This window comes from Blautia parvula, assembly GCF_020215665.1.
GTDB classification, from domain to species: Bacteria; Bacillota; Clostridia; order Lachnospirales; family Lachnospiraceae; genus Blautia; species Blautia celeris.
Map to the genome: position 1 here is coordinate 4360344 of NZ_CP084061.1, position 115343 is coordinate 4475686.

Here is a 115343-nt window from a genome sequence, read left to right on the forward strand (position 1 = left end):
TATGAGGTACTGTCGGATAACGAAATCTTTGCAGATTTATTTAATGGTGCCTTGTTTGGGGGAAATCAGATTATCAGGCCGGATATGCTGGAGCAGGAAAACGAAAAGAAAGTTATGCGTGTAGGAAAGGAAGGCGGAAGGCGGGTAATACTCAGACGAATTCGGGATGTGCAGAAACTGTCCGGACTTCGGGAGAGCTGCCTGGCAGTTGTATTGGCCGCAGAAGGGCAGAGGAATGTACATTATGCCATGCCGGTCCGCTGTATGCTCTATGATGCAATGGATTATACAAGGCAGGTAGAGCGTATGGTAAAAAAGAGAAGAGAGGAGGGAAAGCTGGAAAAGGGAGCAGAGTATCTATCCGGAATGAAGAGGGAAGACAGGCTGCTGCCGGTGATCACGATTGTATTTTATTATGGGGAGGAACAGAGCTGGGATGGGCCGCTGTGTCTTCATGATATGCTGGATATTCCGCCGGAGCTGGAACCGTGGGCAGCGTGTATCCAGGATTACCGGGTTAACCTGGTATGCAGCGGTACGGTGGAGAGCAGTCATTTCAGGACCGGACTTCGGGAGGTCTTTGAACTGCTTCCGCTTCTGAAGGATAAAGAAGGGATGAAAAAATTCCTGGAGACCAGAAAAAGGGAGTTCATGCATCTGGATGCAAAAAAAGGCTGGCTGGTGTCAAAGTTTCTGAATGTTCCTGCTTTGAAGGATTTAAAAGAAAATGAGAAGGGAGAGGTTAATATGTGTACTGCAATTGAGGAGATGCTGGAGGAAAGAGAAACGCAGGGAATTGAGAGGGGAATTGAGAGGGGTATTGAGCAGGGAGAAATACGAGTGAATCAGTTGATTGAAGTATTGCTGCGGCAGTCAGAACGGGATGAGGCTTATAAGCAAATCAAGAGGGCTGTTACGGATTGGGATTATCAGAAGAAGCTGTTTGATAAATATGGGATATAGGAGGATTTATATCCGGACCCACACGGGATGTATGTCAAAAGGCATCTGTAAAATGAGAGGGGGCTGCAGAAAAGTCCTCCGGAGACCCTCTGATGAAAAAAAATAATTTGGGGATTTACAAACGCGGAGAAATGAGATATAGTAATTCCATAATTTTTGCAGTGTTTCATTTGAAGCAGGCAGAAAGGAATGGAAGAAGTAAAAAGCATATTGGAAAAATAACGACAATGGCGTCGGTAAACCTTATATATCAAGGTTACCGGCGCCTTTTTGATGTGTGGAAAATGTTGTAATTATTCCATAAGTCAGGCAACGCAGGAGGAAAATGTGATGGCAGTAAAGTATGTATTTGTTACAGGCGGCGTGGTGTCGGGATTGGGAAAGGGGATTACAGCGGCGTCACTTGGGCGGCTTTTAAAGGCCAGAGGATATCAGGTGACCATGCAGAAATTTGATCCCTACATCAATGTGGACCCCGGTACTATGAATCCGATCCAGCATGGGGAGGTTTTCGTAACAGATGATGGGACAGAAACGGATCTGGACCTGGGACATTATGAACGGTTTATAGATGAAAGTCTGGATAAGAACTCCAATGTGACCACGGGTAAGATATACTGGTCGGTTCTGCATAAGGAACGCCACGGAGATTACGGCGGCGGGACAGTGCAGGTGATTCCTCATATTACCAATGAGATAAAGGGATGCTTCTATCGAGCTAAGACACCGGATGAAGAGAGAATCGCTATCATTGAGGTGGGAGGAACGGCAGGTGATATTGAGAGCCAGCCTTTTTTGGAGGCAATCCGGCAGTTCCAGCATGATGTGGGACATGAGAACGCGGTTTTGATCCATGTTACCCTGATTCCCTATTTGAAGGCTTCCGGGGAGCTGAAGACAAAACCTACCCAGGCAAGCGTGAAGGAGCTTCAGGGTATGGGACTGCAGCCGGATATTCTGGTGTGCCGGTCAGAATACCCTATTTCCCGGGAAATCAAAGATAAAATTGCGCTGTTCTGTAATGTACCGGGAAGTCATGTACTGCAGAACCTGGATGTGGAATATCTCTATGAAGCACCTCTGGCAATGGAAAAAGAAAATCTGGCTCAGGTGGTTTGTGAATGTCTGCGCCTGCCCTGCCCTGAACCTGATCTGGATGACTGGAAAGCCATGGTTGAAGACCTGCGGCATCCGAATACAGAGGTTGAGATAGCCATTGCAGGTAAATATATACAGCTTCATGACGCCTATTTAAGTGTTGCGGAGGCGTTAAAGCACGGTGGTATCGCAGGGCATGCCAGCGTGAAGATCCGTTGGGTGGATTCTGAAGATATCACGGAGAACAGTTGTGAAGAACTGCTGGGCGGTGTGGATGGAATCCTGGTTCCGGGGGGTTTTGGAACCAGGGGGACAGAAGGAAAAATACTGACAGTGAAATATGCCAGAGAGAACAAGATTCCCTTTTTGGGAATCTGTCTGGGAATGCAGACCGCGATCATTGAATTTGCCAGAAATGTGCTCGGTTATCATGATGCCAACAGCATGGAGCTGAATCCTGATACCCTGCATCCGGTCATTGCGCTCATGCCGGAACAAAACGGAGTGGAGGACCTGGGCGGGACCCTGAGACTTGGGTCTTACCCCTGCAGGCTGAAAAAAGGAACGAAATCCTATTCCCTTTATGGGAAGGAGGAAATCACAGAACGCCACAGACACCGCTATGAGGTAAACAATGACTACAGGGAGAGGCTGGAGGAGAAGGGAATGACATTGGCAGGCCTTTCACCTGACGGAAGGATCGTGGAGATGATTGAGATCACGGACCATCCATTTTTTATCGGAACACAGGGACACCCCGAATTAAAATCCAGACCGAATCATGCGCATCCCCTTTTTGCGGGACTTGTGTGTGCGGCTGTTGAATATAAGAAAGCAGAGGGATTTGACTATGAGAAAAGATGAAGGACTGTATCGGCAGCAATTTGAACACGACAACTGCGGTATCGGAGCCGTAGTGAACAGCAAAGGCGTTAAGAGCCACAAAACAGTGGAAAATGCATTGAAGATTGTGGAAAACCTGGAGCACAGGGCAGGAAAGGACGCAGAGGGAAAGACCGGTGACGGCGTCGGTATTCTGCTTCAGATTTCTCACAAATTCTTTGAAAAAGCCTGCAAAAAAGAGGGGATTGCGATTGGAGGAGAACGGGAATACGGAATTGCCATGCTGTTCTTCCCCCAGGATGAACTGAAATGCAACCAGGCAAAGAAAATGTTTGAGATCATTGTGGAGAAGGAGGGGCTGGAGTTTCTGGGATACCGCAAAGTGCCTGTATGTTCCCGGGTCCTGGGTCACAAGGCACTGGAGTGCATGCCGAATATAGTGCAGGCATTTATTAAAAAACCGGATCATGTGGAGAAAGGGCTTCCTTTTGACAGAAAACTATATATTGCCCGCCGTGTGTTTGAGCAGAGCAATGACAATACATACGTGGTGTCCATGTCCAGCAGGACCATTGTGTATAAGGGCATGTTTCTGGTAAATCAGCTTCGCACATTTTTCTCGGATCTGCAGGATACGGATTACGAATCAGCCATTGCCATGGTGCATTCACGTTTCAGTACCAATACTAACCCGAGCTGGGAGCGGGCACATCCGAACCGGTTTATTGTGCATAACGGGGAGATTAATACAATCCGCGGAAATGCTGATAAAATGCTGGCAAGAGAGGAGACCATGGCGTCAGATTATCTGAAGAATCAGCTCCACAAGGTGCTTCCGGTGGTGGACACCAGAGGATCTGACTCTGCCATGCTGGATAATACACTGGAATTTCTTGTGATGAACGGCATGGATCTGCCGCTGGCAGTCATGGTGGCTATTCCTGAACCCTGGGCTAACAATAATACGCTTTCCCGGGAGAGAAGGGATTTTTACCAGTATTATGCCACCATGATGGAGCCGTGGGACGGTCCGGCTTCTATCCTCTTTTCCGATGGCGATGTGATGGGCGCCGTTCTTGACAGAAACGGGCTTCGCCCGTCCAGATATTATATTACAAAAAACGGGGATGTTATTCTCTCCTCAGAGGTGGGGGTCATGCCTGTGCCGGAGGAGGAGATCGTACTGAAGGAACGTCTGCATCCCGGCAAAATTCTGCTGGTCGATACGAGAAAAGGACAGATTTTCAGCGATGATGAAATAAAGGAGATTTACGCAAAAAAACAACCTTACGGTGAGTGGCTGGACAGTAACCTGGTGGAACTGCACGACCTGAAGATTCCCAACATCCGGGTGGAGGAGTATGATGGGGAAGAGCTCACCAGAATGCAGAAGGCATTTGGATATACTTATGAGGACTACAGAAAATCTATTTACAGCATGGCCCTGAATGGTTCTGAGGGGATCGCGGCAATGGGAACAGATACACCACTTGCTGTGCTCTCGCAGAAGCATCAGCCTCTGTTTAACTATTTCAAACAATTGTTTGCACAGGTGACAAATCCGCCGATTGACGCTATTCGTGAAGAAATTGTCACCAGCACCACCGTATATGTGGGAAAAGACGGAAACCTGCTGAAGGAGCAGCCGGAAAACTGCCAGGTATTGAAGGTTAACAATCCGATTCTGACCAATACAGATATGCTGAAGATCAAAAACATGAAGGTGGACGGCTTCAAGGTAGCAGTGGTGCCGATCACGTATTATAAAAGCACCCGTCTGGACAGAGCCATTGACAGGCTGTTTGTGGAGGTGGATAAGGCGTACAAGGATGGTGCCAATATACTGGTTCTCTCCGACAGAGGAATTGATGAGAATCATATGCCGATTCCGTCACTTCTGGCAGTCTCCGCAGTGCATCAGTATCTGGTAAAGACAAAGAAGAGAACGTCCCTTGCCATTATTCTGGAATCCGGTGAGCCGAGAGAGGTGCATCATTTCGCAGCACTTCTGGGGTATGGAGCATGTGCGGTCAACCCCTATCTGGCACAGGATACCATAAAGGAGCTGATCAATGATAAGCTTCTGGATAAAGATTATTATGCGGCTGTGGATGACTATAACAATGCCATTCTGCATGGGATTGTCAAGATCGCTTCCAAGATGGGTATTTCCACCATTCAGTCTTATCAGGGATCTAAGATATTTGAGGCGATTGGTATATCAGAGGAAGTGATCGGGAAGTATTTTGCAGGGACTGTGAGCCGCGTGGGCGGAATCACGCTGAAGGATATTGCAGATGATGTGGAGGTGCGCCATTCCAAAGCGTTTGACCCGCTGGGACTGCCAACGAATCTGGAGCTGGAGAGCATGGGAATCCATAAGATGAGGAGTGAGGGGGAGAAGCACCGCTATGATCCCCAGACCATCCATATGCTGCAGGAATCCACAAAACGCGGTGATTACGAAATGTTCAGACAGTATACGGAACTGGTAGACAGGGAACAGAGCGGATATCTGCGGAGTCTGATGGACTTTCGGTATCCGGAAAAGGGAATTCCCCTTGAGGAAGTGGAAAGTGTTGACGATATCGTAAAACGCTTTAAGACAGGTGCAATGTCCTATGGATCTATTTCCGAAGAGGCACATGAGACTCTTGCTGTTGCCATGAATATGCTGCATGGCAAATCCAACACCGGTGAGGGCGGAGAGAGTGATGAGCGTCTGGACAGTGCGGGAAGTGCTGTGGACCGCTGTTCCGCGATCAAACAGGTGGCATCCGGGCGTTTTGGCGTTACCAGCCGTTATCTGGTAAGTGCAAAGGAGATTCAGATTAAAATGGCGCAGGGAGCAAAGCCCGGCGAGGGAGGACACCTGCCTGCAAGGAAAGTCTATCCCTGGATTGCAAAGACAAGGCATTCCACGCCCGGCGTAAGCCTTATCTCTCCCCCGCCGCATCATGATATCTATTCCATTGAGGATCTGGCAGAGCTTATCTATGACTTGAAAAATGCCAATAAATATGCCAGGATATCCGTGAAACTGGTGTCTGAGGCAGGTGTGGGAACCGTGGCAGCAGGTGTGGCAAAAGCCGGTGCGCAGGTGGTCCTGATCTCCGGATACGACGGTGGCACCGGAGCAGCGCCGCAGAGTTCTATCCATAATGCAGGGCTTCCCTGGGAGCTTGGTCTTGCTGAGACTCATCAGACACTTCTTAAAAACGGGCTTCGCAGCCGGGTTGTGATCGAGACGGACGGCAAGCTGATGAGCGGTCGTGATGTGGCAGTGGCAGCACTGCTGGGCGCGGAGGAGTTTGGATTTGCAACTGCCCCCCTGGTGACCATGGGATGTGTCATGATGCGTGTCTGCAATCTGGATACATGCCCTGTCGGTGTGGCTACACAGAACCCGGAGCTGAGGAAACGTTTTAAGGGCAGACCGGAATACGTGGTAAACTTTATGCGTTTTATAGCAGAGGAACTGCGGGAGTACATGGCAAAACTGGGTGTCCGTACACTGGATGAAATGGTAGGACGCACGGACCTGCTGAAAGTGAAGGAGAATGCCGAGAATCCAAAGGCTTCTCAAATTGATTTAAGTGCAATTTTGAATAATCCGTATATGAAAAAAGGCGCAAAGGTCACATTTGATCCGGCACAGGTGTATGACTTTAAGCTGGAAGAGACAAAGGATGAAAAGGTGCTGCTGAAAAAGCTGGGAAAAGCGGTTGAGAAAGGTGAGAAAGCCGGTGTGGAGATCCAGGTGACCAACACGGACAGGGCATTTGGAACTATTCTGGGTGCGGAGATCACAAGGCAGCATAAGGACGGACTTCCCGAGGATACCATAACTGTTTCCTGTAATGGAGCCGGAGGGCAGAGCTTTGGAGCATTTATTCCAAAAGGACTTACCCTGACGCTGTGCGGGGACTGTAATGACTACATGGGCAAGGGTCTGTCCGGTGGAAAAATTGTACTGTATCCGCCGAAAAAAAGAAACTATAAGGCAGATGAAAATATTATTACCGGTAATGTTGCACTCTATGGGGCGACCAGCGGAACTGCTTATATCGGCGGTGTGGCAGGGGAACGTTTTGCGGTCCGAAACTCAGGCGCCTGTGCTGTAGTAGAGGGCGTGGGAGAGCACGGCTGTGAATATATGACCGGTGGACGTGTGGTCGTGCTGGGAAAAACGGGCAAGAACTTTGCTGCAGGAATGAGCGGTGGTATTGCCTATGTGCTGGACGAGAAAAATGATCTGTACAAAAATTTGAATAAAGAAATGATTTCCATTGAAAAGGTGGAGACAAAGCCGGATATTCAGGAGCTGCACCATATGATCAAAGCTCATGTGGAGGCTACCGGCTCCGGGAAGGGACAGGAAGTGCTGGCGCATTTTCAGGAGTATCTGCCTAAATTCAAAAAGATCATTCCGGATGACTATAAAAAGATGACCACTCTGGCTGCGAGAATGGAAGAGCAGGGTATGTCGCCGGAACAGGCAAAACTGGAAGCGTTTAACGAGAATTTTAGTCAGAAAGGGGCAGAGTAAGTCATGGGAAAGCCTACAGGATTTTTAGAATATAACAGAGAAAATGCCCGGATGGAGGAGCCAAAAGAGAGGATTAAGCATTTCAGAGAATTTAAAAAATATCTGTCCAGAGAAGAACAGCAGAAACAGGGGGCGCGCTGCATGGAGTGCGGCATTCCCTTCTGTCAGTCAGGTGCTATATTGGGAGGTATGGCTTCCGGGTGTCCGCTGCACAATATGGTGCCTGAGACAAATGATCTGGTATATACGGGAAACTGGGAACAGGCATATCTGCGCCTTTCAAAAACACATAGTTTTCCGGAATTTACGTCCAGAGTATGCCCTGCGCTGTGTGAGGCTGCATGCACCTGTAACCTCAACGGGGAGCCTGTGGGGACTAAGGAAAATGAACACGCCATCATTGAGACGGCATATGAAATGGGATGGGTAAAGCCACAAATTCCAAAAGTGAGGACAGGAAAAAAGGTGGCTGTCATCGGAAGCGGGCCCTCGGGTCTGGCGGCTGCGCAGCAGCTCAACCGGAGAGGACATCAGGTGACTGTGTTTGAAAGGAACGACAGAATCGGAGGGCTGCTGCGCTACGGCATTCCGAACATGAAGCTGGATAAGTCTGTAATTGACAGAAGAGTGAGGCTGATGGAGGAAGAGGGCGTTGTCTTCAAAACGGGCGTGGATGCAGGGAAGGATATTAAGGCGTCCGAGCTGCAAAAAGAGTATGACAGGGTTGTGCTCTGCTGCGGGGCTTCCAACCCCAGGGATATAAAAGTTCCGGGAAGAGATGCGGGTAATATTTATTTTGCGGTGGATTTTCTTACTTCCGTGACAAAGAGTCTGCTGGATTCTGATTTAAGGGATAATAAGTTTATATCTGCAAAGGGAAAACATGTGCTGGTGATCGGCGGCGGCGACACGGGAAATGACTGCGTGGGAACAGCCATCCGTCTGGGTGCCAAATCTGTGACACAGCTTGAAATGATGCCAAAGGCGCCTGATACAAGGGCTGACAGCAATCCCTGGCCCCAGTGGCCCCGCGTCTGTAAGACGGATTACGGACAGCAGGAGGCGATCGCTGTGTTCGGGCATGACCCCAGGATATATCAGACAACAGTGACGGAGTTCCTTAAGGATGAAAAAGGGGATGTGCAGAAGGCTGTGACCGTTAAGCTGGAGAGTAAGAGAGATGAGAAGACAGGCCGCATGAATATGGTTCCTGTTAAGGGGACAGAGGAGGTAATCGAGGCACAGCTTGTCCTGATCGCAGCGGGATTTCTAGGGAGCCAGAAGTATGTGACGGAAGCCTTTCGCGTGTCTGTGAACGAGAGGAGCAATGTGGCCACAAAGCCGGGCGAGTATGAGACCAGTATACCCGGTATATTCACTGCGGGGGATATGCACAGGGGGCAGTCCCTGGTCGTCTGGGCTATCCGGGAAGGACGGAAGGCAGCGGAGGCAGTGGATGCCTCGCTGATGGGGTATTCTAATCTGTAGATAGTATGTAAATGATTTTGTGAAACGCCGCACCGGGAACGGCAGTATACCCGGTGCGGCATTATATTTCTGCAGACTGCTGATTTTCTCATTTTTTTATTGTATCAGTGGGCCTGCTGTGTTATGATAAATGCATCTGAAAGGATGTTTTACTTCTTGCCGTAGGTAAGTACGGTGTCATACATCGCTTCTATATTTTCGCGTTTCGCATTGTCAATACTTCCATTTGTATCAAAAATATACCCGCCGCCTGGGGCACAGGTGTCTATGAGTGATTTGCAGGCGTCAATGACCTGTTGCCTGGTTCCGTGTTCCAGCAGATAAATGGACATGTTGCCGGAGATGCATGCTGTGCTGCCCAGAACCTTTTTCGCCTGTGCCATATCCACACTCTCAAAGTGATAAATAACCTTGCCGGCCGGAACGTCCGCAAGCTGTTCCAGGCGGCTGTTGTATTTTCCTTCTGTGTAGATAAAAGGCGTGACACCCATATCTATGAGGGCGAGCATGATTTTTTTCAGCGGATTCCAGTAAAGTTTTTCATATTGTTTGGGGCTCATGAATCCGTCCATGCCTTTGTGGAGCGGGAAGAAGACACGTTTTACAGGGAGAGAAGCAGTTTTAAAATACCCGTAGGAGGCTATCTGTATGTCTGCCAGCATATCACAGGCCTTTTCTATCATGTCCGGGCATTCAATCTGGTCCGTGAGCGCTCCCAGGGTTCCCCTGTAATAATCCCCGATAATATCAAAGGGAGCTTCCCCGACTCCTGTCATCATAGGAGGGATTCCCATGGCTGCAATCCGGGCTGAGAGGGCATTGCTGGCCGCAGCAGCTTTTGCATCCTCTTCCCCAATCTTCGCCAGAATGGAAAACGCCTCCTGTACATCCGGGGAATAGAAGGAAGCCAGGGGTGTGGTGCTCAGTACAATGGAAGGAACAAAGTGAATGCCGGAAAGGCCCTTCAGATTGGGAAACGCGCGCGGGATGTATTTGCGCAGGGTAAATCCCATAAAATCATTGATAAACTCCGGATATTCATCCTGAGACATATATTCGTGTTCGATCACCTGATGGGTGGAAAAGTCAGGCACTCTTGTTCCGGGCCTTCCGGGCCAGTCAATCATGGTGGAACCGGCAAGTTCGTTGGACCTGCCGCTGGTGAATGCCAGGTGGATGTCTGCATCGGGCTGGAAATCCTGATAGAAGCGGAGGATACACTGAGATGCTTTTTCGTAGTCATACATGCTGTCACGGAAGGTGCCGCCATAGAGGAAATAGGGAAGTGCGCTGTTGAAGGGGGCGAATGGAACCCTGTCACCTTCCTGCAGTGCAATGGCATCGTCTACCCTTTTGATACGTTCCCGGAACAAGTTCTGAGGGTTTTGTGATGATGAGGGTGTTTCATTAGTCATAGAGACTCCTTTCCCACATTTTATCTGCTTTTTGTGGAAAACCATGTCCATTTGGCAGTAGAATGTGTATAAACAGGTTCCGTGCAAAGTTTATAACTTTATTATAATAAATTGTATGGAAAAGTAAATGGAAACAGGCGTTTTTGCTTGCATTTTTATCGGCTGAATGATATGGTTTGCGGGCATGTACAGATAACAGGAGGATACAGTATGGATAAATATCAGATACTGAAAAAATATTTTGGTTACGATACATTTCGGGAGGGGCAGGAGCCGTTGATCGACAGTATTTTGTCCGGAAGGGACGTACTTGGGATATTGCCGACAGGTGCCGGAAAATCACTCATATATCAGATCCCGGCTATGCTTATGGATGGCATTACGTTGGTGATCTCGCCTCTGATCTCTTTAATGAAGGACCAGGTGGGGTCTCTGAATCAGGCGGGGATTCATGCGGCCTTTCTGAATAGTTCACTGACAACTGGCCAGTATTATAAGGCACTTGAGCTTGCCAGGCAGGGGAGATATCCCATTATTTATGTGGCACCGGAGAGGCTGGTGACAGAGGAATTTCTGGATTTTGCCCTTCATGCAAAGATAGCTATGGTGGCTGTTGATGAGGCGCACTGCGTTTCCCAGTGGGGGCAGGATTTTCGACCAAGTTATCTGAAGATCGTAGAGTTTATTAAGAAACTGCCCAAAAGGCCGGTGGTGAGTGCCTTTACTGCTACAGCCACCAGGGAGGTGCGGGATGATATTATGGATATTCTGCTGCTGGAAAATCCGGAGGTTCTGACCACGGGATTTGACAGGCCAAACCTGTATTTTGGAGTGCAGTCTCCGAAGGATAAGTATGGAGTGCTGAAAAATTATCTGGAGATGCATCCGGGAGAATGCGGCATTGTGTACTGTCTCACCAGAAAAGGGGTGGAGGAGGTGTGCGGGAAACTTAAGGAAGATGGATTTTCCGTTACACGGTACCATGCAGGCCTTGGGGACGCGGAGAGAAAGAAGAACCAGGACGATTTTATATATGACAGGTATCAGATCATTGTGGCGACAAACGCGTTTGGTATGGGAATTGACAAGTCCAACGTGAGATTTGTAGTGCATTACAATATGCCGAAGAACATGGAGAGCTATTATCAGGAGGCAGGACGTGCCGGGCGTGACGGGGAGCCGGCGGAATGCATTTTACTCTATGGGGGACAGGATGTTGTGACAAACCAGCTCTTTATTGACAACAGCCAGGAGAACCAGGAGCTGGACCCGGTGGCCCGGGAGCTGGTGGCAGAGCGGGACAGGGAGAGGCTTCGTAAAATGACATATTATTGTTTTACCAATGAGTGTCTCCGGGATTACATACTGCGGTATTTTGGGGAGTATGGGGAAAATTACTGTGGGAACTGCTCCAATTGTCTGAGCCAGTTTGAGTCCGTGGATGTGACGGAGATTGCCAGAGCGCTTGTTGGATGTGTGAAAAGCAGCAGGCAGAGATATGGGGTAAACGTTATTATTGACACTGTACACGGTGCGAATACGGCAAAAATCAGGAATTACAGGATGAATGAAAATCCCAATTACGGGGAACTGGCAAAAGTGCCGTCATATAAATTGAGACAGGTTATAAATTATCTGCTGCTGAATGAGTTCCTCACGGTTACCAATGATGAGTATGCGATCGTGAAGCTGACGGCAAAATCGGAAGAGGTTCTGGGTGATGAGGCGCAGATCACTATGAAAATGGCAAAGGAACAGGAGCATCAGGCAAAGGAGAAGAAGGAGAAAAAGAGCAGAAAAGGAATTGCAGCCGGGCTTGCCGGAGCTGATTTTACCGAGGCAGACGAACAGCTCTTCGAGGTGCTGCGCAGTCTTAGGATGGAGATAGCAAGGGAGGAGAAGGTGCCGCCTTATATTGTCTTCTCTGACAAAACATTGACGCATATGTGTATTGTAAAACCAAGAACCAGGAGTGCAATGCTGACGGTTACCGGCGTTGGAGAATTTAAATATGAAAAGTACGGGGAGCGTTTTGTGGCATGTATCAGGGAGCATGTGCCGGATGACGGCGAAAATGAAGATGTGACAGGGGCAGGAATTGTTGGAGAGGAAGCGGGAATCTTTATAGAAAATGGTATGAATGATGAGGGGAAAGGTACTGGGAAAAATAAGGGGAAGGCAAAAGGAAAACAGGAATTTTCTCTGACAAAAGATATGGAGCAGGCGTTTCCGTTTGCCGATAAGATGACACTCAGCGAGCTGGTTGCTAAGTTGAATGAACTGCGTGATGAAAGCACCATGAAGCGTCTGACAAATAAGGCAGTGCAGCAGAAGCTGCTGGATGAAGGATATCTGGAGACATTTGGATTCCGGGGGATTCCCATGCAGCGTGCTTCTGAGAAAGGAAAAGAAACCGGGATCACTGCCGAGAGACGTGTAAGTGAAAAGGGAAATGAATATGATGTGCTGTATTATTCTGCGGAGGCACAGAAAACATTGCTGGAGATGATAAAGAATGGGTTAAAGTAAGGGGTAAAAATACGTCTTTTGTGAGTGGTTAGGGAATTTAATTAAGTTTGTTTAACCTCTTTCGCAAACAAATGACATGAAAGTATAAGAAATAAAGTGAATATTACAAATTTGCAAAAATTAAGAAATAATTAATTTGATTGTTAATGGTTTTGTTGACAAAAGTAGTCAAAAATTATATAATAAATTAATGCAGAAGTTCAGGTAATTGCGGCATATAAGCAGCATTTAACACAATATATATAGTACAGCCAGTTAATGCAGTTTTGCTGTTTTATCCGCGGATTTCACCCATAGTAAGGTGCAAGGTATGTGGGTGGCAAATAAAAAAAGATGGAGGGATTCACGGATGTTGAAAAGGTTGAGAGAAAATCGAAAGAGTAAAAAGGGTTTTACTCTGGTGGAATTGATTGTTGTTATTGTTATTATTTTAATTTTAGCAGCGGTTATGGTGCCAAGTGTAATTAAGTATGTAGATAAAGCTAATAAGGCAAATACAAAAGAAGAAGCAGCTTCCACCTTAATTGAAGTACAAGCAAAAGTAGCAGATTTTTATGCCGGTAATGACATAAGTAAGACGGATGCAATAGATTCATTTAAGACTACTGGTGGGGTTACTGTCACTAGAAATGATACAATGATTGCTGCTGTTGCTACAGGAGGTAAAACAGCAGTTTATCAAATTGCTATAGCGGCAGATACAACAACAGGCGCAGATGTTGGTGATGTGACAAAATTTTCATATCAAGATGGTAAACATTTTGTTACATGGACTATTGCTGGTGGTTGGGCAGATGTAAAGTAAATAATATAATAGGAGGTTTCATAAACTAAAATGTATATAGATTATGAAACACTCACCCAAAAAATAAAATTCCGCAGACTACTAAAGATTTCCCTTCTAACGCTCCTAATCAGCATAGCTGTTCTTGCACCAGCGCTATGGTATTGGGAACAATCGATTCAAATGCGGTCTGCATTTAGAAGCGCCAAAAATGTGCTCCTGAACACAGAATTGCTCTCCATCCAATATAGTGGTTTGGAGGAGCCGCTTTTAGACAGTTCCCGTGAAAGCGGTATGTCAAAGGAAGCGGAAGAGGAAGTGAAGAGTTATTCCGGAGTGGAAGGTGAGATTCATCTCATCTCCTGGGATAAGGCCAAATGCCGTGTGCTGAGCATGACATATCAGGAGGGAAAGTATTTAGTTATCTACGAAGCAGATGACAAGGATTCCGGAACATGGACAATTTACCGGAAGACCCGACAATATGAAAATCAATAACAGGAGGGGATTTCGTTTGGTATAAACCAGGTGAAATCCCTTTTTGTCATTTACAGGCACACAGGCGCGATTTTGTTCGGAATTGTCTTTTTAGGAGGATGAATATTGATGTACAATAAAAATAACTTCGTCCTTCTAAAAAAATAATTTGGAACAAAGAGGCTGATATGGATGTATATAATAGTTATCCGGCAATGATTGCTGTAGTGATATTCTTTATGGGAACCTGCATATTTTCTTTTCTGAACGTGATCATCTACCGTGTTCCCAGAAAAATGGATTTTGTCAAAGGACATTCCTTCTGTCCTTCCTGCCGTCACCAGTTGGGGGCTTTGGATCTGATTCCTCTGTTCAGTTATATTTTCCTGGGCGGAAAGTGCCGTTACTGTAAGAAGAAAATAGGTGCCAGGGATACGCTCATTGAACTGTTCGGCGGCGCGGCGGCCCTGTTCTGCGGCTGGTATTATAAGGAAAAACCGGCTGCCGGATTGACCGTGTTCCTGTTTTTCTGTATTCTGACTGTAGTAACATTTATGGATATGGACACCATGGAAATAGAGGACGGGTGCTGGATTGCCGTATACATACTGGCAGCGGCAGCCTGTTTTACAATGCCGGAAACATCTCTTATCTCAAGGCTTATAGGAATTGTCTGTGTAAGTGTCCCCATGCTTCTTCTGACTTTAGCCATACCGGGAGCTTTCGGCGGCGGAGATATGAAGCTGATGGGTGCCTGCGGTGCGTTTCTGGGGTGGAAGATCACACTGATATCCACAGTGCTGGCTGTATTGGCCGGTGGAATATGGGGAATCTGGCTTCTGATAGGTAAGAAAAAGGACAGGAAGGACCATTTTGCATTCGGCCCGTTTCTGTGTATGGGAATGGCTGTGGGAGTTTTGTATGGGGAACAGATTATTTCCTGGTATCTTGGATTTTTAATTCTGTAAATGGGAGGCCGCGTTATGGCACAATACAAATATAAGGCAAGAACTTTAGAGGGCAAGGTAATAAAAGGTATCATGACCGTGGCGGATGACACGGAGCTTCAGCAGAAGCTGCATGAGCAGGATGCCTTTCTGCTGTCCGCCAAAGCTGTTAAGAGTTCAAAGGGGATGCGGCAGTTTAAGCCAAAGGTTCTGGCGGATTTCTCCAGACAGATGGGGACTCTGATTGCGTCCGGTGTTACTCTGGTCAGGGCTTTGAATATTATGGCGAACGGCGAATCCGTAAAGCCGAAGGAGAGAGGCGTCTATGAGGATATCCTCAGACAGATTCGCCAGGGTATTGCCCTTTCCGATGCTATGGAGGCACAAAACGGGGCATTTCCGCCTCTGATGATATATATGTATCGTTCCGCAGAGACCAGCGGTAATCTGGATAAAGTCTCCATGCAGATGGCGGAGCACTACGAGAAAAGCCACAAGCTCAACGCCAAGATTTCCAGCTCCATGACATACCCCAAAATACTGGGGGTTATGGTGGTGGCAGTTGTTCTGATCTTGACCAAATTCGTTCTGCCCCAATTTGCAGAGCTGTTCGCCCAGATGGATGAACTTCCCTTATCCACCAGGATACTGATGGGATTCAGTGACCTTCTGCAGGAACACTGGATTCTGGTATTGATAGCTGTGATCCTCCTGGTGGTCGGAGTCAGAGCGCTGATGCTCATTCCGAAAGTGCGTATGAAATGGCATAGATTCAAGCTCTGGGTGCCTCTGTTCGGAAAGCTGCAGAAGACAATCTGTACGTCCAGATTTGCCAGAACTTTAAGTTCCCTGTATTCCGCAGGTATCCCTATTGTATCGGCACTGCAGATTGCCAGAAAGACAATCGGAAATGATTACATAGATGCCCAGTTCGACCAGGTGATCCCCTTTGTGCGGGCAGGAAATAATCTGAGTGACGGCCTGGACCTGATTGATGGATTTGTAAGAAAATTATCGGATTCCATAAGAGTGGGTGAGGAGACAGGAAGCCTGGATTCCATGCTTTCCTTTACTGCGGATTCCATGGAATACGATGCAGATATGGCTATAAGCAAAATGGTCTCTTATGTGGAGCCCATCATGCTCCTGATCATGGGTGTAGTTGTGGCATTTGTTATGGTTTCCGTATTCAGTGCCCTTTACGGTTCTTATGACTCCATTGCAGGCATGTCTTAGAAAGGGGAAACAAAATGCTGACAGTCTATTTATCAAACAAATATATCAGGATCGTCACAGGCGAATCCTCCTCCGGAAAGGTTAATATCCGGGGGATGTACTATACAATAGATACCACAGGATGCCTGGTAAACGGCTCCATTGTGGATGAAGAAGCCCTGCTGGATATCCTGAAGGAACAGTGGGAAATGCAGAATCTGCCGAAAAAGGATGTGTATCTGGTGTTGGACAGCAGCCAGTTCAATTCCAAAGTTGTTCAGGTTCCGGTGATGAATGAAAAGAAAATGATGGAATATCTGAGCCGTGAATTTACGGATGTGGGGAGAATCTCCAATCCTGTTTACGGCTATTTCCCGTTGAACGGGACGGATAAAAAAGCGAAGATCAGACAGATATTTGCCATGACAGTGCCCAGGGACTATGCCCTGCAGTTCTCTCAGCTTTTCGCAAAGCTGGGGGTAAAGCTTTCAGGCATTGAATGTGCCAACGGAGCCATGATAAGGCTTCTGGAAAAAATGGTGCAGTTAAAGGGGAAGACCTGTATTGTCCAGTTTGTGGATGAGATGAATCTGACCAATGCGCTGCTGGTAGATGGAAAATATGAGACCTTTAACAAAAAACGTCTCTTCTCAGAACCGGGAACTCCGGGATACGCAGTGGAGACTGCCAGGGCAGCCAACAACCTGATGCAGTTCGCAAAAGCTCAGAATATCCCCCAGAAAATTACGGACGTGTACATTGCCGGACTGACAGATGAGGATTATGCGGTCTATGAGGACGGGATTGCCCAGATCAACCCGGAACTGGGCGTGGAACAGTTGGAGACGGGCGGAAGTTTTGTCTACTCAAAGACGGATGACCCGTATATCAGCTTCGCAAATTTTGCGCTGGCCATAGGCGGTATGCTGAAAACAGACCCCAAGGGCAATATTATCACCCAGCTAAAATATACGCCGGAACAGATAGAAAAGAGAAAAGCGAGAAGAAAGATCACCATACCTGTGGGAGCCGTTGTGGGTGTGTTGGTACTGGCGTCCCTGATTTTTCTGGTGAGAAAGATCATGCTGGGCAGTGAACTGAAGGCGCTGGAGGAATACAATCAAAGGGAATCCGTACTTGAGGCCTGTGAGGAATATGATGCGGCTCAGGAGAGAATGTCCGCCATTTCTGCCATTCATACAGGCATGGAATCTCTGGGAGATGAGATCAGTGAGTATCCCCTTGTGGACAGCTCTGTAGAAGCTGTGATTACATCCTGCGCGGAAGGGCTTGTCTCCGCGGAGATCAGTTCTTATGATTCCACCACAGGAATTCTAAGCTTTAATACCAGTGCCGGGAATGTAGAGCAGATCAACCGGTTCATTGAACTTCTCATGGAGGAGGAGATATTTGCGTCTGTGGATTACACGGGATATTCACAGAACCAGGACGGAGACTGGAGTGTAAATGTAAACTGCACCATGGCTCCGGTACAGGGGGAGGCGGAAGAATGACACTGAAAGTGACGGAGAGAGATAAAAAAATTCTGATCGTGCTGGGAATTGTTCTCGTTATCCTTGGCCTGACAATCGGCGTTCTTATGCCGCTTGCGGAGGATACCCAGGAACTCAGTGAGAAGATCACAGAGGCAGAGATAGAGAAACAGGAAAAAGAGATGAAGGTGGTCTCGCTGCCGGGGATCAGAACCAGGGAGGAGCAGTCTCAGAAAGACCTTGAAGCTATGCAGGACAAATACTACCCGGTGATGAAGAGTGTGGAGATTGACCGTATGATGACCAATACTGCAGTGAACTGCGGCATTCAGGTCACCAATATGGACATTAAAATGCCGGATTTTACTGTTTACACCACGCTTCCCAATTACTCGGATCTTGTATACGGAACAGAGCAGGAAAACAGTGAAAATACCGCATTTGACGGCATGTATACAGCCAGTCTGACCATGAATATGACCGGTTCCAGAGAGAACCTGCAGGCCATGCTGGATGTGACGGTCAGCCAGAACCCCAGACAGAGAGTAACGGATTTTTCATGGCAGAAGAATCAAAAAGAGGGCAGCAGCGAATATACATTAAGTATGTCAGTTGAAATATATATGTACGAGGACGTTGAGACGTATGTGCAGAAACAGCTTTTAGGCGCTGTTCTTGGAGATGCGGAGGCAGAAGAGAGCAGTGAGACTGAGGAATAGTAGGAGTTAGCATGGACAATAATATCAGAAATGTTCGTATCGGAGATGTTTTAAAAGAATATGGATATGTCACAGAAGAACAGATAGATGCGGCACTGGCCTATCAGAAGGAACACAAGGGAGTGAGGCTGGGAGCTGCCCTGACAGATATGGGATTTATTTCAGAGGAGCAGCTTTTGGAGGCGCTTTCCACACTTCTGCAGGCGCGTATTATTGATATTTCCACCATAGAGGTGGATGTGGAGGCAGTACAGAAGATTCCGAGGCAGCTTGCGGAAAAATACGATATGCTGGCTGTAAAACAGGCCGAGGGCGTGCTGACCATTGTATTAAATGACCCGCTGAACTTCTACGCTATTGAGGATATCCGGCAGCTCACAGGCATGCAGCTTGAAATCTGTTTAAGCGGACTTTCCAGCCTCAGAAATGCCATAGGATACTATTACAGTGAGGTGGAAGCCAGAAAAGCAGCCAGTGTGGCGAACGAACAATTTGAGGATCTGGCACTCACGGATGAATTTAATATTGAGGAGGAGGGGGATGACGATACACCGATCATCAACCTGCTCAGCCGGCTGATCGACAGGGCGTATAATACCAATGCATCGGATATTCATATTGAGCCGTTTGAGGATAAGACCACGGTTCGTATGCGTATCGATGGTGTCATTGTTGAGTTTGTGACTCTGCAGAAAAACCTTCATGCTTCTCTGATCGCCAGGATCAAGATTCTGGGAAATATGGATATTGCAGAGAGAAGGATTCCGCAGGACGGGCATTTCCGTATGAAGGTTGCAGGGGAATATGTGAATATCCGTGTTTCCGTGATCCCTACCGTATTTGGGGAGAAGGCGGTGCTTCGTCTTCTGGCGAACAATTCCAACATTGATTATCCGGAGACCTTCGGCATGCATGAGGAGGATTATAAGAAGCTGAAATCCATGCTGGGGTCACCAAACGGGATCATTTATTTTACAGGCCCGACAGGGTCAGGCAAGACAACGACCCTTTATATGATACTTTCGGAGCTGTCAAAACGGGCGGTGAATATTTCAACCATAGAGGACCCGGTGGAGAAGAACCTTCCGAAGATCAATCAGATGCAGGTAAATAACCAGGCAGGACTGACATTTGAGGCAGGGCTTCGGGCGCTGCTCCGTCAGGACCCGGATATTATCATGGTCGGTGAGACCAGGGATGTGGAGACGGCATCTATTTCCGTGCGTTCGGCCATCACAGGGCATCTGGTATTTTCCACTTTACATACAAATGACGCGTCATCCTCTGTCATCCGTCTGGAGGACATGGGACTGCAGCCCTATATGGTGGCAAACTCCCTGGTTGGTATTATTGCCCAGAGGCTTATGCGAAAAGTATGCCCCGACTGCGGGGAGGAGAGCATTCCCACAGCGGAGGAGAGAAGAATACTGGGAACGGATATTAAAAAAATCATGCACCCAAAGGGCTGTCCCCAGTGCAATTATACAGGTTACAAAGGCAGGGTTGCAATACATGAGGTTCTCATGATAGACAGACAGGTGCGGCAGATGATCATGGACGGTGCCTCCGCGGAGGCAATCCAGGATTACGCTGTGGAGAACCAGAATATGAAGACACTGAAGGATGCCGGCCTTAAGATGGTGGAGGACGGAGTCAGCAGTGTGGAAGAGTTGAGAAAAGTGGCTTACTATAAATAGCAGAAATGAAAATGGAGGATAAAAGAATGTACGACCTGAATCAGCTGATCATGATGGGAAGGGAAGAGAAGGCTTCTGACCTTCATATTTCTGCGGGAATGCCGCTTATGATGCGTGTCCACGGTAAACTGGAGCAGACATTGGTCCAGCCGGATGAACAGGAGACAGAGGTTATGCTGTACGGGCTTCTGGATGAAAACCAGAAGACACGTCTGGCAGAAGGGTATGATATTGATTTTGCCCTGGAGACACCGGACCACAACAGGCAGAGGGTCAATGTTTTCAGGCAGCAGGGAAAGATTGCCGCCACGATCCGTCTGCTGAACAGTCACATTCCCACATTGGAAGAACTGCATATGCCGAAGCTTCTGTACAAACTGGCTGAGGAGCCCAGGGGGCTGATTCTGGTCACAGGACCTACGGGCAGCGGTAAGTCTACCACACTGGCCGCTATGATCGAACATATCAACCAGACCAGGGCAGAACATGTGATCACGATTGAGGACCCTATCGAGTACACGTATCAGAGCAAAATGGCCCTGATCCATCAGAGGGAGACGGGAAGAGATGTTGTGGATTTTGCCTCTGCACTGCGCAGTGCGCTGCGTGAGGACCCGGATATTATCCTTGTGGGTGAGATGCGTGATTATGAGACCATTATGGCAGCGCTTACTGCCGCTGAGACAGGACATCTGGTTCTGTCTACGCTCCATACAACAGGTGCGGCGCAGACCATTGAGCGTGTCATTGACGCCTGTCCGGCAGGCAGCCAGAACCAGGTAAGAACGCAGCTTGCCGGTGTTCTGAAAGGGGTTATCACACAGTGTCTTATGCCTGTGGATGACGGGACAGGAAGGATTGCGGGAACCGAGATCCTGCTGGGCACAGATGCCATCACGAACCTGATCCGTGAGAATAAGAGCCACCAGATGGGAAGTATGATGCAGTCCGGCGGTGCTACAGGAATGCATACGCTGAATATGGATTTGATGAGACTGGTGCGTGAAGGATATATAAAGAAAGAATCAGCGCTTCAGTATACGAATGATAAGAGGGATTTGGAACAGTATTTCTAGAGCGTGTTTCAGACGTATTTCTGCACATGTGGTTCCCGGTGAAGACAGCGGGGGCGGGTTGGAATAAGGAATGAGTGGATTATATGGAAAAAGGGGTATTGCACGGGAATATTGATAAAAACAGAAAAGGCGGGAATAAAAACCAGGGTGGATATACGCTGGTTGAACTTATTGTGGTCATTTGCATTGTGCTGATACTGGCTGGAGGGGCAGTGTTTGGTGTGATGACGTGGATACGGTGGTCGCAGTTTAAGGAGCAGAATGAGTATGCGAAGACGCTTTTCAGTGCGGCGCAGAATCAGTTGACAGAGTACAGTGAGAATGGACGTCTTGATAAATTCCGGAGAGTGCTGGCCTCAGACGGCGGCTATAAAAACAAGGTTAATGTGAAAGATTTGTTTTACAGTGAAGAGGAAGGCAGTGAAGCCTATGAGAAGAGACTGGATCTTCTCTGGCCTGCAAGTGCCGGCAAGACAGACAAGGAAAAATACAGAGGTGAAATCTGTTATCTGAAGGGCAACGGGGAAACCTATAAGCAATATCAGGAGTATAAGGCCGGAAAGGGAGAAAAACCGGATGAGGAGATTCTTGCGCTTTACGACCTGCTTCTGCCCTATGTATATGACTCGTCTATTTTAAATGCGGCAGTCTGCGTAGAGTTTACTCCGGAAGAAGGTCAGGTTTTTTCTGTTTTATATAGTAATCAAAACGATGATTTTGAATATAACAGCAGTAATCATGCAAAAAGGGGAACTGTAGATATCACCAACCGTGAGACGAGTGTGAGAAAAGAGCGGATGGTAGGGTATTACGGTGTGGATTCTCTGGCCGTTGCAACTACGCCTAAGGCGGAACAGCCGTCAATCAAAAAGGTAAAGCTTAACAATGAGGGGACCCTTAACCTTTCCTTTATGGTAACGAATAAAGATGGAAATGCTGTCACGAATATGGATTACACAATCCTGGTGCTTGACAAAGATACAGACAATGATAAGGAAACACAGCGGCTTAAAATTGTACTGGATGGCAGAAAACTTACCAAAAAAGAGAATACGTCGGAACCTATAACATGCAGTGTGACCCGGTATGATACTGACGGGAAAGAGTGGACTACCAGTGATTACCCCATGCTTGCCTGGCTGGAGAATGAAAACACGGTACGTCTGATCCTGGACGCCGCAGATTTAAGTGCTGCCACCTATTATTATAATGAGCTTTATGGCAGCTACCAGGATAACCCGAAGACGACCCCGATTTTAGATAATCTGAAAAATACATATAGTTTTCACAGATTCTGTGTGGATACAGAAAACATACTCTGTAAAGTGAAGGGAGTAGGAAAAGATTATAAGCCTACGGCTGTGAGAAAAAGCAATGTATCCCATACATATTTTGGGGAATATACAAAAAAAAGCAGCAGTGGGACTGAAAAGGTCACATATACACTTAAAAATGCACGACATCTTTATAACGTACGCTATGTGGAGGATTTTACTCCTAAAAAAGCTGTGAGTGGTGCAGCGGACAGGGAGTGCACCTATCAGCTTGCAGAGAACATAAACTGGCAGAAATTTATTAAGGACGGATATCTGTATGATACAGATAATATTTACAAAAAGAAGGATTGGAATTCTCTTACGGCACAAGTGACGCCTGTCAAGGATACAGCCACGCCTTTTCCGTCAGTTGGGACCTTGAAAAGCACATCTGTTTTAGAAGGTGCAGATGAGAAGACAAATACGATCAGCGGACTGATCATAAAGGAAGATGCGAACAGCAGCACAGCTGTTTATGGTACTGAGATTAATAATGGCAAAGACGGCAAGAGTACAATACAGTATATAAAAAATGGTCCGGCTGGTTTGTTTGTAAAGAACGAAGGTAAGATCACCAATATGGTACTGGACCAAATCTCAGTGGAGGGAAGTGCTTCTGTCGGTGCTTTCTGCGGAGAAAACAAAGGCACTCTTGTGGATTTAACGGTTGCCAATTCGGATGCAAAAAATATGCCAAGCACTGTAGTGGGCAAAACAGATGTAGGAGGCATCGCAGGAAAAGATACAGGGTCTTTGCAGATGCGGTATAAAAATCTGGTAAATCGCGCATCTGTCAGAGGTGTAACTTATGTAGGCGGTATAATCGGGCAGTTGAAAGTGGAGAAGGACGATAAGACTGCTCTTATAGAATGGTGCAAAAATTATGGTGCAGTGGAAGCTGCGCCTGTTAACCTTGAGAAAAACCAGGATAAAAAGAAAATGCAGGAAATGCTTTCTCAGGCGAAATATATCGGAGGAATCGTGGGATTATGCAGCAACAAAACGAATAAGGCCGATAATCTGCAGGTGAGCAACTGTGTCAGTTCTCCTCAATATTTACAAGAAGACATGGAAGAGCTTTTTGCAGCAGATGAAAAGCTTCTGGAAAAGCTCAATGGCGTCTATGTGGGCGGCATTGCAGGATATAATGAAAACAGTAAGATCATCAATTGTAACACGGAACAGGAAAAAAACAAAGAAGGTTATATATTTGGTTATCAATATGTGGGGGGAATTGTAGGGTTCAATGAGAGCCTTGCAGAGGCAAACCTGGATGGTAAGGATGAAAGTAACCGGGGGGAAAAGAACACAAACGAAGCGAATGTGATCGGCTGTGATTATGTGGGAGGAATCTGCGGAATCAACGCGGCACGAAGCGGGGAAGATAACGAGTTTCATGTAGCAAATCCGGATTATACTCGAAACGAGGAAAAGATTGTAGCGAACTGGATAAATGAAGGTATTGTTGCAGGGTATGGGAACTATGTGGGAGGTATTACGGGACTGAACACAGGTATTGTGGAGAACTGCAGCAGTGAGGTAGCTGCTGATGATACCGCAAGGAATATTACAGATGCGGCCAGTCTGAAGGGAGATTATGTAGGCGGCATTGCGGGATATAATAACGGTAAGATAACATCAGGTACCGTTTCCGATTATCTGAATACAACCATTCGTATGGTATGCTACATAACAGGCAGGAATTACGTGGGCGGAATCGTGGGTTACAATGACGTGGACGCATCTGTGGAAAATTATGAACTGGAAGGCGGATTTATCAAGGGTACAGGTGTCTTTGTCGGAGGATATGCCGGATTTAATTCCTCTGTTGAACTGCTCAGAGATAATACGTTGAAATCCAATCCCAATGAGGTGACTGGCGGATATTGTGTCAGCGGTACCATTGGAGGGAATATTATTTCTACAGATGACCGGATCAGCACAGAGTTTACAACAGATAATTTCCTGGGTAAGGTGTATGCAACAGCATTTACCGGTGGTTTTATTGGATATAATAGAATTTTACCTGATTTAGATGTTGACGCAAAGTCTTTTATTACAAATTTATCTTCCCTGATTACGGAAGCAGTTTCAGAGGAAAAAAGTCTCAGTGAAAATGTTAAATATATAGATGATAGTGATTATGACCCTGAAGGAAATAAGAGTGAAGGTACGTTGACTATAAAGGGAATCCAGGAACATGAAACGGAACAGTCCATGCGTTTCGGCAGTCTGACAGGGGACATCTACGTGGGCGGCGTCATAGGCTATAATTCACCGTATACCTCACTGACCATAAAGAATGTTGTGAATAAAACGCCTATAACAGCATTAAGTGCTATTGAAAATGATAAAGAATCCCAGAATGAGGATCAGTATGGTTTCTTATATTCCTATGCCGGCGGTGTGATCGGCAGATCCGGAATATGGGTAGAGATTGATAATTGCCGAAACATGGATGTGGGAGATGTTGTGACTCAGGGCACTTATCTGGGCGGCATTTGTGAAGTCAACGAAGGCCTGATCAAGAACTGCAGTGTATCCAGTATCGGAACTGCAGGGCGCAGCTATGTGGGTGGAATTACAGGGTTTAATAAGGGAGAAATAAAAAACTGTTCTTTTACAAACAAAACCATAACCGGAAATGATTATGTAGGGGGAATAGCTGCCCAAAATTACGGAACCATAAGCGGCACCTGGTTATTCGGTGGAATCGTTAATGCATCCGGTTCTTATGTAGGGGGAATTGCAGGGGCAAACAGTGCAGAAGGGAGCATAATACTCATACAAGACGGTGATTCCGTATCTGATACGAGTATGGCAACTGCAAACGCGGAAATCAAAGCTGGCGGAACTTACGTCGGTGGTATTACTGGTTATAACGCCGGTCAAATTCAAAATAAAAGGAATGTTAATGATAGTGAAGATTTTGAATTCTTCACATTTACAGGCAGTATAATAGGCGATAAAATGGCAGGCGGATTTGTGGGGGAGAGTGTAAGTGAAGATCAGGTTATAAAGAATGTGAAAAATGCTGCTATTGTAGTTGCCGGGAACGGAAATGCCGGGGGAATAGTTGGGATAACTTCAGGCGGGATTGACAATTGCTGGAACGCCGGGAATATTTCTGCAGCAAGTGAAGGTGATGCAGGTGGAATTGTGTCTGTAAATTATTCAGATATTAAGAACTGTTCAAATACAGGAACTGTTTCTGCAGCAAATGGCATGTGCGGAGGAATCACAGGAGAAAACAGCGGTATTATAGAGGATTCTTTTGTACGGGCAGGGAATGAAACGCTTATTTTTGAAGGTATGAAATGTGCCGGAGGAATTTCAGGTATTAATAAGGGTACCATATCCGCATGCAAGATTACCGGAAATCAGGGAATGCCCGTTATAATATCCAATACGGTAAACAGCAAAGTCAGTGATGTGGGTGCGGTGACCGGAATTAACTATGGTAATATATTGCTGACAGAAGACGCCGTGGTCTTATGTGAAGTGAAAACCTACACCTCAGGAAGCAGCATAGGCGGTATTGCCGGAAGTAATTTAGGAACAATTGCAAATTCAGGCATCAAAGATATTGAAAGTAATTCGGCAGTGGTCCGTGATACAAAGATTGGTTTTGCAGGAACAAATGCAAACTATGCCAATATTGGCGGTGCTTCAGGAGTAAATGATGGCAGTATAAATCGTTGTAATATTTCTGCAGATATAACAGGAGACCTGGGAACAACTGACACTGGATATGGAGGTATAGCAGGTGTAAATAACAGCAGTATATCAAAATGTGCCTACAGCGGAAATCTTCTTACCAATGGCTCAGCAGATAATATTGTAAATCTGGGAGGTATTGCCGGAAGAAATAACGCAGGCGGAAGTATCAGCAATTCCTATGTTGGATTCCGTGATAATACCCTGATTGAGACGGATAAAGACGCAAAAAAAAGCGGCGTCGGCTATGCAGGAGGGATTGCAGGTTGGAATGACGGGTATGTGGCAGACTGTGATAATTACTCCAATTCAACGAAGAATGTGCAGATAAATAACCGAAGCGGCCACACCGGCGGCATTGTGGGATACCAGACCAGCGGCGCGGCAGCTACGGGAAGCAGTGAGAAGGATATACTGTCTACAGGAGAAAACTGGAGTGTGAAAACGACAGCGTACTCCAATGATTTCGGAGTCGGCGGTATTATCGGGTACAGTGCCTCCGGTGTCAGTATGCAACATGTGGCCAATTATGCGGCAGTAGTGGCAGGAGGAAATTCAGAGAATGTTACAGCAGGGGGGCTGATAGGGCGTTTGGAAAATAAAGACAGCAGTTCTATGACTGTCAGCGATTTTTACAACTATGGAAATATAAGCGGTAAGCTGAGTGCAGGAGGAATCGGCCGGTTAAAGTATAAGGGAATCGCTATGTCCAACTGTACCAACTATGGTAATATCCAGTCTAATGGCTCTGCAGCGGCGGGTATCATTGCAACATTTTATCAGACGGACCAAGGTGCAGCCGTGGTGTTTGATTCCTGCAAAAATTATGGAAATATCAGTGCCAGAAGTAATGCCGGTGGAATAGTGGGGTACGCCCATGATACAGCAGGAAATATCAAAGGAATCTATACAGACTGCGTGAATGAAGGGTGTATAACAGGTGGTACGGCAGGAGGAATACTCGGGAACGGAGATAAGCAGGATGCCAGTTTTTACCGATGCAGAAATTATGGAAACAATGGAAACACCAACACAAAAATGGCGGGAATTGTAAATAAGAAGTATACTTCTATGTTTGACTGCATCAGTATAGGTGATTCCAAGAATGTGGCAAATAATTCATCAGGAAATATTACGGACTCTTACTATCTCGGAACAGGTGAACTGGAACCACCGCCAGTAGATGATAAGACGGTGTACATCAGCGAGGTATCGTCAAATTCTGCAATCAATAACTATCCGTCAGATAATCTTTGGAAAGAGATGGACGGAGAGGCTGCTGGTCAAAGAAGATTTAAATTTAGTAAAGTGAATAATAATAAGTTAACATTTAATTTCTACAAGGGATATCCTTTGACTAATTTTGGAGTATATTGGGCTAATGATGATACGAATGCAAACCCCAATATAGTCAGACAATATAAATTTAAAATATCCTGTAATAATGGGGCTTACTATTTGGGGCAGGATGGTAAATGGATCGCAGGAGAGAATAACGGCTGCGAGTTCATCGCTTATGGACAGAATAAACCAAATGCATCCTACTGGAGCACAAACTTAGATGGAAATACCATCATAAAAAATATTAGATTTGAATTTACAAGAATTATGGATGGTACAATAAAAGAGGGGGTTTTTAATGCTGAGGGCACTGAGAAAAATTATATCTGTGTTTACGCAGTAAGTGCATCCCAAGGAGATACAAGCGAAAATGGCTTTACTTCAACAGTGGATAGCTATCTTGAGAGTCTGAAAGGATATATCTCTGCTAAAACAAAACTGGAAGAGTGTCAGAAGGAAGAACAGGATGCAAAAGATGAATGGGGTAGAATGCAGGAGTATCTGAAGGACTGGACGGTTCAATCCACAACGCTGGACGGGAAAAAGGTACTGGAGGAAAATGGGACGTATATATTTAATAATTTAAGTAAGGACGTCAGCGGGCAGGACAGAAAAAGATATATCTTAGATAATAGATCCGGAGGAAATGGATTTTTGATAAAACTGTCACCGCCTGAATCTGGTGCGGAAAAAATAGACAGTCTGAAAATCCTGTGGGCAGGAAGCAGTAGTTTAGAGGACGACTATAATAGCGCCAAAGCAGAAGTACGCCAGTATTCTTACAAGGTAAAAATTAATTACAAAGACGGGACCTTTTCAGGAGATTCAGATAGTGACAGAATAAGCCTTGGAGATTTCTACGATCCCAACAAAGAAGTGGACCTTTCCGATTTGCTGACTAAAGAAAAAGAAGTTTCTTCAATAGAAATTATGATTTCAAAAGTGACCGGGAATAATAATGTCAAAAAAGGATTTGCATGTCTTTGGTATGTGGCACTCGGAAACACCGATTTTGTGGGAGAAGGGAACTTTACTGAGGAGAAGTATCAAGAGGCAAAAACCCAATATGAGGAGAAGGCAGCAGCCAGACAGAAAGCACAGGATGATTTCAATAAAGCATCCGAAGATCTTGAGAAAAGTCCAATATTTACAGGAAGTATAAAGAATGCCGGTCTGTGCAGTAAAAAATCAGAGACGGAAGATTCTGGAAAAGAGGATTCTCTTTTAGGATATAAGTCAATCGTTATCCAGAATGAGGATGGAACATATGAAATAAAAGGAAGTGAAGCTGTTTCCGAATCGCCGTTTAATATTACTGGTTTGAAACTTAACCCTGCCAGTGGATGGAATGATAAATCTTCGGATAAATCTCAAAACAGATATAAAGTGTACGAAGAAGTAGACCCTAAAATAGTGGAGTATTATCTTAATAAAACGCCGGAAAATCCCGATGATATAAAGGGCATCAGCATAGATAATACAGGGGGTGAACTGAAGATTACATGGGGCCATACCGGCAGGAAATACTATGCCGATCAGTTTGTATTTAGGGTGACAGATAAAAACAATGCGATTGTATCTGATACATTTAATAAACCGGAGGAAATTTCTTATGGCATAGAAAAGAAAACCATCAGAGTTCCTGAAGAATGGGTTGGATGCAAAATAGAAGTCTATATCAGGTCAATAGGCCGTTCCTATGTTGAGACAGAATATACGGAGGAAAAATATGGACCGGAAGTTATTGGGGTTATCCAAAAAGGAGCTTCTGCATGGGCAGGCAGCAGCAGAGAACTGCTCATGCCGCAGGCTGCACCGAAGATACATCTGGAATTGGGAGCCTATGATGTGAATGGAAAGGCAGGCTGGGATAAATTTGTTGCAGTTCTGGAGAATAAGGATGATTACAAGGATGACAAAGCAACAAAGATAAAGTTAACTATATTGAATAAAAATATAACGATTGATACTGAAAAAGGCATTTCAGAAGGCTTTGTCATTTCGAGCAATGGCAACCAGGTAATGACCTCATACGCTGAAGCAGTACCAGATAAGTATGAAAAATCTACATCTGTATCTGTACAGTCGGCAATTTACGGTTGGGAGGCATTAAAAGATAATGACTATGTGAAAACAACCTTTCATGACTTTTATGGTGATCGTCCGGGAAACCTTTATAATCAGGTGATGATGGAGAAAATAGGAGATGTTACAGAACTGTACATGAATTCCGAGCTTCTTGTAAATGCTCCATTTGATTTAGAGAATGGAGAAATATTCCATTGCAATTTGACCCTGGCTTCCGGCAATTCTCATGTTGCAAGTAATGGAGTAGAGATGACCAGTAAGCTGAATCATCTTCCCGATAATTTATTGGACTATGACAGTATTACGGTTCGTACTTACCCATGGCGCAGCCAGTCCGATGTATGCTGGTATGGACATCAAGTTGCAGAAAATATAACAGAAGAGGAATTGCTCCGGTATATAAAAGACAGAAATTCAGAGGATAAGAGTCTCTGTCTCAGGGACACTTCCAGAAATAATGAACCTGTTTTCGGCGAGGATGGCCTTGCAAATGGATATATACTGCGGCGGGATACAGACGGAAAATACGAAATTATTTACAGCAGTATCCTGGCATACGGCGATGAGCAGCATTACCTGAAACAGGTAGATCAGAAGAAGTACACCGTAGACCAGAATGCATGTAAAGTAACCGCTGAATCCTATTCTCATGATATACAGCCAAAGCCCGTTATAGAGAACATCATGCCGCTTCAGGAAGACGGGGTAAATTATACATTTACCTGGGATGTCGGTATTGGAGAGCAGGATGCGGTATACGACATTACATTAAAGGGTTATACCTCTAAGGAAGACAAAACAGGAGTTCTGCTTGGTACATCCACAGTAGATAAGAATACTCCCGGCAGTTATCAGGAATCGGAGAAAAGCTGGAGTGTCTCATTTAAAGACAAAGAGAGGACCTGGAATTATCCGAGAGTGAGTATAAGTATTGTTCGTGCAGGCACAGCCAATGCAGTCAGTGGGTCAACGATAAAGTTCCCTTCTGGTTCTGAAATGGAATTTGCAGTTCCGTTAAGGCTTTCCCAGATTTCAAAACCAGTCCTCCAGCTCCACACAAAGGAGGAGGGAACGGAGAAGAATTCTTTATTGTATGACACAGTCTGGAATGCGGTTCTGAAAGAAGAGCGTCCTTATACAGCCGCGTATGAAGTCTGCGTACAGCGGGCAGAAGGTGATGAAGGTGCGGTCAGCAGCTATACGGAAAAAGCAGGATTAGATGCCGCACTTGAAACAGCCGGGAAACTTTATGGAAAGAAACCGGAAGTAGATGTTACAGAAGGGGAACAGGAAAAAGTCTATAGCTGGGTGGAGAATGTTGACGGCAATAAAGTTGAAAAAACCATGGCTCTTATCTGGACTACAGAGGACACCTATACATTAACAAAAAATCTTACGGAAATATGGACATTTGTTTCAGATGATGAAATGAGAGACAGCGATACATGGAGCAGAATACTTGATTTGAATGACTATGAAAGAGGTGAAATGATAACTGTTTCCGTACGGGCATGTGCGGACGAGACAACAACAGAATACCGTGACGGAATAGACGGTGTAGCCAGAGAAATTACACTTCCGAATCGTCTGACAGTGCCGGATACAGCAAATTTAACTGCATCACCGGAGTATATGCCTCATGAGGATGGAGTAAGAGATACGTTTGTCACTCTTCAGGAGTTTATCAGAGACGGAGTCACCTTGTCTATGTCAGATACAGGAGAGAATTATTACAGAGGAAAATACCAGATAGCAGCAGCAGTATTTGACGAGAGAGAGGCAGACGATGTGAGCGTAATGCCTGCCGGTGATGCGCCTTCAGAAGAGGATGCGGGAGGATACTGGAATTCCGGTGCAGTGGCAACACTGAAGGGCAAGGCAGCAGAGACTGCTATGACCGGAGATTTTGCAGACAGTACTTATACACTGGAAAATATCGATCCCGCATATGCCGGAAAATGGCTGAAGATCGCGCTTAGAAGTGTTTCAGACAGCAATATCAGTTCCTGGTGGTCAGACGAGGATGATACAACGGAGAATACGGTGAACTATCAATGGATCCGCATACCGCGTATCAGAGTGGAAGAACCTAAAATAACGGAAGGTGCAGCATCTGTCTATTATGATCTTACCAGTGGGAATTGTACACTGGAGTCAGTGCCGGAGTATGTTCCTGCCGTGCAGACAGAGCTGGATTTCAAACTGCAAAGTTATTCAGATGGTTACAGGATCCAACGTATCCGCAAGGCCAAGGAATCGAACACGGATGAACTGAATGCTTACCGATATGATGCGGACTGGATCTATCTGGAGGACGACAATAACGGCGGTTATAATATTTTCTGCAGTACATCTGCAGATACACCGCTGGATATACAGTCTGACGGGGATGAACCTGTATGCAGGGAAGATGAGACTGCAGTGTTTGTGCAGAATATTCAGGCAGGAGACACAGCAGTACTGCCTGTAAAAGAAGAGACAGTACAGAACATACTGGATAAGCCGGTATCCACACAGATGATTCTCTCCTGGATGCCGAAGGAGGAGGAAAAGGAAGCTTACTTCCGTTTGATTCTTCCGGATGCGGAGACGATCATGGACTATGCAGATGAAGCCAATCTGTTTACTTCACAGGCATCTGTCCAGGCAGTCATATTGGGAGATGACCCGGAACAGGAGCGGCTGGCAGGTTATGAGAGTTCTGAAATTTCCAGTTGGTACAGGTATAAGCCGACTCAGATTGAGCAGGCAACCGCAGTCACAACGCTTTATGATTATTCTGACGCTGTTGAGGTGCAGAGTGGTGTATCTATAGAGGCTTCTGTATGGAAAGACACCGCCTATAAGCTGACTGAAAAGACAGCAGACGGATACAGTATATATCAGGTTAAAATTCTGGACAGTGATCAGGAGAGGGTGCTGGATCTTCGTAACCTCAGCGCTTATTATGATATAAGCAGTGAGACAAATATTCTGGCTCTGAAGGATGCAGTTTATGCACAATATGCAGGAAAATGGATCTCATTCAGGGAGGCCAGGGTTACAGAGGCCAATGGTGGAAATATCAGCAGATGGAGTGACTGGACAGTGCCCATAGTGCTGCCGAAGCTGATAGTCGAAAGTCCTGAGGTGACAGAAACTACGGCGCAGGCAGAATATATCCTGCATCGAACACAGGGAGATGGTGTGCCGAAGCAGTTTGATGCCAGACAGTATAGCTGGTTATGCGAGAGAGGGATTCATGACAAAATAGAGGGATATCAGATACAGATCGGGCAGGGAGAGGATTCTTTCTATGCAGAGATTAAAAGAGACGAAGACAATATCTGGTATTACACCAGTCCCACTGGCGAACAGATTGCTGTGACGGATACTCTTACTTTACTTCAGACAGAGAGTACGGTACAGGAAGGTGCGGAAACGTATACATTGTCAGCCGAAGTGATACTGAATCTGACACAGACAGAAAATGGCTGGCAGTTTACTGTGACAGTACCTGTACAAGAGATAAGTGTGAAGGAAGAGAACAACCGACTTAGTTTTACATTCGACTGTAATATGATTTTAGAGCCAATTCCGGTAAACGATAATTACGAAACAAATTAATGCAGAACGAAGAGGAAATCAGATATGAGAAAAAAATCTTTAAAAAACAAAGAGGGATCCGCAATGCTCATTGCAATAGCTATTATGGCTGTATTGGTCATGCTCGGGCTGGCTTTGCTTCTGGTTTCCTTTTCTCTTCATGCAACGGTAAACCGAGAGCATGATGCGGCTCAGTGTAAGGAGATAGTCCAGACACTGAGCCGGGAATTGGAACGGCAGATAACAATCACAAGAGAGGATGCCTATGAGAAGGGAGCAGCCGAGAAGTACCCTTTCTGGTTCTACATCCGTGATAATGTGTGGCGGGAGGAAAAATGGCCTCCTTATGGCGAAGCAGAATACCTGAATGACCGTGCATTACGCCGTCTGCAGCTTGGGCAGAATAGTTCTGAGACCGGTGAAGTGGTAGAGAATGCGGCTGAATTACTGAAAAATACATATGTGGAAGCATACTGGACAAGGGAAGATAAGCTGGCGGACAAAGGAGAGGGGACTACTTTGGTGGTGACAGTTTCCTGTTCGGCCGGCAAATCTGAGAGTTCCATGACAAAGACCTATGTATTAAGCGTTGAAGAGATAGAAGGCAAAGCGCTCTCCGATGGGGAATTTGTACCAAAGAATCCAAAGATAGATGAAAAAGAAGGGTGGCAGTGGGATGAGGGAGATGAACTGCAGGAAGATTCAGGAGAATAAAGACGGCTCCACGATGATTGAAACACTGGTTGCCTTTCTGGTTGTTGTACTGGTGATTCTCATGTTTTCCAAGGTAGTATCTGTATCTTCGCAGGTACTGAACCGCACGCGGCAGATTATGAAGGAGAATGAAGCATTTAACGCGGAATATTATAAACTGGACAGTTCCGGCAAGGGAACCCGGCGTACCCCGGTGAAAAGTGATTTTGTCCTTTTTGAAGCAGATGAGGACGGGAAAAAAACAGGAGAAGAAATATCTCTTGGTAAAGATTCGGGTATGCAATATTATACAGATGGGAAAAGATACATGTATTCGTTTAAGGTAGCTGAGTAACGGTTCCGCGCAGATAACAAGAGGGGTTCTGGTAATATGAAATGTAATAAGGACAAAAAAGAGTACAGAAAAATACTTAACAGCAGACAGGGTGTCACGTTAATTGAACTTATAGTTACGTTTGCACTTATTAGTCTGTTTGTCATTCTTACCAGCCAAGCTATCTCATCTGCTATGAATGTATATTATCATATTCAGGGGATTAATATGGGCCGTCAGGTATCGGACACCCTGATGGATAAAATAACAGGCCAGATTTCAGGTGCACAGGCTACAGTAAATAAAAAAGAAACAAATGTTATTATTTCAAATGGTGAATATACAGAAAAAGAGAGTAAGAATGAAGACTCCTCATACTTATCTGTAGCAGAGGGTGAAAAGGGGACCATGGTTGATTTCTATAACCAGGGAAACAGCCATGTGACCATTAAAACAAAGGCGTTTAAGGATGAGTCTCCGGAAGAAAAAAAACTTGTTATTTACTATTACCCGGTACGTGCATATGAGGAAGTTGACTGGGAATTTGACCAGAAAATGTATATGGGATACAGTATAAAAGATTTATCTTTTTCATGGGCAGACAGGAGTGAATACCCTGAAAATATTATGAAAGTAGAGCTGACGATTTCCGGGAAATACGGGGATTATTCTACTGTCAGGTATGTAGAGTGCTATAATCTGGACAGCGGAAGTGAGTCGGAAGAACCACCGTCTGGTGGTGGTGATGATGGAAAGGATGATGGAAAAGACGACGGAAAAGATGATGGAAAAGACGACGACGAGGATTACGAAGATGGAAGCGGAACCATTTATCTGAAGAAAAAAGGTGAGGATGTTTTACGCATAAAGGCAGGGAAAAAGAAGTACGAAGATTATTATAAAGAATTTTTGAATAATGATAAAAATGGTTTTACGCTGCCGGCAGGTATATTTAAAACCGGAGGAGAATACTATATTATTCCTGAGCCAGTAAAAATAGATGCTTATGATATGCCCGATAGTTTAGAGAAATTTATAACGCGGTATGGAAAAGATAAATGTTTGTATGTGAAGAAGAATGCTGAGATCTATACTACTGATAATTGGGATAATAGAGTAACACCAGGTCTGGGAGACATTTATTTTTATAATAAACGGTATTATTTATGCTACAATCAGGGTCCAACAAAAGATCCGGTTACAAATGTGGGGGCTTGGGCGGATATCACTGATTTTGTGAAAATAGGTAATAAATAATAGTTTCCCATATTGACAACCCCAACAACCCTTGCTATAATACCAACCATAAATAAAAGAACAAGGGCGTTCTTATTCGGAGGGTACTCTGGATAAACACGCCCTTTTTTCGTACCCAAAATTACACAACCACCCGCCCCCGCCTTCTACCAGGCGCCGGCCCCCGGGTTTCACCTTATCATCCTATCAAGAGAGGAGATACCACAATGCAAAATTACACCAGGGAAGCAATCCTGCGCATGGCGGAGGAAGAGGACGTGGAGTTCATTCGCCTGCAGTTCACCGACATGTTCGGAACATTGAAAAACATTGCAATCCCATCCAGCAAGCTGGAAAAGGCCATGGATAACCGCTGCGTCATTGACGCGTCTTCCATCGGCGGCTTTATCCGGAATGAGGAGGCAGACATGTATCTGCATCCCGATCTATCCACGTTTACGATCCTGCCGTGGCGGCCGCAGCAGGGAAAAGTTGCCCGTTTCATATGTGATATTTATCAGGAAGACGGTACACCCTATAAAGAAAGCCCGCGTTTCATTCTCAGCCGCGTTGCGGCCAAAGCTGCAGATATGGGCTATTCTCTGATGGTAAACCCGGAATGTGAGTTTTTCCTTTTTCACACAGATGACAACGGCATGCCCACAACCACAACACATGAAAAGGCCGGATACATGGATTTAAGTCCCGTGGATCTGGGTGAGAATGCCAGACGTGATATGGTGCTGACCCTTGAGGAGATGGGATATGAAATCGAATCCTCCCATCACGAAATATCCCCCGGACAGCATGAGATTGACTTCCAGTTCTCCGACGCATCGGAGACAGCTGATAAAGTAATGACCTTTAAGGTGGCTGTGAGAACCATAGCCAAACGCCACGGCCTCCATGCCACTTTCATGCCGAAACCGAAAGCAGGCGCCAATGGCTCCGGCATGCATGTAAACATGTATCTTATGAAAGACGGAAGAAATATTTTCTCAGACCCGGAAGATGAGCTTGGACTGAGCAGGGAGGGGTATTCTTTCCTGGCAGGAATCTTTGCACATATCAAAGGTATGACAGCCCTCTGCAACCCTCTTGTGAATTCCTATAAAAGACTGGCACCGGGATTTGAGGCGCCTTCAGACATTACCTGGTCGTCCAGGCAGCGTACTGCGCTGGTGAGGGTTCAGACCCAGCGGGAAGAGGGGGCAAGGCTGGAATTGAGAAGCCCCGATTCTGCCTCCAACCCTTACCTGGTATTCGCGCTGTGTCTGGCAGCGGGGCTGGAGGGAATGGAAAAGAATCTGCAGGCGCCAAAAGAACTGAAAGAAAATATCCGTAAACTCTCCAGGGAGGAGAAGGAAAATGCAGGCATTGATACCCTGCCGGAAAACCTGAGTGAGGCGCTGGAGGAATTTAACAAGGACCCGCTCATGAGAGCCGTACTTGGTGAAACTTTTACAAAGTGTTATGTGAAGGCGAAGAAGAAGGAGTGGAAGAGCTACATGGAACAGGTTTCTGAATGGGAGATCGAACAGTATCTGTACCGTGTATAGAGGAACAGGAGGCAGTGCATGAGCATCATCATTATTGTTTTGCCAAAATCGGAAGATGCAAAGAAAATACGGAAAATCCTCATGGAGCATGGATTTGAAAATACCGTAGCATGTACAACTGCCGCTCAGGCTTTGATGGAAATAAATAAGTACCCGGCAGGGCTGGTCATCAGTGGTTATAAACTGCCGGATATGTATTATCGGGAACTGGCTGGCTCCCTGCCCAGGTTTTTTGAAATGCTGCTCATAGGCTCTGCAAATGTGGTAAGTTCCGCTGAGTCAGGAATCATGGCAGTCACCATGCCGATTCGCATTTACGAGCTGGTAAATACTGTAGAAATGCTGCTTTACCAGCTTGAGCGAAGGCTGAAAAGGGAAAAGAAGAAGCCCAAAGCCCGCAGCCAGCGGGACCAGAACTATATTACCAACGCAAAACTCCTTCTGATGGACAGAAACCATCTCACAGAGGAGGAAGCGTACCGTTATATACAGAAATGCAGCATGGACAGCGCCACCAGCATGGTGGAGACAGCACAGATGATACTGACACTTATCTATGATGAAGTATAGTAACTGTTCGGCAGCCTGAACAGTTAAGTATAAAGGAGAAATGTGATATGTTTACGATCAATGATAATTATTTGAAGCTTCAGGGAAGCTATCTGTTTTCCAACATAGCGAAAAAGGTAGCTGACTATCAGCAGAAAAATCCAAATGCGGACATTATCCGACTGGGAATCGGTGATGTGACACAGCCCCTGGCGCCGGCAATTATCCGGGCTCTTCACAGCGCAGTGGATGATATGGCAAATGCGGAGACCTTCCATGGCTATGCGCCGGACAAAGGATATGATTTTCTGAGAAATGCCATAGCTGACAATGACTACCGAAACCGGGGCTGCGATATTGAAGCGGATGAGATATTTGTATCCGACGGCGCAAAGTGTGACTCCGGAAATATCCAGGAGATTTTCGGTCTGGACAATAAGATTGCTGTGTGCGACCCTGTGTATCCGGTATACGTGGACACCAATGTGATGGCAGGCAGAACAGGAAATTATAATCCAAACGCGCAGAATTATGACGGCATGATCTATATGCCCTGTGTGGAAGAGAATAACTTCGTTCCGGAGCTTCCGAAAGAGACACCAGATATTATTTATCTGTGTTTTCCCAATAATCCCACAGGCGCAGGTATTACAAGAGCTGAACTTCAGGAATGGGTAGATTACGCAAACCGCGTCGGCGCAGTGATCATTTACGATGCGGCATATGAAGCATATATAACAGAAAAAGACGTGCCGCACAGTGTGTACGAATGTAAAGGTGCGAGGCATTGTGCCATTGAACTTCACAGTTTTTCAAAAAATGCCGGGTTTACCGGTGTCCGACTCGGATACACAGTAGTGCCCAAAGACTTAAAATGCGGCAGTGTGTCCCTGCATGACCTCTGGTCCAGAAGACACGGAACAAAATACAACGGCGCTCCCTATATTGTGCAGCGCGCAGGGGAGGCCGTCTATTCACCGGAGGGAAAAGAGCAGCTCAGGTCCCAGGTGGATTATTATATGAAAAATGCGAAGGTGATCTACGAGGGCCTGAAAAATGCAGGATACTCTGTATCCGGCGGCATCAATGCCCCGTATGTGTGGCTGAAGACACCGGGCAGGTTAAGCTCCTGGGAGTTCTTTGATGAACTTCTCCGTAAAGCAAACGTGGTTGGAACACCCGGCAGTGGTTTTGGCGCACATGGAGAAGGCTACTTCAGATTATCAGCCTTCGGAACCTATGAAAATACAGTGAAAGCGATTGAACGGATCACAAAGATGTGATCAAGAATATCCTGTCCCGAGGTATCTGGATTTTTCTGGATATCCCCGGGACTTTTTTATTTCTGGAAAAAGGAGAGATGTGATATGGAATTTGTGGAAGGCATCAGAGAAAAGGATACCCTGGAGCTTACGGAACTGCTGAAAAAGCAGGAGACAGACGGTGAAATCCTGGTGGAGGGAACCGTGCACAGCATTCGGAAAATGGGTGAGATCGCGTTTGTAATACTGAGAAAAAGAGAAGGCCTGCTGCAGACCGTCTGGGAGGAGGGAAAGACAAATATATCAATTTCGGATTTAAAAGAAGGAGACTGTATCCGGGCCGCAGGCACAATACGCAGAGAAGCGCGTGCGCCTCATCAGAAGGAACTCCGCCTGTGTGCAGTCCGAATACTTTCATCACCTGCAGCGCCCCTTCCCCTTGCCATAGACAAGTGGAAGCTGAATACCTCCCTGGAGACAAAACTGAACCTGCGTCCCATATCACTGCGGAATATAAAAGAGCGTGCCCGTTTTAAGATCCAGGAGGGCGTGTGCAGGGGATTCCGTGAATTTTTATATACTCGGGGATTTACAGAAGTACACACACCGAAAATCGGAGCCAAGGGGGCAGAGGGCGGCTCCAACCTGTTTAAACTCAGTTATTTCCATAAACCTGCAGTTCTGGAACAGAGTCCGCAGTTTTATAAACAGATGATGGTGGGGGTTTTTGATCGGGTATTTGAAACCGGCCCGGTGTTCCGCGCGGAGAAACACAATACAAGGCGGCATTTGAACGAATATACCAGCCTGGATTTTGAGATGGGGTATATTGATGATTTTATGGATATCTGTGCCATGGAGACCGGATTTCTGCAGTACACAATGGAATTGCTGAAAAGGGAGTATGCGGAAGAATTGAAGATTCTGGGGGTGAATCTGCCGGAGACAAGGAAGATTCCTTTCGTTCGTTTTTCCCGGGCAAAGGAGCTGGCAGCAGAAAAATACGGAAGGAAGATTAAGAATCCTTTTGACCTGGAGCCAGAGGAGGAAGCGCTGATCGGACAGTATTTTCAGGAGGAATACGGTGCGGATTTTGTATTTGTTACGCATTACCCATCGAAAAAAAGACCGTTTTATGCCATGGATGACCCGGAGGATGAACGTTTTACCCTTAGCTTTGACCTTCTGTTCAGAGGACTGGAAGTGACAACAGGCGGACAGAGGATTCATGATTTCCATATGCTCACAGAAAAAATGGAGAAAAGGGGGATGAGCCAGGAGGGAATGGAGCAGTATCTGGATACATTCAAGTACGGCATGCCGCCCCACGGAGGCCTGGGCATCGGTCTGGAAAGGCTCACTATGCAGCTTTTAGGCGAAGATAATGTAAGAGAGGCCTGCCTGTTTCCGAGAGATATGAACCGCCTGGAACCGTAGAGAGAAGGAGAAAAATTATGGCAAAACAGATTATAGATGACACAATCATGGAAAATATAGAGATTCTTGCAAAGCTGGCCCTAACCTGCGAAGAACGGGAAAAGGCCAGAGAAAAAATGCAGGAAATGCTGGATTATATAGATAAATTAAACGAGCTGAATACGGAAGAAACGGAACCTCTTGCCCATACGTTTCCTGTGGAAAATGTGTTCCGGGAAGACGTTGTGACAAACGGTAACAGCCGGGACGCTATGCTCGCCAACGCGCCCAAAAGCAAAGACGGCCAGTATCAGGTCCCCAAAACTGTGCAGTAAGGAGGATAGACAAATGGAAATCAGAGAAATGACAGCTCTTACCCTTGGCTGTGCCATAAAAAGCCGTCAGGTAGGCGTCCGGGAAGCGGTAAAAGCCTGCCTGGATGAGATTGAAAAAAAGGACAGTACGCTCCACGCTTTTCTGGAGACAGATGAGAAGAAAATATATGACAGGGTAAAAGAGGTGGAAAACGGCATAAAAGCAGGGAAATACACAGGCCCTCTGGCTGGTGTTCCCATTGCGGTGAAAGATAATATCTGCACCAGAAACAGAAAAACTACCTGTGCTTCCAGAATTCTGGAAAATTTTATTCCTTCGTACGATGCGGAGGCTGTCCGCAGAATAGAAAGTGCAGGAATGATTGTTATGGGTAAAACCAATATGGACGAATTTGCCATGGGAAGTACCTCTGAGACATCTGCATACGGTATTACCAGAAACCCCTGGGATACCGAAAAAGTACCGGGGGGCTCCTCAGGAGGTTCCTGTGCGGCAGTGGCGGCAGATGAAGTGTTTGCAGCATTGGGAAGCGATACGGGAGGCTCCATCCGGCAGCCTGCCTCCTACTGCGGCGTGGTCGGCATGAAGCCCACATACGGTACCGTATCCAGATACGGACTTATAGCTTATGCCTCGTCCCTGGACCAGATAGGTCCTGTGGGAAAAGATGTCTCTGACTGCGCGGCACTGCTGGAAGCGTCTGCGGGATATGACGCTAAGGACAGCACGTCTGTGCTGCGCAAGGACCTGCAGTTTACCCGGTATTTGAGGCAGGACCTGCATGGTGTGAAAATCGGTATCCCCAAAGAGTATCTGTCAGAGGGACTTGACGAGGACGTGAAAAGATCACTGGCGGACGCAGTGCAGTTAATGACAAAAAATGGCGCTGTAGTGGAATTCTTCACCCTGGGACTGGTAGATTATGTGATTCCGGCCTATTATATTATTGCCTCTGCGGAGGCCAGTTCTAACCTGGCCCGTTTTGACGGCGTGAAATACGGTTACAGGGCAGAGGAGTTTGAAGGGCTTCACGATATGTACAAAAAAACAAGGGCGGAAGGATTCGGGGAGGAAGTCAGGCGCCGGATACTGCTTGGCTCTTTTGTACTGAGCTCAGGATATTACGATGCGTATTATCTGAAGGCGCTGAAGGTAAAAGCCATGATAAAGAAAGCATTTGACGATGCATTTTTAAAATACGATATGCTGATCGCTCCTGCAGCTCCATCCACGGCACCCGCTGTGGGAAGCAGCCTTGCTGATCCGCTGAAAATGTACCTGAGTGATGTCTATACTGCAGGTGTCAATCTTGCAGGCCTCCCTGCCATAAGTGTTCCCTGCGGCCTGGACAGCAGCGGTATGCCTGTGGGACTGCAGTTTATCGGGGATTGTTTTCAGGAAAAGAAGATCATACAGGCAGCATATGCTTATGAGAAAATCAGGGGAGAGTTCCCGAAAGCATACGGAAAGGGGGTAAAATAATGGCTAAGCGATATGAAACAGTCATTGGCCTGGAGGTTCACGTGGAGCTTGCCACAGCCACAAAAATATTCTGCGGCTGTTCCGCAAAATTCGGAGGAGCACCCAACACCCATACCTGCCCCGTATGTACCGGAATGCCCGGCTCTCTCCCGGTTCTGAACAGACAGGTGGTTGATTATGCACTGGCCCTTGGAATGGCTGCCAACTGCCGGATAAACCAAACCTGTAAATTTGACAGAAAGAATTATTTCTATCCTGACAATCCCCAGAACTACCAGATTTCCCAGCTCTATCTTCCCATCTGCCATGACGGATTTCTGGAAATCAGGACTGCATCAGGGAAAAAGAAGATCAGGATTCATGAGATGCATATGGAGGAAGATGCCGGTAAGCTGATTCATGATGAGTGGGAAGACTGTTCCCTTGTGGACTACAACAGAAGCGGTGTTCCTCTGGTTGAGATCGTATCCGAACCGGACATGAGAAATGCGGAGGAGGTTATTGCCTATCTGGAAAAGCTGCGTTTGATCTGTCAGTACCTGGGCGTTTCAGACTGCAAGCTGCAGGAAGGCTCCATGCGTGCGGATGTGAATCTGTCTGTCATGGAGGCAGGAAGCGGAAAACTGGGAACCAGGACGGAGATGAAGAATTTAAATTCCTTCAAAGCTATCGCCAGGGCGATTGAAGGGGAACGGGAACGGCAGATTGAACTTTTGGAAGAGGGAAAATGTGTGCAGCAGGAGACAAGGCGGTGGGATGACAATAAAGAAATTTCCTATGCCATGCGTTCCAAAGAGGATGCAAAGGATTACAGATATTTTCCGGACCCTGACCTGCCCCCGGTAGTGATCAGTGGGGAGTGGCTGGCACGGATAAAAGAGCGTCAGCCGGAGCTTCAGGAAGAAAAGGCAGAACGCTATGAGAAAGAGTTTGGCCTCTCAGCCTATGACGCCTCTCTTTTGACACAGTCAAGGCATTTGGCAGATTTGTATGAACAGACAGTCAGCCTGCTTCAGCAGAAGGAGGTTGCCGGTGCTCCGAAAAAGGCAGCCAACTGGTTTATCGGTGAAACTCTGAGACTGTTAAAAGACAGGGGAATGGAGACGGAAGACCTGCATTTTACACCCGGACATCTGGCAGATTTGATTGTGGTCTGCGAGAGAGGGGAAGTGAATAATCAGACCGCAAAAAAGGTGTTTGGGCGGATTTTTGATGAGGATGTGGAGCCTGTTTCTTATATTGAGGAAAATGGGCTGAAAACTGTTGTGGATACAGGAGTACTGGAGAGTATCGTGGAAAAGATCCTTGCGTCAAACCCGAAAACCGTGGAGGAGTACCAAAGTGGAAAAACAAAAGTTCTCGGCTTTCTGGTGGGCCAGGTTATGAAGGAGATGAAAGGAAAAGCAGAACCGCAGACGGTGAACCGGCTGCTGATGGAAAAACTGCAGCGCGGCCCTTCGCTATAAGACTTTACAAGTTTTTTCTAATCAATTATACTGTTTTTAAGACAATCCCCGGCAGTGAGCTCGTCTGCCGGGGATTTGTAATGGAACAGTTTGGTTGATGCATCTATTCAGAGAATGATTCGAGTCTTTGGATGGTGATAAAATAAGGAGGCAGATATGGAGATTAAGGAATTTCAGGCGAAGCTCAGTGAAGCACTGGGATTGGCAGTGGAAAATGGAAAGAAAATACATGCAGATACAGTGGAAGGGATTTTCGCAGGCAACGGCCTGACAGAAGGCCAGATGCAGAAAGTGTATGAATATCTGGCTATACAGGGAATCCAGGTAGACGGAAGAGGTCCGGGAAGCGCAGCGGCAGACGGCCAAACCGGCAGCGAAGCACCCGTCACAACAGCCGCCGGTATCCCGGCAGACAGCGAAGCAGTACCTCTCACCCAGGAGGAAACAGAGTATCTGGAAGAATACGAGAACACGCTGAAGGATATTCCTCCCGAAAAGCCGGGAGAAAGGGAAATCCTTTTTGAAAAGGCTCTGAAACAGGAAGAGTCAGCAAAAAAGCGCCTGGCCGAATTATACATGACAGAAGTGGTGAAAACAGCCAGAGAGCTGAAGCAAGAGGAGATTTTCATTGGAGATATGATTGCCGAAGGGAACATCGGTCTTCTGACAGCTATTGAAATGCTGCATGAAGCAGGAGATTATAACACCTTTTTGTGCGGCGAGATCAGAAATGCAATGCTTCTTATGGTGGAAGAGCAGACAGACCAGAAGCAGAGGGATGACATTCTCGTGGAAAAGGTCCGTGACCTGGAGACAAAAATAAAAGAGCTTCTGGAGGACGATGATGTCAAATACAGTGTAGACGAACTGGCCGCGTTCCTGGACATGGACGTGGAGGAAATCCAGGCCGTACTGCGCCTGACCGGTGAGGATAAATAGCACGGAGGTGCCCATATGGATATCACAAAGTATGAAGAAGGTTTTTACATTCTGGATGACGGCAGAGTGCGGGAATTCCTAATTACAGGTGAGGAGGAAGCCCTGCTCATAGATACGGGCTTTGCTGACTCCCGGACCGCGGAAGAAGCGGAAAAGCTGACAAACCTGCCGCTGAAAGCAGTTCTCACTCACGGAGATATGGACCACGCCGGAGGTCTGTCGGATTTTCATGAATGCTGGGTACATGCCGGGGATGCGCATATGATTCCACAGAATATATCTGTTCATGAACTGCAGGAAGGTGAGCATATCACTGCCGGCAATTATGATTTTGAGATCATTCACATACCGGGACACACTTACGGAAGTATCGCATTGCTGGACCGGGACAAAAGGCTTCTCCTTCCCGGTGATACAGTTCAGAAATCAGGTCCTATTTTCATGTTTGGTGAAAACAGAAACCTGGATCTGTATATAGAAAGCCTTAAAAAACTGCTGGGGTATGCAGACTGGGCGGAAGTGATTCTTCCATCCCATCACGGCTGCCCTGTTTCCCGGGAATATATCTCTTACTGTCTGGAAGATGCCATGGAACTGAGAAAAGGAACTTTGGAGGGAAAAGACCATCCCAGTCTGCCCTGCAGAAGCTACAGAGGAAAATGGACGGAGTTTTACTTCTGATATATGGAGCGGGTTTGGCAATTCATATATTTTTAATAGAATAAACAGACCTTCTTCATTGAATAATTGTCTGAAAAGTGGCATACTTAAAACAGAGATTTCCTGACAAGAGCAGGGGATCACGGAGGAAAAATATATGGAAGTAAAAGACAAAAAACCCAAAAAACCAATCATGTTTTACTATGCTATCGTCATAGTTGTTCTGATTCTTCTGAACACGCTGCTGGTTCCTTCTATTGCGGAGAGAAGCATTAAGGAAGTCAGGTATGACCAGTTCCTGAGCGACTTAAAAGGCAGCAGGATAGATGAGGTAAGCCTTGATGATGATACGATTTATTATACGATAAAGAACGGTGAGAAAACCCAGGTTTACAAGACCGGAAGGATTAATGACCAGCAGGAAGTGGAGCGTCTGGACAATGCGAAAGTGAAGTTCGGCAAAGAGATTCCTAAAAAACAATCTCCCATCCTGACATTCCTTCTCTCCTGGATCATCCCGATCGCCATTTTCTTATTCATCGGCAACTGGCTGAGCAAGAAAATGATGAGTGGTATGGGCGGCGGAGCCGGAGCCATGAGCTTTGGCAAGAGTAATGCCAAGATCTATGTGAAATCTTCCACAGGCATCCGGTTTACCGATGTAGCAGGTGAGGATGAGGCAAAGGATCTGCTTACAGAGATTGTGGATTATCTGCACAATCCCGACCAGTACCGGGAAATCGGTGCATCCATGCCAAAGGGAGCCCTTTTGGTAGGCCCTCCGGGAACCGGTAAGACACTTCTGGCAAAGGCTGTGGCCGGCGAGGCCAACGTACCGTTTTTCTCCATTTCCGGTTCAGAGTTCGTGGAGATGTTCGTCGGTATGGGCGCGGCAAAAGTACGTGACTTGTTTAAGCAGGCAAATGAAAAAGCACCGTGTATCGTATTTATTGATGAGATTGATACTATTGGTAAGAAGCGTGACGGAAATATCAGCGGCAATGACGAGCGGGAACAGACCCTGAATCAGCTTCTGACGGAGATGGATGGTTTCGACGGATCAAAGGGTGTTGTGATCCTGGCGGCAACCAACCGTCCGGATTCCCTGGACCCGGCGCTGCTTCGTCCGGGACGTTTTGACAGGCGTATTCCGGTAGAACTTCCTGATTTACAGGGACGTGAGGAGATACTGAAAGTACACGCAAAGAAGATCAAGATATCCGACAATGTGGATTTCCGCGAGATCGCCAAGGCTGCATCCGGGGCATCCGGAGCCGAGCTGGCGAACATTGTGAATGAAGCGGCACTGCGGGCTGTCCGCGACAGAAGAAAATTTGCCACGCAGGCAGATATGGAGGAGAGCATTGAGGTAGTCATTGCTGGTTACCAGAAGAAAAACCGCGTGCTCTCCGAGAAAGAGAAACTTATTGTATCCTACCACGAGATTGGGCATGCGCTGGTTGCAGCCATGCAGACGGATTCCGCACCTGTCCATAAGATTACCATTATACCAAGGACATCCGGCGCACTGGGCTACACCATGCAGGTGGAGGACGGGGAACATTTCCTTATGTCCAAGGAAGAACTGGAGAATAAAATTGCTACCTTCACAGGAGGACGCGCGGCAGAGGAACTGATTTTCCACTCTGTCACAACCGGCGCATCCAATGATATAGAACAGGCAACAAAGCTGGCCCGTGGCATGATCACCAGGTTCGGTATGAGCGATGAGTTCGATATGGTTGCCATGGAAAATGTGACGAATCAGTACCTGGGCGGTGATTCCTCCCTGTCCTGCTCCTTCGAGACCCAGACCATGATTGATAAAAAGGTGGTAGAGCTGGTCAGAACACAGCATGAAAAGGCATATAAGATCCTGAAAGACAATATCGGCAAGCTCCATGAGCTGGCAAAATACCTCTTTGAAAATGAGACTATAACAGGGGAAGAGTTCATGAAAATCTTAAGTACCCCGCTGCCTCAGATTCAGGAGAATCAGGAACCGCAGGCAATAGAAACAGCGGAATAGATGTTTTGTCAAGGAGGTGTAAAATGTTAGATGCAATGGAAAGACGGCTGAAGCAATATACAGAAGAGATTGCAAAGATATATGGCAAGCACCTGAAGTCTGTTATTCTATATGGATCTTATGCGAGAGGAGATTATACGGAGGATTCAGATATTGATATCATGATTCTGCTGGATTTGACAGATATGGAGATTAAAAGTTATAGACATGATTTATCCGATATGACGTATGACTTTAATATGGATTATGATTTGGATATTAAACCTATGGCAAAGAACGAGGATCATTTTAAAAAGTGGTTAAATGTGTATCCTTTTTATGCCAATGTGGAAAGAGAAGGAGTGAAGCTGTTTGATGCAGCATAACGGAAATGGGACCAGAGAAGATTTGGTCTTGTATCGCATTGAAACTGCAAAAAGTGATATCAATTCTGCGAAGATTCTGCTTGAAGCGGGCGAATTTCGAGGCGCTAATAATAGAGCGTATTATGGAATCTATCATGGGATCTCAGCTATTCATGCTCTAGATGGAAATGTTTACAAGAGGCATAAAGATGCGCTTGCAAATTTTAACAAAAATTATATTAAAACAGAAGTTTTTCCAAAGACCCTGGGCAGAAAAATAGCAGAAGCTGAAGAAATACGTCACGCCAGTGATTATGACGATTTTTATATTGCAACAAGAGAAGAAGCGGAAGAGCAGATTCTTACTGCAGAGGAACTGATTGACTGTATAGAAAAGTTTGTCAGAGAAAAATTCTAAACGCAGGAAACCGGCCTTCGCCGTTTATACCCGGAGCAGCATATCTGCTTCCGTGGATATAACGGCAAGGGCCGGTTTTTATTGTCGATTCGTAACTGTTGGGCCAGGTCTGCGCATTTACTGCGCTGACCGTGCATAAGGGCAGTTACGTTTATTCTTCTTTCGGCAGTATGATATTCAGCAGTATAGCGATCAGCGTTGCCAGTACCACCGGGCTTTTGCCGAAGATCATAGTCACCCAGCTCGGAAACGTAGCCAGTGCTGCGGATGCCTGTGAGATTCCCATTCCAAGGGCAGCCGCCAGGCCGACGATGGAGGTGTTTCTGTAGTTCATATCCTCAGAGGTGATCAGCTTCATACCTGTCATTGCAATGGACGCGAAGACAGATACCGTAGCGCCGCCGAGAACGCACTGGGGAATCGTGGTGAGTAGCGCGGAGAATTTGGGTATCAGTCCGGCTACGCCCAGGATAATGGCTGCCAGCCCCAGCACGCACCGGTTTACAACCTTTGTGGTTGCCACGATACCTACGTTCTGGCTGTAAGTAGCTGTGGGAAGGCCGCCGAATACGGCACCGATGATATTCATGACACCATAGCCCACAATACCGCCCTGCAGCTCCTTGTCACTGGGTTCTCTTCCGAGACCGCCCACTGTGGTTGCCGTGAAGTCACCGATCGCCTGCACGGAGTTGATGGCAAAAAGAAGGCCGATCGCAACACAGGAAGACACCTCGAAATTGATTCCGAAATGCATAACCTGCGGAAGCTGGAATACGCTGGCAGAGGCCACGCTGCTGAAGCTTACCATGCCGAAAAAGGCTGAGACCACGTATCCTGCAACCATTCCGATCAGGATGGAAGCCAGTTTTACGATTCCTTTTCCAAAATGGTTCAATACAGTTACAATGACGAGCGTAAAGATCGCCACGGCCCAGTTCTGCCAGGAACCATAAGTCTCGCTGCTGGTGCCCCCCGCCATATAGTTGATGGCTGTAGGGTACAGGGAGAGGCCGATGGTGAACACAACGGTCCCGGTGATCAGAGGCGGGAAAAACACCCTGATCTTCCTTACAAGCAGTCCGACTATGATGGCCACACAGCCGCCCACGATCTGGGATCCCAGTATGGTGGCGACGCCGTAGCCCTCTGCAATGGCCTGCATACTGGGCACATAGGCAAAGCTGACGCCCATGATGACCGGCAGGGAGGAGCCGATGTGGAATCCGCTCTTGCTGCCCAGCGGGAAAAGCTGGAGCAGGGTGGAGATTGCGGACACAAAAAGAGCAGCCTGGATGAGGATCACCTTGTCTCCCTGAGACATGCCTCCGCCGCTGACGGCTCCTGAAACAATGATGGCTGGTGTGACACAGCCGACGATCATGGCGACCACATGCTGCAGCGCCAGCGGCAGTACCTGACGAAACGCGGGAATGCCTTCCAGTTCAAAGATACTTCCTTTACCGATTTCCATTCCTTTCATTATGTAATTACCCCCATTTGATTTTCCGAAACATCTTGGCCCCATGGTCAAACTGCTGTCCCCGGAAACATTTTATGAAACACGGTATGTTAGATTACTATAATATTAGCAAATCAGCAGGATATAGTCAATGAAAATTACAAAAATTTTTTGATAATCTAAATTTTTTTGTATAACATGAATGAGAATGCCATGTTGCACCTTACAGAGAATAATGGTAAAATCAAAAAAGATGAAAAACCACGGGCTGCCGGGAACGAATATAAAGAGAGCTGCAGGACTTAATTATGAACTATATTGTATTTGATTTGGAATGGAATCAGTGCCCCTATGGTAAGGACAGGGAGAATAAAAGGCTGCCCTTTGAGATTATTGAGATAGGAGCCGTGAAGCTGGATGAGAACAGGAAAATGACAGACCAGTTCCATGAGATCGTCAAGCCTTCTGTGTACCACAGGCTGCACTACCGCACAAAAGAAATATTGCATATTGATAAGCAGACACTGGAAAACGGTGTTCCGTTCTCCAAGGCGATCCGCAGATTCCTGAAATGGTGCGGGGAAGATGTGATGTTCTGCACCTGGGGCCCCTCTGATCTGGTGGAGCTGCAGCGCAATATGAAATACTACAGGCTGACCTATCTGCTGGAAGGCCCGCTCCGCTACTACGATGTGCAGAAGCTGTTCGGAATCTCCTGTGAGGGTGACAAGACCAGCCGCTCCCTGGAATATGCCATTGATCACATGAAACTGGATAAAGGGGAAAATTTTCACCGGGCGCTCAATGACGCTGTCTACACCGCTGAAATCTTCGCCCGTCTGCCTATGGACACAGTGAGAAAGTTTTTCTCCATTGACTGCTATCAGAACCCCAAGTCAAAGAGTGAGGAGATCCATACGGTATTTGATGATTATTCCAAATACATTTCCAGGGAATTTCCCACAAAAGAGGATGCCATGAAGGACCGGGAGGTGGTCAGTACCCGCTGCTTCTTCTGCGGAAAGACCGCGAAAAAGAAAATACGCTGGTTTTCTCTTAATCCAAAGACCCACATGTGCCTGGCCTACTGTCCGGAACACGGATATTTCCGGGGTAAGGCAAGACTGAAAAGGACAGATGAGGGAAAGTATTATGTGGTCAAGACAGTGAAGCAGATCAGTGAGGAAGAAGCTGAGGAAGTAAGGATGAAGAGGGACGCGCTGAGAAAGAAAAGGCGTGCAAAGAGACACCAGGATTATTATTAGAGTGAAAAACCCCATCGGAAAGCTGCCGGAATCCGACAGCCTTCCGATGGGGTTTTATGCAGGATGGGCCCGGCCTCATCCCCGGAATTCTTTAGGAGTCATCCCCACATACTTTTTAAATATGGCGGAGAAGTAAGCCGGGTCATTGAATCCCACCTGTTCCGCAATCTCGTAAGTCAGTATGGATCTGTCCGAGAGAAGTTCCTTTGCCCGCTCGATCCGTTTCAGGTTGATGAAATCCGTTATGGTATGTCCGGTCTCCTTCTTGAAGGTCCGGCTCAGATAGGAGGGATTCACATGCACATGTCCGGCAAGCTGCTCCAGGGTGATAGGCTCCTTTAGATTTTCTGTTATGTAGGCAATGGAGTCTTTTACGGTTTTGCTGTAGCTTATTTCAGAGGCCAGGAGTGTTTCCCTCAGGATTTTGAGCAGGCTTTTCACAATACTTTCCAGCTCGAAGATATTGGATGAATTCTCAATGGAATGCAGCAGGTTGTTATCCGGCATTTCCAGGCCCTTTTCCAGCAGAATGTGGGTGCCGGTGTAATAAATGTGGATACAGAGATTCTTCACATCACTGGATTTGGCAAAATTACTCTGCAGTTTGATAAAAATACTGTTTAAAATCTGTTCCGCCGCGTCGAAATCCAGGCTGATGATGGCGTTTTCCAACTCATAGACAGACAGTGTCTCCCCGGCGGAGAGGGTATAATCCTCAGCGGTTCCCTGCTCCTGGTAAAAGGCAATGTTGTCCTGGGAGTAGAAGTTCAGCGTCAGCGCCCGGATGGATTCAAAGACCGCCACAGAATATTCCCCCGGGCTTGTGTGGTGGCTGCTGATGCCGATGGTCAGTTTCTGTTCATAGAAGGAATCCGCCATGGCTGTGATGTCACGGCAGTTCTGCAGCAGCTCCCGGGGAACGGCAGGGCATCTGCCGGTGCAGGCAGGGTAAAAATAGATGGCAATGATCAGGTTGTTATATCGGTAGCAGTAACTGTTTGATTTAAGCTTGATTATAATCTCCTTCAGGGCGGATATATTTCCGGCATAAGGTATGAACTGAAAGGCAGCCACATAATAGCTTTCCAGGGATATATTATATTCTTTCAGCCTGGCTGCCAGTGTGTCGGAGTAGGAGGCATCTGTGAGCTCTTGGAGAAGCTGGTCTATCATGAAGGCTACATCAGACTTCTTTGCCGTGTTTTTCTGCCTGGAGGCTATGATCTTCTTCTGCGCGCTCTGTACAGAGGCCACGACTTGTTCTATGGAGATTGGCTTGAGCAGAAAATCGCTTACGTTGTATTTGATGGCGGTTTTGGCGTACTCGAAGTCAGCATATCCGGTCAGGATTATGACCTTGATTTCCGGATAATGCTCCATCACATATTTGGCCAGGTCAAGGCCGTCGGATTCCGGCATGCGGATATCCGTTATAATAATATCTACCGGATTCTCTTTCAGTTTTTCAATGGCTTCCAGCCCGTCACTGGCGGTGTCCTGGATAATGCAGTCAATGGCTTCCCAGTTCACCACCTGGGTCAGTCCTTTTCTTATGGTGGTTTCGTCATCCACGATCATCAGGTGAAATATCATAATGTGTTTCCTCCGTACAGCTAATCAACTATTAATGGAAGTTTAAAAGAAATTGTGGTGCATACGTTCAATGTGCTTGTTATCTTCAGATGAGCCATTTCCCCAAAAAGGAGATACAGGCGCCTGTCCAGGTTGCGCAGCCCGATGTGGGTGTGTGATTCGTCTGAAGACGGACGGATATCGCAGATGTCGGGGATGGTCTCAAAACCGATTCCGTTGTCCGCCACAAGGATTTCCATGCAGTCCTTATGTTTGATCACATTGACCACCAGCTTTCCCTTGCCTTTTTTCGGCTCCAGGCCGTGGACAATGGAGTTCTCAACAAGGGGCTGGATACAGAAGCAGGGGACTTTGTAGTGCAGCAGGGAAGAGTCTGCCTGTATTTCCACGGATATTTTTTCCTCAAAACGCATTTTCTGCAGGTAGGTATAGAATTTCACATAGCGCAGTTCATCTTCCAGTTTCACATAGGTGAAATCCTTGGACACCACATTGGCCTTCAGCAGTTCTCCCAGGGAGATGACCATCTGGTATATCTCAGGATTGTTGGTCATCTGGGCTTTCCAGGCTATAGTGTTCAGGGTGTTGAACATAAAGTGCGGGTCCATCTGGGACTGCAGTGCTTTGATCTCTGCGTTTTTCAGCAGGAGCTGCTTCTCCAGATTATCTTTATAGTAAGTGTCCAGTTTATCCAGCATATGGTTGAAGGCATCCGCCAGGTTGTTGAACTCCGAATACATCTCCAGAGGCGGGAGGCGGTCCTTTTTGCCCTCGGCGATCTTATTGATCTGATAGATCATATTGTCAATGGGTCTTGTGACTGCGCGGCTGATGATGATGGAAATACACAGCACCAGTGTGACAATGACAGCCAGAACCAGCATGTAAGTCCTGAGTGTGTCATTGAGCTTTTCCAGCACCTGATTCCTGGGCGCGGCGACCACGGAGGTCATGTCCAGATTGGGCAGCTTCTCCGCTGCAGTCAGATAGGACTGTCCGCCGGCATCTATTTCTTCCAGATACGTTTCATTATTCAGAAAATCCAGTTTCCCGGAGATCTCATCCGCGCAGGGCAGACTCTGGCTGTCGGTGATCAGATTGATCTCATCATTGTACAGATAGATGAACCACTCCCGGTCAATGCCTGCGTTGTAGAAATCGATCAGGGTGTTTTTATTTACATTGATAATAATGGTAGCCACATACTCACCGGTATAGGAACTGAAAATATTTCTGACAAAATAGAGTACGGACGGTGTGGAGTCCTCCATCTTTATGTTCAGATTGGGGTCTGAGGTGGAGATGGACTGCAGGATATCCTGATTTGCCTTGATATTTACGGTTCCCGGCCCGGATGTGGCAAGGTAATATTCGGAGGGGCTTTGAAAAATGCAGACGCCGTTAATATAGTTCTGTTCCCACATATAAGTATTGATCAGAAGGAAACTCATCTGCTTTTCAATATCCAGCTTATTGCGGGAATCATCCACGGAAGGCTCTATGGCTTCTCTTATAATGGTGTTGGAGACAAAGAGCGCGTTCACATAGTCCAGATTGTTCACCTGGTCTGTGATGTTCTGGTTGACCTGGGAGAGCTCCTTCATGACCTGTTGTTTCTGGTTTTCAATCAGTATATTGGCAGTTTTTTTATAAAAGAAGATTCCGCTCAAGATCAGGGAAACAGCCAGTATGACGGTTATCACCAGGGTGATGTACATTCTCAACGTGCCTTTTTTCTTATTGATAAACAGTGGAATTGCCATAAAACATCTTCTTTCTGTAAGATTATTATTTAATATTATATCATAAACCACCCCGGTATTTTCGTGCTCCTGTAAAATGAGCAAAAATTTACAAGAATAGGTAAAAAATATTATAGATTAGCAGAAAGTAGTAGATTTTCTGTAATGATAGCAGATATGATGACAAGAAAGAGTAAAAAATAATGATGGAACGGGTAATTGTAGTCTATTCAGAAAAATCAGAAAATTTTATATAATTTTTACATCAGGAAGCTGAGTAAAAAACGAGTTCAGCGAAAAAAGGAGGAACTGTTTATGAGAAAGAAACTGGTAAGCGTTCTGCTGTGTGCAGGTATGATCGCATCTATGGCAGCCGGATGCGGCAGTAATGAGGGCGGAAACAGCAAACAGGAAGAGACAAAGTCATCCGATGGTAAAGTGGTGCTCAACGTGATCAATTACCACGTAGGTACAGACTATGCGGCTGAATATTATGATTACCTCTTCACGGAATTCCAGAAGACAGAAGAGGGCAAGAATGTAGAATTCAAATTCGAGGAGATTCCCACAACAGATGCATACAACCAGAAGATCAAACTGCTGATCTCCAGCGGTGACCTTCCGGACATTGTATTCAACGGCGGAAACAATATCATCAATCTGGCCGTGGAGTCAGGAAAGGTTCAGGATCTGACATCGTACTTTGAGGAAGACCCGGAGTGGAAAGCCCAGTTTGATGAGAGTTCACTGGAATTTAACTCTGTGGACGGCAAGATCTACGGTGTTCCTGTGTCAAAGGAGATTTCCTATATCTATTATAACAAGGATTTATTTGAGCAGGCAGGTCTGGAAGCTCCTGATGTGGCGTATGAGACCTGGGATGACTTCTTCAAGGCATGCGATACCCTGAAAGAAAAAGGAATCACTCCTCTCGGAATGGATACCGCGGACCTGGGATGGCTGACAAACCTGTGGTACAGCGGACTGATCGGAACTGCAGGGGATACCGGCAATGAGTTCATGAATGCCATGTATCCTACAGATTATAATACTCCTGAGGTTGAAAAAGCCACCACAGATTTACAGAAAATGCTGGCTGAATACACCACAGCAGACGCAGTGGGCGGCAAATACGATACCATGGCAACTCATTTCTTCAACAGTGAAGTTGCAATGTTCCCCAACGGACCGTGGATGATCCCGGATATCAGAAGTGAAGAGAAAGCACCGGCAGGCTTCTACGACAAGGTGGGCATTATGCTCCTTCCGGAATACGGTATGGAAATGGTTCCCACACCGGGCGATATGGTGGGCGCAAAAGACCCGGAGAAGATCGAAGCGGCAGTTGCATTCCTGAAATTTGAGACATCCATTGAAAACCAGTTAAAGGGACTGGAAATGGCCGGCCTTCAGCCCGTATCCAGCCAGGTTGAAATCCCGGATTCCCTGAAGGATTCCGATCCTCTTATGGCGGAAGTCCTTGAAATCCAGCCGAAGGCAAAATGGACATATGGACAGAACCAGGCGTACTGGTACCAGAATGTTATTGACACATTCTCCACAGAACTTCCGGAGCTTGCCTATGCAAATATCACCCCTGAAGAATTCTGTACAAAACTTTCCGAAGCAGCACAGAAAAATTAACAGGAAATAAATAGCTTAAAATGGGGTTGTTGTACAAAATCTTACAAGGTACAGCAGCCCCATTTTCAGAAAGGGGATAACTATGAGCACAAAGAATAAAAAAGTATGGATTGCACTGTTTATTGTGCCGTGCATGATTTTATTCGTATTGATCTATGCAGCACCCATCGTTACGGTTCTGTACACGTCCTTATGTGAGTATACGGTTTCCACAAGCCCGGTACTGAAAGGACTGGAAAACTTTAAAACCATTTTCCAGGACAAGGATTTCCTGGAATCCATCAAGAATACCCTTGTATGGGTGGTTCTGCAGAGTACCTTCCATGTGTCTCTGGGATTTATCATGGCGCTTGTACTGCGCAGAAAACCCAAAGGCTGGAAGTTTGTCAGAACAGCCTATATGATACCGAATATCATTCCCACAGCAGCCACTGGTGTTATGTTCACACTGCTTCTGAACCCAACCTTCGGCGTGCTGAAATCCGTATACGGCATTTTCGGCCTGGATGCCGCTCAGATCCCCAACCTGTTCGGCAATTCCAAGTTCGCCTTCTGGACAGTGACCTGCACCTGGATTCTGTACTCAGGTTTCAACACCATTATATTCCTGGCAGAGATGGGCGCTGTGGACACAGCCATCTATGAAGCAGCCAGAGTGGACGGGGCAAAGCCGTGGCAGATGGACCGCTATATCACCATCCCCCTTATGAAGAATATCTTCGGTACCTGCGTAGTGCTGGCATCTGTGGCCATGGTATCTCAGTTCGATATCATCTATGTGACCACAAAGGGCGGACCGGGCAACTCAACTTTGAACCTGCCCACTTATCTGTACAAAGTAGCGACTCTGGAAAATAACTACGGCAAGGCCAACGCAGTGGGTGTGATCCAGATTGCCCTGGGACTGGTTCTGGTAGTCTTCATCCAGGCATTGTTCCGGGAGAAAAAAATGAAACAGGAGGGGAAATAAATGTATCATGAGTCAAAAGTGAAAAAAGGCCTTCTGGGTATACCGAAATATATCTTTATGCTGTTCTTCGTTCTGATCGCCGTAGGCCCCATGATCTGGGCTTTCCTAAGCTCCTTCAAGACTTATGCGGAGATCAATTCCTCCGCCATTGCGCTGCCGAAGAGCCTGAATCTGCAGAACTATAAAGACGCCTTCAAGTACGCGCCTATTGCAAAGTATTTCCTGAACAGTGTGCTGATTGTGGGTATCAGTGTTCTGGTGACGGTCTGCGTGGTTGCCATGTGCGCCTATGTGGTTTCCAGGTTCCGTTTCAAACTGAAGACAGTGATTGTGCTTATGATCTCCGCATCCCTGATGCTTCCGGCACAGGCTATCTCCCAGCCGCTTTTTGCTATTTTCAAAGCGCTCGGAATCTTCGATACAAAGCTGGGGCTGATCCTAGTGTATTCCGCAATGGGGATTCCCATGTCCTTCTTTGTCATGGTGAGTTATTATGAGACGATCTCCACTGCGCTGGAAGAGTCTGCTTACATAGACGGAGCTACATTTTTACAGACATTTCTGCATATTATCCTGCCGCTGGCAAAGCCGGGCCTTGTGACCATTGCGCTGCTGCAGTTTATCAATACCTGGAATGAGTTTTATTTTGCTCTTATGCTCACAAGCGGTGACAGCGCCAGGACCGTGCCCATTGCCCTGAACTATTATATGGGAACCTTTGCGAACAACTATTCTGCGCTGTTTGCGGCAGTGGTCATGACGGTTATGCCGACGATCTTAGTGTTTATTATCCTGCAGAGGCAGGTTATGGAAAGCCTGACAGCAGGTGCAGTGAAAGGATAAATGTATGGATACCAACAAAAAACCAATTTACCCGGTGGAGCCCTGGAACATTACGGAGACTGAGTTCAGGGTTGAGAATAACTACAGAAATGAGACTACATTCGCCCTGTCAAACGGATATATCGGCACAAGGGGAACCTTTGAGGAAGCCTATGATTTTGACATTGATACAGGGCTGGAAGGAAACTTTATCAACGGGTTTTATGAGAGCGAGGAGATCCGCTACGGGGAGGCCAATTTCGGCTCCCCTCTCCACAGCCAGTCTCTTCTAAATCTGCCCAACGCAAAGAAGATCAGGCTGTACGCAGGCGGGGAGGAATTCCATATACAGAAAGGCACGGTCAGTGATTACAGCCGTGTGCTGCGCATGCGTGACGGAATTCTGGAGAGAAATCTGGTCTATACCACGCCCGGCGGCAAGCAGATGCGCATACAGATCAGCCGTTTTGTATCTTTCCGGTGGAAAAATATAATGGAGATCCGGTACTGTGTGACACCTCTTAATTTCTCCGGGGAACTCACTTTTGTTACCGGAATTGAGGGAAATGTGGAAAACCACACCAGAAAGACCAACCCCATTGTGGATTATGGTCCTTTTGGACGCAGACTGGAGCCGACGGCTGTGAAGGCGGACGGGGACAGCATTTACTATGAGGCAGTCACCAGGAACAGCCGTCTCACCGCAGCCTGCGGATGTATGCACCATCTGGAAGGGGCACCATATGAGGTCAGCGCCTGCAAAGAAGAGCTGGCTGTGTCCCTTACCTATACCGCTGCGGCAGAGCAGGGAGAGACGGTCTGTCTGGAAAAATATATATGCTACAGTTCCGACCTGGATATAGATAGAGAGGAGCTGGAGACGTATACCGGGAAAATGCTCCGGTGTGCCGCCGCTGCAGGATATGTGCAGGCGGAAAAAGAGCAGATCAGCTACATGAACCGATACTGGGAAAAGGCCGATGTGGTAGTGAAGGGGGATGAAGCCCTGCAGCAGGGAATCCGTTTTAACCTGTTCCACATCATGCAGTCAGCCGGGCGCGACGGAAGAACCGGAATGGGGGCCAAGGGGCTCAGCGGTGAAGGATACGAGGGGCATTATTTCTGGGATACGGAAATGTATGTGTTCCCTGTATTTGTCTACACAGACCCTGAGATTGCTGCGCATCTGCTGGATTACCGCTACGGCACACTGGATAAGGCAAGGGCCAGAGCCAGGATACTGGGGCATGATAAAGGCGCTCTGTACCCGTGGAGGACCATCAACGGGGAGGAGGCGTCCACCTACTATCCCCTGGGAACGGCTCAGTATCATATAAACGGTGACATTTCCTATGCCCTATGCCTCTATCTGGATGTGACAAAGGACAAAGAATTTTTCCTTGAAAAGGGAGCGGAAATGCTCATAGAGATGGCCCGGGTATGGGCAGATGTGGGAAGCTTTGCGGAATGTAAAGGCGGAAAATACTGCATCTGTGATGTGACAGGCCCGGATGAATATAACGTGCTGGTAGATAACAATTTCTATACAAACCTGTTGGCAAGGGAGAGCCTGCGGGCTGCTCTGAAGGCTGTCAGGTACCTCAGGGAACAGGAACCGGAGAGATACGAAAGCCTTGCCGGGAAACTGGATTTTGCCTGGGAGGAGACAGATTTGTGGGATAAGATCATTGAGAATATGTATTTCCCATACGATGAGAAGCGTCAGGTCTATCCCCTTGATGACGGATTTATGATGCGCAAACCGTGGGATGAGTCTAAGATCCCGCCGGAAAAAAGGGCATGGCTGTATGAAAACTATCACCCGCTGTTCATTATGCGCCACAGGATGTCAAAACAGGCGGATGCCATTCTGGGCATGTATCTGTACAGCAATCTGTTCACTGAGGAGGAGCTTAAGAGAAATTATGATTTCTATCAGGAGGTAACACTGCACCACTCTTCCCTTTCCACCTGTATCTTCGGGATCGTAGCCTGTGAGATCGGTTATTACGATGAGGCGTATACCTACTTCTCCCAGTCTGCCAGAATGGACCTGGATGACTACCACAACAACTTCTACGCGGGTATCCACGCTGCCAATATGGCGGGAACCTGGCAGGCAGTGGTAAATGGGTTTGCAGGGCTGAGGACCAATGACGGCACACTGCGCTTTAAGCCGTATCTGCCGGAAAAATGGGAGGGATATCAGTTCTGTATCGGCTATCAGGGCAGCACCCTCAAGGTGGAGATCGGAAGAAACGGGGCTGACTTTACCCTGCTCGAAGGAAAGCCTGCAGTCTTCTATGTAAACGGGAAAGCGTGCAGTATCAAAGAGGAAGGAGGTACCTGGCATGAAGAAATATAAAGCAGTATTTTTTGACTGGGACGGTACTGCGGTCTTTTCCAGGACAGCGCCTGTGGATCAGGTTGTTGTTCCCATGAAAAAGCTGCTGGCAGAGGGCGTGAAGCTGGCTGTCATAAGCGGCACCACCATCAATAATATCGGAGGCGGAAAGCTCCATGAATATTTTACCCCGAAGGAGAGGCAGAACCTGTTCTACGGTCTGGGCAGGGGGGCTTATAACTATCATTTTACGGATGACGGACGGCCCGAAGTCTTCTGCAGTCTTATCCCGGATAAAGAACTGATGCTCAGGATACACAGGGCGTGTTACAGGATCCATGAGCGGTTGCTCCAGGAGTTCGATTTTAAGACAGACATCGTATTTTCCCGGCCAAATTACTGCAAGATAGATATTCTTGTGGAAAATGACAGGAACGGGCAGTTGTTTTTCCAGGAGCACGAGCTTGACAGCCTGAACCAGACCCTGAAAGAGCACGGGATCGGTGATCTGAGACAGCTTATCCGCATGGCGGAGGAGATTGGCAGGGAGGAGGGATTATCCCTGTCAGCAACCACGGACGCCAAATACCTGGAGGTGGGATTGTCCAGCAAGAGCGACAATGTAAATGCTATCCTGGAGCGGCTTGGCACTGCGTGGGGCATTCAGGCTGAGGACTGTTCTTTCTGGGGGGACGAGTATATCGGGCTCTCAGAGGGATTGTTCGGCAGTGACAGCTTCATGATCACAGAACGGACCATGGCAGGGGATTTCTTTGACGTGTCAGAGGCACGGGGAGAGCGCCCCGAAAATGTGCAGGTACTGGGAGGAGGTGTGGAACAGTTTATCGGCTTTTTGGAAGCCCAGAGTAATTTATAATTAAGACAGGTTAAGAGGATGAAAGTATGAGGAGATTAGGAAAAAGAATTCTGGCGGGCATCGCTGCCTGCTGTATGGTCTGCACCACTATGCCGGAGATTCCGGTGTGGGCGGACGCAGAGGGAACTACCTATTACGTGGACCAGGACGGGGGGAACGATGATGCGTCCGGTACCAGTGAAGCGGAGGCCTGGTCCTCCCTTGACAAGATCAACAGTGTTACATTTCAGCCCGGCGACCGTATTCTCTTTCAAAAAGGAGATGTGTGGACAGGGCAGTTAAGTCCCAAGGGGTCCGGTGAGGAGGGAAATCCCATTGTCATCGGCGCTTACGGTGAAGGGGATGAAAGGCCCAGGATCGACGGCAATAACTGGTGCGGGGAAGACGGGGATGACCTGGAAAACAGGATCTTTAACTCGGCTGTCTACTTCTACAACCAGGAATACTGGGAGATCACATCCCTGGAAGTGACCAACAGAATACCCGGGGACAACCCGGATGACCACATTAAGAAGTACGGGATCCTGATCATGGGAGAGGACGCGGGGACACTGCGCCATATGTACTGTCAGAATCTGTATGTGCATGATGTAGTCTCACACCCCATCGGTCAGCAGGCCGGCATCGGGCGCGGCGGTATCATTTACATTATCAGGGGCAATCAGGTACCTACCAATTGGGATGATATTGTAGTGGAGAACAACTATGTCGGGCCGAATATCAACCATTACGGCATCAACTTCCTGTCCACATGGGGAAGCAGTCAGTTCCAGCACGAGAGCGGCATTCCGGACAGCGAGTATGCAGGTCAGAGGGTCAACAGCACCAATCTTGTGATCCGCAACAACTACTGCAAGGATATCGGAAACGCGGCGATCTGTCCCTCCGCCTACAGCAATGCCCTTATAGAGCACAACACCTGTGACGGCTGCAACAGCGGACCTAACGGAAACGTGCCGGTATGGTGGGAGAACGGTGACTGTACCGTGGTGCAGTTCAATGAGGTCTTCGGTTCAGGTGCATCCAGCAGCAAGGAGGATTCCCAGGCATTTGACGCGGATGTGAACGCGAAACTGAATTATATTCAGTACAACTATACACATGACAACCCGTCAGGCGCATTTTTCGAGTGTGCCCTGGGGACAAAATACACTACATATATCCGTTACAACATCAGTGAGAATGACGGATGGGGAACCAACGTATACGGCGGCGGGGCTATTGTGACCCTGGGCGGATATTCCAGCGGAAGCGGAAATAAGATGTATGTGTATAACAATGACTTTTATCTCAGTGAAGGCCATGACAGCTATATCACCAACAACTGGGACCAGCAGCAGTTAAACGATGCGGACTTCCAGTTTAAGAACAATATCATTTATAGTGACGCCCAGTCCAAAGGCTGGAGTGAATGGTTTAAGGGCAGCGTGGACAACAATGCTTACGGCGGCACGGACCAGAATATCAGAAGAGCGGATGATGAAAATGCATTGGAAGTTAAAGCTTCTGATTTTGAAGATCTGGGAACAGCAGGAGCCGGAGTGGACGGGTTTAAGCTGAAAGAGACTTCCGGCTGTATAGGCACGGGAGCGCTGATACCGGATAACGGCGGACTTGACTATTTCGGCAACCCGGTATCCTCTGACGGATACCCCAATGTCGGCGCTGACAATAGTTTTGCTGAGATTGGCGCGCAGAATGTGGGAATCGACTTCGAGGACCGTCCTGAGGAGGAGACAGCACTTACAGGCTCCTACGCAGACTGTGATTTCCGGGAGGGATGGCTTACCGCACAGACAGGAAGCTCCAAAGAGCTGTACGGGGACGGACAGAGTACGGTATATAAGATCAGCCTTCCGGACAATAAGACCCTCAAATCCTTCCAGGCACACTGCTCAGGAAGCGCTCTGGTGAAGATCGGGGGCAATGGATATGAGAAGACATTCAACATTACAACACTGAAGAATACCTATGAACTCCAGATTCCATCTGCTATCAAGGAAATGACCGTCACTGTCAACTCCCCAAAAGGAAGCAGTGATGTAAAGTTTGACAACCTGGTTTTGGAGGATGCGGAGTATGCGAGATACAACCTGGCACTGAACCAACCCGCTTATTCAGATGGGAACGACCAGTACTCACCATCCTGCGGAAACGACGGGGATGAGGGAACCATGTGGGTACATGCAGGGGATGACCTGGACGGCTATTGGTTCGTGGATTTGGGACAGGATTATGATCTGTCGGATTTTGAGCTGGTGTTTGAACAGGATGAAGAGAATGCCTGGGGTTACACCATAGAGGCAGCACGTGATGGTGAGGAGTACTTTGAGGAACAGCCTATTTATGACGCGTCAGAAAATACAGATGGTTCCAGAGTGCAGACCGGAAGCTTTGAACCGGGTACTTCCTATCGGTTTATCCTGATTAGACTGACAAAATTCCCGGGGGATGACTACTGGCCCGGATTTGCGGAATTTAAGGTTTATGAGAGGGACAACAGTGAGCTTGACAAATCCGCTTTGACAGATCTGATCCTGAAAGTAAAATACATGCAGCAGGGAAATTATACAGATGAGTCCTGGCAGAATCTGATGAATGCACTGGAACAGGCAAAAGCAGATTTTAACGCGGCAGTTACACCGGAGCAGGTGGATGCAGCCATTTATGCACTTCAGGCAGCAGTGGACAGTCTGGATGAGCATACAGACGGCAATCTGGCACTGAATAAGCCGGTGACATCATCTGCGGAAGAGTATGCGCCTGCATCAAACGGCAATGACGGAAGCACAGATACTTTATGGATCGTAAACGGTGACGCTGTGGAAGAACTGCTACCTCAGTGGTGGCAGGTGGATCTGGGCAGTGAGTTTGTACTCAGCAATTACCAGCTTGATTTTGAAAAGGACGAGGCAGAGGGATTCTGGCAGTACAGAATCGAAGGCTCAAAAGACGGAGAGAATTTTGATGTCCTGGAAGATAAGACAGAGTCCGAGAGCGGTATCCGTACGGAAACAGGTGCACTGACATCTGCGGAGAGTTACCGTTATGTCAGAGTGGTTCTCACAGGATTCCCGGAATACGACGGTGCGGACTACTGGCCTGCATTTGCGGAATTCCAGGTATTCGGGCAGGAACCTGCAGAGCCGGAAGTGGATAAAGAGCTTCTGAAGGCGAAAGTGGAAGGTGCAAAGGCCTTGAACCCGGATAAATATACGGAGGAGAGCTACGGCGTCCTTCTGGATAAGATTACCGAGGCGGAAGCAGTGATCGAAGACGATGAGGCAGCGCAGGAACTGGTGGACCAGAAATGTGATGAACTGCAGGCTCTTATCGATGCCCTTGAAGTCAAAGTGATCGAACAGGTGAAGAAAGACAGGCTTGCTGCAATGGCAGCGGGATGCAGGGAGGCTGATCCTGAACTATATACGGAGGAGAGCTTCCGGAACCTTACCGATGTACTGGCTCAGGCATCCGAAGCACTGGAAGAGACCTGGTATACCCAGGAGATGGTAGATAATATTTCAGCTCTTCTGGAGGAGGCCGTAAATGGTCTGGTACCGGCAGAGGAGGTTTCAGCGGAGGACACGGCAAGGGACCTGGCGAAGATGAGACTGGCCCAGGCAGCAGCACTTGATACAACCCTCTATTCAGAGGAAAGTCTTGAGAAGATCGCGCTGCAGAGCAAAGCACTCAGCGATGCCCTGGAGAATCCGGAACTGACGGCTGAGGAGATCAACAGCCTGACAGCACAGCTTACAGCGGCTCTGTCTGAACTCACAGATAAGGAAGAGCCTGCGGAAGTTGACAGAGAGAAGCTGAATGCCAAGATCATTGAGGCAAAGGCTATCGAACAGGGTGATTTTACAGATGAAAGTTATGGAAATCTGCAGAATGCCATAATTGCAGCCGAGGGCGTATACGCGGATGAGAATGCCACACAGGAACAGATTGATGAGCAGGTAGAACTGCTGAAAAATGCCATATCCGCACTGGAGAAGAAACCGGCAGAAAAACCGGATGATCCGGATGATCCGAAAGACCCGGAAAAACCCAGTGACCCGGAAGATCCGCATAAACCAGGTACCACACCAACGACACCTACGACACCGGGGGATAACGGCAGTGACAAACCGAAACCGCCGGCAAAACCGTCCGGAAGCGGACAGGGAAATAAGAATACCGGCACCAACAACAATGGAAGCGGCGCAAAAGGTACTTCCGGCGGCAGTAGTGTGAAGTCACCCAAGACAAAGGACGAGGCAAGGACAGGAATGTTTGCAGGTCTCTTTGCAGTATCGGCGGCAGGTATCATTGTATTGGAAATGAAAAAGAAAAGAAGCAGAAGATAACAGAAGGAAACGGGAAACCGGGGCAGCCAAACCATAGAGGGGAGGCTGTCCCGGTCTTTCTTATTTCTTCTTTTTTTTGTTCCTGGCCTTCTTTTTCCGGTGTCTTTTGATCTTAATGATAAGGAGTACAATATAGAAGATAACGGCTGACAGCAGGAAAATGAGCGCCGGATACTTCCACGTGGGCATGTCCCGGAAGTTATATTTAAGTTCCTGGAAGAATTCTCCCAGGGAACTGGAAGAGGTCTTGGGTGTTCTTTCGGCAGACGCGCTGTCCGCGGTGTTATTCTGTGCGGCTGCCCCGGCTGTATTTGCTGTATTGGCAGGAGAGTCTTTGACCGCATCCAGGAATTCCGGCAGGGTGAGGGTCGGACAGACCTCTGCGTGGCTTGTTGAGAGGAGCTGATCGCCCAGGTAATACTCTGTGGTCTGTATCTTTTTTTCCACGGAAGTCTTACGGGTCAGTTTCTCCACTGGCAGGTCTGTCGGCAGGTCCGCTGTTGCGGTATCTGTAAAACGCGTCATCGTTTTAGCTTTGGTCAGGTTATAGAGATAATGCTCAATGGGCAGGGGCTTCAGGCATTCAACCTCCCCCTTCTGGGCAAGAACTACCTTATGAAAATTGGAAAATCCGTAGTCTAAAAGTGCCGCGGTATCCGGATACTGATAGACGGCATTGTCGGCCAGGACCACAGAGATCAGGTACATGCCGTTTCTCTGGGCATATGTCACAAGCGAGTTTCCGGCATCGCTTGTGTATCCTGTTTTTCCGCCCAGACATCCGTCGTAATGCATGTCACCGGATACCAGCATCTTGTGATGGTTGTTCAGCCAGCGCTCCTCGTCTGTGATGTTGGTCTTTGGCTCAATGTAGTATTCCGTTCCGATGATCTTGCGGAAGGTCTCGTTTTTAAAGGCTTCTCTGGCAATATTCGCGAGATCCCGGGCTGTGGTGTAATGTTCCGGGTCATGAAGGCCGTTGGCATTGACAAAGTGGGTGTTTTTGCATCCGAGCTTCTCCGCTCTGGCGTTCATCATATTTACAAAGTCAGGGATACTGCCGCCCACAAACTCAGCTACACCGGATGAGACCTCATTGGCGGATGCCAGCAGGATAGCGTACAGACTCTGTTCCATGGTAAGTATCTCGCCGGGCTTAATGCCGATGTGCGTGCTGCCGGGTTCTATGCCGTTTACAGCCTCAGCCGAGAAGGTGACCTGGTCTGTCAGAGCGCTGTTCTCAATGGCAATCAGGGCTGTCATGATCTTAGTGGTGCTTGCCGGGTACCTCTTTTCGTCAATACCCTTGGCGTAGAGTATCTCCCCTGTCTCTGCATCCATAAGAATGGCGGTTTCCGCAGCTACCTGCGGGCCTGTGGGCCACCCCGGAAGCGCATCGGACTGGACTTCCCAGTTATAACTGTCCGGCGGCGCATTTGGATCCTTTGGTGCCTCGGCAGCATCTGCAGGTACGTTTGGGTCGGCCGGGGCGGCATTTGGGTCGGTTGCTGCGGCATTTGGATCTGTTGCGGCAGCGTTTTGGTCAGCAGGTGCCTGCGCTGCGTTCTGGGCAGCTCCGTATACTGAGGCCTGTCCGCTGCCGAGAAGAAGGCAGGAGGTCAGGACCAGGGCATTTATCCATAGTTTGGTTTTTTTCACAATAAAATCCTCATTTCTTAAAGGCTTTATTTATTATAAGAGATTTTATTCGCGGTTACAACCCCTTTCCTGCAACAAAGGTGTTGACAAATAGGTTCATAAGTGCTATGGTTAATTACATAAGTAATGAACCATATAACTAAGACGGTCATAGATATTTTCCAGAAAGGGAGTGAGATGCTTGCAGGAACTATTGAGTCAGGAGAAGTCCATATATTTACAGATCAAGGAAATGATAGAAAACGATATTATCCGGGACATTCTGCTGGAGGAAGAGCGGGTGCCGAGTACAAATGAACTGGCGAAGCTCTACGCCATCAATCCGGCAACAGCGGCAAAGGGTGTAAATCTTCTGGTGGATGAAGGTATTTTGTATAAGAAAAGGGGGATTGGAATGTTTGTAGCATCAGGAGCAAAGCAGGTAATCGTGAGGAAGAGAAAAGAGAGATTTTTTGATGATTATATCAGGAGCCTTCTGACAGAAGCTGCAAGCCTGGGAATCACCAAAGAAGAATTGATCGATATGATAGCAGCAGGAAAAGGGGAGGATGCAAAATGAGCGTAATGACATTAAAATGTGAGAATCTGGTAAAACAGTATAAAGACAAAAGGGCACTGGACAATGTGAGCCTTACATTGGAGAAGGGAAAAATATACGGCCTGATCGGACGAAACGGCGCGGGCAAGACCACGCTTCTGTCAGTTTTGACCGCCCAGAATCCGGCCACACACGGAACTGTCACATTGAACGGACAGCCGGTTTGGGAAAATGAGGCGTCCCTGTCCCATCTCTGTTTTTCAAGGGAGATCAATGCCAATATGAATGCCGGAGGAATCGGCGCATTGAAAATAAAAGAGTATCTGAAAATGGCAGAGACATACATGCCTCACTGGGATAAGGAGATGGCAGAGCATCTGCTTGACATTTTCCATCTGGACCGGAAAAAAAGGATCTCCAAGCTGTCAAAAGGTATGACATCCATGATCACCATAATCGTGGCACTTGCCAGCAAAGCGGATTTCACATTGCTGGATGAACCTGTTGCAGGGCTTGATGTAGTGGCAAGGGAACAGTTCTACAGGATACTGTTGGAGGAATATACGGAGACAGGGCGTACCTTTGTCATCTCCACACATATTATTGAGGAAGCAGCAGACCTTTTCGAGGAAGTTATAATTCTGCATGAAGGCAAAATGGTACTGAAGGAGAATACCCAGGAACTTCTGGAAAGCTGTGTACATGTAAGCGGCAGGGAAGAGGATGTGGATGCCGCGACAGCAGGACTTACGAAATACAGAGAGGAGACCATTGGAAGGAGCAAAAGCGTCACCGTAAAACTGGAGCCGGGCCAGAGAGTGGAAGCTGCAGACAGTGTCAGTGTACAGCCAATGAATCTTCAGAAAATATTCGTGGCGATGTGCGGCGGGGAGGTATAGAGATGAAGAAGTGGAGACTGTTCATGGAATGGGCACTGCAGGTTATAGGCATGTCTGTCGTAGTGGTTCTGGGTATGACAGTGCTGACCGGGGGGCAGATATGGCTGGGATTTTCAAAGGCATCCGGCGGGCGTATGGTATCTGATCTGCCTGTTAAGATGATGCTTGTCACGGTATTTGTATCGGCGGTGACGTCCTCCAGTGTGTATACCAGTTATATACCTGCGGGTATGTGCCTGAACTGCAGGCGGAAAGATGCTTTGATGGGAATGCAGATCATGAAGCTGGTAGTTGCGGTACTGATGTCTGCCATCACTTTATTGCTGGCGGCAGTCGGAGATTGGCAGTTTGTCAGGGGAAATACGGCTGAGGCACTGGAGATTCTGGCGGTCGCATTCTGCGCTCTGCTTCTTGTGACATCCGTGGGAGAAGTTGTGGGGCTCGTCTATCTGCGGTTCCGGAAGATAGGAATGATAATCATGGTTTCCTTTTTCGCCATCGGCGGAGGCGCCCTGGGAGCAATTGTAGCCATGAATATTAAGGACATCCGTTTTGATTTTAAATTTACGAATGTGCTTATATATACAGCCGCAGCTACGGCAGTCGTATGGATTTTGGATATTATTATTTCAAGACGCCTGCTGGAAGGCCTTGAGGTGCAGTAGAGGAGGGATATCATGTGGAAATCAATAAAGGAGCAGATAAAAATAGAGGTCTGCGACATGAGAGTTTATCTGGCTCTGGAGGCAGGACTGTGTGCCCTGGGTATGGTTATTATGACCTGTGTGCACATGTTCGGCAATGAGGAGAGTTATTTCCCTCTGGGCAGTATGATAGCGGCAATCGCTGTTCTGTGTCTGATCATATTCGGAAATATATTCAGCCTGTGCATGGGATTTGATATGGCGGTCAGCATGGGAAAAACAAGAAAGCAGTATTACCCGTCAGCTATTATCGTATATTTTCTCATGACACTGGTGCTCTTAGCAGGTCTGTTTCTGCTTCTGCGTGTGGAGACGGCCATATACGGTGTGCTGCTTCCGGGGAAAATAAAAGAAAATATACCGATCATGACAAAGTTTACAGTGCCCTGGATCTTTGGAGGGGCCGCAGCTTTAAACGGCTGTGCCGCTCTGGGGGCGGCCATTGTTAGACGGTTCAAAAGAGGAAGGTTCATCATTTTGGCTTTTTGGCTGCTTGGCTGCTGGACACTGCCCGGTGCTACAGATAGCAGGGCCAGTAATTTCATGAACCGCATCGGAATTGTATGGGGACAGTGGTTTGGAGGATTTGAGACCTGGGCACAGATTAGTATGATGGTGGGGGCCGGAGTTGCTTTGTGTGCGGCTGCGTATCTGATTTTCAGGAAACAGGCAGTGCAGTGGTAGGAGTTACAGACTCTGTAATTAGGATGATTGTGGAAACATCTCCTTTTACAGGGTCTGTTTTTGCGTTATAATAACACATATCAGGAAAATTCTGCAATGACAGGACAGAGCTTCCTTCCCCTGTCTGTAACGCTGTATTGTGAATATTATATAAAAACAGCAATCTAAATACAGGAATAATAACGAAAAAAATATAAATACAGAAATCCTATTGACATTTATATGTTAATTTCGTAAAATGACAACGTAAGACAAATGGAGAATTAAAACAAGATGAAAAAAGCGACGATTATTGATGTAGCCAATGCCTGCGGCGTATCCATGAAAACAGTATCAAGGGTGATCAACAACAGCCCTAATGTCAGTGATGCGACCAAGAAAAAGGTCTTTGCTGCCATGAAAGAACAGGGATATCAGGTGAATATCCTGGCAAAGGGACTGAAGGGAAACCGTACGAATATTATCGTGGTTTTTGCTGACCGTCATCATGAGGAACATTTAAGCATCTGGCATAATATCATGCTGAAGCATCTGTTCTCTTATGCGAAAGACAGAAACATGAAGATAGTCCTTTCTCCGTCCAACAGTGAAAAGTTCGAGGAGGATGAGACCGACGGTTTCTATCTGATGGCAAGCGGTATAGCAGACGGCGCCATACTGCTGGAGAATATTCTCAATGACCCGCGGGTGGATTACTTTGAAAAGCATAACATACCGTATGTGGTATTCGGTGAGCCTGAGAATCCGGATGTTCCTTCCGTCAGCCTTGACAATTTTGATGTGGGCTATAATGGAGGCAGATATCTGATAGGCAGGGGATACAGCAAGATAGCACTGCTGATAGGCGAACAGAAATTCCTGTCCACCCAGCTCCGCATAGAAGGCTTTGAAAAAGCCATGTATGGAACTGGTGCCCAGTATCATATCTTTACAGGGATCGATACCGTGGAAAAGGCTTATCACAAGTCAAAGGAAGTCCTGGAGGAGTATGATATACAGGCATTCTTCGTATCCGGTGATGAGAGAGCACTTGGTGTCTACAGAGGGATATATGAGAAAGGCATGAGGATACCGGAAGATGTGGCTGTTCTTGGGATTGATAATATAACATTAGGCGAATTTTATTATCCTCCTATTTCCACTGTCGCTCAGGATTTTAAACAGCTTGCAAAATGCTGTATTGATTTTGTGGTAGGAGAGATAGAAGAAGGTAAAAAAGAGGATGCAAGAAAGATATTTAAATTTCCGACAGAGATTATTGAAAGAAAATCTACATAATACCATAAAAAAGGAAGGAGATACTTCCTTCCATAATGACAACGTTGTCTTTTAGTGACAACGTTGTCAGAAAGGAGAAAAATATGAACCTGGAAACAAAGGCAAGACAGAGGCTGGCCGTCATCTATAAAGACGACGGAAAAATAAGCGAAGCCTGGGACAAAATTTCCCGTCAGCTGCAAAAGTATCAGCCGGCGGAAGAAAAAGGAAAGAAGTTAACCCAGAGAGATAGTATTTTGATCACATACGGAGATACTATCACCAAAAAGGGAGAACCGGGTCTTCAGGTACTTCATAAATTTTTGGAAGACTTTGTGGGGGATGCGGTGACGAATGTACATCTGCTCCCAATGTATCCCTATACATCAGATGACGGATTTTCTGTGGTGGATTACAGAAGCATCAATCCGGAACTGGGTGACTGGGAGGATATATCCGCACTATCTGAAAATTACGGGCTGATGTTTGACGCGGTGATCAACCATATATCCAAAAGCAGTGAATGGTTCAGCCGTTATCTGGAATGCGAGGCACCTTACAGAGATTATTTTATCACCTGTGATCCAAATGCGGATTACAGCACAGTGACCAGGCCAAGAGCACTTCCTCTTCTGACGGCCTTTCACACAAAGGAGGGGGAAAAGCATGTATGGACAACCTTCAGTGAAGACCAGATCGACCTGAATTTTGAATGTCCCGATGTGCTTGCGGAGGTTCTCGATATTCTGGTCATGTACGCAAAGGCAGGGGCAAAATTTATACGGCTGGATGCCATTGGGTTTATGTGGAAACAGCTTGGAACAACCTGTATGCATCTGCCGGAAACACATGAGCTTATCAAACTCATGAAGGATGTGCTGCAGGAATACGCACCGGGCACAAAACTGATCACAGAGACAAATGTTCCCCATGCGGATAATATCAGTTATTTCGGCAATGGGGAGGATGAAGCTGATCTGGTTTACCAGTTTCCGCTGCCGCCGCTCACCATGTATTCCCTCTTAAAGGGAGATGCATCCATTCTCAGTTCCTGGATGGCAGGCCTCAAACTTCCAGGCAGCAGGGTAACATATTTTAATTTTCTTAGTTCCCATGACGGAATCGGGGTGAGACCCACTGAGGGTATCCTGAGTGACGAAGACAGACAGTTTCTTGTGGAGGCGGCTCTTAAAAACGGAGGCAGGGTTTCTTATAAAGATAACGGAGACGGGACCAAAAGCCCTTACGAGCTGAATATCAATTATCAGGATGCCCTGGCAGGACCCGATGAGTCAGACGAGGAACGGATTGGAAAATTCCTGGCAGCAGAGACTATTTTACTTTCCATGCAGGGTGTTCCCGGTATTTATATCCACAGCCTGCTGGGTTCCAGAAACGATTATTCCGGTATGACCACATCGGATATCCCCAGAAGGATCAACCGGGAGAAGATAGATTATGATTATCTGAAGCAGCAGTTAGACGGAAAGACAAACAGAAGCAGGATCTTTCATGAAATGCGCAGAAGACTCCGGATCAGAAACGGGGAGAGCGCATTTTCACCGGAGGCAGAACAGGAGGTCATGGACCTGGATCCGAGAGTTCTGGCACTGAAACGTGAGAACAGGGAAACAGGAGAGATCATTTACGCGCTGATAAATGTATCCTCCCATAATGTTGAACTGAATCTTCCGCACATCTGCGGAAAGGACCTGCTCTTTGATAAAGAGATACAGGAAAAAATCAGCATGGTACCATATGGTACAGTCTGGCTGAAGAAACAGTGATTGTTGCAGAAAGGCGGCGTCCGAATTGTTTTAAGACGGTCTTTTTGACACAAATAAATAATGAGAATTCAAAAAAAGGAGAAAAAATTATGAAGAAAAAAGCATTGTGTGTATTACTGGCAGCAGCCATGGTTTCCACCTTTACAGCAGGCTGCGGAAGCAGCGGAAGCGGCAAAGAAGAAGCGAAAGGTGACAGCAAAAGCGGTAAGGTAAAGATTCAGTTCATGCACCAGCAGGTAGAACAGGAACGGCAGGATGTGGTGCAGGCGATTATCGACGATTTTGAGAAGGCAAATGAAAACATTGAAGTGGAGTCCATCCCGGTAAATGAGGATGACTACGATTCTAAGATTGTAGCTCTCGGAGGAAGCGGCGAACTTCCGGCCATCATTGAATACAGCCAGGACCAGGCAAAAACAAGTGTGTCAAATCAGTTTACAAATCTGGATGCGGTGAAAGAAGTCATTGACCAGAAGGGAGAGGATTCCTTCTACGAAGGTGCGCTGGATGTGACAAAGACAGAGGACGGAAGCGGATATGTAGGTGTTCCAATCTGCAGCTGGGTACAGGGAATCTGGGTCAACACAGCGATGCTTCAGGAAAAAGGACTGGAGCTGCCGGAAAACTGGGATGATATCCTGGAAGTGGCTGCAGCATTCAATGACCAGGCCAACAAAAAATACGGCATTGCTCTTCCCACATCAGAGTCAGCCTTTACAGAGCAGGTATTTTCACAGTACGCTCTGTCCAATGACGCAAACGTATTTGACAAAGATAAAAATGTTACGGTAAATACACCGGAAATGAAAGAAGCAGTGGAATTCTACAAAGAGCTGGCATCTTACTCCATGCCGGGCTCCACAGAAGTTGCAGATGTAAAAGATGCTTTTGTCGGAAAGAACACACCGATGGCAATGTACTCCACCTATATTTTAAACGCAGTGAAGGAAGCCGGATTTGCTGAGGACCTGGCACTGGTTCTGCCGAACAAGAAAGAGCCTGTTTCTTACGGCTGTATCACAGTTCTGGGTATTGCTGACGGTATGGAGGACGCAGAAACAGATGCTGCCAAGAAATTTGTCTCTTTCCTTCTGGAAAAAGAGAATAATATCAATTGGCTGAACATGGCACCGGGCGGAATCCAGCCGGTATTAAAAGAAGTGAGTGATGATGCTGCCTACACCGATATGGAAGAGCGTAAGGCATTCGCAGGATTAAACGATGATATCGCAGCAGCAGTTGACAGCCTTCAGCTCTTTGGTACTGTTGACGGAAAGAATTTTACAGAGATGGGCGATGTGACAAACACAGGTGCTATCAGCAAAATGATCAACAATGTGGTTGTACAGAACGCTGACATTGACAAAGAACTTGAAACTGCACAGGAAGCAGTTGAAAAACTGATCAAATAAAGGAAAAGAGATGCTGTGCGGGCGGCGGACTGTCCGCCTGTACAGCAGCCTTTGATAAGAGCAGAAAGGGGAAAGGAATGAAGTCCAAAAAGAAAAAACTGGGCGGAAATGATACCAGATTTGCTTATGCCCTGCTGGCACCAAGTCTGATCCTGCTGGTATTGCTGATAGGCTATCCAATGATCTACAATATTGTGATCAGTTTCCAGGATGTGCCCATCAATCCCAGAATGGCGTCAGAGTTTGTGGGGCTTGATAATTTTAAGGCTGTATTTCAGGATAAAAGCTTCTACCAGTCCGTATTTGTCACCCTGATCTTCACCGTTCTGGTAACTGCAGTAAGTACCGCGTTCGGTCTGGCTATCGCAGTATTCATGAACCGGGAGTTTGTGGGTAAAAAGCTTGTAAATTCAATTATTATTCTGTCTTACGTGGTTCCGGCTGTGTGTCTTATTTTCGCATGGCGTTATATGTTCAACAATATTTATGGTATCATTAACTATATCATAGTGGATGTGCTCAAGCTGGCAGATGAGGTTCCGTTATGGTTTGACCAGCCGGCAAGTGCGTTTATCCTTGTCACTATATTTGCTATATGGAAATTCTATCCGTATGCATACATGTCCTTTGTGGCGATCCTGCAGTCTGTGGACAAGAGCCTGTATGAGGCTGCTGACATGGATGGAGCTACCTCATGGCAGAAGTTCCTGGCAGTTACATATCCTGCCATCAAACCAACACTGGTAACAGTAGTCAGCCTGAGGACAATCTGGGTATTCTACATTTATACGGAAGTATATCTCCTGACAAAACAGGTAAATGTACTGGGTGTATACCTGTACGATATGGCTTTTGCCACACATGATTTCGGCAAGGCAGCAGCCATTTCCATTGTATTGTTCGTGGTGATCTTCAGCCTTGTTATGCTGATCAGAAAGAAGGTGCTGAGAGTTGAAGAAGATTAAGAGAAAAACATTAAAAGAGATATTTTTCTATGTGAGAGTAGTATTGCTGGTTGTGATCCTGCTGTTCCCATTCCTCATCATGCTCAGCGTGTCCATAAAATCCACAGCGGAAACCATTGCGTATCCGCCTACGGTCATTCCGAAGACATGGACCTTCCAGCACTTTATTGATATTTTTGATCCGGGTATTTTCCCGTATCTGAAATACTTTGGAAACAGTCTGTATATTGCCCTGACGGTCTCCGTACTGGCTGTATTTCTGGGGATCCTGGGCGGGTATGCGCTTTCAAAGCTGAAATTCAAAGGAAAAAAGGGAATCAGCGAAATGTTTTTCCTGGTTTATATGTTTTCCGGGATTCTGCTTATCGTTCCCTTGTTCCGTATGCTCTCTGCCATCGGGTTAAAGAACAGCAGAGAGGCTGTAATTGTGTGTATGATCATCCAGACACTTCCCACAGCCATCTATATGACAAGAAGTTATTTTGACACTATACCGAAAGAACTGGAGGAGGCAGGAAGAGTGGATGGCCTCAGCAAGATGGGCATTATCTTCCGCATCATTGTTCCGCTTTCTATTTCAGGACTGATATCTGTATTCGTTTACGCATTTATGATCGCATGGAATGATGTGCTTTTTGCATCCATATTCATTGACTCCCCGGATATGATGACGATTCCGATCGGACTCAACTCCCTGTTCAATACACCGGATTACGTATGGGGAAGAATGATGGCGGCATCTTTGGTTACCTCGCTCCCTGTAGTGATCATGTATGGATTCAGCCAGAGACTGATCAAGGGCGGCAGAACTGACGGCGGTGTAAAAGGTTAAGGAAAAGAGGAGAACTGACATGAAAAAATTAGTGGCTACAGCACCCAGAGTTGCTGAACTGAAAGACTATACAGACAGAGAGATAAACAGTAATGAAGTAAAGATAAAGGTGGAGTTCGCAGCTCCCAAACATGGCACTGAGCTGGCGGATTTCCGCGGCACCACTCCTTTTATTGACGGGAAATTCGATGAGGAGTGGAGGGTTTTCACAGAGCGGGGTGAAGATGAACCCAGAGGTATTGAATTTGGAGACCTGGCACTTGGAAATATGTTCGTTGGAACGATCGTAGAAAAGGGCGCAGATGTTACAGAGTATGAAGTGGGTGACCGCGTATGCTCCTACGGACCCATTAAAGAGACCCAGATCGTAAATGCAGTGGACAATTACAAGCTCAGAAAAATGAGTAAAGAGGCATCCGCGAAGAATGCGGTCTGCTATGACCCTGCACAGTTTGCGCTGAGCGGAATCCGGGATGCGGATGTTCGCCCGGGCGACCGTGTTGTGGTGATCGGGCTCGGCGCCATCGGACAGATTGCCCTGCAGTTTGCGGCAAAGATCGGTGCCACCACAGTGATCGGTATTGACCCCATTGCGAAGAGAAGAGAAATCGCAGAAAAACACGGCGCACATTACACCATTGATTCCATGAGCTGCGACGCCGGAATGGAGATCAAGAAGCTGACGGATAAAAAGGGTGCTGATGTTATTATCGAGACAAGCGGTAATGTACATGCCCTGCAGTCCGCGCTGAAAGGTCTGGCTTATAACGGAACCATCGCTTATGTGGCATTTGCAAAACCATTCCCTGCAGGCCTGTGGCTTGGGCAGGAGGCACACTTCAATTACGGCAAGATCATTTTCTCCCGTGCCTGCAGTGAGCCGAACCCGGAATATCCGCGCTGGGACAGACACAGAATCGAAGATGTGTGCTGGGAGCTTCTTATGAACGGTTATCTTGACTGTGATGACATTATTTATCCGGTAGTACCCTTTGACAAATGCGCGGAAGGATTCTGCTATTACGTTGACCAGCATCCGGAAGAGAGCATTAAACTGGGTGTAGACTTTACAGGGAGGGAATAATATGCTGTTAGGAACACAGGATAAGGATTTTTTTCCGGAAGACCTGATTGAAAAATTCAAATTCGTAAAAAATATGGGATTTGAATGTTTTGAGATAGACGGAAAAGTGCTGACAGACAATGTAGAAACAGTAAAACAGGCCATTAAAGAGTCAGGTCTTCCCGTGTCCAGCGCCTGCGGCGGCTACAGAGGCTGGATCGGGGACTTTATAGAGGAGCGCAGGGAGAATGGTGTGGAGGATTTAAAAGAGATCATCCGTGCCTTGAAGGAAGTAGGGGGAACCGGTGTTGTGGTACCTGCTGCCTGGGGTATGTTCACTTTCCGTCTTCCGCCGATGGTATCTCCCAGAAGCCATGAAGGGGATGTTAAGGCTATTTTGAAATCACTTTCAGAGCTGGAGCCTGTGGCAAAGGAGAATGGGATCTACATTTACCTGGAACCTTTGAACCGTTATCAGGACCATATGCTGAACACCCTGCAGGATGCCATGGATATTATCCACAGGGGCGGCTTTGAGATGGTCAAGATCACGGCTGACTTTTATCATATGGCCATCGAAGAGGATGATATCTCCCGCTCTCTTACAGAGTTCAGGGATGTGATCGGACATATCCACATTGCGGAGAACCACAGATATCAGCCTGGTACCGGGTCCATTGACTGGAACAGGCATATGCAGACTTTAAAGAATATAGGATATGAGGGCGCTGTTGTAAATGAAGGAAGGATCCGCGGGGATGATCCGCTGGAGGTATATCAGAAATCCGTTGATTTTATGAAGCAGTTTCTGTAAAAAACACCGCCGGCGTCTCAGGATGCCGACGGTGTTTTCTCTGCCCTCAAGAGGAGGATAAAGATGGATAAATTGAAGATGGCGATCATTGGTTCCGGCCAGATTGCCAGGGTGACACATATACCAAATTATCAAAGCATGGAAAATGTAGAGCTGGTGGGAATTTGTGATACCAACCCTGACGCTGCGAAGGCAGTGGCAGAGCAGTTTGGGATTGCGCGGTATTTCGGAAATCATCTGGAAATGCTGTCTGAGCTTCGGCCGGATGCGGTGACAATCTGCGTGCCCAATAAATTCCACTGTCAGATCACACTGGACGCGCTGGAGGCAGGCTGTCATGTATTATGTGAAAAGCCACCTGCCATAACTGTTCAGGAGGCACAGGCCATGGAAAAAAAGGCGGAAGAAAAGAAGCTGCTTCTGTCTTACGGGTTTCATTTCCGGCACAGTGAGCAGACTGCATTTTTGAAAGAGAAGATTCTGGCGGGGGATTTTGGTACCATTTATAATACGAACGTGCAGTGGCACAGAAGAAGAGGAATTCCCGGCTGGGGTAATTTTACCAATAAAGCTATGCAGGGAGGCGGCCCGCTGATTGATATCGGGGCACATATGCTGGACTGTGCGCTCTATCTTCTGGGATATCCGCAGATTTCTTACGTGTGTGCTTCTTCCAGTGACAGAATCGGAAAAAGAGGCGGCCAGGGCCTTATGGGAACATGGGACGGTGGACGCTTTACCGTGGAGGACGGACTCTTTGGGTTTATACATTTTGCTGATGGAACCAGTATGAGTCTGGAAACATCCTTTGCCATTAATATGAAAGAACGTGATCTGAGGAAAATACAGTTATACGGAGATAAGCTGGGCGCAAACGTATTTCCTCTTGAAATATACGGGGAAGAACAGGGACAGCTTACGGACAAAAGTTTTCCGTTCATGGAGATGAGGGACTGGCACAGAGACAGTGAGGAGAACTTTGTAAAAGCCTGTCTTGGCAGGGAGCCGCTGCTGGTCACAGCCGAGCAGGGGACATATGTTCAGCGTGTGATCGGGGCATTATACAAAGCAGCCGAAAGCGGCATGCCTTATATATGGCAGGAATAGCTGACGGACGGCTGACAGATGGGAGAGGAAGAGACAGAATGATTCACTATGCGATTGAAAAACAGGGCGGAGAGATCTGGCTCAGACAGAAGAAATACGAACCTCGTTTTGCTTTGAAGACAGAATCTGTGTTTGCACAGTGTAATGGATATATGGGTGTCCGGGCTTCCCTTGGCCTCCCCTCTCTGGATGGGAAGAAGGGGATGTTCATAGCCGGTCTCTACAACAGGGCCTATGAGGAGGAAGTTACGGAACTTGTCAACTGCCCTGATGTGACAGGCTATGAGCTGGTGCTGGACGGGGTGCCGGTGCTGCCGGACAGCCGCTGTCTTACAGAGTTTGAGCGGAAATTCAATATCCACACAGGAGAACTGGTGATCACATCTACCTATGAACTGGAATCAGGCGCAAGCTTCTGCCTGACAGACCGCCGATTTGCCTCCATGGAAAATGAGCATCTGTTTGTACAGAGTATCGGAATCACCATGCAGAAGGGATGCATAAAGCATGGCGGAATCTGTACCGGAATCGACGGACAGCAGACCAACAGCGGTGTGTCCCACTTTAAGAAGGTAAACTGCCGGGTGTACGACAGAAAGTATCTGCATGTGGAGGGATATCTGGAGGAGGATACACTGAGTATTCTGGAAGGGGTAAGTTATACCGGAGAAGAGGAGGAGGCTGTGTTTACCCTGAAACGAAGAGGGATCACCGGCAGATATTTCTTCAGTATTCCGGATGGAGGAACCTGGGAATTTACCAAATATGTCTATATCCAAAATGAAAAAGACTCTCTTGGCCTGGACAGGCAGAAGAAGCTGCTGGAAAAATGCAGTGAGGCAGGGTATGCAGATGTCTTTTTAAAGCATAAGAAAATAATGCAGGATATCTGGAGACAGGCCCGGATTGAGATTGACGGGGCCAGTCCGGAGGAAGAGGCAGCAGTCAGTTTTGCCCAGTATCATCTGCTGGGAATGATGCCCTGGCACAGTACAGACTGCAGTATTGCGGCAAAAGGACTCACAGGTGAGGGGTACAAGGGACATGTGTTCTGGGATGCGGAGATTTTTATATTACCGTTTTTCCAGTATGTATTTCCGCAGGCAGCCAGAAATCTGCTGGAATTCCGGTATAAAGGTCTGGACGGAGCCAGGGAAAAGGCAGAGGCATATGGTTACAAGGGCGCCATGTATCCCTGGGAGGCAGCCGTAACAGGGCGGGAAGAGACACCGCTCTACGCAGCGCTTAACATACATACAGGCAAGGCCAACAAAGTGTGGTCCGGGATCAAAGAGCATCATGTGACAGCGGATATTGCCTATGCGGTATGGCAGTATTACAGTGTTACCGGGGACAGAGCATTTATGGAGCGGTTCGGTTATGAGATCATTTTTGAGACGGCTTCTTTCTGGGTATCCCGGGGGCAGTGGGATGAAAAAAGACAGGCTTATGTGATCTGTGACATTATCGGGCCTGATGAATATACGGAACACGTGGATAATGACGCATATACCAATTATATGGCGCGCTACTGCTGCAGACTGGCCTCTGTTCTGGCTGAAAAGCTCTGTGCGGAGAGTCCGGATCTGTACCGTGAGCTGAACCGCCGTCTGGGGATGGATAGGAACAGAAAGAGCTGGGAAGAGTTTGCGGACAGGCTGTACGTTCCTGTTCCCAATGAGGAGCTTGTCATCCCCCAGGATGACACATTTCTCTCTAAAAAACGCATCCCGGATATTGAAAAATATAAAAAGTCTCAGATCAAACAGGCAGTCCTCCTGGACTACTCCAGGGACGAGGTGGTTGATATGCAGGTGCTGAAGCAGGCGGATGTGGTTATGCTCCTGAACCTGTTTCCATACATGTTCTCTAAAGAAGTGGTAAAAAAGAATGTTCTCTTTTACGAGGAGAGGACCATACACGACTCTTCTCTGAGTTACTGTGCCCACGCACAGGCCTGCGCTGCCATCGGTGAGACGGAACTGTCCTGGGAGTTCTTTAAAAAGTGTATGGTCATTGACCTGGATGACAATCCAAATGATACAACGGATGGTATCCACGCTGCTTCCCTTGGGGGAATCTGGAGTTGTGTGATCTTTGGATTTGCAGGCATCAGTTTTTCTGACGGAAGGCTGAATGTTTCTCCGCGGCTGCCAAAACACTGGAAGGAGATGCGTTTCTCTGTGAAGGTATATGGGCATGAAATAGATGTGAAAATAAACCGCCGGGAAGTTCTGCTGGAAAGCCGTGAGAAATTTGTGCAGCCTCTGTCTGTGCTGGTGAATGATGAAATATATACTCTGACAGATACCCTGTCAGTGAAGTGCAAAGACAAAGAGGAGGACATATGCGCATGAGAGCAGTGATTTTTGATCTGGACGGTGTTGTAGTGGACACCGCAAAGTATCATTATCTGGCATGGAGAAAACTGGCCGCAGAGCTGGGCTTTGTATTTGACGAGGCAAATAATGAGCGTCTGAAGGGGGTCAGCAGAATGACATCCCTGGAGATCGTGCTGGAGACCGGAAAGATACAGAATCTGTCCATGGAGGAGAAAATAGCGCTGGCGGACAGGAAGAACGGGTACTACCTGGATATGGTGTCCACTATAGATGAATCTGAGATACTGCCGGGCATACCTGCGTTTCTGGAAAGACTGAGAGCGGAGGGTTATAAGATCGCCCTGGGCTCCGCCAGCAAAAGCGGCGGCATGATTCTGAAAAAGCTGGGTCTTATGCCATTCTTCGACGCAGTGGTGGACGGAAACCTGGTGGAACGTGCAAAACCGGACCCCCAGGTGTTTACAAAAGCGGCTGAAATGCTGGGCGTACCTTGTAAAGACTGTGTGGTGATAGAGGATTCGGCGGCAGGGATCGCTGCAGCGGCAGCAGGCGGAATGAAAAGTGTGGGGATTGGAAGCAGTGAAATTCTGGGAAATGCGGACATCGTAGTGCCGGATACGGCAGAACTTCCCGGATTAGACCTGCCGAAATAGCCAAAATCACAGAAAATCTCCCATATCCCTTGACATTTTCTTCTCTATCTATTTATAATGAAATTTGATAAAGACAAAGACGATGATGGAGACAGTATTCTGCAGGAGAAAACCACAGCGAGCCGGGGAAGGTGCAAGCCCGGTATGAGTATCAGCAGAAGAATATCACTCCGGAGCCGCTGCCTGAAATATAAGTAAGGGATGCCGGATTTCCCCCGTTAAAAGGAACGCGTATGATAGTATGTGTAAGAGGTGGTTAAACGATAGCTGAGGCTTTCGTCCTGTTGCAGGGCGGAGGCCTTTTTTATATCCCCCAGGCACAGAGAAAGGAGAATAAGACATGTATCAGAAAGTCCCCACAAACATGAATTTTGTGGAAAGAGAAAAAAACATCGAGAAATTCTGGGAAGACAATGAAATTTTCAAAAAGAGCATGGAACACAGAAAAGAAGGTGAGACCTACACTTTCTATGACGGCCCGCCCACAGCCAATGGCAAGCCTCACATCGGCCATGTTCTGACACGTGTTATCAAAGATATGATCCCGAGATACCGCACCATGAAAGGCTGCATGGTACCGAGAAAGGCAGGATGGGATACCCACGGCCTTCCGGTAGAGCTGGAAGTGGAGAAAATGCTGGGTCTGGACGGCAAGGAACAGATTGAAGAGTACGGTCTGGAACCATTTATCAACCACTGCAAGGAATCTGTGTGGAAATACAAGGGAATGTGGGAGGATTTTTCGGGAACTGTAGGCTTCTGGGCAGATATGGATAATCCCTATGTCACCTACCATGATGATTTCATCGAGTCCGAATGGTGGGCTTTAAAACAAATCTGGGACAAAGGCCTTTTGTATAAAGGATATAAAATCGTTCCCTACTGCCCGCGCTGCGGAACCCCGCTTTCCAGCCATGAGGTAGCCCAGGGATACAAGGACGTAAAAGAACGCTCCGCTATCGCCCGTTTTAAAGTAAAAGGCGAGGACGCATATATTCTGGCATGGACCACAACACCCTGGACCCTTCCGTCCAATGTGGCACTGTGTGTGAACCCAAATGAAACCTATGTAAAAGTGACATCCGGGGAATACACCTACTATATGGCAGAAGCACTGCTTGATAAGGTTCTGGGAGAAGGAAATTATGAGATCCTGGAGCGCTATACAGGAAAAGAACTGGAGTACAAAGAGTATGAGCCGCTCTTCCCATTCGTAGAACTGAAAAAGAAAGCATACTATGTTACATGCGATACTTATGTAACGCTGACAGACGGTACCGGTGTGGTTCATATTGCACCTGCCTTCGGTGAAGATGACAGCAAGGTGGGAAGAGCCTATGACCTGCCGTTCTTACAGTTAGTAGATGAAAAAGGTGAGATGACCGCAGAGACTCCGTGGGCAGGTACTTTCTGCAAAAAAGCAGACAAAGAAGTGCTGGTTGACCTGGAAAAACGCGGCCTGCTGTTTGATGCGCCTGTATTTGAGCACAGTTATCCCCACTGCTGGAGATGTGACACTCCGCTGATCTATTATGCAAGAGAGTCCTGGTTCATCAAGATGACAGCCGTGAAGGAAGACCTGATCCGCAACAACAATACGATCAACTGGATTCCGGAAAGTATCGGCAAGGGACGCTTCGGAGACTGGCTGGAAAATGTACAGGACTGGGGCATCAGCCGCAACCGCTACTGGGGAACCCCGCTGAATGTGTGGGAATGTGAATGCGGACATATGCACTCCATCGGAAGCAAAGAAGAGTTAAAGGCAATGTCCGACAACTGTCCGGATGACATTGAGCTGCACAGGCCATACATTGACAATGTCACCATCCGCTGCCCGAAATGCGGCAAAGAGATGCACCGTGTGCCTGAGGTGATCGACTGCTGGTTTGACTCCGGTTCCATGCCTTTTGCACAGCATCACTATCCATTTGAAAATAAAGACCTGTTTGAGCAGCAGTTCCCGGCAGATTTCATCTCCGAGGCTGTGGACCAGACAAGAGGATGGTTCTACTCTCTGCTGGCTATCTCAACCCTGATCTTCAACAAGGCTCCGTTTAAGAATGTAATCGTGCTGGGCCATGTGCAGGATGAAAACGGACAGAAGATGAGCAAATCAAAGGGCAATGCCGTTGATCCGTTTGAGGCTCTGGATACCTACGGGGCTGATGCCATCCGCTGGTATTTCTATGTAAACAGTGCGCCCTGGCTGCCGAACCGTTTCCACGGCAAGGCTGTACAGGAGGGACAGCGCAAATTCATGGGTACCCTGTGGAATACCTACGCGTTCTTCGTGCTGTATGCAAATATCGACAACTTTGACGCTACAAAATACAAACTGGAATACGACAAGCTTCCTGTTATGGATAAATGGCTGCTGTCCAGGCTCAATACCCTGGTGAAAACCGTGGATGACAACCTGGCAAACTACCGCATCCCTGAGACAGCCCGCGCGCTGCAGGATTTTGTGGATGAGATGAGCAACTGGTATGTGAGAAGAAGCCGTGAGCGTTTCTGGGCAAAAGGTATGGAACAGGATAAGATCAATGCTTATATGACTCTGTACACAGCCCTTGTGACTGTTGCAAAAGCAGCAGCACCTATGATTCCGTTCATGACAGAGGATATTTACCAGAACCTTGTGAGAAGCATTGACAAGGACGCACCGGAAAGTATCCATCTGTGTGATTTCCCGGAATGCAATGAGGCGTGGATCGACGCTGAACTGGAAGAGAACATGGAAGACCTTCTGGAAATCGTGGTAATGGGCCGTGCATGCAGAAATGCGGCAAATATCAAGAACCGCCAGCCAATCGGCAAAATGTTTGTCAAGGCCCCATTCCAGCTTTCCGACTTCTATAAAGAGATCATTGAGGATGAACTGAATGTGAAGAAAATGAGCTTTACAGACGATGTGAGAGATTTTACATCCTACAGCTTCAAGCCTCAGTTAAAGACCGTGGGACCAAAATACGGCAAGCATCTGAACAGCATAAGAGCAGCCCTTTCCTCCATCGACGGCAATGCAGCCATGGATGAGCTGAAGGCCGGCGGCGAGCTGAAACTTGACATTGACGGTCAGGAAATAGTATTATTAGAAAGTGACTTACTCATTGACACTGCGCAGATGGAAGGATATGTTTCCGAATCAGACAATGACATCACGGTTGTACTCGATACAAACCTGACTCCGGAATTAATTGAAGAGGGCTTTGTGAGAGAGATCATCAGCAAAGTCCAGACCATGCGTAAAGAGGCTGGTTTCGAGGTAATGGATAAAATCAGAATTTCCCTTACAGGAAACCAGGTGATTGAGGGCATCTTCCGCGCTCACGAGGCGGACATCAAGGCAGAGGTACTGGCAGAAGACGTCAACTACAATGAAGTAAGCGGCTATACAAAGGATTGGAAGATCAATTCTGAAAGCGTGACATTAGGTGTGGAGAAGATTTCATAAGGAATCTTCCCGGCCGGTCAGTTCCGGAGGAGGAGAAAATGTTAGATAATAATTTCAAAAAAGAAGAGTTTAAGAAAAGCGTCAGGGAAAATGTAAAGATGCTTTACAGAAAGACCATTGAGGAGGCAAGCCAGGAGCAGATTTTCCAGGCAGTTTCCCTTGCGGTCAAGGACGTTATTATTGACAACTGGTTATTGACACAGAAGCAGTATGAAAAAGATGACCCGAAGATTGTATACTACCTGTCCATGGAGTTCCTTATGGGCCGTGCGCTGGGCAACAACCTGATCAACCTGTGCGCATACAATGAAGTGAAAGAGGCACTGGAGGAACTGGGATTTGACTTAAATGTGATCGAAGACCAGGAGCCGGACCCGGCCCTTGGAAACGGTGGTCTGGGAAGACTGGCAGCATGTTTCCTGGATTCCCTGGCAACTCTGGGTTACTGTGCTTACGGCTGCGGTATCCGTTACCACTATGGTCTGTTCAAACAGAAGATCGAGAACGGATTCCAGGTGGAAGTACCGGATAACTGGCTGAAAGACGGATATCCATTCGAGCTTCGCCGTCCGGAATACGCCAAAGAAGTAAAATTCGGCGGATATGTAAAGGTAGTATATGACCCTGCCACAGGCAGAAACAATTTCGTACAGGAAGGTTACCAGTCCGTACTGGCTATTCCATACGATATGCCTATCGTGGGTTACAACAATAAGATCGTCAACACCCTGAGAATCTGGGATGCACAGGCCATCAGTGAATTCCAGCTTGATCTGTTTGACAAGGGTGACTACAGAAAAGCAGTTGAGCAGGAGAACCTTGCAAAGAATATCTGTGATGTCCTTTATCCCAATGACAATCACTATGCAGGTAAAGAGCTGCGTCTGAAACAGCAGTATTTCTTCATCTCCGCAAGTATCCAGGCTGCCATTGAGAAATTCAAAAAATCTCACAGCGACCTGCATGATCTGCCGAAGAAAGTTACCTTCCAGTTAAATGATACCCATCCGACCATGACTGTGGCGGAGCTTATGCGTATCCTTCTGGACGAGGAAGGCATGACCTGGGAGGAGGCATGGGAAATCACAACCCATACCTGCGCTTACACCAATCATACCATTATGGCAGAGGCACTGGAAAAATGGCCCATCGAGCTGTTCTCCAAACTGCTTCCCCGTATTTACCAGATCATTGAGGAGATCAACCGCAGATTCATCCAGGAGATCAACAATAAATATCCGGGCAATCAGGAGAAAGTCCGCAAAATGGCTATCATCTATGACGGCCAGGTCAAGATGGCACATCTGGCTATCGCAGGCGGTTACTCCGTAAACGGTGTTGCAAGGCTGCACACGGAAATCCTGAAGAAACAGGAGTTAAAGGATTTCTATGAGATGTATCCTGACAAATTCAACAACAAGACAAACGGTATCACACAGAGACGTTTCCTGCTCCACGGCAACCCGCTGCTGGCAGACTGGGTAACAGACCATATCGGAGACGGATGGGTGACTGACCTTTCACAGCTCTCCAAGCTGAAAGTATATGCAGATGACAAGAGAGCACAGCAGGAGTTCATGAATATCAAATATCAGAACAAGGTGCGTCTTGCAAAATATATTCTGGAGCACAACGGCATTGAGGTGGATCCGCGTTCTATCTTCGATGTACAGGTAAAGCGTCTGCATGAGTACAAACGCCAGCTTATGAATATTCTGCATGTGATGTATCTGTATAACCAGATCAAAGAGCATCCGGAAATGGATTTCTATCCGAGAACCTTCATTTTCGGCGCAAAAGCCGCAGCGGGATACGTGCGTGCAAAACTTACGATCAAGCTGATCAACGCAGTTGCAGATGTGGTGAACAATGATAAATCTATCAACGGAAAACTGAAAGTAGTATTTATTGAGAACTATCGTGTATCCAATGCGGAGATGATCTTCGCTGCAGCCGATGTGTCTGAGCAGATATCTACTGCAAGTAAAGAGGCGTCAGGAACCGGTAACATGAAGTTCATGCTGAATGGTGCGGTTACTATCGGTACTATGGATGGTGCCAATGTGGAGATCGTGGAAGAAGTGGGCGAGGAGAATGCGTTTATCTTCGGTCTGTCCTCCGACGAGGTTATCAACTATGAGAACCATGGCGGATATGATCCCATGCAGTATTTCAACAATGATCCGGATATCCGTAATGTGCTGATGCAGCTGATCAACGGAACGTATTCCAATGGTGACTTTGAGCTGTTCCGGGATATCTATGATTCACTGCTGAATACAAAGAGCAGTGACAGGGCAGATACTTACTTTATTCTGGCTGACTTTAAGGCTTATGCGGAAGCACAGAAGCGTGTGGAAGAGGCTTATAAGGATGAAGCGGGATGGGCTAAGAAGGCGCTGCTGAATACGGCATGCTCCGGTAAGTTCACGTCTGACAGGACGATACAGCAGTATGTGGATGAGATCTGGCATTTGGATAAGGTTACGGTTGATAAATAGAGATAGTGTTATCCTGGTGAGTGCAGGGTGATGAGGTGAGGGAGCTGTCCTGATGAATTGAGAGGTTCATGAGGGGCGGCTCCTTTTTGTGTGGGGTAAAACCGGACGCCGGGTCTGGCCATAAGCTTCCCTGTACGGACGGGAGCAGAGAACTTCCGAGCTAACACGCAACCCGCACTAAGTTCATCGCCTTAGGGCTCTTCACTAAGTGCTTGCTAGCGTGTGGATCTCGTAAGATTCTCTAAGCGCTCCTAAACGCCCGTACAGGGAAGCTTATGGCCATACCCGGCTGTGCGTTTATGCGGGAGGTGTAAGCAGTTCGATGCGGGACACGACATAGAACTCTGTTTGTGTCAGACGTTTACTTGCCGTTATCGGTTTAAAATATGGATAAAATACTGATAAAATAGAAAATGTTAAAATAATTTCTGAATTTGATGATAAAATATATCTGACATGTAATAATTGGTGTATTTGTCAAAACTACGTGCCAATCATTTCTTTTGACATCCTTTTTGGTCTATGGTACACTGAAAATAATTATGGAGAAATATACCCTACCGTAATAATGTCTGAAGACTACTCGAAATTGAAGAATATACTAACAGAGGTGAAAACAGTGGACAAGAACGAATACCGTGCCAAGCTGGACGTGATCAACGATCTGGTTGACAGGCAGGACTATAAGGGGGCTCTGGAGATTGTCGATACGATTGACTGGCGCAGGGTGCGAAGTGCAAGAACACTCTGTATGGTCGGCGAGATTTATGAGGCGAATAAACGGTATGAAGACAGCCGCAGGCTGCTCATACTGGCACATCAGAGGGCACCTATAGGAAAAACAGTAATATACCGGCTGGTTGAGCTGGCAATCAAAATGGGGAATTTTGATGAGGCAGTGGAATATTACAACCAGTTTGTAGAAATCTCCCCGAATGATAACTCACGTTACATATTAAAGTACAAGATCTACAGAGGAAGACGTTCACCCATCCAGGAACAGATCGCAATTCTGGAAGAATACAAGGGACGTGAGTATACGGAGCGCTGGTCTTATGAGCTGGCAAGGCTGTATGCCAAGGCTGGTATGAAGGACAAATGTGTGGAAGAATGCGATGACCTGATTCTCTGGTTCAGTGAAGGCAAATACGTGATAAAAGCCATGGAGCTGAAAATGAAATATGCTCCGCTTTCTCCAAGCCAGGAGGAAAAGTATAGAAACCGTTATGTGGAACCGTCACCGGAGAGCGCCGCGGCAGCCGCAGCAGCTACAATAACCGCAGCCACACAGGCGGCTTCAAAGCTTGTCAGCCAGTCCGTGGGTACAGGAATTGCAGAACAGAATACAGATGAAATGCCCCATATCGAGTCAGTCCGCTCCAGGGCAACCGGAAAGGCACCGGAGGAAGTAACCGTATTTTCACCGATTCTGGAAACAACAGGGGTTTTACAGGATAAAATTGCAAAGGGTATCCGGGATGTATTCTCCGGCGGCCCGAAAGTAGAAGAGCCGGAGGCTGAGACAGATGCGCCGGCAGAATCTGCCGCAGATGATATACAGAGCTACGGCATGGAAGATGACACCAGGGATTACGTGGTAAAAGAACTGGAACCGGACAAACCTGCATCATCCAGCATCACACCTGCAGCCATGAAACAACCGGTATCAAGACCTGTCGAGGCACCGAAAGAGCCTGTCCGGGAGGTTGATTTGGACGCTATTCTGGCTGAGACAGCAGGAGAACTGGCACAGGCAGTCGCAAAGGTATCCGAAGGGGTAACACCGGCAGTTGAAGCCGTGGCCGAAACAGCGGCAAATGTGGCAGAAGACACGGTGATGCCGTCTGAGATATCGGCAGAATCCAATGCGGCAGATGCAGAAAACGATAGAAGTGAACCACAGCCAATATACGAAGCAGATCAGGAGCAGCAGCCGGTTTCAGAAGCAGTGGAGGAGCCGGTAAGAGAATATACGATCGGCTCACAGCCAACGGTTCCGGATGGGGAAGCTGCCCAGTCTGAACAGACAGTTTATGAGCCGGCTCAGCCACAGCAGACGGAAGCAGGATCATTCCAGGCTGAACAGGCAGCATATGAACCGGCTCAGCCACAGCAGGCGGAAGCGGGATCATTCCAGTCTGAACAGACAGCATATGAATCAGCTCAGCCCCAGCAGGCGGAAGCGGAATCATTTCAGGCTGAGCAGACAGCATATGAACCGGCTCAGCCACAGCAGGCGGAAGCGGAATCATTCCAGGCTGAGCAGACAGCACCGGAATCCCCCCAGTTTGACCAGGCAGTACCGGAGTCAGTTCAGCCACAGCAGGCGGCCCCGGAACCCGTCCAGCCAGAGCTGGAGCAGCCGTCCATGGAATCCATCATGGCAGAGGCAGCCATCACCTCAGAACCGGACGATTTAGAAGGCAGAACCATCGAAATACCGGTAGATGAAGTGAAAGCAGGACTTGGCGGTATGACAATAGATCTGCAGAAAGCCCTGGAGTCAGCAGTTATGGAGCCGGAGACAACGGCACAGTCCAAGAGCGCCGCGCAGCCGGGAGATTATGCACAGCCAGGAAAAGCTGACCGGTCTGAAAGTTTTGAACAGCCTGAATATCCGGAGGATGAATTGGTCCAGACAGTTGCTGAAGACAAGCGTATGCCTAAAGAGGCATCCATGTCTCCTGCAGGGACTGCCACAGAATCCATACTGAGACATCACCTTACCCCGGAAGAACAGAAACGTCTCTTCACTTACTTTGCCCCCATACCGGGCCTGACCCAGCAGATTACAGAAGCACTTGACATTGCACAGGAGTCTGCCTGTGAAAGGACATCAAAATCCGGAAATATAGTGATTACAGGACGCGAAGGTGCAGGCAAGACCCGCCTGTCAGAGGGCCTGATAAAAGCCATCTGTAAGGAGCGCCATATGGAAGGCGCCAAGATCGCATATTTGGATGCGGAGAAGATGAATGAGAAGGACCCGGCCTATGTAGTTGACAAGCTGGCCGGCGGCTTTCTGGTAGTGGAAAACGCTTCATCATTAAAAGCGGATGTGATAGAGAAACTTTCCAAGGCCATGGAATTCAGGACAAACCGTCTGACTGTTATTTTGGAAGACTTGAAGCCGGGCATTCAGAGCCTGGAGAAGACGTATCCGGAGTTTATGGAGAAATTCGATTCCCGCGTAGTCATTCCGGTATTTACCAATGACGAGCTGGTATCCTTTGCAAAGACATATTCCAAAGAGATGGGATACAAAATTGATGACATGGCTGTTCTGGCCCTGTACACCTTGATTGGTGACAACCAGGACGAAGACGATCCCGTATCAGTGGGACAGGTAAAAGAGATGATGGACAACGCGATCAAACGTGCCTCCAGAGGCGGAAGACGCCCGGGCAAAAAAGTGGCAAAACGCCACCTGGATGAGAGCGGACGCATTATGCTTTACGAAAAAGACTTTGATGTATAAAATAATCCCCGGCAGCGCATTGGAGTGTGTAAACTCCGGCCTGCCGGGGAACATTAAATTATGACGGGAGATGAAAAGATGACAGCCCCATACCTGGGAAATCCGAAAAGGACCATAGAGGTCCTGCAGAAATATGATTTTGTTTTTCAGAAAAAATACGGGCAGAACTTTTTAATCGATACCCATGTACTCGACAAAATAATAGATGCCGCACATATTACAAAGGATGACTTTGTGCTGGAGATAGGCCCCGGTATCGGAACCATGACCCAGTATCTGGCACAGGCCGCCGGAAAGGTATATGCGGTAGAGATCGACAAGACGCTGATTCCTATTTTGGAAGATACGCTTCAGGAATTTCCGAATGTGACCATATTAAACGAAGACATTCTGAAAGTCGATATCAAAAAACTGGCAGAGGAGCACAACGCAGGAAAACCAATCAAAGTTGTGGCGAATCTGCCATATTATATTACGACGCCGATTATCATGGGATTATTTGAAAGTGATGTGCCTATTGCATCCATCACGGTTATGGTGCAGAAAGAGGTAGCAGACCGCATGCAGGTGGGACCGGGAACCAAAGACTACGGCGCCCTGTCTCTGGCAGTCCAGTATTACGCTGATCCGTACATTGTGGCAAATGTGCCTCCAAACTGCTTTATGCCGAGACCGAAAGTGGGAAGTGCGGTCATACGCCTGACACGCCACAGAGAACCGCCTGTGGACGTAAGGGATGAAAAGCTCATGTTCCGATTGATCAGAGCCTCCTTTAACCAGAGGCGGAAGACACTGGCTAACGGACTGAACAATTCTCCGGAGCTGTCATTTTCCAAAGAGGAAATACAGCGCACCATAGAATCCTGCGGTTTTCAGGCCGGTATCCGGGGAGAGACACTGACGCTGGCGGACTTTGCGAGACTGGCAAATGCCCTTGCAGACGGAAATACCGCAAAAGAATAACAACGGCGGTATCAGCAGATCTTATTGCCGTTTGCCATCAGCTTGAATTTCATGCCCAGCATTTCCGAGGCCCGTTTACACATGAGCATACGCTGCATGAAAATCTCAAAGTAATCCATGATGGAACAAATCTCTTCATCCAGTTCAATATTGAGCTGGATGATTTTTTTATCCATATGAATGGAGAGTGCGGAGGAGATGGCAGCATAATTGACTCTGTCGTGCTTATCGAAATTTTCCCGTATGGGGTTGCGCACTCGGTTGCGGCGCACATCCGTCTTGTCAGCCAGAATGACAGCCGCGGAGACCGGATCTACAGCGCTGCCGGTTCCCTCATCGTGCTGACCGATGGCGCTTATGATCACTGCAGTGTCCCTTGGCGGAAGTTTATATTTTTGAAGAATGTGCATAGCCATAAGCGCACCGCTGTGGGCGTGGTCGCTGCGGTTGATACAGTTTCCCACATCGTGAAGGAGTCCGGCCACTTTTGCAAGCTCCACTTCACGCTTTCCATATCCAAGTTTTTTCAGTATTTTTCCTGCTGTCTCAGCAACCTTGACGGCATGCCGGCAGGAGTGCTCCGTGAAGCCCAGGACACCCAGGCTGTGATTGCCCTGTTCCATGTATGCTTTCACTTCTTCGGATTTCTTCAGTTCCTTATAAATATTTTCATTCATATTTCTTTTCTTTTACCCTTCTGACGGCATCTGTAGCCGGGTCAGAATGTTCGCATTCATCTGCTGTGAGGGTGATCTGACAGCAGAGCGGATTTCCTTTCATATATTCTTATGCAGAGCTGAGGCCATTAGTCCTCTCATCCGGAAAAGGATGGTCAATCTGGTTCGGGTCTCCCGGCAGGATGACCTTCGCTCCTCAGCAGCATTAAATTCTTCAGCCGCCTGACGGATTCTCTTGCGCGAGCGCCTTTTTCCCCTACTGCTTTCTGATCCACCCAGCTCCTTCAGTGTTTTTTTATCATACATCCATATAGGAAACAGTTCTATCATCCCATTGTTAAATCCACAGACAGTTTTTGTAAAACGGGACGTTCCGGCCTGCTTTACAGGCATTTAACGAAGAGCTTACGAAAACAGGATGGATGAAAAGACGAAAATGCAGTTTAATAGGCATTGTCAGCAGCAGCGCTGTACATGAAAGGAAAGGAGAATACATTTCATGTTAGAACTTCAGAATGTAAAGAAATCCTATGACGGGGTCACCATTTTGCAGAATATCAATCTTTGTATCGAGGAGGGAGAAATCGTCTCTATACTGGGCCCGTCCGGATGCGGCAAGACAACACTTTTGAACCTGATACTGGGCATTACGGATTTAGATGAAGGAAAGATCATATTTAACGACAAAGATATCACAGACGTACCTATGGAGGAACGCGGATTTAATATTGTATTCCAGGATTATGCCCTGTTTCCCAATTTAAATGTATATGAAAACATTACATACGGCCTCAGAAACAAACCGGACATATCCAGCGAGAAGGAAGTACAGGAATTCATTCATCTTCTGGGGCTTGAGGAGCATCTGGAGAAGAAGATAGAACAGCTCTCCGGAGGCCAGAAGCAGCGTGTGGCGCTGGCCAGAACCATGGTGATGAAGCCTAAGATCCTTCTTCTGGACGAGCCTCTGAGTGCCCTGGACGGCGTTATCAAGGAATCCATCAAGGAGAAGATCAAAGAGATCTCCAGAGAATTCCATCTGACAACCATTATCGTCACCCACGATCCGGAGGAGGCGCTGACCCTGTCCGATAAAGTGCTGATCGTAAACAAAGGAACCATTTCCCAGTACGGATGTCCGGAGGAAATCATAACTGCTCCGCAGAACCTCTTTGTAAAAGAGTTCATCCTGAACCAGTTGGAAATCAAGAAAAACAATATTTTCATGCTGTTCCGCCAGGATAAGCAGGTGAGTCTGCAGGTGGTGTGACTGTATGATAAAAAGAAATGAAAAGGAAATAAAGGTGATTTATGTACTGGTGGTCCTCCTGTTTTTGATATTTCTTGCAGTTCCCATAGTAAGGCTGCTGGGAAAATCCTTTGAGGGGACAGATGGATTGTCCGCGGAAAACTACATTGCAGTGCTGACCGGAAAAGGATTCGGCAGGGCACTTTTGAACAGTCTGTGGATTTCCGTGTGCAGTGCGCTTCTGGCTACTCTGCTGGCATTTTTCCTGGCTTACACGATCCATTACACCAATCTGAAAAAGAGGACAAAGAAACTGATTCGTACTTTGGCGGTTCTTCCCATGCTGCTCCCCACAATTACCTATGGGTTTGCCATTATTTATTCCTTCGGCAAACAGGGACTTCTGACGAGGCTTTTCGGACGTCAGATCTTTGAGATTTACGGCTTTAACGGCCTGCTTCTGGGGTATGTGATCTATACACTTCCCGTTTCCTTCCTGCTTATTTTGAACACCATGAGCTACATAGATAAAAAATTTATGGTGGTCTCAAGAGTCATGGGAGATAAACCTTTTGCCACCTTTATGGGAACCGTGGTGCGCTCACTTCTGGGCACTCTCGCAGCCTCCATGATACAGTGCTTTTTTCTGTGTTTTACTGACTACGGGATTCCCGCGTCGGTGGGAGGTAAGTTTGAGGTTGTGGCAACCGTTCTTTACAACGAAATGCTTGGCAGTGTGCCAAATTTCCGGAATGGAGCGGTAGTGGCAATGATGATGCTGCTCCCCTCTGTGCTGAGCATTTCCCTGCTTCACTGGCTGGAACGCTACAATGTCCGGTACAACAAGATTTCCGCCATAGAAATAAGACAGAACAGGAGAAGAGATTTTTTCTGCGGCCTGACAAGCGGTGTAGTTCTGCTTGTGATCCTCTCCGTATTTGCCGTGATCTTTGTGGTTCCCTTTGTGGAGGAATGGCCCTACAGAACAAATTTTACCCTGTCTCATGTGACGGAAGTCTTCCGGGACAGCAGTCTGCTGGGGGTATTTAAGAATTCCCTGCTCATGGCAGTGCTGACTGCGCTGGCAGGACTTGTCACCACCTATGGAGCGGCCCTTGCCACAGCCAGAAGCCAGCTTGGAAGGAGGTGGAAGGGCATCATTGAGAGCATTGCCCTGGTCACCAACACGATTCCGGGCATGGTGATCGGTATAGCATTTCTGCTTATTTTTACAGGTACACCGCTGCAGAATACCTTAGCGCTTATTATCCTGTGCAATGTGGTACATTTTTTTTCCACCCCGTACCTGATGATGAAAAACTCTCTGGAAAAGCTCAACAGTTCCTGGGAGACAACAGCCCTCCTGATGGGGGATTCCTGGGCGAAAACCATTTTCAGGATCGTAACGCCAAACATGCGCTCCACCATTCTGGAGGTATTCAGCTACTATTTTGTCAATGCCATGGTGACAGTCAGCGCCGTCATCTTTATCGCCGGAGCCAGAACCATGGTCATCACCACCAAAATAAAAGAGCTGCAGTATTACACCAGATTCAATGAAATATTCGTCCTGTCCCTTTTGATCCTGGCAACGAATCTGGTGGTGAAAGGACTAGTGGGATACCTGTCCCAGAGAGAATTCCATCCTGGAAAGATCCTGGAATCATCCATATTAAAAAAGAAAAGAGGAGTACAGAAAGTATGAAAATGAAAAAAGTGACAGCATTTATGATGACAGCAGCTCTGGCGGCATCCGTTCTTTCAGGGTGCGGTTCGGGCAGTGAGAAACAGGTAGTAATCTATTCCAATGCAGATGACGAGGCTGTGGAGGCTATGAAAGAGACACTGGACGCAAACGGTTATGAGGGAAAGTACCTGTTCCAGACCTTCGGCACCTCAGAACTGGGCGGCAAACTGCTGGCAGAGGGGAAAGATATTGAGGCGGACATGGTAACCATGAGCTCTTTCTATCTGGACAGTGCACAGGAGCAGAACAATATGTTCCTGGATCTGACCTTTGACTATAAAACCCTCACTGAGTTTCCGGCATTTTATGCACCCATCACCTCCCAGGAGGGCGCCATTATCCTGAACACAGAGATGCTCAGCGAAAACAACCTGGACAGACCGGAGAGCCTGAAAGACCTGACAAAACCGGAATACAAAGACCTGCTATCCGTGACAGATATCAAAAGTTCATCCACAGCATGGCTTCTTATGCAGGCGCTTGTCAGTGAATACGGCGAGAACGGTGCCAAAGACGTCCTGAAAGGCATCTATGAAAATGCCGGCGCCCACATCGAGAGTTCAGGCTCTGCGCCGCTTAAGAAAATCCGTGCCGGTGAGGTGGCAGTGGGATTCGGCCTCCGCCACCAGGCAGTTGCTGACAAAAAAGACGGCCTTCCCGTGGACTACGTGGACCCCAAAGAGGGCAACTTCTCCCTCACAGAGTCCGTTGCAGTCATTGACAAAAAAGAGGCGAACCCTCTGGCCATGGAAATGGCTCAGTGCATTGTGGAAAAAGGAAGAAGCGAGCTGATCAGGACATATCCGAACCCTATCTACGAGGGCGAGGAGGCAGACCCTGAAAATATGTCCGCCTACCCAAAAGTATTTCCAGAGAAGCTCACCGTTTCCTTACTGGAACGGCACCAGGAGCTTTCGGAAGAATGTAAATAAACGAAGGCTGTGAAAGATACCAATAAAATCACATACAGGAGAATAGAAACATGTTAAACTATAAATTATTAACCCCAGGTCCTCTGACCACGACAGACACCGTAAAAAAAGAGATGCTTTTTGACCACTGCACATGGGATGATGACTACAAAAAAATCACTCTTAGTATTCGCAGCCAGCTTCTGAAACTGGCTCATGTAACCGAACCGGAATACACAGTTGTCCTGATGCAGGGCAGCGGCACCTTCGGTGTGGAGTCCGTCCTCACCAGTGTGATCGGCAAGAGCGACAAACTTCTCATTGCCGCAAACGGTGCCTACGGCGAGAGAATGGCAGATATTGCTGCCCACGCAGGTATTCCCTATGTGCTGTACCGTGAGGAATACGACAAAGTCCCCTCAGCCAAGATCATCAAAAAGATCATAAAAGAAGACCCGGAGATCACCCATGTATCCATGGTCCACAGCGAAACAACCTCCGGTATCCTAAACGATATTGAATCTGTTGCAAAAGTGGTAAAAGACATGGGAAGGACCTTTATCGTGGATGCTATGTCCAGCTTCGGCGGTGTGGATATCCCGGCAGCAGACTGGGGCATTGATTTTCTTATCAGCAGTGCCAACAAATGCATCCAGGGTGTCCCCGGATTTTCCTTCATCATCTGCAGAAAAGACAAACTTATGGACAGCAGCGGAAAAGCCAGAAGCCTGTCCCTGGACCTGTACGACCAGTGGCTGACCATGAACAAAGACGGAAAATGGCGTTTCACATCCCCCACCCATGTAGTTCTGGCCTTCGCCAAGGCTCTTGAAGAACTGGAGGAGGAAGGCGGCATCCCGGCCCGTGCCAGACGCTATGAGGAAAACAACCGATATCTCATTGAAAAAATGGCAGAACTGGGCATACGTCCCTACATAGAAGGCAAATACCAGGGCCCCATCATCACAACCTTCTACTACCCGGAAGGCAGCCACTTCTCCTTTCAGGAGATGTACCGGTACATCAAAGAAAGAGGCTACGCCATCTATCCCGGCAAAGTCACAGATGCGGATACTTTCCGCATAGGAAACATAGGCGAGATTTACCATGAAGACATGGAAAACCTCTATAACATTATCAAAGAATTTCTGGAGGCAGACAAGAGATGAGCAGATTTGACGCAGTTATATTTGACTGGGCAGGAACCACAGTAGACTACGGAAGCTTCGCACCCGTACAGGCATTCATAAAAGCCTTTGAAGAATTTGGTATCACCCCCACCATAGAGGAGGTGCGTGCCCCCATGGGCATGCTGAAAATAGACCACATCCGCACTATGCTGTCCATGGAACGCATCCGTAATTTATGGTATCAGATCCACGGCGCTCCCTTCACAGAACAGGATGTAAAAGAGGTCTACGAGCACAGCGAGACAGCAATACTGGAAATCCTCCCCGACTTCGCTGCCCCCAAGCCCTACGTCCCGGAGACCATAGAAAAACTCCGAAGCCTGGGCCTTCAGATAGGCTCCACCACAGGATACACAGAACAAATGATGAAAATCGTAGCCCCCAAAGCCGCAGAGCAGGGATATGCCCCTGACTTTTGGTTCAGCCCCGACGACGTAGGCGGTATTGGCCGACCCTACCCCTACATGATCTTCCGCAACATGGAATCCATGCACCTGATGGATGTCCGCCGCGTTCTCAAAGTAGGTGACACCATAGCTGACATCAAAGAAGGCAAAAACGCCGGAATGCCAACCGCAGGCATCCTGGAAGGCAGCTCCGTCCTCGCCCTCACGGAACAGCAATACCAATCCCTCACTTCCAAGGCCCGTAACCACTGCCTCTATGAGACTGAACAAACATTCAAAACCGCCGGCGCCGATTACATCCTAAAAGACATCCGCGATATCCTGAACCTCCTGTAACTCCACCAGATTCCACACCCCATATCCACACCCAGCTTCCCCAGCCGCAGTCAAATCACAAGGGGGGGGAAAGGGTTCAATATTCTTCACAACAAAAGCCATCGCCCGGACATATCCAAACCGGGCGATGGCTTTTTCTATAAATATTAAAGGAAGGAGAGCCGGTCTTTCGACCGACATATGAAAAAGAAAATATAAAAATAATGTTTGTTTTGAATTATTTTTATGATATAAGTATATTCCCCAAATATGTGCAAATCATGTTTAAGTTGTGAAGAATTCATGAACGAAAACCGAATCTTTTATGAATGTAAAAAATTATCGTAAATTGTCACTAAACGGCACCCGTATTTTCAAATGTTTGATATCCAGAAAGTGCTCAGTCCCAAGCCGTATGCCGCCCATAAGTCCTGATGTATCCTGCAGTTTTGATGGAATGATGCGGCAGTCTCTGTTCTGGTGGCGGGCCAGATAGGCCACGATCCGCCGGTTGATGTCAGGGATATAGTTGGAGAAGGAGCTGTTCAGCACGATTAGGTCAATATTGAAGGTGTTGATGATATTATTAATGCCGATGGACATGTATTTTACAAACAGATCCATCATTTCCAGCGCCTCGGGTTTCTGTTCCTGATAAGCTCTCAGAAAGCTGTCAATGGTGACAGAATCCTGATGTGTGCGTGCGGCATATTCATTCAGTATGGCTCTCTCTGAGGCGTACAGCTCAAAACAGCCGTTATTGCCGCAGGGACAGGGCTTTCCGTCGGGAAACAGGATGGTGTGGCCAAACTCTCCGGCGTAGCCGTCACGGCCCTTGTAGAGCTGTTCATCGATCAGGATACCCATGCCGACACCGTCGTGGATATTCAGATGTATCATGTTTTTATAATTATAGTGGAAAGCAGACTCGCCCAGCACGGACAGGTTGGATTCGTTCTCCACAGTGACCGGTATGCCAAACTCCTCAGCCAGTATTTTACCGAGATGAGGCTCCGGAAGGGGATAATAGGGAGTGAATATTATTTCATTATCCCGCACAACACCGTATATGCCGATGGAGATCCCCACGATTCCGTAAGGCGCATCCTGACACCGTGGAATCGTCTCCTTTATTATACGGCGGAGTAGTTCAAGCAGGCAGTCCTCCTCCCGGAAAGGGTATTCCCTTAAATGGCAGTCCTCACCTTTCAGATCAGAGGTCAGGGTGATGATCTGTCTGGGATGGACGTCAATGGAGAAGGCATAGCCGCATTTTTTCTGGAATTCCATCAGGATCGGCTTTCTGCCCAGGGCGGTCTGGGCGCTCCCTATCTCAGCCACCAGATTCTGGTCCATAAGCTCCTGTACGATATTGGATATGGTTGCCTTTGTCAGGTGCAGCTCCTTGGCCAGGGCAGCGCGGGAAATGGGCGGATTGTTTACGATATACTCCAGGACCAGACGCCGGTTGTTGTCTCTTATCATTTCTTGGTTTGCGATTGCCATAAAGATCCTCCGTGATGCAGCAGCTGATCATGCCGCATCTTTTTACTGTTACAGTAATCATACCACTTTTTTGGTGCCTGGGGCAAGCAGTTTGTTTACCCACTATACAAATATTGTGAACAGTAACAACAGTAACTTAATAGAAACTTTAGATGCAGGATTTGGCGATTTGTGCTATTCTTAATAGCAAGCAGGGACATCCTGCGAGCTGCAAGGGGATAAATGAAAGGAGTTATGATTATGATGAAACGAGGAATTGCGTTCCTGGCTGCGGGGATCATGCTGCTGGCATCACCAGTCAGTGTACTGGCAGACAGGGAGGACGCCAAACTGGAAAAACCATATGTATCATTAGGCGCGGATCTGAATGCGCAGGAGCGTGCAACCGTACTGGAGCTTCTGGGGGTTACAGAGGATGACCTGAAAAATTATACGGTAGCCACTATCACCAACCAGGATGAACACGACTATCTGGATGCTTATCTGGACAAGAGTGTGATTGGTTCCAGAGCGCTCTCATCCGTACTGGTAGAAGGCAAGACGGACGGGAACGGAATCAAGGTAACAACTCACAACATTTCCTATTGTACCACCGGTATGTACCAGAATGCCCTGGTGACAGCAGGCATCAAGGATGCGGATATTGTAGTTGCGGGACCATTTAAGATCTCAGGGACAGCAGCTCTTGTAGGCGCCATTAAGTCCTACGAGAACATGACCGGAGAGAAAGTGGAGCAGGAAAATGTGGACACAGCCACCAATGAGCTGGTCATCACAGGAAAGCTGGCTGAGAATGTGGGAGACAGCGAGAAGGCAGAGCAGCTTGTGGGCGCGGTCAAGGAAAAGGTCGTGGAGGCCCAGAACATGTCAGAGGATGAGATAGGTGACGTGGTGGACCAGGCGGCAGATGAGATGGAGATCAATCTTTCCGCTGAGGACAGACAGGCTATTGTGAATCTGATGGAGAAGATCAAGGGGCTGGATCTGGACGTGGACAGCCTGAAGGAACAGGCAAAGGATTTGTATAACAAGATTGAGGACCTGGGACTGAAGCTGGATATTAACCAGGAAAAGGTACAGGGATTTTTTGATAAGATCATAGAGTTCTTTAAGAACCTCTTTAGCTGATAAATAAAAGGATGGCCCCGGGCATGCAGAATATCTGCGGCCAGGGGCCTCTCTTTCATACTTCTTAACAGCCGGCACTCTTTAAGGCCGGCCCGGACGTCTAATCATTATCATAACCGGTGCTGCACTTCTGAATTGCCTCGTTCAGGGACAGCATACGGCGGTCAAGCTGGGATGCTATTTTGGCACATTCCTGTAATTCACTGCTTATATAGGCCGGAGCATTTCCCTCAAATTTGTAATAAATCTTGTGCTCCAGGCTTGCCCAGAAGTCCTGGGCGATGGTGCGGATCTGTATTTCCACCTTGGTCTCCACTACTCCGTCTGACAGGAAGATGGGTACGGTTACGATCATATGGTAACTCTGATAACCGCTCTCCTTAGGATTCTTGATGTAATCCTTCAGGGAAAGTATCTTCAAATCAGTCTGTTTTGCAATCATGTCGGCTATGCGGTAAATATCTGAAGTGAAAGAACAGATGATTCGGATACCTGCAATATCGTTTACATACTTGACCATGTTCTCGATATTGGAATCATATCCGTTCTTCCTCAGTTTCTTTACAATACTCTCAGGAGTTTTAATCCTGGATTTTACATGTTCTATCGGATTATAACGGTGGATGTGCTGAAATTCTTCGTTCAGAATATCAATCTTGGTCCCCACTTCCTTCAATGCGGCATTGTACAGGAACATCAGAGTTTCCCAGCTGTTTACGTCCTCGTAATTGGTAATATGAAGGGCGCTGCTCATTCTTTTCACATCCTCTTTCGTGATTCGTGGCAGTTCAAGGACACTCTGTCAGGTGTATTTTACTGCCGGCAGGAAGATTTCCCACTTTTATCAAGTATATCACAAAAGCGTCAGATTGTCACATTTTTGACGATTGTTAATGAAAATTTTATAGGATTGACAATATTTTACACTTCCAGCTTCATATCACCATTCTTGATCCAGTTCAGCTTCCGCATACAGTTGCAGAAGAACAGGGACAGAAGTCCCGGCAGCAGAAAATGGATCACAATGATTTTCACCATTACGAGTACGGCCCCCTCTGCGGGAACCATAGTCTGCCATGTCATGATCTGGCCTACAAGCCCTGCGGTTCCCATTCCGGAACCGGTGGCGTTGTTGGTCATTTTAAATACCATGGTGCCGATGGGTCCCAGAATCGCACTGGACAGGATTACCGGCAGCCAGATGACCGGTTTTCTTACTATGTTGGGCACCTGGAGCATGGATGTACCGATTCCCTGTGCCAGAAGACCGGAAACCCCGTTCTCCTTAAAACTTGCCACAGCAAAGCCTACCATGTTGCAGCAGCATCCTACGGTTGCTGCGCCGGCAGCCAGACCGGACAGATTCAGGATAACGCCCAGTGCGGCAGAGCTTATAGGCAGCGTAAGTATCATGCCCATAAGGACAGACACGATGATGCCCATAAGAAACGGCTGCTGTTCGGTTCCCCAGTTGATAAGGGAGCCTAACTGTGTCATCATGCGGCTGATGGGAGGGCCTACAAGTATGCCCACAGCAGAACCGGAGAGGATACCCACAAGGGGTGCCAGGATAATATCCAGGCGTGTTCTGCCTGCTACCAGCCTTGCCAGTTCAATAGCAACATAAGCGGCCACAAAGGCACCGAGAGGTTCCCCGGGGCCGGACAGGATGACAGAACCGTCCTCTGCAAATACGGCGCCCGCAGTGATCTTACCTGCGAAACCGCCCACCATGCCTGCGGTGGCGGCAGAGAGCACCACAAGAGGTGCCTCCTTAAATCTGCAGGCCACACCCACACCGATTCCGGCGCTTGTCATGGCTGCAGCCATCTTGCCGAACTGGTACAGCAGAGTCCCGATATTTCCGCCAATGAGATTTCCTATCTGCTGGATGATCGTGCCGATGATCAGCGTGGCAAAAAGCCCGGAGGCCATGCCGCTCAAACCATCCACGAAAATCCGGTTCAGTAATTTTTTCAATGTTCTGTACTCCTGTCTTAATCCAGTTTGATATTTTTAAACAGGGAGCCGAGAGTGGTGGTCAGCTCTTCGCTTTTCGGAATTTCGATATCTTCAAACTCATCTTTCTCTTCCGGCACTTCCTGGAGTGCTTTCATGCTGAGGCTGATCTTGCCGTCTTCATTCTTGATCACTTTAACAGTTACCTTATCGCCTACAGATAAAACTGCTTTCGGGGATTTGATCCTCTTCTGGCTAATCTGGGATACGTGTACCAGACCGGAGATACCGTCACCTAAGTCCACGAATGCGCCGTAGTTCTGCAGTGTCTCAACAGTGCCTTCCAGAACTGTGCCGACTTTGATGTCAGCGATTTTTTCACGTCTCTCAGCGTCTCTCTTCTCTCTTAAGACTTCTCTTGCTGAGAGGACCAGGTTGTTCTCCTCCTCATTCACATCAAAGACGCGGACAGTCAGAGTTTTTTTCAGGAACTCTTCCGGGTCTTCCACATACTGCAGGGACAGCTTGGATACGGGGATGAAAGCGCGGATGCCTTCCACGTAAGCGATAGCGCCGCCTTTTACAATACCCTCAATAGTCACTTCAAATTCGGTCTTGTCCTCTTTCATCTTCTCCAGCTTCTCCCAGATGTCCATATCCGCATCTCTGAAACTTTCAAAAGAAGCATCGATCTCCTTTGCGAAGTCGTCCATAGTTTCCTGGTTTTTCATTTCTTCTGCCATGATTTTCCCTCCTGTGTCGGTTAGCAAATTCTTTTGCTTTCGATTATATCACAGAAAGGGGAAGGTCTGCAATGTCCGTGTGCAGTTCTTTCTATATCGGTGCATCGCGAAGCGTGTTACCAAGCACACAGTTGAACAGTAACCGGTTTTGAGGGTATGGGCAGGATTTATTGGATTTTCTGTTCAAAGTCCTGAATTGTCTCGGCCCTGGCCGCATATCTGAGCCAACGGTCCAGAACTTCGGTATCGTTCTGCTCCATAATATTTTGCTGCAGTTTTTCAGATACTTCACCCAGATCTTTAAGCAGAGTTATAATGCCCTCTGCCTTACCCAGAGCCAGACCTTCCGCTTTTTTGGCTTCCAGCTCATCCTTCATCAACTCTTCCAACGCTTCACACATAATCTTCGCCTCCTCGAATTTACCTCTGTTTGCACGGACAATAAGATCCATAACGGATTTATACAGGTTATTTTCTTTATGCTTTCCATACTGCTCAATCAAGCGTTTTGCCATTTCTGTTTCTTCCAGTTCATCTGTCAAGTGCCGCATGAGACTGCGCGGATACCGGTGGCATACAAAGGTTATGGTAATGTCATGAATGGCGATGCTGTCAGCCTGCGCGGTATCTGCCTTATAAAAATCATCCACGCTCAGATAATCCTTAGGACTTTTATATTCCACAATATTGTGCGTCCTGAAAATCCTTCCGATATTTTTCCGGATAGAAACATCTCTTTCTTTTTTTACAATCAGCACATCGATTTCCTTTGGTTTTGTCCCCAATTGATGCTCGTTTTCAAAGAGCAGCAGATCTGCCTCCGCTTCCAGTTCAATTTGAATCCCGGCATAAAAAGCAGGATGCCACTGCAGGGCATGCGGCTGCTGTTTCCGTTCTTCCATATAAAACCTCCTTTTTAGTTATAGACGCAGGAGGTTTCCAACCTTTCCGAAAACTCCTGCAAAAAATGTGGTGAAAAGCACGAATTTTCCGAAAGGACAGGCCGTACATACGTCGACCCGTTATTATGAAATGATATAAGATATTTTGAATCCCAAGACAGATTCAAAAAAAGAAAGATGATCCAGAAAATATGCTTTTTCTTAATTTTAGCACAGGCTTTTCCTGCCGGCAACAGGTATTTCCGGTCTATAACTGAAATATATTATGGTTCGGCCAGGGTCATCCAAGCAAATCTTATCTCCGCATAAAATCTGACAAAACAGTACGGAGGACACTGATCAGCAAACGATAAATCCCCATAACTGTTTATAATGAAAAAGGATATGAAAAAGGGCAGGTAAATTGATATTCTCCCAAAAGTATGTTAGGATGTAACTATTCAACAGGCCAGTGTATTTACCACACTGACCGCAGGAATTCCCCGGTAGGGGATCACGTTTAGCCGTCAGGCAGAAATACAATGCATAGACTGGAAAATTCTACAGAAAATTATAATTATATAGAAACAAGGGAAAGGACGCAGAGAATGGCAAAACAAGGGAAAATCTATATTATGGGCCATAAAAACCCGGATACGGATTCCATCTGCTCAGCTATCGCCTATACGGATATCAAGAACCGCTCCGGCGATGGAAGAAGATATTTGGCAAAGAGAGCAGGACAGATCAACAGTGAGACGGAGTATGTACTGAAGCGTTTCGGCATGGAAGCGCCGGGTTATCTGGCAGATGTGGGAACACAGGTGAAGGATATGGAGATCAGGGAGACACCCGGTGTTTCCAGCAGTATTTCCATCAAGGATGCCTGGGCCATCATGAAGGAGAGCAATGCCGTGACGCTGCCCATAACAAAAGAGGACGGACAGCTTGAGGGACTCATCACCACAGGAGATATTGCAAAATCCTATATGGATGCCCACGACAACTATTTCCTGTCAAATGCCAGAACCCAGTACAGGAGCATTGCCAACACTGTGGATGGAACTGTAGTGACGGGAAATCCCCATGGATATTTTGTCAAAGGCAAAGTGGTTATCGGTGCGGCCCATCCGGACAAGCTGGGAGAATTTCTGGAGGAGGACGACCTGGTGATCCTGGGTGACAGACACGAGGATCATTTGTGTGCCATCCGCGAGAACGTGAGCTGCTTTATTGTCTGCAACAACACCGAGGTGGCGGAGAATATCAAGGATGCAGCCGTGAAAAACGACTGTGTGATCATCCGTTCCCCCCTGGATACATTTACAGTGGCAAGACTTATCAACCAGAGTATTCCGGTAAAACACATCATGAAAAAGGATAATCTGATCACCTTCCAGACCGACGATTTCACAGACGATATCAAGGATGTGATGGTCAAGAACAGACACCGGGCTTTCCCTGTGGTGAACAAACATGGAAAATACATCGGAACCGTGTCAAGACGTAACCTGTTAGGCATGAAGAAGAAAGAGCTGATCCTGGTGGATCACAATGAGAAGACCCAGGCAGTGGATAATATTGATGCAGCGGATATCCTGGAGATCATTGACCACCACAGACTGGGATCTCTGGAAACCATCTCACCCATCATGTTCAGAAATCAACCGGTGGGATGCACTGCCACCATTATGTATCAGATTTATACGGAAAAAGCCATGGAAATACAGCCAAACATTGCAGGGCTTCTCTGTGCGGCCATCATTTCCGACACGCTTATGTTCCGTTCCCCCACCTGCACCCATATGGACAAAATGGCAGCAGGGGCGCTGGCTCTCATTGCCGGTATAAATATAGAAGAATTTGCAAAAGAAATGTTCACAGCGGGAAGCAATCTGAAAGGAAAGACCACAGAGGGCATTTTCTATCAGGATTTCAAACGCTTTACCGCAGACGACACCAATTTCGGCGTGGGACAGATCAGCTCCATGAATGAGGAGGAGCTGAAGGACCTGAAAAAACGCTTGATTCCGTTTATGAAAAAAGAATGCGGCAAGAACGGGATCACCATGGTATTCATCATGCTTACCAACATACTGGACGAATCCTCAGAGATTATCTGTTACGGGGACGGAAGCGGGAAACTGGTGGAGGATGCCTTTGGTGTGAAAGAGGAGGAGGGCGGCTATATCCTTCAGGGAGTCGTATCCAGGAAGAAACAGCTTATCCCGGCCTTTATCGGTACGCTGCAGCAGAATAATAACTAGGGCTCTGCGGGGTCTAATACGGGAGGAAGATATGGTATTTCCAATTTTAGAAAATGAATACTGGTACGGCGGATATGTATACGGCTCCTGTGCGCAGCCCTATGATGCCTCCAGTGAAGCAGAGATCGATCTGCGGAGAAATGACAGTACAAATCAGGCGGTTCCCTTCTTTGTATCCACAAAGGGCCGCTACATCTGGTGTGAAGAGGGCTTTCTGCTGCATTTCGGCGGCGGAAACATTACAATTGACCGGAATGTGGAATTGAGGGAAGGTTATGTAAACCTAAAAGGCGCATATCTGGCCGCCTGCAGAGAACATTTTCCTTTCAGGGAAAACACCCTGAGTGATGAGTTTTTCAAAAATCCGGTCTACAATTCATGGATAGAGCTTACATTCTGGCAGAATGAAGAAGACATTCTCCGTTATGCGGATCACATTCTGGAAAACGACATGCCTGCAGGTGTGCTCATGATCGATGACGGCTGGTCTGATTACTATGGAAAATGGGTTTTCAGCCGGGAAAAATTCCCTCATGCGGAGGAAATGCTGAAGACACTTCACAGCAAAGGCTTTTTTGTCATGCTCTGGATCTGTCCCTACATTACCCCGGACACCCTGCAGTACCGTCAGGCCAAGGCCATGGATATTCTCATCAAAAATCCTGACGGAAAGCCTCTCATCACAGAGTGGTGGAACGGCTGGTCCGCTGCCCTGGATCTGTCGAACCCCGCGGCTGTAAACTGGCTGGACGAGCAGCTTCAGGCACTGAGAGCCATGGGCGTGGATGGTTTTAAGTTCGATGGGGCGGACGTGCTGTATTATCCTGACGACATGGTCACTGCCGGCGGTGTTACACCCAATGAGATGGCACGCCTCTGGTGCGCCTACGCAGAGAAATTCCCGTTCAACGAGCTGCGCATGGCCTTTAAGGCAGGGGGAATGTCCCTGATGCAGAGACTCTGTGACAAGCCCCACAACTGGGGAGAGGAGGGCATCCGGGCGCTGCTGCCCGACACTCTTATGCAGGGGATCACAGGACATCCCTTTGGCAGTCCGGATATGATCGGCGGCGGTGAATACGTGAATTTCCAGGAAAACAGCGGTAATCTGGACCAGGAGCTGTTCAACCGGCACAGTGAGATCGCCTGTCTCCTGCCTGTTATGCAGTTCTCCGCAGCACCCTGGAGAGTGCTTGGCAGGGAAAGCTATGACAGGATATTAAAGAGTGTGAAACTGAGGGAACGCTATGCGGCCAGGATCCTGGAGCTTGCCCACCATGCCGCGCGGACAGGGGAACCCATTGCCCGGTATATGGCATATGAATTTCCTGAGGGCGGATACGAGAGAGTCAATGACCAGTTCATGCTGGGAGAAGATATCCTGGTGGCACCCATCTGCGAAAAAGGCAGAACGTCCAGAAATGTGGCAGTGCCAAAAGGGAAATGGCGTTTCCGCGGCACTGTGATCGAGAGCGAAGGAACCCTCATGGAACTTGCTCCGGAGGACGGTGAGCCGATTGTGCTCGAAAAATGCGAATAAAAACCTTTGAAGAAAGGAAACAAAATGTCTAAAATAGAATGGAAGCCCGGAAACATGCTTTACCCGCTGCCGGCCGTGATGGTGACAGTGGCGGATGAAGAAGGGCATGACAATATCATTACCGTGGCATGGGCCGGGACGGTCTGCACCAATCCGCCCATGGTATCCATCTCCGTAAGGCCGGAGCGCTACTCCTATAAAATGCTCTGCAGCACCAGGGAGTTTGTTATAAATCTGACCACGGAAAAGCTGGCATATGCCACAGATTACTGCGGGGTAAAATCCGGCAGAGATGTGGACAAGTTTAAAATGGCCCATCTCACCAAAGAGGAGGCTTCCCATGTGGGTGCCCCGATGATAAAAGAATCACCGGTCTCCATAGAGTGCCGTGTGAAGGAGATCACGGAGTACGGGAGCCACAGTATGTTCCTTGCGGATGTGCTGGCCGTACATGTGGATAAAGAATACATGGATGAGAAGGGGAAATTTGACCTGGCCCTTGCCAATCCCATTGTCTATTCCCACGGAGAGTATTACAGCCTCGGGAAAAAGCTGGGAACCTTCGGATACAGTATTAAGAAACGCAGAAAGAAGAAAAGCAGAAAATGAAAAGAAACATAGTATTGATCGGAATGCCCGGTGTGGGCAAAAGTACGGTTGGAGTCATTCTGGCAAAGGTACTGGGATACCGGTTCATAGACGCAGACCTGGTGATCCAGGAGAGAGAGAACCGGCTGTTAAGTGAGATCATTGCCCAGGACGGGCTGGAAGGATTCCTAAGAGCAGAGGAAAATGCCAATATACAGGTTGCCAATGAGGCCAAAAAGGCTGTTATCGCCACAGGGGGGAGCGTGGTGTACTGCAGCCGGGCTATGGAGAAATTATCAGAGACAGGACAGATCGTCTATCTGAAACTGGATTACGACACCCTGGACAAACGCCTCAGTAATTTGAAGGGACGCGGCGTTGTCCTGAAGGAAGGTCAGGACCTGAGAGGACTCTACGATGAGCGCATACCGCTGTACGAAAAATATGCGGATATCACAGTTGATGAGAAAAATCTGGATGTGGAGGAAACTTTACAGAAAATTGTAGAAAGACTGAAACAGTGACAGAGAATAGAGAATGTCGGTTTATGAAGAAAAAATGAAAATATTAATTTTTGTTTACAAATTGCTTTATCTGTTATAATATAATATTTAAGTCGTAGACTATCTTAGCAGGAAGACAAATCATGAACCTGCCGGAAAGTCTGTCTTTTATCCGATCAGATGAATTAAGAAAAGTAAATTTGAAGACGAGATTATGTTTTCTGGTACCGAGTATACCGGCGGGGAGCATAAATAAAATATAGAGGTGTGAATATGGAACAATATGTTATCAAAGGCGGTAACCCGTTAGTCGGCGAAGTGGAGATCGGCGGCGCGAAGAATGCGGCACTGGCCATCCTTGCGGCGGCAATTATGACGGATGAAATGGTTTACATCGAGAACTTACCGGACGTACGTGACATCAATGTTTTATTAGAGGCAATCAGGGAAATCGGCGCATCTGTTGAGAGAATCAGTCCCACAGAGGTGAAGATCACAGGTTCCACCATAGCCAACATCAGCGTGGAATACGAATATATCAAGAAGATCAGAGCGTCCTACTATCTTTTGGGCGCGCTGCTTGGAAAATACAAGACAGCGGAAGTTCCTCTTCCCGGAGGCTGCAACATCGGAAGCAGGCCCATTGACCAGCATCTGAAAGGTTTCCGGGCTCTTGGTGCGTCCGTTGATATTCTCCACGGCGCAGTAGTCGCCAAAGCGGAGAAGCTGACAGGAAAGCATATTTTCCTGGACATGGTGTCCGTAGGAGCGACCATCAATATCATGATGGCAGCCGCCATGGCAGAGGGCAATACCACCATCGAGAATGCGGCCAGAGAGCCTCACGTGGTGGATGTGGCCAACTTCCTGAACAGTATGGGAGCCAACATCAAGGGCGCCGGTACGGATGTTATCCGTATCAAAGGCGTGGAGAAGCTTCACGGAACCAGTTATTCCATCATCCCGGATCAGATTGAGGCGGGTACTTTCATGTGCGCTGCAGCAGCTACCATGGGGGATATTATGGTGAAGAACGTGATTCCGAAGCATCTTGAGGCGACCACAGCCAAATTAGAGGAGATCGGATGTGAGGTGGAGGAATTCGATGACGCGGTACGCGTAGTAGCCTCCAAACGCCTGAAACGCACCCATGTAAAAACCATGCCCTATCCGGGCTATCCCACAGACATGCAGCCCCAGTTTACTGTGGCACTGACACTGGCGGAGGGGACAAGCATTGTGACGGAGTCCATTTTCGAGAACCGTTTCAAATACGCGGACGAGCTTTCCCGTATGGGAGCCAGCATCAAGGTGGAGGGCAATACAGCCATTATTGACGGGGTACACAAACTGACCGGTGCCAGGGTAAGTGCGCCCGATCTGCGCGCGGGAGCGGCTCTTGTCATTGCAGGACTTGCGGCAGAGGGACTTACCATTGTGGACGATATTGTTTATATCCAGCGGGGATATGAGCGTTTTGAAGAGAAATTAAGATGCCTGGGAGCAGAGATTGAGAAGGTTTCCAGTGAGAAGGATATACAGAAATTTCAGCTTCGTGTAGGCTGACAGGAAATAAAAAAACAGGGATGCTGCGCAGGGCGTGCGGCATCCTATTTTGTTTGTCGAAATATGTCGAAAAAGCATGGGGGAAGGTACATATGAAAAAGATCATGGACGATAAGATACTGGCCTATATAGAGACACATTTGGATATGGAGTACGGGCAGGATGATATTGCAGAGGCTTTCGGCTATTCCACAGATCATTTTCGCCACCTTTTCCGCATGTATTACGATATGCCTCTGGGAGAGTATATACGCAGGAGGCGGCTTCTCAAAGCAGCAGCCAGGATTGGGGACGGAGAACAGATTGGGAATGCCGCGTCAATGTATGGTTTTGAGACAGCAGCTGGATTTGCCAAAGCCTTTAAGAAGGAATTTGGTTTTCCTGCCAGTGAATTAAAGCGGCAGGATGATATCAGGCTGGATGTGCTGCCTGAACCGGAATACGACGGGAATCAGATACGCATTTCATTTCTGGAGACACAGGAGCTGAAGATGGCCGGACGGTCAATCATTCCGGAGGAAGGAGCAGATATTGACCTTCTGGAGGAGGTGGCTTACTGGCTGGACCATGAGTTTCCGGAAATAGATAACGCGGAGCTTTCCGGAATGCAGTGTTTCAAGGATGATTACATAGCCATGTGGTATCATCCCCTGGACAGCCAGGAGATCACATATCTTATGGGGCCTGTCGTCAAAAATTTCTCCTGTGTGCCCGAGGGTCTTGTAACTGTAACCATACCGGGGAGGCGCTATGCTGTGTTCGAGACAAAACAGGATTCAGACAAAAAAGAGCTGGCAGAGACCGTGAGATATCTCTGCAAATACATATTCAGGGAGTGGGTGCCTGCCAATGATGTCATTGCAGACAGAATGGGTTTTACATTTGAACGGTATTACGGAAATAAAGTTTCTGTTTATCTTCCTTTAATATAACCAGTTTGGACAACAAAAATATTCCCTCTCTATGTTATAATGGCACATATGCAAGGCGGGAGTGAAGAAAGATGGAATATTGTGTACTGGAACGAAAAAATGTTATTCGCGCAGCGGAGGAGGATATGCAGATACCTGCCTGTTACCAAATGCTGGGCGTGTGTTTTCTTAAGAATAATATCAAGGTAAAGAACATAAAACTGCCCGCTGTCCGTGTCGTGGGTACAGAGGCGTTTTTTAACTGCACAGCTCTCAGGCATGCAGCGCTGCCCAGAGTATATGTGATCAAGAAGGGTGCCTTCGGCAACTGCAGCAATCTGAGGGAGATACTGCTGCCAAAGACAGTGAGGGAATTGGGAAAAGGCGTATTTGACGGATGCAAGAGGATGGAGAAAGCCCTGTTTGACCCCATGGGAAACTGCAGGATACTGCCGGACATGACATTTGCCAACTGCCGTGCCCTTTCCAATGTTACACTGCCCGAGGTGATGTGGACAATTGGGAATCAGGCGTTCTATAAGTGCGAGTCCCTGGAGGATATAAAATTTCCCGAAAAACTGCACAGGATAGAAAACCAGGCATTTTATCAGTGTGGCCTCAAATCCCTGCATTTTCCGGAACATCTGGAAATGATCGGTGAGAGTGCATTTCTAAAATGTAAGAAGCTGGAGTATGTTTTCATTCCGCCGTCGGTGCAGAAGATAGGAAAATGGGCTTTTCATGGCTGCAATAACCTGAAGGTGCTGGAAATCCTCCATGACCCACAGGATGTGGGGGAATGGCTGACCAATAAGAACTGTGTCATCCGCTGCCGCCGGGGAAGTAAGATGGAGACCTATGCGGCACAATACGGCATTCAGGTGGAATATGCCGACGGCATCTGAAAAATAGTGACATATGGTTACTGTTCACTGCGTGCCCAGTAACACGTTTCGCGATGCACAGTTCTGCCCTTTAGGGTACAAAATGCAATAAATTGCATTTTGGCGCTGGCTAACTCGGGATTTTGCTTCGCATCGCGCAGCATCCCCTTGGAGAAAACACCTCCCGGGGCAATGGCGTGTGACCTGTTATGACATATGTACAAAGTAAGAAAATTATTGCACAGTATATTGACAAATATTACCAAATGAGTTAGAATGTAGCCATATCGAGAATATAGAAAAAAGATTGCAGTTTATTCTGATGCATAATGTCAGAATAATAATGGGAAATCCGGTGAGAATCCGGAACAGATGTAAATCTACTGTAAACAAAGTCAGTGCCCGCTGTTTTCCTGTCATGTACAAGGGAGCAGTCTGGGTATATTTATTATGAATCCATAACGCCTTCCTGTATGTACGGGAAGGCGTTTTATAGTTTGAACAGAAAAATTAAATATATCTTCTGTGGTCAGGGCAATAGCCCTGTTTAAAGGAATCCGGTGAGAATCCGGGCAGAACATCCCTGCTGTAAGGGGGACGAACAAAGCAGCAAAGCCACTGGGCATCATTCCCGGGAAGGCGCTTTTAGTAGGACGAACCCAAGTCAGAACACAAACACAGTTGTGGCAAACCAATTATTTGCAGTGTCCGAAGGCATGACGGACGTGTATTTTTTGTACCATTTTTTGAATAATTTAATAGATTATGACAAGACGAGGGCCCAGTCTTGTTGTGATAGATACTGCCGGAAGGCAAAATAAAAAATATCATAAGGAGGAAACAAAATGAAAAAAGGTATGAAACGGTTTTTAGGTATTGTATTGGCAATGGTTATGATGCTGTCGATGAGCATCAGTGTGTTTGCAGCCGATAATGATATTTCCGTAACGGTGACGTTAAATGCTGTGGCGGATGGGACACATCCTGCATTGAACGGGAGTGCTACAGTTAAAGTGGCGCCTGGTACCAATGTGGAGTTAATAGTAAAAGAAGCGCTTCCTAAGATGAACCTTGATATTACAAAGGGATTCTGGAAGGTGGTACCGGATTGGCAGAATCCAGATATTAAATACAACGCAATAGATGGACTGTATATAGGTGGAACCGCAGAAACAAATCTGTTTTATCAGGGAAAAGCGTACGAGTCAGATGCTGCATATTATGGTGTGGGCTGGACGTATTCGGGATTTGATGGAAATACACCATTAAATGAAAACAATTATATGAGCCAGAATACAATTAGCCAGGATCGTTCATCAGTTGTACTTAGCTATGCTAGCTACTATTATCCTAAAACTACTTCTAAATAAAGAATATTAATATTCCAGGAGGACAGGGCGGTATGGAGACATACTGCCCTGTTTCTTAGTGAATTAATATGAATATAATATGGAGGAAGAAATATGAAGAAGTTGCTAAAGATTTTGAGTATGGCAGTTCTTGTAATGATCGCAGTACTAAACAAGACAGATGTATGGGCAGCAGAGAATACAGCAGATAATTCTCAGATACAGATAAATATAAAAAATAGCGACCATGAATTTTCATTACAGCCATTGGAAGAAAACGGAAATATCTTTGTCGGAAACAAGGATTTTTATAGAATTTTTTATAATGATCAAATTATAATAGAAGGCGTTTTACCAGATTCCGAAAGCAAAGTTACAGAGGTCTTTGGTTCCTTGGATATATATAATGAAGAGGGAACCCTGTTCGCTGATTCAGATAAAAAAATAGAGAATACAGTAAAAGATGGAAAGACACATTTTATTATAACCTATTCCAATATTATGAGTGATATGCAAATGTATTCCAATACATCTATATTTGGCGCATTGTATTTTGATATTAAAGTAGAAGCTGCAAATGGGAAAGAGACAGATCTTATAGCTGTTTTCAATACGGAAACGTCCTTTGGAGCAGACTCGGGTTATCCGTTTCTGGTTGAATATTTAGGCATTAAAAACAATGAGACAGATGAAATTTTATCAGGGGAAACAGAGAAAACAAATTTTGAAGACGGTCTATATCATTATGCTGAGCTGTCTGGTGATATAGATAA

79 protein-coding genes, 2 pseudogenes and 2 riboswitches (2 of these 83 cut by a window edge) are annotated in these 115343 nt (G+C 47.2%); of the genes and pseudogenes, 69 read left to right on the plus strand and 12 right to left on the minus strand.

What is annotated here, in order from left to right; all coding sequences use genetic code 11:
- The 5 genes from LC508_RS20215 to LC508_RS20235 all read left to right on the plus strand — a co-directional run.
- Window positions 1-963, plus strand: the 3' portion of a protein-coding gene (locus tag LC508_RS20215) for an Rpn family recombination-promoting nuclease/putative transposase (RefSeq protein ID WP_225305239.1). The gene continues 39 nt to the left of window position 1, outside the view; only the last 963 of its 1002 coding nucleotides appear in the window; the start codon falls outside the window, past its left edge; its stop codon occupies window positions 961-963.
- 92 nt (window positions 964-1055) lie between these two features.
- Window positions 1056-1256, plus strand: coding sequence for a hypothetical protein (locus LC508_RS20220; RefSeq protein WP_103732046.1), 201 nt, complete (start codon window positions 1056-1058; stop codon window positions 1254-1256).
- 37 nt (window positions 1257-1293) lie between these two features.
- A complete protein-coding gene (locus tag LC508_RS20225) occupies window positions 1294-2925 on the plus strand; it encodes a CTP synthase (protein WP_103732045.1) in 1632 nt (543 codons plus the stop codon).
- Window positions 2912-7453, plus strand: coding sequence for a glutamate synthase large subunit (gene gltB, locus LC508_RS20230; protein ID WP_103732044.1), 4542 nt, complete (start codon window positions 2912-2914; stop codon window positions 7451-7453). Before LC508_RS20225 ends, gltB begins: the two co-directional genes overlap by 14 nt.
- A gap of 3 nt (window positions 7454-7456) precedes the next feature.
- Window positions 7457-8941 (plus strand): glutamate synthase subunit beta, encoded by a 1485-nt coding sequence (locus tag LC508_RS20235; RefSeq protein WP_033140690.1) that lies wholly within the window; start codon window positions 7457-7459, stop codon window positions 8939-8941.
- Between the two features lie 149 nt (window positions 8942-9090).
- Here LC508_RS20235 and LC508_RS20240 read toward each other — a convergent pair whose 3' ends face one another.
- Window positions 9091-10356, minus strand: coding sequence for a uroporphyrinogen decarboxylase family protein (locus LC508_RS20240; protein ID WP_103732043.1), 1266 nt, complete (start codon window positions 10354-10356; stop codon window positions 9091-9093).
- A gap of 210 nt (window positions 10357-10566) precedes the next feature.
- On the opposite strand from LC508_RS20240, the gene recQ reads away from it, so the two are divergent.
- From recQ to LC508_RS20365, 25 genes are all read left to right on the plus strand, one after another.
- Window positions 10567-12885 carry a DNA helicase RecQ gene (gene recQ / locus LC508_RS20245; protein WP_103732042.1) on the plus strand — a complete coding sequence of 773 codons (2319 nt, stop codon included), beginning with the start codon at window positions 10567-10569 and terminating at the stop codon, window positions 12883-12885.
- A 349-nt stretch (window positions 12886-13234) separates the two neighbouring features.
- Window positions 13235-13690 carry a prepilin-type N-terminal cleavage/methylation domain-containing protein gene (locus tag LC508_RS20250; protein ID WP_118593830.1) on the plus strand — a complete coding sequence of 152 codons (456 nt, stop codon included), beginning with the start codon at window positions 13235-13237 and terminating at the stop codon, window positions 13688-13690.
- Between the two features lie 30 nt (window positions 13691-13720).
- Window positions 13721-14167 carry a hypothetical protein gene (locus tag LC508_RS20255; protein ID WP_147396158.1) on the plus strand — a complete coding sequence of 149 codons (447 nt, stop codon included), beginning with the start codon at window positions 13721-13723 and terminating at the stop codon, window positions 14165-14167.
- Between the two features lie 167 nt (window positions 14168-14334).
- Entirely contained in the window at window positions 14335-15114 is a 780-nt protein-coding gene (locus LC508_RS20260) for a prepilin peptidase (RefSeq protein ID WP_033140687.1), read from the plus strand.
- Between the two features lie 15 nt (window positions 15115-15129).
- Window positions 15130-16329, plus strand: coding sequence for a type II secretion system F family protein (locus LC508_RS20265; RefSeq protein ID WP_033140686.1), 1200 nt, complete (start codon window positions 15130-15132; stop codon window positions 16327-16329).
- A 14-nt stretch (window positions 16330-16343) separates the two neighbouring features.
- Window positions 16344-17822 (plus strand): hypothetical protein, encoded by a 1479-nt coding sequence (locus LC508_RS20270; RefSeq protein ID WP_103731513.1) that lies wholly within the window; start codon window positions 16344-16346, stop codon window positions 17820-17822.
- Window positions 17819-18520 carry a hypothetical protein gene (locus tag LC508_RS20275; protein WP_103731512.1) on the plus strand — a complete coding sequence of 234 codons (702 nt, stop codon included), beginning with the start codon at window positions 17819-17821 and terminating at the stop codon, window positions 18518-18520. The genes LC508_RS20270 and LC508_RS20275 overlap by 4 nt, the downstream gene beginning before the upstream one ends.
- An 11-nt stretch (window positions 18521-18531) precedes the next feature.
- Window positions 18532-20217 carry a GspE/PulE family protein gene (locus tag LC508_RS20280; RefSeq protein WP_207727852.1) on the plus strand — a complete coding sequence of 562 codons (1686 nt, stop codon included), beginning with the start codon at window positions 18532-18534 and terminating at the stop codon, window positions 20215-20217.
- 11 nt (window positions 20218-20228) lie between these two features.
- Window positions 20229-21293 (plus strand): type IV pilus twitching motility protein PilT, encoded by a 1065-nt coding sequence (locus LC508_RS20285; protein ID WP_278308736.1) that lies wholly within the window; start codon window positions 20229-20231, stop codon window positions 21291-21293.
- 83 nt (window positions 21294-21376) lie between these two features.
- A complete protein-coding gene (locus LC508_RS20290; protein ID WP_103731511.1) occupies window positions 21377-33361 on the plus strand; it encodes a prepilin-type N-terminal cleavage/methylation domain-containing protein in 11985 nt (3994 codons plus the stop codon).
- Between the two features lie 24 nt (window positions 33362-33385).
- Complete coding sequence (locus LC508_RS20295) at window positions 33386-34054, plus strand: hypothetical protein (RefSeq protein WP_118593831.1); 669 nt, start codon at window positions 33386-33388, stop codon at window positions 34052-34054.
- Window positions 34017-34388 carry a hypothetical protein gene (locus LC508_RS20300; protein WP_118593832.1) on the plus strand — a complete coding sequence of 124 codons (372 nt, stop codon included), beginning with the start codon at window positions 34017-34019 and terminating at the stop codon, window positions 34386-34388. Before LC508_RS20295 ends, LC508_RS20300 begins: the two co-directional genes overlap by 38 nt.
- Window positions 34389-34424: 36 nt before the next feature.
- Window positions 34425-35624, plus strand: coding sequence for a pilus assembly FimT family protein (locus LC508_RS20305; RefSeq protein ID WP_103732293.1), 1200 nt, complete (start codon window positions 34425-34427; stop codon window positions 35622-35624).
- A 206-nt stretch (window positions 35625-35830) separates the two neighbouring features.
- Complete coding sequence (gene glnA / locus LC508_RS20310) at window positions 35831-37162, plus strand: type I glutamate--ammonia ligase (RefSeq protein ID WP_103732294.1); 1332 nt, start codon at window positions 35831-35833, stop codon at window positions 37160-37162.
- Window positions 37163-37180: 18 nt separating this feature from the next.
- A complete protein-coding gene (locus LC508_RS20315; RefSeq protein WP_103732295.1) occupies window positions 37181-37732 on the plus strand; it encodes an ANTAR domain-containing response regulator in 552 nt (183 codons plus the stop codon).
- 47 nt (window positions 37733-37779) lie between these two features.
- Window positions 37780-38994 (plus strand): LL-diaminopimelate aminotransferase, encoded by a 1215-nt coding sequence (locus LC508_RS20320; RefSeq protein WP_103732296.1) that lies wholly within the window; start codon window positions 37780-37782, stop codon window positions 38992-38994.
- Window positions 38995-39078: 84 nt separating this feature from the next.
- The gene (gene aspS / locus LC508_RS20325) at window positions 39079-40410 is read left to right on the plus strand and encodes an aspartate--tRNA(Asn) ligase (RefSeq protein WP_103732297.1); all 1332 of its coding nucleotides are present in this window, start codon (window positions 39079-39081) and stop codon (window positions 40408-40410) included.
- A gap of 17 nt (window positions 40411-40427) precedes the next feature.
- Window positions 40428-40724: an Asp-tRNA(Asn)/Glu-tRNA(Gln) amidotransferase subunit GatC gene (gene gatC / locus LC508_RS20330; protein WP_103732298.1), complete on the plus strand. Its 297-nt coding sequence runs from the start codon at window positions 40428-40430 to the stop codon at window positions 40722-40724.
- Between the two features lie 13 nt (window positions 40725-40737).
- Window positions 40738-42207, plus strand: a complete 1470-nt coding sequence (gatA, locus tag LC508_RS20335) for an Asp-tRNA(Asn)/Glu-tRNA(Gln) amidotransferase subunit GatA (protein ID WP_103732299.1) — start codon at window positions 40738-40740, stop codon at window positions 42205-42207.
- Window positions 42207-43673 carry an Asp-tRNA(Asn)/Glu-tRNA(Gln) amidotransferase subunit GatB gene (gatB, locus tag LC508_RS20340; protein ID WP_033140673.1) on the plus strand — a complete coding sequence of 489 codons (1467 nt, stop codon included), beginning with the start codon at window positions 42207-42209 and terminating at the stop codon, window positions 43671-43673. The genes gatA and gatB overlap by 1 nt, the downstream gene beginning before the upstream one ends.
- Before the next feature lie 156 nt (window positions 43674-43829).
- Complete coding sequence (locus tag LC508_RS20345; RefSeq protein WP_118593833.1) at window positions 43830-44612, plus strand: RNA polymerase sigma factor RpoD; 783 nt, start codon at window positions 43830-43832, stop codon at window positions 44610-44612.
- Between the two features lie 15 nt (window positions 44613-44627).
- Window positions 44628-45293 carry an MBL fold metallo-hydrolase gene (locus tag LC508_RS20350; RefSeq protein ID WP_103732290.1) on the plus strand — a complete coding sequence of 222 codons (666 nt, stop codon included), beginning with the start codon at window positions 44628-44630 and terminating at the stop codon, window positions 45291-45293.
- 136 nt (window positions 45294-45429) lie between these two features.
- Entirely contained in the window at window positions 45430-47301 is a 1872-nt protein-coding gene (ftsH, locus tag LC508_RS20355; protein WP_033140670.1) for an ATP-dependent zinc metalloprotease FtsH, read from the plus strand.
- A gap of 23 nt (window positions 47302-47324) precedes the next feature.
- On the plus strand, window positions 47325-47666 hold the full coding sequence (locus LC508_RS20360; RefSeq protein ID WP_103732289.1) for a nucleotidyltransferase domain-containing protein: 342 nt from the start codon (window positions 47325-47327) through the stop codon (window positions 47664-47666).
- On the plus strand, window positions 47653-48063 hold the full coding sequence (locus tag LC508_RS20365; RefSeq protein WP_033140669.1) for a HEPN domain-containing protein: 411 nt from the start codon (window positions 47653-47655) through the stop codon (window positions 48061-48063). The genes LC508_RS20360 and LC508_RS20365 overlap by 14 nt, the downstream gene beginning before the upstream one ends.
- Window positions 48064-48214: 151 nt before the next feature.
- Here LC508_RS20365 and LC508_RS20370 read toward each other — a convergent pair whose 3' ends face one another.
- Window positions 48215-49546: a uracil-xanthine permease family protein gene (locus LC508_RS20370; RefSeq protein ID WP_103732288.1), complete on the minus strand. Its 1332-nt coding sequence runs from the start codon at window positions 49544-49546 to the stop codon at window positions 48215-48217.
- A gap of 287 nt (window positions 49547-49833) precedes the next feature.
- Here LC508_RS20370 and LC508_RS20375 point away from each other — a divergent pair, with 287 nt between their 5' ends.
- Window positions 49834-50790 (plus strand): 3'-5' exonuclease, encoded by a 957-nt coding sequence (locus LC508_RS20375; RefSeq protein WP_033140667.1) that lies wholly within the window; start codon window positions 49834-49836, stop codon window positions 50788-50790.
- Window positions 50791-50865: 75 nt separating this feature from the next.
- Here LC508_RS20375 and LC508_RS20380 read toward each other — a convergent pair whose 3' ends face one another.
- The gene (locus LC508_RS20380; RefSeq protein ID WP_033140666.1) at window positions 50866-52383 is read right to left on the minus strand and encodes a response regulator; all 1518 of its coding nucleotides are present in this window, start codon (window positions 52381-52383) and stop codon (window positions 50866-50868) included.
- A gap of 20 nt (window positions 52384-52403) precedes the next feature.
- Window positions 52404-54146: a cache domain-containing sensor histidine kinase gene (locus tag LC508_RS20385; RefSeq protein ID WP_103732287.1), complete on the minus strand. Its 1743-nt coding sequence runs from the start codon at window positions 54144-54146 to the stop codon at window positions 52404-52406.
- A gap of 294 nt (window positions 54147-54440) precedes the next feature.
- Between LC508_RS20385 and LC508_RS20390 the strand changes: the two genes are divergently transcribed.
- From LC508_RS20390 to LC508_RS20415, 6 genes are all read left to right on the plus strand, one after another.
- Entirely contained in the window at window positions 54441-55769 is a 1329-nt protein-coding gene (locus LC508_RS20390; protein WP_033140665.1) for an ABC transporter substrate-binding protein, read from the plus strand.
- 82 nt (window positions 55770-55851) lie between these two features.
- Window positions 55852-56739 carry a carbohydrate ABC transporter permease gene (locus LC508_RS20395; protein ID WP_033140664.1) on the plus strand — a complete coding sequence of 296 codons (888 nt, stop codon included), beginning with the start codon at window positions 55852-55854 and terminating at the stop codon, window positions 56737-56739.
- Window positions 56740-57582, plus strand: a complete 843-nt coding sequence (locus tag LC508_RS20400) for a carbohydrate ABC transporter permease (RefSeq protein WP_018595299.1) — start codon at window positions 56740-56742, stop codon at window positions 57580-57582. It begins immediately after the preceding gene.
- 4 nt (window positions 57583-57586) lie between these two features.
- Window positions 57587-59926: a glycoside hydrolase family 65 protein gene (locus LC508_RS20405; RefSeq protein WP_103732203.1), complete on the plus strand. Its 2340-nt coding sequence runs from the start codon at window positions 57587-57589 to the stop codon at window positions 59924-59926.
- The gene (locus LC508_RS20410) at window positions 59913-60782 is read left to right on the plus strand and encodes a hypothetical protein (RefSeq protein WP_018595301.1); all 870 of its coding nucleotides are present in this window, start codon (window positions 59913-59915) and stop codon (window positions 60780-60782) included. Before LC508_RS20405 ends, LC508_RS20410 begins: the two co-directional genes overlap by 14 nt.
- 26 nt (window positions 60783-60808) lie before the next feature.
- Window positions 60809-65134 carry a discoidin domain-containing protein gene (locus LC508_RS20415; RefSeq protein WP_103732202.1) on the plus strand — a complete coding sequence of 1442 codons (4326 nt, stop codon included), beginning with the start codon at window positions 60809-60811 and terminating at the stop codon, window positions 65132-65134.
- A gap of 60 nt (window positions 65135-65194) precedes the next feature.
- Here the strand turns inward: LC508_RS20415 and LC508_RS20420 are convergent, their stop codons facing one another.
- Complete coding sequence (locus LC508_RS20420) at window positions 65195-66793, minus strand: D-alanyl-D-alanine carboxypeptidase family protein (protein WP_118593834.1); 1599 nt, start codon at window positions 66791-66793, stop codon at window positions 65195-65197.
- A 181-nt stretch (window positions 66794-66974) separates the two neighbouring features.
- On the opposite strand from LC508_RS20420, the gene LC508_RS20425 reads away from it, so the two are divergent.
- The 18 genes from LC508_RS20425 to rsmA all read left to right on the plus strand — a co-directional run bounded on the left by LC508_RS20425 (window position 66975) and on the right by rsmA (window position 92249).
- Window positions 66975-67352 carry a GntR family transcriptional regulator gene (locus tag LC508_RS20425; protein WP_026255477.1) on the plus strand — a complete coding sequence of 126 codons (378 nt, stop codon included), beginning with the start codon at window positions 66975-66977 and terminating at the stop codon, window positions 67350-67352.
- A complete protein-coding gene (locus LC508_RS20430) occupies window positions 67349-68230 on the plus strand; it encodes an ABC transporter ATP-binding protein (protein WP_103731359.1) in 882 nt (293 codons plus the stop codon). Before LC508_RS20425 ends, LC508_RS20430 begins: the two co-directional genes overlap by 4 nt.
- Before the next feature lie 2 nt (window positions 68231-68232).
- Window positions 68233-68895, plus strand: coding sequence for a hypothetical protein (locus LC508_RS20435; protein WP_103731358.1), 663 nt, complete (start codon window positions 68233-68235; stop codon window positions 68893-68895).
- 12 nt (window positions 68896-68907) lie between these two features.
- Complete coding sequence (locus LC508_RS20440) at window positions 68908-69618, plus strand: hypothetical protein (protein WP_103731357.1); 711 nt, start codon at window positions 68908-68910, stop codon at window positions 69616-69618.
- Window positions 69619-69891: 273 nt separating this feature from the next.
- A complete protein-coding gene (locus LC508_RS20445; RefSeq protein ID WP_033140652.1) occupies window positions 69892-70896 on the plus strand; it encodes a LacI family DNA-binding transcriptional regulator in 1005 nt (334 codons plus the stop codon).
- Window positions 70897-70979: 83 nt separating this feature from the next.
- A complete protein-coding gene (locus LC508_RS20450) occupies window positions 70980-72662 on the plus strand; it encodes a sugar phosphorylase (protein ID WP_103731356.1) in 1683 nt (560 codons plus the stop codon).
- Window positions 72663-72751: 89 nt separating this feature from the next.
- Window positions 72752-74074, plus strand: a complete 1323-nt coding sequence (locus tag LC508_RS20455) for an ABC transporter substrate-binding protein (protein ID WP_033140651.1) — start codon at window positions 72752-72754, stop codon at window positions 74072-74074.
- Window positions 74075-74151: 77 nt separating this feature from the next.
- Window positions 74152-75039: a carbohydrate ABC transporter permease gene (locus LC508_RS20460; RefSeq protein ID WP_018595312.1), complete on the plus strand. Its 888-nt coding sequence runs from the start codon at window positions 74152-74154 to the stop codon at window positions 75037-75039.
- A complete protein-coding gene (locus LC508_RS20465; RefSeq protein ID WP_018595313.1) occupies window positions 75026-75871 on the plus strand; it encodes a carbohydrate ABC transporter permease in 846 nt (281 codons plus the stop codon). Before LC508_RS20460 ends, LC508_RS20465 begins: the two co-directional genes overlap by 14 nt.
- Window positions 75872-75890: 19 nt before the next feature.
- Entirely contained in the window at window positions 75891-76955 is a 1065-nt protein-coding gene (locus tag LC508_RS20470) for a zinc-dependent alcohol dehydrogenase (protein WP_018595314.1), read from the plus strand.
- A 1-nt stretch (window position 76956) separates the two neighbouring features.
- Window positions 76957-77748 (plus strand): sugar phosphate isomerase/epimerase family protein, encoded by a 792-nt coding sequence (locus tag LC508_RS20475; RefSeq protein WP_103731355.1) that lies wholly within the window; start codon window positions 76957-76959, stop codon window positions 77746-77748.
- A gap of 63 nt (window positions 77749-77811) precedes the next feature.
- The gene (locus LC508_RS20480; RefSeq protein WP_018595316.1) at window positions 77812-78855 is read left to right on the plus strand and encodes a Gfo/Idh/MocA family protein; all 1044 of its coding nucleotides are present in this window, start codon (window positions 77812-77814) and stop codon (window positions 78853-78855) included.
- On the plus strand, window positions 78843-81212 hold the full coding sequence (locus LC508_RS20485; RefSeq protein WP_103731354.1) for a glycoside hydrolase family 65 protein: 2370 nt from the start codon (window positions 78843-78845) through the stop codon (window positions 81210-81212). Before LC508_RS20480 ends, LC508_RS20485 begins: the two co-directional genes overlap by 13 nt.
- Window positions 81209-81850, plus strand: a complete 642-nt coding sequence (gene pgmB / locus LC508_RS20490; RefSeq protein ID WP_018595318.1) for a beta-phosphoglucomutase — start codon at window positions 81209-81211, stop codon at window positions 81848-81850. The genes LC508_RS20485 and pgmB overlap by 4 nt, the downstream gene beginning before the upstream one ends.
- 340 nt (window positions 81851-82190) lie before the next feature.
- Window positions 82191-85307 carry an isoleucine--tRNA ligase gene (ileS, locus tag LC508_RS20495; RefSeq protein ID WP_033140648.1) on the plus strand — a complete coding sequence of 1039 codons (3117 nt, stop codon included), beginning with the start codon at window positions 82191-82193 and terminating at the stop codon, window positions 85305-85307.
- Window positions 85308-85345: 38 nt separating this feature from the next.
- A complete protein-coding gene (locus LC508_RS20500; RefSeq protein ID WP_103731353.1) occupies window positions 85346-87808 on the plus strand; it encodes a glycogen/starch/alpha-glucan phosphorylase in 2463 nt (820 codons plus the stop codon).
- 619 nt (window positions 87809-88427) lie between these two features.
- A complete protein-coding gene (locus tag LC508_RS20505) occupies window positions 88428-91286 on the plus strand; it encodes a hypothetical protein (protein WP_225305240.1) in 2859 nt (952 codons plus the stop codon).
- A gap of 78 nt (window positions 91287-91364) precedes the next feature.
- Window positions 91365-92249, plus strand: coding sequence for a 16S rRNA (adenine(1518)-N(6)/adenine(1519)-N(6))-dimethyltransferase RsmA (gene rsmA, locus LC508_RS20510; RefSeq protein ID WP_103732240.1), 885 nt, complete (start codon window positions 91365-91367; stop codon window positions 92247-92249).
- Between the two features lie 11 nt (window positions 92250-92260).
- Here rsmA and LC508_RS20515 read toward each other — a convergent pair whose 3' ends face one another.
- The gene (locus LC508_RS20515; protein ID WP_033140644.1) at window positions 92261-92926 is read right to left on the minus strand and encodes an HD domain-containing protein; all 666 of its coding nucleotides are present in this window, start codon (window positions 92924-92926) and stop codon (window positions 92261-92263) included.
- Window positions 92919-93122, minus strand: a pseudogene (locus LC508_RS28640) (PhoH family protein); the annotation flags it as partial. The gene LC508_RS20515 and the pseudogene LC508_RS28640, both read right to left, overlap by 8 nt.
- Window positions 93123-93425: 303 nt before the next feature.
- Between LC508_RS28640 and LC508_RS20525 the strand changes: the two are divergent.
- The 4 genes and pseudogenes from LC508_RS20525 to phnX all read left to right on the plus strand — a co-directional run bounded on the left by LC508_RS20525 (window position 93426) and on the right by phnX (window position 98766).
- Complete coding sequence (locus LC508_RS20525) at window positions 93426-94196, plus strand: ABC transporter ATP-binding protein (RefSeq protein WP_103732238.1); 771 nt, start codon at window positions 93426-93428, stop codon at window positions 94194-94196.
- Window positions 94197-94200: 4 nt separating this feature from the next.
- Window positions 94201-96854, plus strand: a pseudogene (locus LC508_RS28875) (extracellular solute-binding protein).
- 50 nt (window positions 96855-96904) lie between these two features.
- Window positions 96905-98002 carry a 2-aminoethylphosphonate--pyruvate transaminase gene (phnW, locus tag LC508_RS20540; RefSeq protein ID WP_103732235.1) on the plus strand — a complete coding sequence of 366 codons (1098 nt, stop codon included), beginning with the start codon at window positions 96905-96907 and terminating at the stop codon, window positions 98000-98002.
- A complete protein-coding gene (gene phnX / locus LC508_RS20545) occupies window positions 97999-98766 on the plus strand; it encodes a phosphonoacetaldehyde hydrolase (protein ID WP_103732234.1) in 768 nt (255 codons plus the stop codon). Before phnW ends, phnX begins: the two co-directional genes overlap by 4 nt.
- Window positions 98767-99084: 318 nt before the next feature.
- Here the strand turns inward: phnX and LC508_RS20550 are convergent, their stop codons facing one another.
- A complete protein-coding gene (locus LC508_RS20550) occupies window positions 99085-100251 on the minus strand; it encodes an ROK family transcriptional regulator (RefSeq protein ID WP_103732851.1) in 1167 nt (388 codons plus the stop codon).
- Window positions 100252-100491: 240 nt separating this feature from the next.
- On the opposite strand from LC508_RS20550, the gene LC508_RS20555 reads away from it, so the two are divergent.
- A complete protein-coding gene (locus tag LC508_RS20555) occupies window positions 100492-101379 on the plus strand; it encodes a DUF1002 domain-containing protein (protein WP_054352998.1) in 888 nt (295 codons plus the stop codon).
- Window positions 101380-101479: 100 nt separating this feature from the next.
- On the opposite strand, the gene LC508_RS20560 is transcribed toward LC508_RS20555, so the two are convergent.
- The 4 genes from LC508_RS20560 to LC508_RS20575 form a co-directional block, all read right to left on the minus strand.
- Window positions 101480-102133, minus strand: a complete 654-nt coding sequence (locus tag LC508_RS20560) for a GTP pyrophosphokinase (RefSeq protein WP_181014537.1) — start codon at window positions 102131-102133, stop codon at window positions 101480-101482.
- 167 nt (window positions 102134-102300) lie between these two features.
- Window positions 102301-103359, minus strand: a complete 1059-nt coding sequence (locus tag LC508_RS20565) for a PTS transporter subunit IIC (protein WP_033140635.1) — start codon at window positions 103357-103359, stop codon at window positions 102301-102303.
- Window positions 103360-103376: 17 nt separating this feature from the next.
- Window positions 103377-104081 (minus strand): S1 RNA-binding domain-containing protein, encoded by a 705-nt coding sequence (locus LC508_RS20570; RefSeq protein WP_103732850.1) that lies wholly within the window; start codon window positions 104079-104081, stop codon window positions 103377-103379.
- A 167-nt stretch (window positions 104082-104248) separates the two neighbouring features.
- On the minus strand, window positions 104249-104983 hold the full coding sequence (locus tag LC508_RS20575) for a 3-isopropylmalate dehydrogenase (RefSeq protein ID WP_118593835.1): 735 nt from the start codon (window positions 104981-104983) through the stop codon (window positions 104249-104251).
- A gap of 587 nt (window positions 104984-105570) precedes the next feature.
- Between LC508_RS20575 and LC508_RS20580 the strand changes: the two genes are divergently transcribed.
- The 9 genes from LC508_RS20580 to LC508_RS20620 all read left to right on the plus strand — a co-directional run.
- Window positions 105571-107229 (plus strand): putative manganese-dependent inorganic diphosphatase, encoded by a 1659-nt coding sequence (locus LC508_RS20580; protein WP_103732946.1) that lies wholly within the window; start codon window positions 105571-105573, stop codon window positions 107227-107229.
- A 31-nt stretch (window positions 107230-107260) separates the two neighbouring features.
- Window positions 107261-108769 (plus strand): glycoside hydrolase family 31 protein, encoded by a 1509-nt coding sequence (locus LC508_RS20585; protein WP_103732945.1) that lies wholly within the window; start codon window positions 107261-107263, stop codon window positions 108767-108769.
- Window positions 108770-108793: 24 nt separating this feature from the next.
- On the plus strand, window positions 108794-109378 hold the full coding sequence (locus LC508_RS20590; protein ID WP_054352939.1) for a flavin reductase family protein: 585 nt from the start codon (window positions 108794-108796) through the stop codon (window positions 109376-109378).
- Complete coding sequence (locus LC508_RS20595) at window positions 109375-109881, plus strand: shikimate kinase (protein ID WP_054352940.1); 507 nt, start codon at window positions 109375-109377, stop codon at window positions 109879-109881. The genes LC508_RS20590 and LC508_RS20595 overlap by 4 nt, the downstream gene beginning before the upstream one ends.
- Before the next feature lie 252 nt (window positions 109882-110133).
- A complete protein-coding gene (locus LC508_RS20600) occupies window positions 110134-111426 on the plus strand; it encodes a UDP-N-acetylglucosamine 1-carboxyvinyltransferase (RefSeq protein ID WP_103733061.1) in 1293 nt (430 codons plus the stop codon).
- A 92-nt stretch (window positions 111427-111518) separates the two neighbouring features.
- Window positions 111519-112358, plus strand: a complete 840-nt coding sequence (locus tag LC508_RS20605; RefSeq protein WP_158587240.1) for an AraC family transcriptional regulator — start codon at window positions 111519-111521, stop codon at window positions 112356-112358.
- 71 nt (window positions 112359-112429) lie between these two features.
- Window positions 112430-113242 carry a leucine-rich repeat domain-containing protein gene (locus LC508_RS20610; RefSeq protein ID WP_103733063.1) on the plus strand — a complete coding sequence of 271 codons (813 nt, stop codon included), beginning with the start codon at window positions 112430-112432 and terminating at the stop codon, window positions 113240-113242.
- A gap of 272 nt (window positions 113243-113514) precedes the next feature.
- Window positions 113515-113645, plus strand: a riboswitch (cobalamin riboswitch).
- Window positions 113646-113730: 85 nt separating this feature from the next.
- Window positions 113731-113915, plus strand: a riboswitch (cobalamin riboswitch).
- A gap of 151 nt (window positions 113916-114066) precedes the next feature.
- Window positions 114067-114591 (plus strand): hypothetical protein, encoded by a 525-nt coding sequence (locus LC508_RS20615; protein WP_054352945.1) that lies wholly within the window; start codon window positions 114067-114069, stop codon window positions 114589-114591.
- A 93-nt stretch (window positions 114592-114684) separates the two neighbouring features.
- On the plus strand, window positions 114685-115343 hold the start of the coding sequence (locus LC508_RS20620; protein WP_118593836.1) for a hypothetical protein. 4594 nt of this gene lie beyond the right edge of the window; only the first 659 of its 5253 coding nucleotides appear in the window; the start codon lies at window positions 114685-114687; its stop codon lies beyond the right edge, outside the window.

What these genes read in the sequence shown, in the direction of transcription:
- LC508_RS20220 (WP_103732046.1), top strand. Translation starts at nt 1,056, where the DNA reads ATGAAAAAAAATAATTTGGGGATTTACAAACGCGGAGAAATGAGATAT.
- LC508_RS20225 (WP_103732045.1), top strand. Translation starts at nt 1,294, where the DNA reads ATGGCAGTAAAGTATGTATTTGTTACAGGCGGCGTGGTGTCGGGATTG.
- gltB (WP_103732044.1), top strand. Translation starts at nt 2,912, where the DNA reads ATGAGAAAAGATGAAGGACTGTATCGGCAGCAATTTGAACACGACAAC.
- LC508_RS20235 (WP_033140690.1), top strand. Translation starts at nt 7,457, where the DNA reads ATGGGAAAGCCTACAGGATTTTTAGAATATAACAGAGAAAATGCCCGG.
- LC508_RS20240 (WP_103732043.1), bottom strand. Translation starts at nt 10,356, where the DNA reads ATGACTAATGAAACACCCTCATCATCACAAAACCCTCAGAACTTGTTC.
- recQ (WP_103732042.1), top strand. Translation starts at nt 10,567, where the DNA reads ATGGATAAATATCAGATACTGAAAAAATATTTTGGTTACGATACATTT.
- LC508_RS20250 (WP_118593830.1), top strand. Translation starts at nt 13,235, where the DNA reads ATGTTGAAAAGGTTGAGAGAAAATCGAAAGAGTAAAAAGGGTTTTACT.
- LC508_RS20255 (WP_147396158.1), top strand. Translation starts at nt 13,721, where the DNA reads ATGTATATAGATTATGAAACACTCACCCAAAAAATAAAATTCCGCAGA.
- LC508_RS20260 (WP_033140687.1), top strand. Translation starts at nt 14,335, where the DNA reads ATGGATGTATATAATAGTTATCCGGCAATGATTGCTGTAGTGATATTC.
- LC508_RS20265 (WP_033140686.1), top strand. Translation starts at nt 15,130, where the DNA reads ATGGCACAATACAAATATAAGGCAAGAACTTTAGAGGGCAAGGTAATA.
- LC508_RS20270 (WP_103731513.1), top strand. Translation starts at nt 16,344, where the DNA reads ATGCTGACAGTCTATTTATCAAACAAATATATCAGGATCGTCACAGGC.
- LC508_RS20275 (WP_103731512.1), top strand. Translation starts at nt 17,819, where the DNA reads ATGACACTGAAAGTGACGGAGAGAGATAAAAAAATTCTGATCGTGCTG.
- LC508_RS20280 (WP_207727852.1), top strand. Translation starts at nt 18,532, where the DNA reads ATGGACAATAATATCAGAAATGTTCGTATCGGAGATGTTTTAAAAGAA.
- LC508_RS20285 (WP_278308736.1), top strand. Translation starts at nt 20,229, where the DNA reads ATGGAGGATAAAAGAATGTACGACCTGAATCAGCTGATCATGATGGGA.
- LC508_RS20290 (WP_103731511.1), top strand. Translation starts at nt 21,377, where the DNA reads ATGGAAAAAGGGGTATTGCACGGGAATATTGATAAAAACAGAAAAGGC.
- LC508_RS20295 (WP_118593831.1), top strand. Translation starts at nt 33,386, where the DNA reads ATGAGAAAAAAATCTTTAAAAAACAAAGAGGGATCCGCAATGCTCATT.
- LC508_RS20300 (WP_118593832.1), top strand. Translation starts at nt 34,017, where the DNA reads ATGAGGGAGATGAACTGCAGGAAGATTCAGGAGAATAAAGACGGCTCC.
- LC508_RS20305 (WP_103732293.1), top strand. Translation starts at nt 34,425, where the DNA reads ATGAAATGTAATAAGGACAAAAAAGAGTACAGAAAAATACTTAACAGC.
- glnA (WP_103732294.1), top strand. Translation starts at nt 35,831, where the DNA reads ATGCAAAATTACACCAGGGAAGCAATCCTGCGCATGGCGGAGGAAGAG.
- LC508_RS20315 (WP_103732295.1), top strand. Translation starts at nt 37,181, where the DNA reads ATGAGCATCATCATTATTGTTTTGCCAAAATCGGAAGATGCAAAGAAA.
- LC508_RS20320 (WP_103732296.1), top strand. Translation starts at nt 37,780, where the DNA reads ATGTTTACGATCAATGATAATTATTTGAAGCTTCAGGGAAGCTATCTG.
- aspS (WP_103732297.1), top strand. Translation starts at nt 39,079, where the DNA reads ATGGAATTTGTGGAAGGCATCAGAGAAAAGGATACCCTGGAGCTTACG.
- gatC (WP_103732298.1), top strand. Translation starts at nt 40,428, where the DNA reads ATGGCAAAACAGATTATAGATGACACAATCATGGAAAATATAGAGATT.
- gatA (WP_103732299.1), top strand. Translation starts at nt 40,738, where the DNA reads ATGGAAATCAGAGAAATGACAGCTCTTACCCTTGGCTGTGCCATAAAA.
- gatB (WP_033140673.1), top strand. Translation starts at nt 42,207, where the DNA reads ATGGCTAAGCGATATGAAACAGTCATTGGCCTGGAGGTTCACGTGGAG.
- LC508_RS20345 (WP_118593833.1), top strand. Translation starts at nt 43,830, where the DNA reads ATGGAGATTAAGGAATTTCAGGCGAAGCTCAGTGAAGCACTGGGATTG.
- LC508_RS20350 (WP_103732290.1), top strand. Translation starts at nt 44,628, where the DNA reads ATGGATATCACAAAGTATGAAGAAGGTTTTTACATTCTGGATGACGGC.
- ftsH (WP_033140670.1), top strand. Translation starts at nt 45,430, where the DNA reads ATGGAAGTAAAAGACAAAAAACCCAAAAAACCAATCATGTTTTACTAT.
- LC508_RS20360 (WP_103732289.1), top strand. Translation starts at nt 47,325, where the DNA reads ATGTTAGATGCAATGGAAAGACGGCTGAAGCAATATACAGAAGAGATT.
- LC508_RS20370 (WP_103732288.1), bottom strand. Translation starts at nt 49,546, where the DNA reads ATGAAAGGAATGGAAATCGGTAAAGGAAGTATCTTTGAACTGGAAGGC.
- LC508_RS20375 (WP_033140667.1), top strand. Translation starts at nt 49,834, where the DNA reads ATGAACTATATTGTATTTGATTTGGAATGGAATCAGTGCCCCTATGGT.
- LC508_RS20380 (WP_033140666.1), bottom strand. Translation starts at nt 52,383, where the DNA reads ATGATATTTCACCTGATGATCGTGGATGACGAAACCACCATAAGAAAA.
- LC508_RS20385 (WP_103732287.1), bottom strand. Translation starts at nt 54,146, where the DNA reads ATGGCAATTCCACTGTTTATCAATAAGAAAAAAGGCACGTTGAGAATG.
- LC508_RS20390 (WP_033140665.1), top strand. Translation starts at nt 54,441, where the DNA reads ATGAGAAAGAAACTGGTAAGCGTTCTGCTGTGTGCAGGTATGATCGCA.
- LC508_RS20395 (WP_033140664.1), top strand. Translation starts at nt 55,852, where the DNA reads ATGAGCACAAAGAATAAAAAAGTATGGATTGCACTGTTTATTGTGCCG.
- LC508_RS20400 (WP_018595299.1), top strand. Translation starts at nt 56,740, where the DNA reads ATGTATCATGAGTCAAAAGTGAAAAAAGGCCTTCTGGGTATACCGAAA.
- LC508_RS20405 (WP_103732203.1), top strand. Translation starts at nt 57,587, where the DNA reads ATGGATACCAACAAAAAACCAATTTACCCGGTGGAGCCCTGGAACATT.
- LC508_RS20410 (WP_018595301.1), top strand. Translation starts at nt 59,913, where the DNA reads ATGAAGAAATATAAAGCAGTATTTTTTGACTGGGACGGTACTGCGGTC.
- LC508_RS20415 (WP_103732202.1), top strand. Translation starts at nt 60,809, where the DNA reads ATGAGGAGATTAGGAAAAAGAATTCTGGCGGGCATCGCTGCCTGCTGT.
- LC508_RS20430 (WP_103731359.1), top strand. Translation starts at nt 67,349, where the DNA reads ATGAGCGTAATGACATTAAAATGTGAGAATCTGGTAAAACAGTATAAA.
- LC508_RS20435 (WP_103731358.1), top strand. Translation starts at nt 68,233, where the DNA reads ATGAAGAAGTGGAGACTGTTCATGGAATGGGCACTGCAGGTTATAGGC.
- LC508_RS20440 (WP_103731357.1), top strand. Translation starts at nt 68,908, where the DNA reads ATGTGGAAATCAATAAAGGAGCAGATAAAAATAGAGGTCTGCGACATG.
- LC508_RS20445 (WP_033140652.1), top strand. Translation starts at nt 69,892, where the DNA reads ATGAAAAAAGCGACGATTATTGATGTAGCCAATGCCTGCGGCGTATCC.
- LC508_RS20450 (WP_103731356.1), top strand. Translation starts at nt 70,980, where the DNA reads ATGAACCTGGAAACAAAGGCAAGACAGAGGCTGGCCGTCATCTATAAA.
- LC508_RS20455 (WP_033140651.1), top strand. Translation starts at nt 72,752, where the DNA reads ATGAAGAAAAAAGCATTGTGTGTATTACTGGCAGCAGCCATGGTTTCC.
- LC508_RS20460 (WP_018595312.1), top strand. Translation starts at nt 74,152, where the DNA reads ATGAAGTCCAAAAAGAAAAAACTGGGCGGAAATGATACCAGATTTGCT.
- LC508_RS20470 (WP_018595314.1), top strand. Translation starts at nt 75,891, where the DNA reads ATGAAAAAATTAGTGGCTACAGCACCCAGAGTTGCTGAACTGAAAGAC.
- LC508_RS20475 (WP_103731355.1), top strand. Translation starts at nt 76,957, where the DNA reads ATGCTGTTAGGAACACAGGATAAGGATTTTTTTCCGGAAGACCTGATT.
- LC508_RS20480 (WP_018595316.1), top strand. Translation starts at nt 77,812, where the DNA reads ATGGATAAATTGAAGATGGCGATCATTGGTTCCGGCCAGATTGCCAGG.
- LC508_RS20485 (WP_103731354.1), top strand. Translation starts at nt 78,843, where the DNA reads ATGGCAGGAATAGCTGACGGACGGCTGACAGATGGGAGAGGAAGAGAC.
- pgmB (WP_018595318.1), top strand. Translation starts at nt 81,209, where the DNA reads ATGAGAGCAGTGATTTTTGATCTGGACGGTGTTGTAGTGGACACCGCA.
- ileS (WP_033140648.1), top strand. Translation starts at nt 82,191, where the DNA reads ATGTATCAGAAAGTCCCCACAAACATGAATTTTGTGGAAAGAGAAAAA.
- LC508_RS20500 (WP_103731353.1), top strand. Translation starts at nt 85,346, where the DNA reads ATGTTAGATAATAATTTCAAAAAAGAAGAGTTTAAGAAAAGCGTCAGG.
- rsmA (WP_103732240.1), top strand. Translation starts at nt 91,365, where the DNA reads ATGACAGCCCCATACCTGGGAAATCCGAAAAGGACCATAGAGGTCCTG.
- LC508_RS20515 (WP_033140644.1), bottom strand. Translation starts at nt 92,926, where the DNA reads ATGAATGAAAATATTTATAAGGAACTGAAGAAATCCGAAGAAGTGAAA.
- LC508_RS20525 (WP_103732238.1), top strand. Translation starts at nt 93,426, where the DNA reads ATGTTAGAACTTCAGAATGTAAAGAAATCCTATGACGGGGTCACCATT.
- phnW (WP_103732235.1), top strand. Translation starts at nt 96,905, where the DNA reads ATGTTAAACTATAAATTATTAACCCCAGGTCCTCTGACCACGACAGAC.
- phnX (WP_103732234.1), top strand. Translation starts at nt 97,999, where the DNA reads ATGAGCAGATTTGACGCAGTTATATTTGACTGGGCAGGAACCACAGTA.
- LC508_RS20550 (WP_103732851.1), bottom strand. Translation starts at nt 100,251, where the DNA reads ATGGCAATCGCAAACCAAGAAATGATAAGAGACAACAACCGGCGTCTG.
- LC508_RS20555 (WP_054352998.1), top strand. Translation starts at nt 100,492, where the DNA reads ATGATGAAACGAGGAATTGCGTTCCTGGCTGCGGGGATCATGCTGCTG.
- LC508_RS20560 (WP_181014537.1), bottom strand. Translation starts at nt 102,133, where the DNA reads ATGAGCAGCGCCCTTCATATTACCAATTACGAGGACGTAAACAGCTGG.
- LC508_RS20570 (WP_103732850.1), bottom strand. Translation starts at nt 104,081, where the DNA reads ATGGCAGAAGAAATGAAAAACCAGGAAACTATGGACGACTTCGCAAAG.
- LC508_RS20575 (WP_118593835.1), bottom strand. Translation starts at nt 104,983, where the DNA reads ATGGAAGAACGGAAACAGCAGCCGCATGCCCTGCAGTGGCATCCTGCT.
- LC508_RS20580 (WP_103732946.1), top strand. Translation starts at nt 105,571, where the DNA reads ATGGCAAAACAAGGGAAAATCTATATTATGGGCCATAAAAACCCGGAT.
- LC508_RS20585 (WP_103732945.1), top strand. Translation starts at nt 107,261, where the DNA reads ATGGTATTTCCAATTTTAGAAAATGAATACTGGTACGGCGGATATGTA.
- LC508_RS20590 (WP_054352939.1), top strand. Translation starts at nt 108,794, where the DNA reads ATGTCTAAAATAGAATGGAAGCCCGGAAACATGCTTTACCCGCTGCCG.
- LC508_RS20595 (WP_054352940.1), top strand. Translation starts at nt 109,375, where the DNA reads ATGAAAAGAAACATAGTATTGATCGGAATGCCCGGTGTGGGCAAAAGT.
- LC508_RS20600 (WP_103733061.1), top strand. Translation starts at nt 110,134, where the DNA reads ATGGAACAATATGTTATCAAAGGCGGTAACCCGTTAGTCGGCGAAGTG.
- LC508_RS20605 (WP_158587240.1), top strand. Translation starts at nt 111,519, where the DNA reads ATGAAAAAGATCATGGACGATAAGATACTGGCCTATATAGAGACACAT.
- LC508_RS20610 (WP_103733063.1), top strand. Translation starts at nt 112,430, where the DNA reads ATGGAATATTGTGTACTGGAACGAAAAAATGTTATTCGCGCAGCGGAG.
- LC508_RS20615 (WP_054352945.1), top strand. Translation starts at nt 114,067, where the DNA reads ATGAAAAAAGGTATGAAACGGTTTTTAGGTATTGTATTGGCAATGGTT.